Source organism: Streptomyces inhibens, from assembly GCF_003389455.1.
In the GTDB taxonomy this organism is placed as follows: domain Bacteria; phylum Actinomycetota; class Actinomycetes; order Streptomycetales; family Streptomycetaceae; genus Streptomyces; species Streptomyces inhibens.
Map to the genome: position 1 here is coordinate 1 of NZ_QUAC01000127.1, position 115,343 is coordinate 115,343.

The window sequence follows — 115,343 nt, forward strand, 5'->3', positions numbered from 1 at the left end:
GGCGCCCGGGCGGGCGGCGGCCGGTGCGGGATCGGCGGCCGGCGGCGTGCTGCTGCGGCGCTGACCCGGCAGTGCCCACGCGGCAGTGGTTCCGGCGACGGCGGCACCGGAGGTGAGGAGGAATCGACGACGGTTGGTGGTGGTTTCAATACCGGCCATGAGGCCCTCCGTGCAGGGGTCGGCGTGTCCGACCGCAGCGGTGTCACCAAACGGAATTTCTCATTCCGAAGCTTGTCCGGTGAGCGTGGCCAGAAGTTGAACGGGGCCGGAACCCGCAACACCCATCGCCCGTCGGTACGGTCCGCCGGCCGGGCCGCCCCCGGTCGGCTGGGCTTGCGCAACGACAGCACCGTTGCGTCCTGTTCTTGCAATACGGGACGCGGTTCCCGCCGGCCCGGCCCTGGAGCAGGGGCGATGGCACCCACCCCACCTTGGTAGCGGCGCCGCAACGCTGCGTAACGCCCGCAACGCCTGCGCAACACCTTGCACGCCCTCCATGCTGGGCACGCCGGTGTTCGCCGGTGGAGCACCGCACACTGCGGTCGGAGCAAAAGGGGCCCGTTGTGAAACGGTCATTGCTGTCGCTGAGGGCAGCCGTCGTGTTGTCGCTCGGCATGGTGGGCGGCGCCGGCGCCGGCACCTTGTCGCTGCTCGCCGGTCACCCGACAGCGGACAGCGCGCTGTGTGCCCTGGCCGGTGCGGGAGCCGTGATCACCTTCCTCGACCGCGTCATCGCGGCCGACAGGGAAACCGCCCCCGAACGCGCCGTGCCCGGCCCGGACGGATCGGAGCAGAGCCGGCGCCATGTCTGAGATGAACCCGCTCCCCGAAGAGCTGAGCGAGGAAGCGCGGGCTCTGGCAACGGCCCTGCGGGAGCTCTTCCAGGGGCTGAACGTGTCCTTGCGCCGCTACTCCAGCAGACGGCACCGCAACGCCGCCACCTTCTCGCGCTACTTCAGCGGCAGGGCCGTCCCGCCCTGGGACGTGGTGATGGACCTCCTGACGGACCTTGCCGAACACCGCGGCAAGCCCACGACACAAGAAGCGATGGACCTGCTGCGCCGTCTGCACCAAGCAGCCATCGCCACATCCTCCTCGCCCAAGCACGCGGTGGAGATCCTCGAACGGCAGCTCGCCGACGCCGATCGCACCGCGCGCAGCACGACCGCGCACAGCGACGTCATCGGCGAAGCGCTCCTGGACCGCCAGCACCGCATCGCCGACCTCGAAGTGCGCCTCACCCACCTGGAGTCCGAGTGGAGTGCGGAGCGGGCGCGCGCCGACGCCCTGGAGGCCCACGCCCCCGATATCGCCAATCTCCTGCGCGAACGTGACGCCCTCGGCTCCGAAGTCGCCAGGCTCGCCAAGGAACTCGAACAGGTACAGGCCCGGCACACCCAGGCCGAGGAGCGCTGCCAGCTGCTGGAGCGACAGATCGACAGCATCGAGGAACAACGGCGGGCCACCATCGTGATCACCACGGACAAGCCCAGCTCACCGTGTCTTCCCAAGGTGCTCGTCGTCGACGACCAGGCGGAGAACCTGCTCGCCATGACAGCGGTGCTGGACGGCTTCGACCAGGAGATCGTCGCCGTTTCCAGCGGACGGGAAGCCCTCAAGGCACTGCTCGACCACGATGACTTCGCCGTGGTGCTCCTGGACGTCCAGATGCCCGAAATGGACGGCTACGAGACGGCGGCGCAGATCAAACGGCGCGCCCGCCACCGTGACCTGCCCATCATCTTCCTCACCGCGATGAACATCGACGCCGACCACTCGGCCCGCGCCTACGCCGCGGGAGCTGTCGACTACATCGCCAAACCCTTCGACCCCTGGGCACTGCGGGCCAAAGTCGCCGTCTTCACCGAGATCTTTCAGGAGCGGCGGCGACGGGAACGCTGAGACGGCCGGCGCCCCGACTGCGGCGGAGGCGCCGACCGGGCGCATCGTGAGTGCGGCGTGGTTACGATCGGCATGACAGGTGGGGGCCGCCGACGCATGAGGTGCACATCGTGGCCAGGCTCGTCTCCGTCAACGTGGGCCTTCCCCAGGATGTCTCCTGGCACGGGCGGACCGTGCACACGGGCATCTGGAAGCGCCCGGTCACCGGCCCCCGGATGGTCCGGCGGCTGAACATCGACGGGGACGGTCAAGGCGATCTCGCCGGCCACGGCGGTGAGATGCGCGCGGTGATGGTCTACCAGCTCGACTCCTACCACTACTGGCAGCGGGAGCTGGGACGCGACGACTTCGTGCACGGCCAGTTCGGCGAGAACTTCACCGTGGAGGGGCTGGCGGACGATGAGGTGTGCATCGGTGACCGTTACCGGATCGGCGACGCCGTCTTCGAGGTGACCCAGCCCCGGGTGACCTGCTACCGGGTGGGGCTACGGATGGCCGAACCCCGGATGCCGGCCCTCCTGGTGTCCCACAAGCGTCCGGGGTTCTACTTCCGGGTCCTCACCGAGGGCGAAGTGGAGGCCGGCCAGGACATCGTCAAGATCGCCACGGGCCCGGGCCGGATGACCGTCACCGAGGTGGACGGCTTGCTGTACCTGTCCGACCACCCCCGGGACCGGCTCGAACGGGCACTGCGCATCGACGCGCTCAGCCCGGGATGGCAGGGCTCCTTCCAGGCTCTGCTCGACCAGACCGACCACGGTCCCGAAGGCGCCACGGGCAACGCCGGTCTCAACGCCGAAGACGCCGGCCCCGGACCGGCGTGGGCCGGCTTCCGCCCCCTGACCGTGGCCAGGATCGAGGAGGAGAGCCGCAGCATCGTCTCCCTGTGGCTCGCCGCCCCCGACGCCGCACCCCTGCCCGCCGCCGCCCCGGGCCAGTACCTCACCGTGCGCCTGGAGCCCGACGAGGACGGACCGGCACTGGTACGCAGCTACTCCCTGTCCGGCCGGCCGGGCGCGGACCAGTACCGCATCAGCGTCAAACGGGAGGCCCACGGCGCCGCCAGCATCCGGCTCCACACCCGGGTACGGGTCGGCGACAGCCTGCAGGCCGCCGCTCCCCGTGGCACCTTCACCCTCGCCTCCGGGCCCCGACCGGTGATCCTCGCCTCGGCGGGCGTGGGTGCGACACCGGTCCTTGCCATGCTGCGCGCGCTCGCGGACTCCCGGTCGAGCCGGCAGGTGTGGTGGCTGCACGGAGCGCGCAACGGCGACGTCCATGTCTTCGCCAAGGAGAGCCGGGAACTGCTGAAGCGGCTGCCCCACAGCCATGTCCGTATCTGCTACAGCCGCCCCCGCGCCGCCGACCGGCACGGCATCGACTACACCGACACCGGGCGGCTGTCCGCCGAACTCCTCACCCGTATCGGCCTGCCCACCGACGCCGACGCCTACCTCTGCGGTCCCATCGGCTTCATGACCGACCTCACCGACGCGCTGACCCGACAGGGCCTGCGCCTCGAGCGGGTCCACCGGGAAATCTTCGGCGCCGGCCCCGCGATCACCCCCGGCATCGCCCCCACCGAGGCCCGACCGCCCCATCCGCCCACGGGAGTTGCGGGGACGGGGCCTTCGGTGTCCTTTGCACGCAGCGGACTGACCGTCTGCTGGAAGCCGGAATTCGGCACGCTCCTGGAGTTGGCCGAGGCCTGCGACGTGCCCGTCCGCTGGTCCTGCCGCACCGGCGTGTGCCACACCTGCGAAACCGGCCTCCTGGCAGGGAGCGTCACCTACGACCCCGATCCCGTCGAGCCTCCCACCGACAGCACCGCCTTGATCTGCTGCTCACAGCCCTGCCAGGACGTCGTCCTGGACCTGTGACGCACAGCCGTGCTGCGGTGCCGTTCCCGTCAGGGCGCGGTGCCCGTGGAACTACCACGCTCATTGCCGCGGGCTCACCGGAGTTGACCGTCGAGGAGCGCGGCGGCCAGCTCGCGCCATTCGCGCTGCGGCGGGACGGCCGGATCGGCGGTGAGGACCTGCAGACAGACATGGTCGGCCCCGGCGTCGAGGTGCTGCTGAACGCGCCGGCGGATCGCTTCGACATCTCCGTAGGCGACGATCGCGTCCACCAGCCGGCCGCTCGGGCCTCCGGCGATGTCGTCGTCGCCGAAGCCCAGCCGCCGTACGTTCGCTTCCTGGTGCGCCGCCATGGAGACATAGCCGCCGACATGTGCCGTGGCCACCTCCCGGGCGCGGCCGAGGTCGGTGTCGAGCACCACGGCCTGCTCGACCGCCAGGAAGGCGTCCGGACCCATGATCTGGCGTGCCCGTGCGGTGTGTTCGACGGACACGAAGTACGGGTGGGCGCCCCAGGTGCGTTCGGCCGCGAGATGCAGCATCTTGGGGCCCAGCGCCGCCAACACCCGGCGCGGGGCCGGATCCGGCACGGGCCCGTGTGCGGGAACGGCGTCCATCGCCGCCAGATAGTTGCGCATCGTCGTCAACGCCCTGCCCCGGGCGGGCACGGGATAGCCGTCCACATGATGGACCGTGTCATCGACCCGGTGGCCGCCCAGACCCAGCAGATAGCGCCCGGGGAATGCCTCGCCGAGCGTACGTTCCGCGGTGGCCATGGCGATCGGGTCGCGGAAGGCGATGTTGGCGATGCCCGAGGCAACGGTGATGCGTCGGGTGGCCGACAGCAGCAACCACGCCTGCCCCACCGTGTCACGGCCGAACGCCTCCCCGAACCAGAGCGCCCCGTAACCGAGTTCCTCGATCTCCGCCGCCGCTTCGCGCACCTGCCCCGCGGGCAGCCCTTCGAAGGCGAACGTCCAGATGCCGACCCGGCCGAGATCTGCCCGCGCGTCGTCCTTCACCCATTGCTCCTCGGTCGCAGAAATACGGAGAGGTTCTCCGTTTCGCGTTCGCTACGATACGGAGAGGTTCTCCGTTTGGCTACCTGCTCCGGAAGAGAGATCGAGGTCGGGATGATGACGGCAACGCCCGGCGGCATCCCCGGGGAGCGGCGCCAGCGCAATGACGTACGGCGCAATCGCGAGCGCCTCATCGCGGCGGCCCAGGAGACATTCGCCGAAGCCGGACCCGAGGCGTCCCTGAACGAAATCGCCCGCCGGGCGGGCGTGGGGTCGGGGACCCTCTACCGGCATTTCCCCACCCGATCCGCCTTGCTGGCGGCGGTGCTCAGCGACCGGGTCCGGACTCTCTGCGGGACGGCGGAGAAGCTGCGGGCCGCCGAATCCGCCGACGACGCCCTGGACGCATGGCTACGGGCGTTCCTGGCGCATGCCCGTACGAACCAAGGCCTGGGTGGCGCCGCGATACTCGAAGGGGCCGACGCGCTGGACCTCGACTGCCACCGCCTGATCCTGGAGGCGGCGGCCGGTCTGCTCACCCGCGCCCAACGGCAGGGCACGGCGCGGGCCGACCTGACGCCCGAGGACCTCATCCAACTCGTCGTCGGGATCGCGCTGTCCACGGCCCGCAACGACGACACCGAGCAATCCGACCGGCTGCTCGGTCTGGTGCTCGACGCCGTGCACGGGGCGAGGGGAGGCGGGCACGGGTGATCAGTGGATTCCGCGGGGAGGAGCGTCGTCGAGTCCGTGCCTACGGACAGCCGCAACTGCCTGCAGCTCGCTCAGGCGGGGGTCTACCGTCCGAGGGCTCGCTGCCTTTCGGCCGGCATCCGGTACACCACGCTCCGGCGCAGCGGCCCGTCGGGCACCGTCGGGTCGTCGAAGTCGTCGGCCGGATCGTAGGTCATACCGATCCGGCGCATCACCGCCTGTGACCGGAGATTGGTGGCAGCCGTCACCGCGAGGATCTCCGGCAGTTCGAGGGATGCGAAGCCGAAGGCCAAAGCGGCGGTGGCAGCCTCGGTGGCATAGCCGTACCCCCAGGCCGGACGGGCCAGCCGCCAGCCGGCCTCCACTCCGGTGAACGGCATGTCCTCATCCACCGGATCCAGCCCGGTGAACCCGATGAACTCGCCGGTGGCGAGCACCTCAACCGCCCACCATCCCCAGCCCCGCTCGTCAAGATCGGCCTGGAAAGCGGCCACGGACGCCTCGCTCTGCTCCCGCGTGAGCACGTCCGGGAAGTACGCGCGGACCTCGGGGTCGGCATTCATCGCCGCCCAGGGTTCGAGGTCGGCCTCCCGCCACCCGCGGAGCACAAGACGAGCGGTGCGCAGCTCAGCCATCTCAGACATCGCGCCAACCTAGCCTGCTCGCGCTCCCGCGGCGATCGAATTCTCCACGGCTAGCGCCCGAACCACACCTCCTCAAGGTGGAATGCGGCCTCTTCCGTGCGACGGACGCGGAAGACGGAAACCTGCCGGCCGCCGGCGCCGGAGTGGAGCCCCCAGATGGCGAGAGTTCCGAGATCGGACCAGACACGGTCACGGGGCTCCTCGTCGAGGTCGAAGCCCGCCTCCGCTGCCGGTCCGCGATCGACCCCTATGGCGCGCAGCACCTCCTCCGCGTCACCCAAGAATTCCCAGTCGTCGTCGCAGTCCCACCCGCCGGCGTATGCCTTCTCGCCGCCGGGCAGGTCCACCACGTCTTCGCAGTAGCTGTTCCCGTAGTCGATTTCGAGCGACCCGACGATCCGGGCCTGTGGGTGCCGTTCGCGCTGCCGCCGGATCTCCTCCGTCATCGCCTCCGTGAGGAGGTCACTGCCCAGCGCCGGCTCGACGATGTGGACGACATTGCCCCAGCAGCCGACCGCGACCAGTTCGAGGTCGGCGCGCACCTCCGGATCCGGCACGTCCCCGATGGGGCGTTCCGGCAGCTGCTCCAGGACCTCCCCGACGGTTCCCAGCTCCTCGACGACCTGGCGGGCGCGCACCGGGTCGTGCGGGGCCAAGGCCGGATCGCCGGACGCATCCGGGTCGGGGAACGGCGGGAAATGCAGGGTCAGTACGGCATGGCTGCCCCACTTCGGCAGTACCTCATCGGCCCCTTTGTCGGGCTTGCCTCCAGACTTCTCGTCATTCATCTCACTCATCGCATGCGTCATGGCCGGGAGCCTAACTACGGCCACTGACAACGCACTTCGGTCGCCTCGGCCGCGCGCCCCCGCTCACCGGCGCGGCCGCTCTGCGGCTGACACGGACATAGAGGCGGCCCGTAGTGGTGCGCGGTGCGGTCACCCGCTACGACAGGACCACCACCGTCCACCAAGCCGGAGCCCGAACGATCCCGTGTTAGCGAGGCGTTAGTCGATCATCAGCGGCGGTGACCAGGGTGTGTTCGCGGAAACGAACAGGAACTCACCGGCTGGACCCGCTGTCCGGCTCGCCCGTTCCGAGGCGGCCCGAGCGGCCGGCCGGCGGGAGAGCCGACGGGTCGGGCCGGGGGTATTGCACCGACGTTTCTCCGGACAGCCGGAGAAAAGGGAGTTGATGAATTGATGACCATGCCTGGTCTGCGTACCGCGGTCACCGTCACCGCCGCTGCCGCGCTCGCTGTCGGAGCGAGTGCGGGAATGGCGTCCGCCGTATCTGCCGCAGGGGCTGGTGCGGCGGCCGGCTCGTGCCGACCGGGGACGCTGAAGGTCACCACCACCGACGCGGGTTCGAGCCAGGTCGGAATGAGCCATGAGGGTACCTATCTGCGGGTGACCAACACCGGCAGCAGCAGCTGCACGATAAGCGGCTACGCGGGGCTTGCCCTGGAGGGCGCGGGCCACACCGCACTCAGGACCACCGCACGCCATGGTGACACCTACTTCGCCAAGGACCCGGGAGCTCACCCGGTGACCCTGAAGCCGGGCAAGAGCGCCTTCGCCGATCTGGTCTGGACGCACGCCGACGCTTCCCCCGCGCCTGCCAAGTACCTGCAGGTCTCCCCGACAGGCAGCAACGCGCACAGCGTCGTGGCGTTCGACCACGGCGTCGACAACGCCACGCTGTCCATAACCGCCTGGTCGGCGACCCTGCCGGGCGCCTCCTGACACCCTGACAGCGGTATCCCCCGAAGGCCGGCGCACCCGCGCCGGCCTTCGGGCGGCAGCCCGGGGGCGTCCACAGCAGACCTAACCGCCCCGTGCCCGGCGAACTCAGCCGGTCTTGCCACCCTTGCGCCCCGCCACCGGCACGTCCAGTGGGCGGGCGATACCCACCACCCCCTCATCGAGGCGCTGGAGATGCCGCAGCACACGCGAGGTGACGGTGCCCGGCTGCCGAGCCGCCGAGCCGTCCGCTTCCAGCATCGAGGCGATGCTGGCGCCGGACTCGACCTCGCCCTCGGCGTTCTCGTCCGTCACACGCGCGACGATCACATCGATGTTGTGCGCGATGCGCCGCCCGGCCCGCTCCAGTCGCGGATCGGCCGCGACGGTCTTGCTGTACGGCACGAGTTCGGCGGTCGCCGCCAGGGAACGGGCGTGATAGGCGGAGGTCTCCAGAAGTGCCACCAGATAGCGGGCGGTCTGCCGCCGTACGCGCAACGGGGTGATCGGATGCGTCAACGGCTGGATGGAGGCCCGCAGATCGTCCAGCGCCGTGTCCAGATCGCGCGCTCTGCCCAGCAGATCGACGGCGGGTCCGCCGCTGAGCTGCTCCACCGCCGCGGACACAACCTCTCGCAACCGGACCAGCACCGTGCCCAGTTGCTCGTCCGTACGGCGATCCGTGTGCACCGGCAGCACCAGCACCGCGGCGATGATCCCGCAGGCGGCGCCCAGCGCGGTCTCCTCGATGCGCAGTACCAGCACCGAGAAGCTGTAGGTGTTGAGCAGCGTGTAGAGCAGCCCGAGCATCGCGGTGACGAAGAAGGACATCAGCGCGTACGACAACGGTGCGGTGAAGAACATCCCGAAGATGCACAGCAGAACCAGGGCGAACGCGATCCAGGTGTTGTTGCCGACCACCCCGGCAAGAGCGACACCGGCGACCACACCGAGGACCGTGCCCACCAGCCGGCGATAGCCCTTGACCAGGATCTCGCCCGTGGACGCGGTGTTGAGGAACACCACCCAGCAGGTCAGCACCGCCCAGTACCAGCGCTGGCTGGACAGGAACTCACCGCCGATGATGGCCAGTGTCGAGCCCACCGCGACCTGGAACGCGGCGCGGGTGGTGGGCCGTTGGAGCCCCGTGCGGTCCTCTTCGGTCTCCTCGCGCTCCTCGGACCCGACGATCGCGAGGTCCTCGGCATCGAACTCTTCGCGTGAGCGCGTGGTGGCCGGCGAATCGTCGGATTCGTCCTGCGGCCCGTCCAGCGCCAGCCGCAGGCCCAGGACGGAACGCGCGGCCTCGCCGAGACCACGGAAGGCGTCCTGTACGGCCGGCGAGGCGCGCGGCAGGTTGTCCTCGTCCCGGTACCCGAGCAGTCTGTTCCGTACGTGCGCGAGCGCCGTGCCGCGATCGTCGGGCGCCCGTCGGGCGACCAGCAGGCTCAGCGCCTGGAGGTCCCGGCGCAGGATGACGATCGCCTCGTCCTCGGTCTGCGGGCGGTGCACCGTGGCCGGTACCGGCGCATCCGGCAGATGCAGCGTGAGCGTATCCGTGCGCTCGGCGGTGCGGGCATTGAGCAACAGCATCCCCAGCCGTTCGGCGGCGATCTCGGCGTCCGCGATGCGGCGTTGCACCAGTCCCGCCGTGGCCGCGTCACGGGTGCCCTCCTCCAGACGGCCCTGAATCATCAGTGCCGCCTCGTGCAGCCGGAAGGTACGCCGCCGCAGGTCGTCGAGGACGCTCTCCAGTTGCTGGGGGCCGGCGTCCATCAGCTCGACATGGGTCGCCACCAGCTGCGCGAGCCGCGCCCGGAAAGCCTTGCGCAGTCGCCCGAGGGTTCGACGGGGCGTTTCCGGGACGACGGTGAAGCGTACGACCGCGCTGCACACGAAGGCGATGGCCAGGGTCAGAAACAGCTCGGGCAAGGTCGGCACGGTGGCATGCACGAACAGCGAGACGAAGTAGACCTGAAAGCCGATCAGCCCGAGTGCCATGCCCCGGTCGCCGAAGCGGCGGGAGTAGACGGCGCCGAAGATCAGGGCGACGAAGAACATGTCACCGGCGATGATCCGGTCGTTGAGCAGTGCGCCCAGCGACATCGCGGCGAGTGCGACGGGCAGGCCGAGTGCGAGCGTGATCGCCTGGCCGCGTACCTGCTTCTCCCTGATCGCGAAGGTCGCGGCCATGGCCGCCATGGCGCCCGCGACCATCAGCGGGATGCTGGTGTGCAGCAGCGCGAGGACGACGAGGGTGAGCACAATCGCCCCGACCGTCCTCAGCCCCGCCATCAGCCGCAGTAGCCCGGGATCGGATGCCGCGAAGCGGTCCCAGGTGCCGGTCCCGGCCCGTCGTATCGCTGCCCTCACGCTGATGTACGCTCCCCATTCTTGCCATCTGCCGGGACGCCCCAGCATCGCACGACCACAATTCGCAGGTCACAGGCGGTCGGGGGACGGGGCCGGGGGCACGAGCCGGAGGGGGCCGGTGATCGCATACCGGCCTGGCGCCGGCGGGAACTTCCGGTGCACAGGCGCAGCGATGGCAGGGGAGGCAGGAGTCGAACCTGCGGCATCCGGTTTTGGAGACCGGCGCTCTGGCCTCTGAGCTACACCCCTTTGACGTAAGTGAGCTTCGCAGAGTGGCGATCAGGGATCCACTGCTTTTCACAGCGATGAGCAGCCGCCGCCCGCGGAGCGAATCCCGCGCCGTACGGGGCGCCCGTAAGATCCGCAGCAAGAGCAGAGCCGCGGCCGGCCGCACAAAGAACGGAATGCCACGTGATCTGTGTGTGAGCGCGAGGAGAAGATGATGACCGACGTGTCCCTTGAGCCGTCACCCGCGTCTCTCCACGATCCGGCCGACTTCGCATTGCGCATGGCCGCCGCCTGGGACTGGTTCGGCATTGCGACAGATGCCCAGCAGGAGGGGGACTGGGTTCTCGACGACGTCGAACGCCACGTGCTCGCCGACCTCGTAGTGGCGGCCAATCCTCTGCACGGTGGTCGGCTGCCGCCGCACACGCAGGATTCCTTGTACGTGCGAGTGGGACGCATCAGCAAATGGGCCGGCGTGCTGCGCTTGGCGGCGCGTGCCGGAGGCTGGGAACTCTTCCCCGTCGCCGGTGAGGACCCGTCGGTTCTCACCCGTCCCGTCGGTATGGCCGACATGCTGTCAGGCTTTTACGCACTGGCGGAACAAGGTGAGCGATGGCAGAAACTGATCCTGGCCACCGCCGAAATGCTCAATGCCGATACCGACGGATCTCTGAGGCAGGGACGAACCCTTGAGCAGGTGATCCGTGACCGCAACCCACGTTTCGAGAGCGACCTGGCCGCGGCTGAGGCATTCTTCACCGGCCCTGGTTCGCTGGACGACCTGCCACAGTTCTTCTACTGATGCCGCTTGACCTCGTGACGGGCGGACGGCTCAACCGGGGGACTGTTCCCCGCGCATGGAGGTTTGTCCGCCGCGCACGCGCCGTACGAGGTCGGCGGCGGCCTCCGGCCACTGGGGATGGTCGAAGGCGAACCCGGCTTCGAGCAGGCGGCCGGGCACGACACGGCGGCTCTTCAGCAGGAGTTCGGTGTCGGAGCGCAGCGCGAACGCACCGAGTTCCGCCATCCACTTCGTTGCCGGCAAGCCCACCGGAACGCCCCGGGCAGCCCGCAGCGCGCGCATGAACGCGCGTTGTGGCAGAGGTGCGGGGGCGGCGAGATTCACCGGCCCGGTGAAGTCGTCCCTGCCGATCAGGAACTCGACCGCGCGGACGAAGTCGCCGTCATGGATCCAGGACACATACTGTGCGCCGCCCGCGACCGGGCCGCCGAGTCCGAGCCGCGCCAGCCACAGCAGGACGTCGAAGACGCCGCCACGATCGGGGCTCATCACCATGGCGGAGCGCAGTGCGACCTTGCGGGTGTGCGGAGTCTCGGCCTGCTCCTGGGCCCGCTCCCAGGATGTGGCGATCTCGACGCTGTAGGCCCAGTAGTCCGGGACGCCGGGTTCGGTGCCGCCGAGCACGCCGGTCGTCTCGTCGTTGGGTGCGTCGAAGCGGTGGGCGTAGAGGGTGGCGGTGCTCATCTGGAGCCAGACGCGGGGAGGCCGGCCGGCGGCCGCGATTGCTTCTCCCACGACTCGGGTGGAGTCCACCCGCGAGTCCATCATGGCCTGCAGATTGGCCGCGGTGTAGCGGCAGCTGACGCTGCGTCCGGCCAGGTTGATCACGACATCGCTGCCGTCGAGCGCTTCCGCCCAGAGGCCCAGCGCCTTGCCGTCCCAGCGAACGTCACCGTCACGGACCGGCCGTCTGGTCAGCACCACGACCTCGTGGCCTGCGGCGGTCAGCGCACGCCGCAGAATCCCGCCTACCTGACCGGTCCCCCCGGGTATCACGATCTTCATCAGGCTCCCCCTCGGTTCGCCGGATCGAGCCTAGCTTCCCCGTTCCGCTCGCGATCGGGCGAGGTGGGCCGACCACTTCCCGGAACATGCTGAACGCTCCGATGGACCAGCCCCGCCTGCACCGCACCTTGATCGGTAGTAGGACGGGAGACGACGGGTGCAGCGGTGGGGGATCGGCGCGGGTGGCAGGAGTGGTCAGGAGTGGCTCGGGATGAACGTCGTCGTTGACCTCAATCGCTGCCAGGGCTATGCCCAGTGTGCGTTCCTCGCCCCTCAGGTGTTCACGATGCATGGCGAGGAGAGCCTGTTGTACACCCCGGTCATCGCGGAAGATCAGGACGAACGTGTCCGCAGGGCCGCGGCGGCATGCCCCGTGCAGGCCATCGTCGTGGGCAAGGAGGCGGGCTCCGGTGCGCGGTGAACCACGCGACGGCCGGATCGTCATCGTCGGCGCCTCGCTCGCCGGGCTGCGGGCGGCCGAGAAGCTGCGTGCGGAGGGTTTCGCCGGCTCGCTGACCCTCGTCGGGGAAGAGCCGCAGCCGCCCTATGACAGGCCACCGCTGTCCAAACAGGTGCTGCTCGGAAAGGTCCCGGCGGAGAACACCGGGCTGCCGCAGCGCCGTGAGGTGGACGCGGAGTGGAGGCTCGGGGTGCGTGCCACCGGGCTCGATCCGTTCGGAAAACGGGTACTTCTCGCCGATGGCGAAGAGGTGTCCTTCGACCGGCTGCTGATCGCCACCGGAACCCGCGCCCGGCCCTGGCCGAACCCGGCCGAGGCCGCCTTGGACGGGGTGTTCACCCTCCGCACGAGCGACGACGCGGGCCGTCTCGCCGAGCGTCTCGACGCCGGGCCGCGACGGGTCCTGGTCATCGGCGCCGGATTCACCGGTTCGGAGATCGCCTCCGCCTGCCGGGAGCGCGGTCTTGAGGTGACGGTCGCGGAGCGGGGGCCGGCGCCTCTTGTCGGCGCGCTCGGCGGAACGCTGGGCACGCTGGCCACGAGATTGCAGCGCGCGCACGGGGTCGACCTGCGCTGCGGGGTGACGGTCACCGCCCTGGAGGGCAACGGCCGGCTCACCGGCGCGCAGTTCTCCGACGGCACGCGGATCGATGCCGACGTTGCCGTGGTCGCCCTGGGCGCCGTCCGCAACACCGAGTGGCTGGCCGAATCGGGACTCGCCGCGGGCCCACGCGGGGTGACCTGTGACGCGGGGTGCCGCGCCTTCGACATGTACGGGATCGTCACCGACGACATCTTCGCCGCCGGCGACGTGGCCCGCTTCCCGCACCCGCTCTTCGAATATCAGCTGCTGTCCCTGGAGCACTGGGGCAACGCGGTCGCGCAGGCCGAGGTGGCGGCCCACAACATGGTCAACCCCGGACCGCGCAGACGCCCGCATCTGACCGTTCCGGCCTTCTGGTCGAGCCAGTTCGGCCTCAACATCAAGTCTGTCGGCGTGCCCACCTTCTCCGACCAGGTCGTCATCGCCCAGGGCTCGCTGAAGGACGCCCGTCTGGTCGCCGTCTACGGCTACCGGGGGCGCGTCACCGCGGCGGTGAGCGTGAACCAGGCCAAGTGGCTGGAGTACTACCAGCGCCTGATCGAGACGGCAGCGCCGTTTCCGCCCGCGCCGGGGGCCGCCGACCGGCCCGAGTCGCTGGTCCCCGTCCCCTCCGACGTACCGGATCCGAAGATGCTCTCGCACGGTCCGACCGTCGCGCTCACCGGCCACCTGCCGGACCGTCGTCTGACTGTGGTGCAACCGGCCCGCTGAGACCACCGCCACTCCATAGCGATGAGGAGCTCCGCCCATGGCTGCGGACACCCTGTTCCGTCGGATCACCGACTATGCCCACCGTGCCGACCCCTATCCGCTCTACGCCGAGCTCCGCGAGGCCGGAGTGGTACGGCAGGAGGACGGCAGCTACCTGGTCGGGACGTACCACGAGATCGCGGCTCTGCTCCACGACCCACGGATCAGTTCGGACCGCCGCAACCGTGCCGTACCGGACGAGACCGCGGCCGGCGAGCAGGGGGTTCCGCCGTCCTTCATCGGGCTCGACGACCCCGAACACCACCGGCTGCGCCGTCTCGCCATGCGCTCCTTCGGCCCGCCCCACACCCCGGGCCGGATCGACGCCATGGAGGGTGAGATCACCCGGATCGTCAAGGACCTCATCGCCGGCTTCGAGGGCAAGAAGCGGATCGACATCGTCGACGACTTCGCCTACCCGCTCCCCGTCACGGTGATCTGCCGGCTGCTGGGCGTACCGACCGAGGACGAGCCACGGTTCCGCCTCTGGTCGGACACGATCGTCGCCGGCTTCGACCCCACCCCCGGGGAGGACCCCGCCGAGCGTCAACGCGCGGGCTCGGAAGCCCGGAAGGCGATGGGCCTGTATCTGGGAGAACTCGCCGAGAAGCGCCGAAACCGCCCCTCCGACGACATGCTCTCCGCCTTCATCAACAACGAAGGCCCTGACGGCCGTCTCACGCAGCTCGAAATCATGACCACCGCTGTGCTGCTGCTCATCGCCGGGCACGAGACAACCGTCAACCTGATCACCAACGGCATTCTCACCCTGCTGCGCCACCCCGACGAGCTGGACAGACTCCGCAGCGAACCGCCGCTGATGCCGAAGGCGGTGGAGGAGCTGCTGCGCTACGAGCCACCGGTCCAGATGCTGCCGCAGCGCACCCCGCTGGCCGACATCGAGGTCTTGGGCGTCACCATCCCCAAGGGCGCCCCGCTCATCCTGATGCTCGCCTCCGGCAACCGTGACCCCCAGCGGTTCCGTGACCCGGACCGTTTCGACCCGACCCGCGAGGACAACCAGCACCTCGGGTTCGGCAGCGGCATGCACAGCTGCTTCGGTGCGCCACTGGCCCGGATGGAGACACAGCTCGCCCTGACCGCGCTCATCCAGCACCTCGACAAACCGCGCCTGGTCGAGGACCCGCCCCCGTACCGGCGCAGCCCGGTGCTCCGCGGGCCCCGCCACTTGCTGATCGAAGACGACCGGGCGGGCGCGTGAGGCGGCTGTGTCGCAGAGGGACGAGCGGCAATGAGGCCCCCGGCCGGATTCCGGTCGGGGGCCTCATCTGCCCTGGTGCGCGGGTGCGGAGGGATACGGGAGAGGATGCGAAATCCGGCAGGAGAGCTGATGGCCGAATTCGTTGTTCCCGTTATCGGGCCGTTCCGAAGTCCTGCGTCCAGTAATCGCCGGGCTGCGCGAGGCCGACGCCGATCTCCTTGAAGGAACAGTCAAGGATGTTGCGCTTATGGCCGGGGCTGGACATCCAGCCCGCCATCACGCTCTCGGGAGTGGAGTAACCGTAGGCGACGTTCTCGCCGTAAGCGCTCCAGTTGTAGCCGGCACGCGTAATCCGGTCGTCCGGAGATGACCCGTCGGAGCCCGTGTGCGACATATTCCGATGGTCCGCCATGTCCTTGCTGTGAGCCTGGGCGGCCTTTGTCAGTTTTGCGTTCACGGTCAGCGGTGAACAGCCGGCCTTGCTTCGCTCTTTGTTGACGAGTTCCACCACGCGGGCCGCGGTCTTGGACGCCGGGGCGGCGCTCGCCGAAGCGCTGGGAGACGCGGCGGGTGCCTTTGACGCTCCCGCGGTCGGCTTCGAGCTCCATCCGCCCTTTGCCGCCCGGTGATGGGAGGAGGCGTGCTTCCAGTGGCCGTAGGAGTGACCGCCCTTGTGCTCCTGGTGTCCGTCGTCCAGACAGGCCATGGCGACGGAGGGGACGCCCACGGCGCCTATGGCGAAGGCGGCGATGGTTATCTGCCGGTAATGCCTCTTCCTGCGATGCTTCCTCATGCGTGACCTCACTCGGTAATTGCGAAGCGCCCCTGGTATGGCCGGCACGGCACAATCCCCGCGTCTGAGCTGCGGAGATGCCCTGCGGGTCGTCATTCTTGGGCGGCTGCGCACGCACTGCAATGAAGATCGGTACTACCTCGCCTCGTAGTACCGGACGGCTCTTGTCATGTGTGCACGGGCATGCTGGTCCGGATTGTGAAAGATCCGGGAATTCCTGTTGCTCCGTCAGGAGCCCCTATGTGCTGAATGCGCGAGCGAAAATGCCGAGCGGATCGAATGCCGCCCGCCCCCGTGCGAGGTATTCGTTGACCAAGACGGACAAATCCCCTATGTCCGCAGGCCGCCATCTACTATCCAGCTTCGTACATGCCGAGGCCGATATGACGGATATCACGAGGCTGCGGCTTGCGGTGGCCGTAGGCGCTTCCGGTGACCCGCCGGCGCCGCTACGTGGCACTCGACGCGGCCCCTGCCCTGCGGCCGGTTGTCCGGATGCCCGCCGTAAGACGATGATCGACTGCATGACCACGGCGCGGCACGGGCCCCTCGAAGACGCCCCTCTCGAACAACTCTTCCCCGACGCCGGAGAGGGCGACCTGGAGCTCATACGCCTGGCAGCCGCGCAGGTGGACGCGGCACGCGCGCCGAAATACCCGGTGCTGTGGGAGTGGGAATCCGGGGTGCTGTACACCGACGTCACGGTGTACGACGAAGCCGACGACCGGCTTGAGTTCCTGCTGCAGGTGGACTGTTCGGAGGATGCCTGTCCGCACATCTTCGTGAGCGTGTGCGTGGCGTGCGGGTGCGAGAAGAACCACGAGACGCACTTCCTCGACGAGATCCCGGTGTTCCTCACCGAGCTGACGTCCCTCTGCAAAGGCACCGAGCTCGGGATGGCGTTCTCCCTTGCGGCAGGGCAATTGGTGAGTTGGATCGAGGACCCCCGGGACCCCTCGTACTGGCGGTCGCTGCGGGGACTGCCGGCGCCCCGATCGGCCTCCCCGAGCCCCTGAACCCGGGCCGCCGCCACTGACCCGTAAGGCCTGTCGGCCACTTCCCTCCCCGGGGCGGCATGCGCTCGACCGGCACCGGATCGATCTCCCCGAACCTCTTCGGTGTCCGGTTCGTCGGCATTCTCAACAGCATCAGTGTCCGGTGGTATCTCTGCGGTGTCGCGCTGATCGTCGGCGTCCTGGCCGTCGTGCCCGCGCACCACCGGTCCGCCGTCTTCGTCTTCGGTACGTTCGTGAACACCACCGGCTGGTCGTCCTCGGTGTACGTGGTGATGATCGGGCTGCTGCTCGCCCCGTACACGTTCTGCGGCTACGACGCGAGCGCCCATCTGTCTGGCGAGCGGTGCGTCACCGGATATCGGTCGGCGCCAGCCGCTTTTCGACAAACACCGCTCCACGCAGCCACATCCGTTGACGCCATGGATGCCGCGGTGTGATGGTACGGCCGCCCGGGTCATGAACATGCCGCCTCCTGCCGTGCAACGCACCGGATCGCCGGAGCCGGCAGGACGGCAATCCGCTGCCATGATCCGGCGCTCCACCGGAACCTCCGTCGGCAGAACTCGCTACCCCCTCAAGGAGCCATGGTGTTACGAAGACTCGCGGTGACCGGCGCACTTCTCGCCGTCACCCTCGGAGCGGCTGCGCTGCCCGCAGCCCCCACGGCCTCAGCCACGCCGCAAGCGGATCCGCCCCCCAAACCGCTCGCCCGCGTGCTCCCGGCGGCCGACCATGCCCGCATACCCGTCCCGCACAAGGCGGCGAGCACCATCGCCGCCCCGGACATCGATGTGGCCAAGGTCCAGGCGCATCTGACCGAGCTGAACAACATCGCCACCCGCAACGGCGGTACCCGCAAGTCCAGCGGGCAGGGCTACCGGGACTCCGTCGCCTACGTCAGGAGCAAGCTCCAGGCCGCCGGATACACCGTCACGGAGCAGCCCTGCACCTCCGGCTGTGCCACCGGGGCCGGCCCCAATCTGATCGCCGAATGGCCTCAGGGCGACGCCACCAAGGTGTACATGTTCGGCGCTCACCTCGACAGCGTCGGGGCGGGCCCGGGCATCAACGACAACGGCTCCGGCTCGGCCGCGCTGCTGGAGACGGCCCTCACGCTGGCGGAGCAGAATCCCGCCATGGCCGCCCGGGTCAGGTTCGGATGGTGGACGGACGAGGAGCAGGGCCTCAACGGCTCGGACTTCTATGTCAGTTCCCTCTCGTCCGCCGACCGGTCGAAGATCAAGGCGTACTACAACTTCGACATGATCGCCTCGACCAACGGCGGCTACTTCATCAACCACCTCAACTCCACCGCCGCACAGCCCATGAAGGAGTACTGGGACTCCCTCAGCCTCCAGCCGGAGGAGAACACCGAGGGCGCCGGGCGCTCCGACGACTACTCCTTCGAGCAGGCGGGCATCCCGACCTCCGGGTACGCGATGGGCGCCGGCGCCAGAAAGACCTCGGCCCAGGCCACCAAGTGGGGCGGCACCGCCAACCGTGCCTACGACTCCTGCTACCACCAGTCCTGTGACACCACCGGCAACATCAATGCCACCGGACTGAACCGCAGCGTCGACGGCATCGCCTACACCCTCTGGAAGCTCGCCGTCACCAACTCCACCCCGGCGAACGACTTCTCGCTGGCCGTCAGCCCCGCCACCGGCAGCGTCGACCCGGGCACCTCGGCCACCGCGACGGTCTCGACGGCAACCACCAGCGGGTCCGCCCAGACGGTGAAACTGTCGGCGTCGGGCGCTCCGGCCGGTGTCACCGTCTCCTTCAGCCCCGCCACGGTGACCTCGGGCAGCAGCTCCACCATGACGGTCGGCACATCGTCGAGCGCGGCACCGGGCACGTACACCCTCACCGTCACCGGCACCGGGTCCGTCACCCACACCACGACCTACACCCTGACGGTCAAGGGGGCCGGCGGCTGCACCGGCCAACAGCTGCTCGTCAACGGCGGGTTCGAGAACGGCACCTCGCCGTGGACGGGCAACACCGGAGCGATCGGCGCCTACACGGGTCAGTCCGCCCACAGCGGCAGCAGATTCGCCTGGCTCGGCGGCTACGGCTCCTCCGCCACCGACTCCCTCAGCCAGACCGTGACCGTGCCGTCCGGATGCGGCAAGGCCACCTTGACCTACTGGCTGCACATCGACACCGAGGAAACCCAGAACGTCGCCTACGACACCTTCAAGGTCAAGGTGGGTAACAGCACTCTGGCGACCCTGTCCAACACGGACGCCTCGAACGGCTACACCCAGCGCACCCTGGACCTGAGCCCCTACATCGGACAACGCATCGCACTGACCTTCACCGCCACCGAGGACGCCGGCCTCCAGACCAGCTTCGTCGTCGACGACGCGGCCCTGCAGACCGGCTGACGCTTCGCGGGCCGCGGCCCACGGCCGCGCCGTTACTCTCGCGCGACACAGAAATACCCCGGACCGAATTGACGGCCGGGGTATTTCTCTGCGTATATTGGGGGATTCTATGTCTCAATGCGTACAAGGCATAGTCCCGTTCTTCATTTCGAAGAGTATCGGAGCGGAGTCGAATTGTCAAACGAGGAATTGCGGAATGAGCAGGAATTCATTGATCTGCTCTACGAACGCCTCGCCGAACTGCGGGCCGGAGTCGAGACGGCGGTGCGCAAAGCTCTGCCACAGGAGGGGAGCAACTTCCAGGCGCGACTGGAACGCGATGTACTGGTGACCGAGCGGTCCCGTCTGCTGGCGGCCTTCGACGCCGGGGAGAACGGCCTGTGCTTCGGCCGGCTCGTATTTCGCGACGGCCGCGATCACCACATCGGCCGCATCGGTATCCGGCGCGATGACGCGGACCGTACGCCGCTTGTCATCGACTGGCGGGCCGAGGTCGCCCGCCCCTTCTATCTCGCGACCGGGCACACTCCGATGGGCCTGCGCCGCAGGCGTCACCTCACCACCGAGGGCCGGCGGGTCACCGCACTGCACGACGAGATCCTGGACCTCGCCGATACCGTACGCACCGGCCACGAGGGAGCCGACGCGGACGCGGTGTTGCTGGCCGCGCTGGACGCGGCGCGCACCGGCCGGATGCACGACATCGTGCAGACCATCCAGGCCGAGCAGGACAGGATCATCCGCGCTCCGCACCACGGCATCCTCGTGGTGGAGGGCGGCCCCGGCACCGGCAAGACCGTCGTCGCGCTGCACCGCGCCGCCTATCTGCTCTACGCGCACCGCGAGCAGCTGGCCCGCCGAGCCGTACTGATCGTCGGTCCCAATCCGGCATTCCTCGGCTATATCGCGGAGGTGCTGCCCTCGCTCGGCGAGACGGGGGTCCTGCTCGCCACGCCCGGCGAGCTCTTCCCGGGCGTGATCGCGACCGGGACGGACACCCCCAGGGCCGCCGAGGTCAAGGGCAGTGCGGCGATGGCGGACGCCCTGGCGCGCTTCGTACGGGACCGGCAGACCCTGCCCGACCCTGTGACCGTCATCGACCACGAGGACGGCGAACTGCGGCTGGACGCGGACACGGCGTACGAGGCGCGGCGCCTGGCACGGGAGACCGGGCTGCCGCACAACCTGGCACGCCCCCACTTCGCGTTCCGTGTCATCGACGCGCTCACCGCCCAGCTGGCCGACCGGATCGGCGCGGACCCCTACGGCGGGCCGAACCTCCTGGGCCCCGACGACATCGCCCAGCTCGGCAAGGGCGTGGCCACCAGCCCCGAAGTGCACCGCGCCATCGAGGAGTTGTGGCCTGACCGCACGCCGCAGCAGCTGGTCACCGACTTCCTAGCCGACCCTGTCCACCTCCCGGAGGCCGACGCGGACGCGATCCGCCGCACGGACGGCGACTGGACCCCCGCGGACATTCCCCTGCTGGACGAGGCCGCCGAACTCCTCGGTGAGGACGACTCGGCGGCCCGCGCCGCCGCCGAGGCGCAACGCCAGGAGCGGATCGCGTACGCACAGGGAGTGCTCGACCTCTCCTATGGCTCCCGCACCCAGGAGTTCGAGGACCGGGACGACGAGGATTCCGAGGTGCTGGCCGCGCACGACCTGGTCGACGCCGAGCGGCTCGCCGACCGGCACGAGGAGGCCGACCACCGCAGCGCCGCCGAACGCGCCGCCGCCGACCGCACCTGGGCCTTCGGCCACATCATCGTGGACGAGGCGCAGGAGCTCTCCGCGATGATGTGGCGCCTGCTGATGCGCCGCTGCCCGACCCGCTCGATGACGCTGGTCGGCGACCCGGCGCAGACCGCGGAGCCGGGCGGCTGCGGCGCATGGGAGACGATCCTCGCGCCCTACGTCGACGACCGCTGGCAGCACGTCAGGCTCGGCGTCAACTACCGCACACCGACCGAGATCATGGAGATCGCGGCCCAGGTGCCCCGGGCCACGGACCCCTCCTTCGAACCGCCACGCTCGATCCGCTCCACGGGCATACGCCCATGGGCGCGCCGTACCGACGACGTGGCGCGCGCGGTCGCCGAGGCTGTCGCGGGGGAGACCCGCAGCGAAGGCCGCCTCGCGGTGATCGCCGCACGCTCCCGCCACGAGGCCCTGTCCGCCGCCCTTCCGGCCGCCTCCACCGGCCCCGCCCCGGATCTGACCAGCCCGGTGGTGCTGATCGACCCGCGGCAGGCCAAGGGCCTGGAATTCGACGCGGTGATCGTCGTGGAACCGCAGGAACTCGGGGACAGCGACCTGTACGTCGCGCTCACCCGGGCGACGCAACGGCTCGGCGTGGTCCATGCGCGGCCGCTGCCGGCGGGCCTGACGATGCTGTCGGCGCCGGACGCCGCCGCGTCCGACCGGTGACGGCCGGATGCGGGGCGCCGCACGACCACATGCGACGCCCCGCATCCGAGGGCGGGCGCCTCCAGGTGCTGAGGCCGGAGTCACCCGTTCGACACAGCGTTCCGGACTCCCGTTCGCCGAGAGCGCGGCCCTGGATGCACCCGTCTGCCCCGCATCACATGGCACCGTCCGCCGAAGAGCGCAAAATAATCAAAAGTGGGTTGATAACACACATTTGGCGGCAGAGTGGCCGCGTCGTTCCGCCGTGCCGTGATCGTCTCCGCGCGCCCCACGACAGGGCGCCACCGTCAGAAGGAAGCAATGATGCATGAGGACGGGCAGTACGAACGCTACGCCGGTGGAACGCCCGAGAGCGAGCGGCTGCTCGTCGAGCGGCTTGTCCGCGACCTGATGCGGGTGCAAACCAAGATCAAGAAACGGAGCGGGGCGACCGCCCTCGCCCGGACCTTCCACGCGAAGGCCGTCCTCGGCGTCGAGAACGCCCGGCTGACGATCCATGACGAGCTGCCCGACGACCTGCGGACAGGTTTCGTCCGGCCCGGCGCCGAGTACCCCGTCACCGTCCGGCTCTCCAATGCCAGCGGCGCAAGCCAGCCCGACTCCACACCCGACCTGCGCGGCGTGGCACTGCGGATCCAGGCGGGGTCCGATGAGGCCCATGACCTCCTCATGACGAGCTTTCCGGTCTCCCACGCCCGCAACGCACACGAGTTCGTCGCGTTCGCGAAAGCCATGGCGGGTGCCGACTCGATGCCCCGCAAGGCGTTCGCGCTGTTCGTCAAGCTGCCCCTCGCGGTCGGCCGGCCCACGGCCGCGCGCATGCGGCGCAACGTACGCGCCGGATCGCGGCGCGAGGTCCGCAGCCTCGCGCTCGAAACGTACTGGAGCCGCGGCGCCGTCCTGTGGGGCGATGCCGGACCGGTGCGGTACCAGCTCCGCCCCGCCGGCGGCGCGCCCTCCGCCCCGTCCCCTTCCCGCTCCCGCAACGACCCCGACCGCCTGCGCAGCGAGCTCGCGCAGCGCCTGGGCGCGGCGAACATCGTCTTCGAGCTGTGCGTACAGCGCTACGTGGACAGCAGGCGCACGCCCATCGAGGACGGGGCCGTCGAGTGGAAGGAGAGCGATACGCCGGTGATCCGGGTGGCAACGCTGACCATCCCGCGCCAGGACGTGGACACCGCCACGGCGCGCGCCGCCGCCCTGCGGGTCGAGCAGCTCGCCTTCAACCCGTGGAACACCACTGAGGAGTTCCGCCCCCTGGGCAACCTCAACCGGGCCCGCAAAGCCGCCTATGAGGCCAGCAGCGCCCTGCGCCAGGGGCACCGCTTCCTCACCGAGGAGCCGCGCCGCAACGTCGTGCTCGGCATCCCACTGCGCGCCGGATTCCGTGCCCTCAACCGGTTCGTCCCCTGGCATCGGCTGCCGACGCGGCTGAGCCTGCTCAACCTCGTTGCCCTCCGGCAGGCGCTACGCCGGGACAACCTGATTGATACCGAGATCCCCGAGGCCCCGCCGAAGACGCAGACGGTGCCCGAGCCCGTCGATGAGCGACTGCGGGTGGCACGCAGCTACGACGGCACCTACAACGACCTGTCCGCGCCGAAGATGGGCGCTGTCGGTGCCACGTTCGGCCGCAACCTCCCACCGGTCTACCGCCCCGACCAGTTCGACAGCCCCAACCCCGTCACCGTCAGCAAGCAGCTGCTGCACCGTGACGCGTTCCTGCCCGCCCGGTCGCTGAACGTCCTGGCCGCCGCGTGGATCCAGTTTCAGGTGCACGACTGGGTCAATCACCAGCGCTACCCGGTCGGCACGAAGAGCGTGGAGGTGCCGCTCCCGCCCGGCTCCACCTGGCGTAATACCCCTGGCGGGCCGCCCGAAAAGGTGATGCGCTTCGCGGAGAACAAGGGCGTGCACGCGCCCGGCAGCCTCGGGCCGCCGGCCCTGTTCGCCGACACCGCCTCCCACTGGTGGGACGGTTCGGAGGTCTACGGCAACGACCGGCAGCTCGCGATGTCCCTGCGGGAGCCGGACGGCGGCGCCGCGCTGCGCCTGGAAGAGGGGCATTTGCCACTCGGCCCCAACGGCCTCCCGCTGACCGGCTTCAACGAGAGCTGGTGGCTCGGCCTCAGCGTTATGCAGACCCTCTTCGCGCGCGAACACAACGCCGTGTGCGAGGAGTTGCGGCAGGCGCACCCGCAGATGGACCAGGACCGGGTCTATCACACGGCGCGGCTCGTCGTCTCCGCCCTCATCGCCAAGATCCACACCATCGACTGGACCCCCGCGATCCTGGCGACCGAGGCGTTGGAGATCGCCTTGACGACCAACTGGCAGGGGCCGCCGAAGAACTGGCTCACGCAGCTGGGCATGTGGCTGATCGAGGCGCAGGCGCTCACCGGCATCCCCAAGAGCCTCCCGGATCAGTACGGCGTGCCGTACTCCCTCACCGAGGACTTCGTCACCGTCTACCGGATGCATCCGCTGATCCCGGACGACTTCGAGATCGTCGACCACCGGTTCGGCCACCGGATCGACACCCTGGGCTTCCGCGATGTGCAGGGCGCCGCCGCGGAACCCCTTATGCGCAAGACCGGCCTGGCGAACTCGCTGTACTCACTCGGGATTGCCAACCCCGGAGCGATCAAGCTGCACAACTTCCCGCGCGCGCTCCAGGAGTTCGAACGGGACGGCGAGGTGATCGACCTGTCCGTGGTCGACCTGGTGCGCACCCGGCGCCGCGGCGTTCCCCGCTACAACGACTTCCGCAGCGGCCTGCACAAATCGCGCATCCGGCGCTTCGAGGACGTGTCCTCCGACAAGGAGACCGTCGCACGGCTCAAGGACGTCTACCGCTCGGTCGACGACATCGACACCATGGTCGGCCTCTTCGCCGAGAATCCTCCCGAAGGATTCGGCTTCAGCGACACCGCCTTCCGCATCTTCATCCTGATGGCCACCCGCCGGCTGCGGAGCGACCGCTTCCTCACCGTCGACTTCCGGCCCGAGGTCTACACACCGCTCGGCATGGACTGGATCGAACACAACAACATGACGAGCGTCCTGCTGCGGCACTGCCCCGAGCTGGCGAGCTTCGTGCCGCGCACGGCCAGCGTGTTCGTGCCCTGGCGCCCGATCCTGCCGACCCGCAACAACTCCGGGGCCGGCCGCGGCTGACGCTCGCCGGCTTCCGCCCGTCAACCGTCGGTGTGCCAGTGCTGATCGTGCATCTGGTGGGCCTCGGTCAGCCCGTCGCGGAAGAACCGCTCGTAGTAGCCGTTCTCGACGTGATGGGCCTGCAGCCAGACCCCTGGCGCGTGGATCGTGTCGCAGTGTGCGGGAAAGCGTCCATGGGTCTCGTAGATGTAGGTGCAGATGTCGCGTGTGCAGGCGATGACATCGGCGGAGTAGTCGCTGGCCTGGCGCAGATACTGGGCGCCGAACTCGCCTCGGTAGATGCGCTCGAACAGCCCCTCGTCGTTGTAGATGCCCATCGGCCCGAACTTGTCCGCTACGACGGCGTCGACCGCGTCACCCATGGTGTCGTAGTTCGGCGGGCACATCGCCTTGATCAGATGCTCCCCGTTGTGACGCAGGCCGACCGTGGTCGCCCGCAGGTCGGCGTAGCGCGGCAGGGGCACCTGCCACCGCAGGAGGTCGGCAGGCCTCCACCGGGGCGTGGTCCAGTCGAAGCCGAGCATCGCACCGTAGGTGGCGCGGAACTTCGGGTCGCCCAGCATGATCGGCGGGGCGAGCGAGGCATGGATCCACGCCCCGAGTCCCATGGCGTCCGCGGTGAGCATGAGGTTCTGCAGCAGCAGGTCGGCCTCGATCTGCGTGCGCATCGCCCAGATGGTGCCGAGCGGGAGCTTGATGTCCTTGTTCACGAATCCCGACGTCATCCACTTCTTCACGCCCGCGGGGCGGTAGAAGTTCCGGTCGTCGACGATGGTCGGTCGTGCTCCGTCGGGCTGGGTCAGCAGGTACATCATGCCGTTGATGTACTGCCGGGACAGGTCCACCACAGGGAACAGCACGGTGGTGCCCGGCAGGTTCGACAGGAACCGGTTGGAGTCGAGGTAGGCCGGGAAGTCCCGGTTCCCGTGCGGTACGTCGATACGGTGGTCGAGCAGCTGCACCTTCGCCTCGGCGGCGCGTGCGCACAGGGTCTCCACGTCGAACACCGTCGGTGAACCGTCGATGGGGGGCGGCAACTTGCGCAGGAAGTAGGTGCCGGTGTCGTTGATCAGAAAGAAGTGTGTGCCCTGGGCGTTGTCGGGGCTGCCCGCGGTCCGTCCGGCCATGTTGAGGTTGGGTTTGGCCATGATCGGCTTGCCGTTGCGGGGGTCGGCGAACGGGCGGTCCGGCATGGTGAGGCCGGTGCACCCTGTCATGGCGATGAGCAGGGCCTCTTCGAGTTCCGTCAGGGGCGTACGCGGCTCGGTGGAGGTCCAGCTCATCGAGCCGGCCTCGACGGAACTGCCGCGGCTGACCCGGTGGGTGCGGCGACGCCAGATCGAGGTGAGCAGTGGGTGGTTCATGAGGGCGTCGAGCCCGGCATGGCGGTGAGTGCGCATCTGGTCGGTCATGCGTATGTCCCTTCACGGCGGCAGCTCAGCCGGCGTGCCCTGGCCCGGGCGGGCACTCGGTCGTCGGCCGGAGCTGGGACGAGGTGGTCGGCTACCGGTCGCGCAAGCGTGCTTCGAGGGTCTCGACGAGACCGGCGATCACGCCGTCGGGCGAGGGGCTGTAGTGCGGGACGGCCCATCGCGTGATCTTGGCGTCGATGACGCTGGGCCGGCCGGAAGTCAATGCCGTACGGAAGGCATCCTCGAACTCGTCGAGCGTCTCGACGCGGTAGCCGTCAGCGCCGCATGCGCGCGCGTACGACGCGAAGTCCGGGTTCTGGAACTCGACGAGACCGGTCTGCCCGTATGTCGTGATCTGAAAGAGCTTGATCAACTTGAACTCCTGGTCGTCGAAGATGACCCAGATCACGGGGATCTCGTGCTCGACGGCCGTCATCAGCTCAAAGCCGGACAGCGAGTAGCACCCGTCGCCGCAGCCGACGACGACGGTCCGTTCCGGGTGCGCGACCTTCAGGCCGATGGCGCCGTTGACGTGCCCGGCCATCGGTCCGAACGAACCGGCCTTACGGAAGTTCTGCCCCTCCTCAAGCTCCACGTAGTAGCCGAGCCAGGCCAGATGGGCGCCCGCGTCGGCGAGCAGAACACCTTGCGGCGGCAGCATCCGGCCGATCGCCTGGGCAAGCTCTCCAGGGTGGATCTTCCCGGTCAAATGGGTGATGTGCCGGGCCTCGTAGTCCCGGCCGTCGACCTCGACCGCCGGCACCTCGCCGACTTTCTTCTCCAGCGCCTCGATCAGCGCCGCCACCGCCGGACGCGCATCGGACAGGAGCGCGTAGTCGGGTCGGTAAGCCTTGTGGAACTCGGTCTCGGAGATGTTCACATGGATGAGCAGCTTGTTCTTGAACAGGTCTTCTCGGTAATTGAATGTGGCGTGCTGGTTGAGGGAATTCCCGATGCACAGCACGACGTCGGCCTCGCGGAAGGCCTTCCAAGCGCTTGAGTGACCGCTGTCGGCAAAGACGCCCACCGAGAGCGGGTGCCCCTCGGACACGATGCCCTTACCGTCCAGCGTGGTCAGCAGCGGAATCTGGAACCGTTCGATCAACCGCTTGATCTCCGCTCCCGCTCCACTGCGGACGGCGCCGAATCCGACGAGCGCCACGATCCGCTGCCCCCGTGCGAGGGCGTCCGCCAGCACCGATGCGATCTCCTCCACGCGTGCCGGGTCGGGCAGCACCGGCGCGACGTCGAGCCGGATGGGCCGGAAATTCGTCACCTCGACGCCGTGGTGGGTCAAATCCTCGGGCACATGGATGTGCACCGGACCGGGCCTTCCCTCGAAGGCGATATTCACCGCCTCCTCAAGGACGTCACAGGTGTCGGCGATGTCGGTGAGCAGGAAGGACTTCTTGGTGGTGGCCGCGAACATGGCCTGGGAGTCGGGCGTGCGGTTCACGCCGGAGGTCTCGTTCAGCGAGCCCCAGCCCCGCCAGTTCCGCGCCGCGTATCCCGAGACGGCGAGCACCGGATAGGAGTCGGACATCGCCACGGCCAGCCCGGAGAACAGGTTGAATGCGCCGGGCCCGGCGGTCGCGAAGCAGAAGCCCAGCCGGTTGGTGTACATCGCGTCACCACAGGCCATGAACGACGCGGCCTGCTCGTGTCGGGTGATGACCGGCCGGATCTGCCGCGAATGCTTCAGCGCCAGCATCAGGCCGGCGGCGTTCTCCCCGGCACCGCCGAAAGCGGCCTGCACCCCGACGCCTTCCAACCCCTTGACGATGGCCTCGTAGACTCTCATCGGCACTCCCTCATCCGTGCCCTTCATCTGTCCCCGAGGTTCCGGTGCCGCGATCGCTGCGGTGACCCGCCGCGGCGTTGCCGGTTCCCTCACCCGTGACGGAACCGGTCCTCAAGTGCCTCCCAGATGCCGGGGATCACGCCTTTCGGCGACGAGCTGTAGTGCGGAAGCGCCCACCGGGTGATCTTGGCGTCGATCACTGTCGGTCTGCCCGACGTGAGTGCCGTCTCGAACGCGGCCTCGAACTCCTCCAACGTCTCCACACGGTGGCCGTCGGCACCGCAGGCCTTGGCGTACGCAGCGAAGTCCGGGTTCTGGAAGTCCACCAAGCCCGATTCGCCGTACGTCGCCACCTGATACAGCTTCACGAGCTTGTACTCGTCGTCGTTGAAGATCACCCAGATCACCGGCACATCGTTCTGCACGGCGGTCATCAACTCGAAGCCGGACAGCGAGTAGCAGCCGTCGCCGCACCCGACGACGACCGTCCGGTCGGGCTGGGCCAGCTTCACCCCGATCGCGCCGTTGACGTGCGCGGCCATCGGCCCGAAGGTGCCCGTCTTACGGAAGTTCTGGCCCTTCTCCAGGTCCACGTAGTAGCCCAGCCACGCCAGATGCGCCCCGGCGTCGGCGAGCACCACACCGCGCTCCGGCAACATACGGCCGATCGCCTGCGCCAACCGGCCCGGATGGATCGCGTGGGGATGGCGCGGTATGCGTCGTGCCTCGTAGTCCTGGCCCACGACATCGACGGGCTCGATAGCGCCGACCTTCTTCTCCAGGGCTTCGGTGAGCGCCTCAACCGCCAGACGCGCATCGGAGACGAGTGCGTGCGCAGGGGCGTAGGTTTTGCCGATCTCGCTCGCCGCGATATTGACCTGGATGAGTACCTTCCCGTCGAACAGATCCTTGCGCAGGCCGAACGTCGCATGCTGATTCAGTGAGTTGCCGACGGCCAGGACCACGTCGGCCTCGCGGAACACCTTCCAGGCGCTCGCGTGACCGCTCTCCGAAAACACCCCCACCGCCAGCGGGTGGGTTTCGGCGATAACTCCTTTGCCGTCCATGGTGGTGACGAGCGGAATCTGAAAACGCTCGACAAAGCGCTGCACCGCCGCCTCCGCGTGGCTGCGGATCGTGCCGAAACCGGCGAGGACGACGATCCGGCGCCGGTCCCGCAAGGCGTCCGCCAGCACCCCGGCGATCACCTCGACCTGTTCCGGATCGGGTCGCACCTGCGCCACGTCAACCCTGACGTCGTGGTAATCGTCCACCGTCACGCCGCGGTATGTGAGGTTCTGCGGAACGTGAATATGGACCGGACCAGGCCGCCCCTCGAACGCGAGGTTCACGGCCTCTTCCAGCACATCGCAGGTATCGGCGACATCGGTGATCAGATAGGACCCCTTGGTCGTCGCGGCGAACATCGCCTGCGAGTCGGGTGTGCGGTTCACACCGGAGGTGTCGTTCACCGCACCACGCCCGCGCCAGTCGAGAGCGACGAAACCGGTAAGGGCCAACACCGGATAGGAATCCGAGAGCGCAACCGCAAGGCCGGAGAACAGATTGAACGCGCCGGGACCGACGGTCGCGAAGCAGACCCCCAGCCGGTTCGTGTACATCGCGTAGCCACACGCCATGAACGACGCGGCCTGCTCATGCCGGGTCATGATCGGTCGGATCTTCCGAGAATGCTTGAGCGCCAGCATCAAGCTGGCGATGTTCTCACCGTTGCCGCCGAAGGCCGTATCGACCCCCGCGCTTTCGAGCCCCTTGACGACAGCCTCGTAGACCTTCATGGCACTCCCATCGATTCACGCCTCCCGCGTCGTCTCGGGGCAGCCCATCGACATTCGGTCCCAGAAACGGAAAACGACATGAGGTCGGAAAGTTATCGGAGCTGTCGGTGCCGTGGGTTCTGTGTCCGGCTTTATGCATCCGGGTCTGTGTCCGGTTCTTTCAGTGCATCCGGATCCTGATGCGATGCACATCAGACGCGCGCAGAGAAGAACCACTCGGGCAATTCCGGAGGGTAGCTGGTCATCCCCAAACCTTTCGTGCCCTGCCCGGCCTATCACGGCTGCTCCCAGTGTCGGCCCGGCCTGCTGGGCACGCAATTCGGCTCGGTGGCGGCATTGGCAGCGGGTGGTGGAGCTACCGGCGGGCAGCAGACGGCGGGCGCCGGACAGGGACTGAAGTGCCCCTGCCCGGCGCCCTGATCCGCACGGTGCCGACGTCCCCGACTGCCGCCGCCGACCCCCGTCCAGCGTCGTGTTGCGTCGGGCGTATCGGTACGCGGTTGCCGCTGACGACGTCAGCAGTTGTCGCCGGTGTGCGCGAGATACACCGACTTGACGCCGCTGTGGGCATAGGAATTCCTGGAGTGACCGTCGACGCAGGTCTTGCCGCCGGAACCTCCGCTGCCGGGCGCGACCGCAGCGTCGTCGCCGCGGTTGTCGTAGTACGAGAACGCCTGGGCCGGCAGGTTCTGCCAACGACCCGCGTCGCGATACTGCATCTTGCGCCCCGAGAAGTTCTTGCCGGTCCACAGACACATCCAGCCCTGACCGCAGTCGTTGATACTGGACGGCTGGGCGTCGGCGGATGCGGTGGGCGTCAGCAGCAGACCCGCGCTCAGTGCCACGGTGGCGGAAGCCACGGCCAGTCGCCTGATTCCTCGCATGTTCGTGATCCCTTCTTCCTGGTACGGCTCTCCAGCCGGCTCGGCCGGCGAGAAGGCAGGCACCGTCGAGCCGTTGGAGGCTTCGCGGTGCGATGGGGCGGCCTTACGAGGAGCGTGGCACCGGACCACGGGGATCCCGACCTGATTCGGTCTGGCCCGAACAACGACATTCCGGAAGAATTGCCGGGGGCTGTTCAGCATGGGGCGATCCATGGGGGGATCGTGGTCTACCGCATTCACTTCACCAGCCACGATCTGGCGCGCACACGGCCGGCCGAGGTGCCGATGCCGTTGTCGGAGTTGAGCATGGCGGCACGGGTGCTGCAGGACCGTAGTCAGTCCCGGCTGCTGGACACCTGGCGGCGACGCTCGCGCGCGCAGCTGTCAGCCCGTGCGCGGATGGCTCTGTCCCTGATCCCGCCGGTCGGTTGGTCCCCGACCTTCCTCACCCCCGCGCAGGCGGGAGGGCCGGAGGAGCTCCTGGAACAGGTGCGTGCCACGCCACGCAAGCTGATCCGTGCGGAGATGGCCGTGATCGCAGAGAACCAGCCCGTCCCCGCGTGGGCCCGCCGTCTGTCGGACGACGCGGAGCTCCGGGAGGAGCTCTACGACGGCCTCGGCCACCTGTACACGCAGTTGATGAGCTCCCACTGGACGCAGATCATCGGCCAGTTCACAGCCGATCGAACCGTGCGTGTACGCCAATTCCTCAATGGCGGCGTCGAGCGTTTGCTCTGCCAGGTCAATCCGCAATGGGTGCGGTGGAACCCGCCGGTGCTGGAAATCCGCAACAGAATTGAGCACGACCTGCACTTGGAGGGGCAGGGAATTGTGCTGGTGCCGTCACTGTTCGCCACACGCTCCATCGTCGCCGACGACACCCATGCCCAGTCTCAGCCCACCGTCACCTACCCGGTGGCCCATGACCAGCCTCTGCGTCAGCTCTTCCTCCTTACGGCCAAGCCGACCACGTCGAGTTCCGCGGTCGCACTCTCGGCGCTTCTGGGAAACACCAGAGCGGCGGTGCTGAACGCCATCGCCGAACACCCCGGGTGCTCCACCAAAGAACTCGCCGCTCTCACCGGCATCGCCCCGCCCAGCGCCAGCGAACACGCCACGGTTCTGCGCGAGGCCGGACTGATCAGCACCGTTCGGCATCGCAACACCGCGCTCCACAGCCCCACCAGCCTCGGCATCGTGCTCCTGAACACTGCCGACAGTCCGTCCTGCTGGACTTCCTCAACCGAGCCCTGGAAGTGACGGCTGCTCAGGACGGCTGCTCAGGAAATTATTCATTGGCGGGCCTACCTGGGCAAACGGCTAGGATCGCGCGAAAAGCAGAACAACTGACAAGGAATGCAACCTGTGCAGGTGAAGGGGAAGGGCATCGTGGTGGCAGTCGCGGGGGCGGCGCTCACGATGGTTCTGGCGGGGTGCGGCGGCGGCGAGTCCGATCGCGGTGGTGCGAGCCGGGGCAAGAACGAGGCGGACGGCAGGCGGACGGACGCCCGCGCCGTGCTCATGGCGGCGGCAAAGAAGACGGGGAAGCAGACCTCTTACAAGACGGTTCAGACGGGGGAGGGCGGCTCGGACAGGTCCGAGATGCTCTTCCAGAAGGAGCCGGCCGCCACGGTCATCAAGGCGTGGGGAAAGAAATCCCCGATCAACCCCAGCGGTTTCCACCACATGATTTTCCTGGGCGGCGCGACCTATGTGAAGTCGGACAAGGTCCCCGGCAAGAGCTGGTACACCATGGATCTCGGTGGTGACAGCGACTCCGGCGACTCCAGCGATTCACGGGCGGCGGGTTACATCCGTGAGTTCGCCGGTGCACTCGCCGCGACCGAGTCCACCAAGTGGGTCGGCGAGGAAAAGGTCGGCGGCCACCCGGCCGACCACTACCGCGGCACGGTTGTTCTCGACGAGCTGGCCAAGTACTCCGGGCCCGCCATCAAGAAGGACGTGCGTGACTACTACGTCGAGCTGGCCAAGAAGCAGGGTATGAACTCGGTCGTCATCGATATGTGGGTCGGCAAGGACGATCTCGTCCTCAAGTCCCAGGAGTCCGGCAAGGGCAAGAAGGGGCAAGAGGTCCTGGTCGAGGAGTACTCGGACTTCGGTGCCGTCCCGAAGATCACGGCGCCTCCTGCGAAGACCGTGGTCAGCTGGGACGAGTTCATCGCCGGCAAGGCAAAGGCGTAGCCGCCGTCCGCAAGGGCGTGAGAGCTCGCAGGCGCGAGCTCGGGAATGAGAGGGGGCGCTTCCGGTCCGGGAGCGCCCCCTCCGGCTTGCCTCCGGGGCGCCGCCCCGGTCCCGCTGCTCACTCGGATCACCGCAACAGAACATATATTCGATTACGTGGGTACCCTGTAAGCATGTCCATGCATCTTCAGGGCTCGCTCTTCGATCAGGCCGAGGACGTCCGCCTGGGCCCGCTGCGCGGGGTGCGCAGGACCGAGCTGGGCGACGGGGCCTGGATCGATCTGCTGCCCGGGTGGCTGAGCGGCGCCGATGCCCTGTTCGTGCGGCTCGCCGCCGAGGTTCCCTGGCAGGCCGAGCGCCGGCAGATGTACGAGCACGTGGTGGACGTACCGCGGCTGCTCGCCTTCTACCGGTCCGACGACGCACTGCCGCACCCCGTCCTGGAGGAGGCGAGGGACGCACTCTCCGCCCACTACGCCGCCGAGCTCGGCGAACCGTTTACGACGGCCGGTCTCTGTTACTACAGGGACGGCCGGGACAGCGTGGCGTGGCACGGCGACCGGATCGGCCGCGGCAGTCGCGAGGACACCATGGTCGCCATCCTGTCCGTGGGGGCGCCGCGCGACCTGCTGCTGCGCCCTCGTGGGGGCGGCGGCACCGTGCGGCGGCCGCTCGGGCACGGGGATCTGATCGTGATGGGCGGATCGTGCCAGCGGACCTGGGAACATGCGATCCCCAAGAGCACACGGGCGGCGGGACCGCGGATCAGCATCCAGTTCCGGCCGCAGGGCGTGCGCTGACGGCCGGCACGCGCGCTCCGTTCGACGCGTGAGCGGTGTTCGTGCCAGGTGCCAGGTGTGGAGCGCTTGTAGCGCTTGCGGAGCGGGCTACGCAGGGCCGCCCCGCAACACAACCCATGTGAGGGCTCAGATGTCTCCTTGTGCACATGGAATTCAGGAGTCCGCCACATTGGCGGCTCCCATCACAAGGGGGACCTTCAGATGCGCACACAGATGCGCACAATGCGCCAGACACGCCGGTTGCGCCCGACGAGCGGTGCGGTGCGCATGCTGTCCGCGGTGGCCTGTTCGGGACTGCTGACCGTCGGACTCGTGTCGGCGGACGCGGGGGTGGCGACCGCGGCGCCGTCGGGGCCGCGCGGCGACTTCAACGGCGACGGATACGGCGATGTGGTGGCCGCCTCGGACGGCGGCGCCGGGCGGATCACGGTGCTGTACGGGGAGGCGGGCGGCCTCGGCGGCAAGCGGACCGTCATCGACCAGGAGTCGCCCGGGGTACCGGGGCACAACGAGGACGGGGACGGCTTCGGCCGGGCGCTGACCGCGGCGGACTTCGACGGCGACGGATACGGCGACCTCGCGGTGGGCATCCCGCACGAGGTAACGGGAACGACCCCGTGGGCGGCCGGCTCGGTGACGATCCTGTGGGGCGGGCCCTCCGGGCTCTCCGGCGGCACCTCGCTGCCGACCGGCGCGCCGGACCCCGAGGGCCCGTACAGCGCGGTCGGGGCGACGCTCGCCGCGGCGGACTTCACCGGCGACGGACACCCGGATCTGGCCGTCGGCCACGAGGGCGGGGTGCGGTTGCTCAAGGGCCCGTTCACCCGCGCCGGGGCGAACGGCGGCGTGACGGTCCACCGGCTCCCCCAGGGGAACGAGTGGATCGACACCGTCCGGGCCGCCGATGTGAACGGCGACGGCCGTGCCGACCTGCTCGCCGAGGCCAACCCGCAGCCCGAGGACGGCTCCGACACCTCCACCGGCATCTGGTGGTTCGCCGGGGCACCGAGCGGCCTCGCCGAGGGAGTGATGGTCGACGGCCTGCCCGAGAGCGCGCACTTCGCCGGGGGCAAGGCGTTCGCCGCGGGTGACCTCGACGGCGACGGGCGAGCCGAACTGGCTGTCGGCAGCGGCGGGGGAGTGACGGTCGTGTACGGCGCGGCCGCCGGCCCCGGCACCGGGCGGCCGACCGTCGGCCTGGACCAGAACACCGAAGGTGTGCCGGGGACGTCCGAACCCGAGGACGCGTTCGGCGGGGCGCTGGCCATCGGCGATGTGGACGGTGACCACTTCGGCGATCTCACGGTCGGTGCCCCGGGCGAAACGCTCGGCTCCGGGCAGACGGCCGTCAAGTCGGCCGGCGCGGTGACCGTACTGCGTGGTTCGCGGGACGGTGTCACGGCGGCAGGCGCGCAGATGTTCACCCAGGACAGCGCGGGCGTACCGGGTGGCGCCGAGAGCGGCGACCGCTTCGGTGCGGCACTCCTGCTCAGTGACACCGACAAGGACGGCCGGGCGGACCTCGCGGTGGCCGCCGACGGCGAGAACGGTACGGGCATGGTCTGGCGGCTGCCGGGCAGCGCGAACGGCCTGACCGGCACCGGCTCGGAGTACTTCGGCGCCCCGACGGCCGCCCTGCGCTTCGGACGGCCGCTGGAAGGCTGACAGACGCGGCGGCCGGGGGGCGCCGACGGCGGCGGACCGGGCGCCCGGCTGGCCGTCCGTCTGGCCGCCCGTCCGCCCGTCCGCCGTCAAGAGCTGAGCGAAGTCGGTCCGCCGACGATCAACGGCTTCCCTTTCACGACAACTTCACCATCGCATTGGCCAAAAGCCGACAGGCACACAACGCCCTCGCGCGCCCGCCCGTCCTACCGCACGCATCTGAACTCACTTCTTCTTTTGGGGATAAATCATGCGAAGGTTGGGAACAGCGGCCGCGGTGATCGTGCTCGCGGGCGCCGGGCTGGCGAGTACGGCCGGCGTGGCCACCGCCGCGACCGGCCCGGCGGGCAAGGCCCGCCCGGCCGCGGCCTGCTCGACCGTCTGGGGCAGCGCCGACAAGTCCGCCACGGACCCGGGAGGCAAGCCGCTGAAGAACATCAAGACCAGCCAGAGCGCGTGTTACGACCGCATGGTCTTCGATGTCAGCGGTGCGACCGGCAAGTTCGGCTACCACGTCGGCTATGTCGACGCGTTCCACCAGGACGGCTCCGGCGACCGGATACAGGTCAACGGCGGCGCGATCCTGCAGGTCTACGTGTCCGCGCCCAGCTACGACCCGGCGACCGGTAAGCCGTCCTATGCGGGGAAGGCCGGGAAGGCGCTGCCGGGCGTGAACATCGCCGGATACAAGACGTTCAAGGACACCAAGTTCGGGGCGAGTTTCGAAGGACAGACCCAGGTGGCCCTGGGCGTCCGGGCCAAGCTGCCGTTCCGGGTCATCCAGTCCGGTCATGAGCTGATCGTGGACGTCGCGCACACCTGGTGACACGGCGGACAAGGCCAAGTGCCGCCCCGTCCGCGTCCCTTGGGTGCGGACGGGGCGGCACAAGGCCCCGCCACCTGCCGAGGGTGCACCCCGGCCACGCACCCGTGAATATGGTCATCGCCGCATCGGGGCAGTGAGCAGCCCCTTGAGGTCGGCGTCCGTGGCCGGTCCGAGTGTCGACAGGATGTGCCGGGCGGCGGTCAGTTCGGCGCGGGAGCCTTTCATGGTCACCGTGTGGACCAGCCCGTTGCGCCGCAGCCGCAACTCCTGCCGCTCGTAGCCGCCTTCGTAGGCCACCAGCTGGCGCCCCTCCCCGTCGTCCGTACAGTGAATCGTCTCGCCGAAGGGGACGGGGCAGCCGCGGGCATCGGCGCGCCGGGTGTCGTGGCCGACGCGTGCCACATCGAGGTGGAGCGTTGCCGAGCCGGTCCGCTCGTAGTCGGCGCCGAAGCCGTCCCCGCTGGCTCCCAGGGCTCTGAGGGTGTAGCCGGAAGGCGGGTCGCCGACGCGCAGCAGGGCGCGGTCCACGCCGTTGGCGGTGAGCCATTCATCAACGGTGGGTGGCTGCGCGGCGTCCCAGGCGGCGTACGCCGCCCCGGCGGCGAAGACGGCCGCGGCCCCAAGAGCGGCCAGCCGGGCCCGGGCGCCCGGCAGGAAGAACGCGGCGGCCACCGCGTAGCAGACCCCGCCGGACGGGTAGAGCAGGACGCTGCTCTTCAGGCCGTCGGCCTGATGAAGCACCAGGACGGCCCCGAGCATGCCGGCCGTACCCAGCGCGTACACACCCGCCGCCCACACCCACAACCCACGCGCCCGACGGGTGAGCGGCACGACCGGCCGAGCGGTAGCTCCCACCCCCGCGAACAGCGCCACCGACAGCGGCACTGCCATGAAGAGCACCGCTGCCGTCGCCGGCTCCCCGCCGGCGAACAGCGCGATCAGAGCTGCCTGGAACTGGACCGCGGTGAGAACACAGCCGACGCACCAGATCGCTGCCAGGTGGGCGACCACAGGGCCCACTTCATTCCTTGGGATCATGTCTCCTGATCACGTGAGGGCGCCGGCCGCGGTTCCCGCACCCGGTCGGCTGAGCCCAGTTCTGCTGAGCCCAGTTCTGCTGAGCCCGGTTCTGCTGAGCCCGGTCCTCGGCGGTCAGCCGCAGTGGCCGTGCCCGTTGGCCCCCACGCCGTCGATCGCGGCGTTCCACTGAATGCACTCGCCCCGAGCGGTGAGGTACACCGGGCCGGCGTACGTCCTGTAGTTGCCGGAGTCCACCACCCCGGGGGCCCCACGACCGGCATCGATGTTGAGCGAGACGGCCATCCGCACCGGAGCCCCGGGAGTGTTGCGGATCGTCACGGCGCAGTTCTTGCCCGTGGACGCGTTCCATGTGACGTAGACCGTGCCGACATCGCCGACCGGAGTGGAGTCGATGACCGCGTAACCGGCACCACAGGCGCCGTTGTAGCCCGCGTTCGCCGCGGCGGAGGGTGCGAGAGCCGTGGTCGCCCGAGGTGCGATGGTCGTAGTCGGCAGGGGTGCGGCAGATGCGGGTGCGGCGAACGCGGCCACACCGCCGACGGTAACGGTGGCCAGCGCGGCGGCCGTGGCCACGCGACGAGCGAGCTTCATGACGTTCCCCCATGGTGGATGCTCAACCGGTACTTGCTGCATACATACGCGTGGTCAGACAAGCCAGGCTGGGGGTTGGTTGTGCTCCATTTGTCACGGTTCTATGACCGCATACGAGGACCCTGAGGCGGGGGCCCTTCAGATCCCGGCCTGCCGCCGGGTGGCGCTCAGCGTGCCGAGCAGAGCGAGCGCGTGTGCGCTGGTGCTGCCCGGTTCGGCCTGGTAGACCACGAGTTGCTGGCCAGGCGCACCACGTACATCGAAGCTCTGATACGTCAGCGACAGCGCACCGACCTCTGGATGCACCAGTTCCTTGGCGTCCTGGGTCTTCCCGCACACGCTATGAGAGCGCCAGAGTTCATCGAAACCCGTGCCGGCCGCGCTCAATTCCCGTACGAGCGCCAGCAGTCGAGGGTCCCGCGGCTCAAAGCCTGCCGCCTGTCGCAGACTGGCTACGGTGGCCCGCGCCGCCCGGTCCCACTGCGCGTGGAACCGCCGGGCCGCCGGGTCGAGGAACGTCATCCGCGCAAGGTTGTCGGCCTCCTCGAAGGGCGAGAACAGCGCGTCGGCCAGGGCGTTTCCCGCCAGGATGTCCAGAGTCCGGCTGAGGACAAAGGCCGGTGTGTGCGGCCACCCGTCCATCAGCTGCCGCAGCGTGGCCCCGACGGATTCACGGCTGTGCGCCGTGGCCCGGTCCGGATCCGAGCCGGCCAGGCGGTGCAGATGCTCGCGCGCATCATCGTCGAGCAGGAGGGCCCGGCTCAGGGCGTCGAGCACCTGGCGTGAGGGGTGGCGTTCACGGCCCTGCTCAAGGCGCGTGTAGTAGTCGGCGTTCATACCGGCCAGGACCGCGACTTCCTCGCGCCGCAGTCCGGCGACTCTGCGCTGCCCGTAGGTGACCATACCGACGTCCTCGGGCCGGACCTGTGCGCGGCGGGCCCGCAGGAAGGCACCGAGCTCGTTGCTCGTCATGCCTTGAGGGTAGGCGCCGGGGATCCGCTCAGGGTGGGTGCGTGACACCCAGGCAGGAGCCGTCCTGGTGGCGTAGCGAGGGCCCGACGCAGTCTCTTCGTCGACAGCACGGCCCCCTGGAGGACGCAACATGAACGTGAACACGAACGAGCACGAGCACATGAAGACGAACGAGCACGAGCACGGGAACGGGAAGGGGAACACGAACGGCGCCGGCGAGCGCAAGGTCGTCCTGATCACCGGCGCGAGCAGCGGGATCGGCGCGGCCACCGCACGCCGTCTGGCCGCCGACGGGCACCACGTCTTTCTCGGCGCACGGCGCGAGGACCGGCTCGAGGCATTGACCGATCAGCTCATCGCCACCGGTCATTCGGCGGCGTACCGGCGCTTGGACGTCACGGACCCGGCCGATGTGCGGTCCTTCGTGGACCGCGCGCGTGTCACCTACGGGCGGGTGGACGTGTTCGTCAACAACGCCGGCGTGATGCCCTTGTCGCCGCTGGAGGCGTTGAGGACCGATGAATGGGACCGGATGCTCGACGTGAACGTACGCGGCGTGCTGCACGGCATCGCCGCCGCGCTGCCCGTCATGCGGGCACAGGGCAGCGGCCATTTCGTCAATATCGCCTCAGTCGGCGCCTACGAGGTGTCTCCTACCGCCGCGGTCTACTGCGCCACCAAATTCGCCGTACGCGCACTCTCCGAAGGGCTCCGTCAGGAGTCCGCCGGCGATATCCGCGTCACCGTCGTCTCTCCGGGCGTCACCGAGTCCGAACTCGCCGACAGCATCGGCGACCCCGAGGCCCGGCGAGCCATGCAGACCTACCGATCCGTGGCCGTCCCGGCCTCCGCGATCGCGAGCGCCATCGCCTTCGCCGTCGATCAGCCCGCCGGCGTCGACGTCAATGAAGTGGTCGTCCGTCCGTCCGCGAGCGCGCAGTGAGGAGGGGGACGTGACCGATGGCACCGGCTACGAAAGCCTCGCGGTACGCCTCCAGGTGCTGGAGGACAAGGAGGCACTCCGGGCTCTCATGATCAACGGTTGGCGGGCACTGGACCGCAAGGACTGGCTGACCTGGATCGACTGCTGGTCACCGGACGCGGTCCTGGCCTTCGAACCCTGGGGTGAACCCCACGGGAAGGACGCCCTCCGCACCAAGGTCGTCGAAGCAGAGTCCTCCTACGCCGCCATGGCGTCTGGTGCACTACGTTCGCTGCGCTCACTCCGTCTCGGCTCTTTCGATCCTTCTTCGGAAGCCGAGCGCGATCGCAAGGCGGAGGGTCGCCCCCCATGCTGGGCGTATCGGGGCGAGCCCGACAGCGCAGCACGGGGGTGCCCCCGCGCCCTTAAGGCGTGGGGGAGCGCGTGCCGGGGGCACCTCCCAGCGTTAGCTGGGGGAGCGTCGCGGGGCAGGCGGGACTTTGAAGACAGGCCCTAGTCCCGCTGCGCGGGCCCGAGGGCGGGTGGCCTCTGCTGGTCCCCGGAGGGGCCGACATCGCCGTTCTCCCACTCGGGGTCGTAGGCGCAGGGCACGGTGGCGCCGCCGGTGAAGTACTCCCGGTCCGGGAACCAGGTGAAGGACATCCGCTCGGCCCCGTCGTCCCGCTGGACGAACAGGTCCCAGTCCTTGCCCTTCGCGCCCTCACGGTAGGACGTGACCTCCCAGCCGTTGTCCTTGAGGTGCTGGTGCAGTCGGCGCAGGCCGGAGACGGCCCGGCTCGCGGGCACGTGGTCCAGCGCCCAGCTGTGGCTCATCCGGTAGGCGCCGTCGACGGTCTTGTCCTCCAGCCCCAGCAGGCCCCCGTCGTAGCAGAAGCCGGAGCTGAACGTGTTCTCCGTGCTGACGCCGAGGTCCTCGACTCCTGGTTCTACGGTGCGCTTGAACCCCACGACGTCGTACGCCTCCTGGGAACGCTGGAAGGCGCGGCTCGCCATGTCCTCGGGCGCGACGCGGGAAAAGTCCGTCGACCCCCATGAGCCCCATGCGAGCGGGACGACCAGAAAGAGCACGACGACGAGCGCGGCGCAGCCGCATCCGAAGGCCCCGAGGACGGAAGAGGGGGACCTGGACTCGGTCGGGGCGGGGGAGGTGCTGGTTGGTTCGGTCTCCTCGGGCATACGGGGACGGTATGTCAGCGGGGGAGCGCGGCGGATGGGCGCGGTTACCCGGCAAGGAGTGAGTACGCGTACTCACTCCAGGGCGTGTTTGAGATGTGGTCACAGCGCCCGGCGTATCAAGGCGAGTTGGACGGTGGCGGCGTCGTAGCGGACGGCGGGTTTCTCGTAACGTGTCGCGATGCCCCGGGTCTGTTTCAGCAGGCTGATCCGGCACTCGACTCTGTGCCTGCGTTGGTGCATTTCCCTGTTGAAACCGGGTGGACGAGCTCCGGTCGAACCACGGCGGAGGCGGTGTCCGGCCTGGTCACGCTTCTCCGGGATGGTGTGCGGGATCTGCCGCCGACGCAGAGCTTCGCGGCGCCCGGGTCGTCGGTCGGTCACCTCCTCGCTCATCGATGATCCGTCGCCGGGCAAGTGGTTCCAGCGGATCTGCTGTTCGTCTGTTCGTCGAAGAGTACGTACGCGCTTCCCTGGTCGGGCTGTTCGCGGGAGAATGTCCTCACGCGTCGTCGGCATGGCCCGCGTTCGCGCGGTGCGGGTGGCCGAGGGGGAGTGGCGTCGCGTGCTGACGGAGACAGTGTTCCGGAGCGAGGATGTACCGGCAGCCGACCGGTTCGAGTGCTGGCGTGACCTGCTGCGTCAGCTGCACGCGCCGCTGGACCTGGACAGTGAGCACCGCTCGGATTTCCGGGCCGAGCAGCGTGTCCTGGAACTGGGCGAGGTGTCCGTGTGGCCGACGCGGTTCCAGCCGGTGCGCTTCCTGCGGACCCCGAAGCTGATCCGGCAGTCCGACCCCGAGGGCGTCCACCTCTCCCTGCCCCTGGACGGAGTGCTGCGGGTCACACGTGGTGACCGGGAGACCGCCTATGGGCCGGACAGCCTGTGCCTCGTGGACACCTCGCGCCCCTTGGACCTGCGCGCGGGTGACGGCTCCAGCCCCCGCCCGCACCTCGGGGTGGGCCTCGAAGTTCCCAAGGCACTGCTCCCCTTGACGTGGGACAGGATCGACCGGCTGACTGCCTGCCGGCTGTCGGCCCGCGAGGGGTTCGGCGGCTTGCTGGCGCAGCTCCTGCACCAGCTCGCCGAGGGTACCGCCGCCTACCGGCCGGACGACGGGCCCCGGCTCGGCACGATCGTCGTGGACCTGCTCTCGTCGCTCTTCGCGCACGCTGTCGACGCCGAAGCCTCCCTGACTCCGGAGACCCGGCGCCGGGCCCTGCTGCTGCGTATCCGGGCCTTCGCTCTGGCGCACCTGGGCGACGCCGGCCTCACCCCTTCCGTGCTCGCCGCCGCCCACCACATCTCCATCGGTCACCTGCACCGCCTCTTCCAGGATGAACCCCGCACACCCGCCGCCTGGATCCGGCACCAGCGTCTTGAACACGCCCGCCGCGACCTCGCCGACCCGGCCCAGCACGCCACGCCCGTCCATGCCATCGCGGCCCGCTGGGGCTTTCCCCGCGCCGCCGACTTCACCCGTGCCTTCCGCGCCGCCTACGGCAGCCCTCCCAGGGACTACCGCCACGCATCCAGCTGTGGTGGCAGCGTCGGTCGCACCAGGCCGTGATCAGTGGGCAAGAACTGCACGGGCGGCGGCGACTTGACGCTGTTTCGACTCGGCCAGCTTCTTGAAGTAGCCGGAGTGTTCCCGTATCGCCGCGAGCTGGAGGCCGGCCTCCGCCTCGAACCACACCTTCACCAGGGCAGTGCGCTGCTTGCAGCGGACATCCGCCACCGCTACGGCAATCTCCTTCTTGGAAGGGCGATCGCTGTCCTTGCTCCACCACCGGTCATCGTTCACGGCCTGACGTGGGGTCGCGTAGCCAAAACCCTTGCGCTGCATGCATTCACCCCACCTTCGCAATGCCTGGGCCACGTCCGGAACCTTCTGTGAATTGGCCATGGCCTGGTCGCCGAGGGTATTGAGCATCTTCGTGCCGACCTCCGCTTCGGCGTCCTTCGCAAGTTTCCTGGAAGCCTTGATGGCGCACCCTGTGCCAGGGGAGTTGGCAGCCCGGGCTTCCTCGGACGACAGTCCCCTGTCCCTGGCCCTTCCCTTCCTGCTGATACCGGTAGGGTCCAAGAGCTCGTCGTTTGTGTGGTAGCCAAACCGTTCGGCCACCGGAATTTCGATGATGCCGTAACGGCGACGGTTCCTCGCCTCGTCCACCTCGGCCGGCCGATTGATGAGCTCCCAGTCGAAACCGCTCTTACGCATGCACTTGCGGGTGAGCATGTCCCGGGCGTTGGAGACGGTGTAGTAGTCGCTGAGGGAGAGCTCGTAACCGTCAAAAGGAAGAACGATCTCCCGCGCTTGGCGAGAGGGGGGAGGAGCGCCCGGGGCGCTGCTCCCCTGGTTCGTGGTCGAAGCGGAACATCCCGCGACGAGCAACAAGAGCAGGATCCGGAGTGAACGGTGGCCTGACACGTGCGAGGTCCCTCCTTGTCTGACGGTGCGGGGGCACCGGTAGCGCTACCGGTACCCCCGCGAGGTCGGCTGTGCTCAGAGGAACTTGAGCGACTGGGCCTGGTTGTCGAAACCGTTGTTCGTCAGGTCCCCGTCGCTCGAATTGGCCTTGGCGAAATACGTCCTACCGGTGTACCCCCTGTCCGAGTACAGGACGATGTCGTGCGAGGTCTGATTGTTCATCGAGCTGGCACCATCGCTGCACGCGCCGCTGTTGTTCGTCCAGTAGTTGTCGTCGAGGCTGTCGTCACTGTCGGTGAAGGTGCACCAACCACCTTTGTAGTCGTCGTCGTGGTAGATCGTGAATTCCTCGGACTGGACCTTGGTCGTACTGGAGTCAGCCGCGAGAGCGGACGGAGCGACGATCGCCAAAGTGGCGCTTGCTACGGCCGCGATACTGAGCGCGGAAAAGATACTGCGCTTCACGCAATTCCCCCTCGTGTGAAGGGACGCCGGTCTCCGAACGCCCCTCTGGCACCTGACTGCCAGGCACCTTCCTTCAGAATGCCGGGACGCCTCGCGGGCGTCGTTAGCAGAAAGTCATCAGTTCCTTAGCAATGCGTGCATGCGACGAAGCACGCACCAGCCATGACACACAACGCGGCCATAGCCCAGAGAACTACCCACCCGCATCACAAAGACCGTTGCAGTACTGGGGCCGGTCGACGCCATCCTGGGGGCGGCCTACGCTGAAACGGCGTGCTGGGGCCTCGCCGGCCTCGCGCCGAGCAGTCGCAGCACGCCCCGGGCCGTACAGCCGCGTTCGGGGCCCGGCAGCCGGCGCTCCCGCAGTCGGTCCGGGTGCCGGCCCCTCGCACAGCCGATTCGCCGACCGGCTCCCCACAGCCGATTCACCGACCGGCCCCTCCCACGACCGATCCTCCGAATCCTCCGTAGCGACGAGGTGATCCTCATGTCCACCATGCACGCTGTCCGAGCGCACACCCGCGGTGGTCCCGAGCAACTGGTCTACGAGGAGTCCTCGTGTCCCGAGCCCGGTCGCGGGGAGGCCCTCGTAGCCGTCCGCGCCGCCTCCATCACCGCCGGCGAACTCACCTGGCCCGCCACCTGGACCGACAGCCTCGACGGGAGCGGCCGCGACCGGACCCCGACCATCCCCTCCCATGAGATGTCGGGGGTCGTGGCCGGACTCGGACCAGGGGTGACCACACCTGTGGTCGGCGACGCCGTGTACGGGCTCATCCCGTTCGTCCACGACGGGGCCGCCGCCGAGTACGTCAGCGTGCCGGCGGACATCCTGGCCGCCAAGCCGAAGACCCTGGACCACACCGAGGCCGCAGCCGTACCGCTGGCGGCGCTCACCGTCTGGCAGGCGCTGGTCGACCACGCCGCGCTGGAACCCGGGCAGCAGGTGCTGGTCCAGGGGGGTGCCGGAGGGGTCGGCTCGTTCGCCGTCCAGATCGCCGCCGCCCTGGGCGCACGGGTCACCGCGACCGCGAGCACCCGCGACCTCGACTTCGTCGCCCACCTGGGCGCCGACGAGGTCATCGACTACACGACCCAGCGCTTCGAGGACCACGTGAGAGATGCCGATGTGGTCATCGACCTGGTGGGCGGCGAGACCCAGACGCGCTCCTGGAACGTGTTGCGGCCGGGCGGCGTCCTGGTGGGCATCGCCGCCCCGCCGGACCCGGAACAGGCCGCCGCGCGGGGAGCCCGCGGAGTCTTCTTCATCGTGGAGCCCCACCGCGACCAACTGGAAAAGATCACCGAGCTGATCGACGGGGGGAAGCTGCGGCCGATGGTCGACCGGGTGGTCCCGCTGCCCCGTACCCGTGCGGCATACGAGACCCTGGAGAAGGAGCACCCGCGCGGGAAGGTGGTCATCGACATCGCACCGTAGCGAGTCCCGGAGTCCCGGAGTCCCGGTGTCCCGGAGTCCCTGAGCTCTCGCCGAGATCGCATCAGCTTGCCCCGGCGCGTACGGCCACAGGGTTCAGATACGACCACCAGGGGACGGGCGGTGGCCCAGCTCCTGTACAGACAGCTCACACGGACTTCGGAACGCGCCACCCTGCGCCACGCCGCGTGTCACGAACGTCTGCTGGACAAAGATCTCTGTCCGACCGGAGGCATCGACAAGGTCCCCGCGCTCGTCTTCGCCGGCGAGCACGATTGCGCCAGCTCGCCGGACGACAACCGGGCGGTCGCGGCGACCATCGCCGGTTCGGCCTTCCTGCTCATGCGAAACGCCGCCCACATGGCTCACCTTGAACGAGAGCCCGAGTACGCAGACCTCGTCACGCGCCTTCTGCACGACGTCCCCTGCCGGACATTCCCTATTGCACGCCCCGCAGTTGCCCGTAAAGGGTAGGCGCGAACTTCTCCCCACCACTCCGAGGAGGACCCCCATGCCCGATCGGCACACCGCCGACTTCTGGTTCGACCCTTCCTGCCCCTACACCTGGCTCACCTCCCGATGGCTGGTCGAGGCGACGAAAGTGCGTCCCGTGGAGGTGAATTGGCGGGTCATGAGCTTGTCCGTGCTCAACGAGGACCGCGATGACGATCCTGAGGGCGACGTGGACGGCTACCTGTGGAGACCGGTGCGCGTCTGCACGGCGGTTGCGGAGGCGTACGGGCAGGCCGCGCTGGGCCGGCTGTTCACGGCGCTGGGGAAGCGACTCCATGAGCGCGGGGAGTGGGACGCCGTCGAGTCCGCGCTTGACGATGCCGGTCTGCCGGCAGAGCTGGCGCGGGTGGCCGATTCCACGGAGTACGACGCGGCCGTACGCGCCTCACACGAGGAGGCCATGCGCCTGGTCGGGCCGGAAGTGGGCAGCCCGGTCATCGCCGTTGGGGGTGCGGACAGCGAGCGGGTCGCGTTCTTCGGGCCGGTCGTCGCACCCGTACCCCGCGGTGAGCAGGCCGGCCGCTTGTGGGACGGCGCGTTGGCGCTGGCCTCCGTCCCCGGCTTCTACGAGCTGAAGCGGTCCCGTCCCCAGCAACCGCCCACCGACGACAACACCGGAGGGCCCCGGCCCGAGGGCCCGACCACGTAAGGAACGGCTGACAGGACAGGACAGGACAGGACGGGACGGGACGGGACAGGGCATGGGCAAGGGCTGTCTGCGCTTCCGCAAGCCCGGCGGCATCGACTTCGGCCTCGTACGGGATCTGCTGAGGGCTGCCGCGGCCGGTCCGGGGACCATCTGCTGAGGGACGCGGGCGCCTCGGCGCAGGGGTGGGGGGCGGCACTTACGGATCAAGGCCGTGGAAAGACCCGGGGATAGCGTTTCCGTGTGGATCAGGAGCCGGGATCAGACGACGGGGAGTTCAGGCCGTCCGCGCGGGCGGTCCGGGCGCTGCGGGCGGTGTCCGCGGTGCTGGTGCTCGGGGTGGCCGGGCCGTCGGTCCTGGTCGTCGGCACCGAGGTGGACTCGGGAGCCGGCCGCCTGACGGCGGCACTGGTGCTCGTCGTGGCGCAGGCCGTGGCCCTGTGGTGGGTCATCCGCCGCCCGGCCACCGTACTGGCGGCGACCGTGGTCATGGGCATCGCGATGTGGTCGCTGTTCCCGGCGGTGAGTCTGACCGGGGCGTTGCTGGCGGCGCAGTTCGCTTTGTGCGTGCTGTCGACCGTGCGCCCGGCGCGGGTGTCGCAATGGTGGCTGCTGGGGGTGCTCGCGCTCGCGCCGCTCGCCCTGGTGGGCGGCGGCACGTTGAGTGTGCCGGCGTATGTGCTGGCGGTGACGCTCGCCTGGACCGCCGGCCAGTGGCGCCGGGCCCAGCACGACCGGCTGGTCGCCGAGACCCGTCGCGCGGTGGCGGAGGAGCGCGCCCGTATTGCCCGTGAGGTACACGATGTGGTCGCCCACACGGTGTCGGTGATGGTGATCCAGGCGGGCCGTAATGAGACGACCTGTTAGAGGTCATCTCGTTTGGGCTGCTGGGTAGCCTGCCGTCGTGAGCATCGGAATGAACGCTGAAGGCTGGTTAGCAGACACTCGGACGTCTTACGACACTGTCGCCACTAGCTATGCGGACCAGGTTCGCAACCTCCTGGCAGAAACGCCCGAAGAGCGCGCGGTCATGGCGCTGTTCGCCGACCTGGTGCACACCAGCGGCGGTGGGCCGGTTGCGGACGTGGGATGCGGGCCGGGGAGGGTCACGGCCCACTTGCGTGAACTGGGCATGGACGCGTTCGGGATCGACCTGTCGCCCGGGATGATCGAGGTAGCTCGGCGTGATCACCCCGGCCTGCGGTTCGAGGTCGGTTCCATGACGGACCTCGACGTCGCCGATGCCTCGATGGCCGGCCTGGTCGCCTGGTGCTCGCTCATCCACGTCCCCGACGACGAGATCGGCTCGGTCTTCACGCACTTCCAGCGAGTGCTGCGGCCCGGTGGCTCGCTGCTACTCAGCTTCCACGTCGGTGATGAGTCGCGGCTGAAGACGCAGGGCTACGGCGGCCACCCGATGAAGCTCTACGTCCATCGTCGCCAGCTCGGCCAAATGACCGCCTGGCTCAACGATGCCGGCTTCATGGTCGAGGCGCACAGGACCCTCAGCTCAGCCGAGAGCACGCTCGGGGGAATCCTTCTCGCGCGCAGCCGGCCTGCTATCCGGTAGGGGCCGTCATCTGGTGAGTCGGCGGAGGCAGATCAGAGTGCAGGTGATGCTGGCGAAGGAAAAATGGTCGGCCTTGCGTTCGTAGCGGCGGTGGAGTCGGCGGCAGCCGGCGAGCCAGGCCATAGGCCGTTCAACGACCCATCGGTGGCGTCCCAGGTGGGTCGGGGACTCGATTTCCCGTCGTGCCAGGCGGTGGGTGATGCCTCGGTGGCGGAGCCATCGCCGCAGGTGGCGGTAGTTGTATCCCTTGTCCCATGGAGCTTGCCGGGATTGCGTCGCCGTGGCCGGCGCCGCGAGCGGATAGGCGGTATCCCTCGCACGAGCGGCTCCAGAGCTTGGCTGTCGTGCAAGTTCGCGGCTGAGATGCCGACTGACAGGGGCAGACCGGTTCGCTTGGTGATCAAGTGGATCTTCGAGCCGTACTTGCCCCGGTCCACAGGATTCGGACCTGTCAGATCCCCCTTTTCAAGGCCCGCATGGTCACCGAGTCGATCGCGCACCGCGATCAGTCCAACTCGCCTCGGGCGCCAAGCTTGTCGAGAACTAGGCGCTGGAGCTTCGCCCAAACCCTGGCCTTGCTCCACTCGGTAAACCGGCGGTGAGCCGTCGCCCTCGACGGCCCGAAGGACGCGGACGACAACTGTTGCCAGGTACAGCCGGACGTGGCCACGAACAGGATCACTGCCAGCACCTCCCGGTCGCCGTGCCGGCGCCGACCGCCACCTTGAGGTCGTGTCGGCGCCTCCAGAACCACCCGCTGGAACAACTCCCACAACTCATCGAGCACCAGCCGCTCAACGATCCCCACCACGACCGACAAGCTACTGGCCCAGCCAAACGAGATGGCTTCTTAGTGCAGACTCATGCCATTACTGCCGATGATCACGTCGTAGGAGCCTTGCAGGCCGCCGTCGCCGACGTAGCACCGGTATCCGCTGGGCTTGTCGACCGGAACCAAGCGGACTGCGGGGATGTCATCGCACCGCAGCGAGTCTCGCGTCTTTCCCCCGAGAGCGCCGTACTGCTTCCAGGCCACGGCCTGCACACCTTCGCGAGTGACGACTCCGCCCTTGGTCGGCGTGGCTGTGTACTGAATCAAGATGAAGCCGCCCTTTGTCTCCACGCGGAAGGGCACTTCGATTCCCATGTACTTGACGGTGCACGTGAACTTCTGCGGCTTGTCGCCGACCGCGTCGATGTCGCAGGAACTGCTTGTCGGCTTCGGGACCATGCCGCCCATGCGGAGCACTCTGGTTTCCAGGTCGTACTTGATCTTGTCCAACACGGGTGCCTTGTCGCCGGGCGCGGGATGCTGGGGCGAGACCCTCTCGAGTGGTGACGCCGTCGGGCTCGACACTGGTGTGCCCTTGGTCAGCTGCGGGTCCGGCCCGCAGGCGCTGGCCGCCGACACCGCCAGAGCCACTATCGCTGCCACGCGTATCCACTTCTTGGAACTCACTGCTGTTTCCCCGTTTCACGCCAACTATGGAACGGTTGATCATAGGTTTCCGTCCTGAGTCCGGTCGAACGGGTGTGACTGAGCGCCTTGGAGCCTGGGAACGTCCTCCCGATCGACTGTGCCGGTGAGCTGTGTCTGCCCAACGGAGCGACTGCGTTCCGTCCCATCCCAAAAAGAGACGCACCCGTGCAAAACCCCGAGCCGTCCGGCCGCAGAACGGCGCCGATTCCGGAGTGGTCTCGTTGATCAAGACATGAACCTGCACCCCCGTTGGCCGTCGGGCCGGCGTCCGACGGCCGGCGTCCCGGTGACGGATCGGCCCGTCCGTCGAGATCGAGAGAGTCGCGAAGTGATTGAGGTCAGCCGGGCAGTCGGGCGTCGTTCTCCTCGTCACTGGGCGCCCCACTGCCTGTGGTAGCACTGTTCACATGGACGACAAGCCCGTCGAACGCGCCGGTTACCACCATGGCTCCCTCCCGGACGCCCTCACCGCGGCCGCGCTAGAGCTCCTTGACGAGCGTGGCCTGGAGCAGGTGACCGTGCGCGAAGTCGCACGCCGCACCGGAGTGTCGCCGGGGGCGCCGTTCCGGCACTTCGCCGACCGGCAGGCGTTGCTGACGGCGGTCGTCGGGCGCATTCTGGCCGACTTCGAGCAGTGGCAGCTCGCCGCGGTCGCGGAAGATGAGGGACCGGCGATGCGCGCCTTCGGTCTCGGTTTCGTGCGGTACGCGATCCGTCACCCGCACCGCTTCGAGCTGATCAGATCCAAGGTGTTCGGCTCCCGTCAGCCGACTGAGCTGCGCCAGCGCCTCTCAGGTATCGAACAGGCCCTGACCGGCATCATCGTCGCGGGGCAGCAGGCAGGGGAGTTGCGCGCAGGTGACCCCGCAGTGGTGGGCCTCGCCGGTCAGGCGCTGGTCTACGGCCTGTCCCAGATGATTGTCGATGGGTATCTGCCGCCGGAGCAGGCGGAACAGTTGGCCGAACAGGTCCTGGACACCTGCGGCCTGGGCATCGTCAACTCCGCCGACTTTCAGGGGCCTTGACCCTCACCCTCTCCGCTGATGTAATCAGTGATTACATCAGCGGAGAGGACCCCGATGCGTATACCGCGATTCCCGGACCCCGCGGCCACCGGCACGGTGACCATCCGGGTGACCCCGGCCGAGGCGTACCGGATCATCAGTGACCCTCCCGTCATGATCGGCCTCGCCGAGGAGGTCCACCGTGCCCGCTGGCTGGGCGGCGCCAAGGCCGCGGCGGTAGGCGCCCGCTTCCGTGGCTACAACCGCAACGGCCCCCGCCGTTGGGTCACGACCTGCCGCGTCACGGACGCTGACCCCGGCCGGCGCTTTGCGTACGAGGTGGCGGCGCCGCTCAAGATCCCCATATCCCGCTGGCAGTACGACATCGAGCCCACCGCCGAGGGCTGTGCCGTCACCGAGACCAACTGGCTGCGGGTCCCGCTGTGGTTCATCCCGTTCGCCATGCTGATCACCGGCGTCTCCGACCGCATCGGCACCAACGACGCCAACATCAGCACCACACTGCATCGCCTCAAGGCACACCTGGAGACGGCTCCCGCCGAGCGTCCCGATCCGGAAATCCTGACGCCTTAGCGGCTGTTGGCCTTGATGATCGGGTCGATGGGTCTTGGTTCATGTGAACGGCTCGGAGTTGTTGTGCGTGAGGGGCGGAACGATCTCCTACCGAATGGGGGCCAGTACTCCGGTGGTCGCGTAGGTGGGGGTGAGCGCGACCAGCAGACTGCCGCCGCCCATCCCCGGACGTCAGTCGGTCAAGGGCGGCGTTGCGCTGCTAGGCGTCCCCTTCGTCATCGGACTGGGGCTGGTGCCGGTGTGGATGTCGCAGCGCGGCGGGGATGCCAACCCGGCGTGCGACGGCAAGGCGATGAGGGTCGGTGATATCTGCAACATCCGGCACGGCGCCTTGGGCCACCACTACACCTAGCAGGACATGGTGGAGGGACGTGAACATCACAGCGTCGCTCCTCCGGTCGTCCAACTGGTCTGTATCGGCGTTGCGTTGGCGTTATTGATGCTGGTGCTGTGATTGGACAAGGGCAACAAGGTTTGGGATGCGGTACGGGGCGGGAGGAAGGCTCTGTGTCCGCGCTGCGGGACGGGCACGTTGAGGGTGATCGTGGTCCGCAGCAGGGGGCGTCGGCCACATCCTGGCCTGGCATCAAGGCCGCATGCGTGTGTGGGTTCTCGACCTCCTGCTACGACATCACTCCCGTCGTCCGCGGTGCGGGTCCCGGGGGTGGCTTCCAGTACTCCAGAAGGAATGCCAAAGTCCTACCGGAGTGCTGGATTTGGAGCCGGGGGGCGGGACAGGTGACGCAGCGAGGTCAGATAATTGGTGGCCGCTATCGGCTCGTCGACGGTCTGGGGGCCGGGGCATTCGGACGGGTCTGGAGGGCGTACGACCAGAGACTCCACACCGATGTGGCGGTCAAGGAGCTATGGCTGCCTCCGGCGATGCCGGCCGCCGAGCAGGCCGAGCGGCTGCAGCGCGCCCAACGCGAAGCTCTCAACGCCGCGAAGCTGCGCGACCATCCGAACATCGTCACCGTCCACGATGTCGTCATCGAGAACGACGCCCCGTGGATCGTCATGCAGCTCGTCTCCGGAAGCTCGTTGCAAGCGCATCTCAAAGCGCACGGTCCGCTGTCGGTGGATACCGCCGCGAACGCCGCCGTTGCGCTGCTGAAGGCTCTCGCCATGGCACACAAGGCGGGGATCGTGCATCGCGACGTCAAACCGGCGAACGTCATGATGGCGGCGGACGGCGAGGTCCTGCTCACCGATTTCGGGATCGCGGTCAACCAGACCGACCCCGGGCTGACCGACTCCGGGGCGGTCATAGGCTCGGCTGGATACATCTCGCCGGAGCGGGCGCGCGGCGAGAAGGGGCAGGCCCCGGGCGACCTCTTCTCGCTCGGGGCGACGCTGTACGAGGCTGTCGAAGGCGTCTCGCCGTTCCTCCGTGAAACCCCGGCCGGATCGCTTCACGCGGTCGCGTACGACGAGGCCCCGATGCCACGGCGCGCGGGACGGCTCGCGCCACTGATCATGAAACTGCTGGACAAGGACCCGGACGAGCGCCCGACGATCCCCCAGGCGCTCGCCTTGCTCAACTCGCCGGAGCCGGTCACCAGGCCGCAGCCGGTCACCAAGCCCACGCCGGTCACCAAGCCCAAGGCGACCACCAAGCCCAAGGCGACCACCAGGCCCAAGTCGGTCAGCAAGCCCAAGCCGGCCACCACACCCAAGTCCGTCGACCCGTCGGCGACGCCGAAGCGGCCCTCCGTCACGGAACCGGCAACGCCGACGGCGCGGAGCACGCCGGCGAAAGAGGGTGCGGATCAATCCACCGGCTACGGGGGCCTGGTCCTCGTTGCTGCCCTGATAGCCATGTTGCTGTACGGCTACAACCAGCCCTTCGCCGACTGGGTGAGCGAAGGGCTCAACGGCGAGATCTCGACCGCGCAGGTGGGCGACTGCGTCTCGTATGTCTACCCCCAGGGCAACCCGCCGGCCCAGTGGGTCAAGGTTCCGTGCTGGTCGGCAGCCACCAAATACACCGTCCTCGACCGGTTGGTCCCCATCACCATCGCGTCCTCGTCCTCGAGTGACAGCTGCACCACCCGCGACCTGGGGTGGAAGAACACCCCCGGCCGCCAGCAGGTCAACTTCCTCAACGCCAGCAATCGGTCCGCCATCCTGTGCGTCGTGCCGAGGTGAGGAGCCGGCTCGCCAGGGGATACGCCTGCCGGTCCCTGCTGAGGCTGCCGCGCACGTGGCCCCCGGGAACGCCCGACCGGATCCTCCGCATCAGGACATGCCGCGGGAATGCATCCAGGGCGAATCGTCCGACCACTGTCCCGGCCCCCGCGCCTACCGTCCATCACCCCCCACCGACCAAGATGAGGGCATACGGCTGCACGCCCAGGCTCGCCGCCTGCCCGCCTGCCCGCTTGCCGCCACCCGCCGAGCCGCTGTTCGCCACGCGCAGTAGCGCTCCACCTGCCGAACGTCATACTTCCTTCCGGGTTCGGACAGGTGTCCGGCGATGCGGTCGCAGGAGCTATGGTGGCCGCCGCGATTTCTTGAGCGGTGGTACGAGTAAGGGGTTCGACGTGTCCGATCCGGGGGGCCTGCTGGTCGGCCGCTACAGGCTGGCCGAGCGTGTGGGTCGGGGCGGCATGGGAACGGTTTGGCGGGCCGAGGACGTGCTTCTGGGCCGCGATGTCGCGGTCAAGAAGCTGATTGTTCCCCCGCACCTGGACGATGACGAGGTCCGGATCCTGCACGAGCGGATGCGCCGCGAGGCGCGCAGCGCTGCGCGGATCACGCATCCCAACGTGATCGTCGTCCACGATGTCGTCGACGACGAGGGCCTGCCGTGCCTTGTCATGGAGTACGTCCCCTCGATCACTCTGGGTGATGCGATCAAGGAACGCGGTCCGCTCGGGCCCGGCGAAGCCGCACGCATCGGGTGCGCCGTGGCCGCCGCGCTGCGTGCGGCGCACGATGCCGGAGTCCTCCACCGGGACGTCAAGCCCGCCAACGTCCTGCTCGGGCATGACGGCCGGGTCATCCTCACCGACTTCGGGATCGCCCTGGCGGCCGGGACGCCCTCTCTGACCACGACCGGCAAGTGGGTCGGGTCGATGGACTACGTCGCTCCCGAGCGCCTCACGAGCAAGGCAGGCGATCCCGGCCCCGCCTCCGACCTGTGGGCCCTGGGCGCGACCTTGTACCAAGCCGTGGAGGGACGCCCCCCATTCAGGCGGGCCACGCCCTTCGCCACCGCGCACGCCATCGCGTTCGACGAGCTCGAGCCCCCGCGCGGGGCAGGGGAACTGTCCCGCGTGATCGAGGGCCTGCTGGCCAAGGAGCCTGGTGCGCGCATGGACGCCCCTCAGGTCGAACGCCTCTTGGCCCAGGCGGCCGGGGAACAGACCGCACCCACTGGGCCACCTCCCCTGGCGGTCGACGCCGCGTCACGTACGGCCTCGAATACACACACGGTTCCCAAGACACCTATGGCCGCGGAACCGGGCCGCGGCCGGCGGGTGGCGCTGCGCTCCCTGGCGGCCGTCGCCGTCGCCGCCGCGGTGGCCGGCGGGCCCCTGCTCATCAACGGCTACGGCGGCTCCGACGAGCCGAAGGACCCCGCCTCCGGCGGCTCTACGGCCGGTCCGCACAGCTCACCCGCACCCTCACCCTCGCCCGTTCCCGCCGGCTACCGCCTCCGCAAGGAGGACATGGGCCTGTCGGTTCCGGTCCCGGACGGCTGGCGCCGGACGACCACCAACAACGGCGAGGTCGCGTATGTGGACCCGTCCGGCCTGGTAGGGCTGCGGCTCACCGCCGAACGGTTCGCCGGCTCCGATGCGCTGCGGCACTGGCGAGAGGTCGAGGAGGCCCAGACCCGCCGGGACAACCCGAGGTACGAGCGGGTGCGCATGAGCGCGACGAAATTCCGGGGCAGTCCCGCCGGATACTGGGAATTCACATTCAAGGGCAGAACGCGGGACTTCCGGGCCGTGGAACTGGCCTTTGCGGGCTCCGACGGCACCCAGTACGTGATCTATCTCAGTGCTCCTACGGCGCAGTGGACCACGTACCGCCCGGTCTTCGACAACGCCGTCAACGGAATCCGTTTTCAGGAATAACGGCCCGTGCGCGCGATCGGCGGTCGACTTTGCCGAGCCGCCGAGCCGCCGAGCCGCCGAGCCGCCGAGCCGCCGAGCCGCCGATCGCGCGAGATGGCGCCCATCAGGAGCAGGAGCGCCAGATCGAATGCGCCGGACCCGACCGTTTCGCGCACTCTCCTTCCACGTCCCGGCCGGGTGGGCGAAACCGCCGGTCACATAGGCAGCGAGAGCAAGCGCACGGGCCCCTCAGGCCAGCTGGCGTCGTCGTGCAACGGCGTCCACATGGTCCGCAGCGGCATGACCACGGGACCATCTGGCTGTTCAACGTGTACGTCCTGTTGGAGCGTTCGCCACCCGAGCCGCTGATACAGCGGGACGAGAGGCGGTCGGCAGAAGAGCAGCCCGTGCTGCGGCCCCATCGTGCGTGCGTGTGTCAGGGCGGCCGTGACGACCATCCGCGCCAGGCCATGCCCCCGCAACTCCGGTGTGACGGCGACCCCGCCAAGGCCTACGACCTTGGTCTCGACCCCGCCGATCGAAAGGGGCACCATCAACAGACCGGCGTGCGCCACGAGGCAGCCATCGCGCCTGATGCCGAAGTGCTCCTCCTTGGGCAGCCAACTCAGGCCGGCCTCCGCGACGCCGAACGGGTCGTCGCCGTCTCCCAGAATCTCGCTGATTTCCGTCTTCGTATACTGCGCGAGCCGCACCACGGCCGGCCACGCGGAAGGTGAGTTCCCAGTCATCCCTGCATGATGCTGCCCGAGCCGACTGCCGGCCAAGTGAGGTGCTCGCGGTTGCCTGTTGAGGCGTTCCGCCACATCGCAGTGGCGTTGTTTCCTGCGCCTGCGTCCAAAGGCTGTCCCGTGACTGGCGACTGACCACGATCGCAGAGGGGACAACCCTGGCTGTCAGTGCGGGTGGGTAGTTTGCGCGTGATGCGAACCGGCAGGTTCCCCCCGAGGAGGACTCGCAGCGTGGCCCGAAAGATCCCTGAATCGCCCTTCGACTTGGAGGCGCTGATACCAGAGTTCGCCGGCCTCGCCAAGGAGACGACCTTGCTGTACCCGCGGACCGGGGACCCTGGTGTCCATGAGAGCTCCATGGGCGGCCCGCTCCTCTGGCTGGCCGGGGACCCCTGGCCGTACTGCGCCCAGTCCGGGCACTGGTGAGGCCCCGGGCTCATGCCGGACGGGGAGATCACGCCGGAGTCTGCGCCCATGGTGCCAGTGGTCCAGCTCTTCGCCCGGGATGTGCCTCGGCTCGAGTTTCCTGCGGGCAAGGACGTGTTGCAGCTCGTCTGGTGCCCCCTGATCCATCCCGAGGACCCGGCCGGCGCTGCACTGCCGAGGCTGTACTGGCGCAACGAGACCGAGACCGAGACCGTCGCCGCGGGGCTGCTGCGGGACATACCGGAGCCGGGCGAGGGCGAGTACGAGGAGGACTTCATGCCCCGCCCCTGCACGGTCTCCCCGACCCCGGCGGTGGAGTACCCGAAGTGGGACCTGCCGGAGGAGCTCAGGCAGGCCCTGCTTCCGCGCCTGCGGGAGCTCGAGGAACGCTTCGGGTACTGGTACTCCGAGGTGGCCAGCGCCCTGCAGAACAAGGTCGGCGGATACCCGGCCTGGACCCAGCCCCCGAACTGGCCGCACTGCGCCCGCGGCCATCGTATGGAGCATCTCCTCAGCGTCACCGGGGAGCCGGGTTACGGCCGCTGGCTCCCGCTGGACGAGCACCGCCCCGGGGACACGCAGCCCCTGTGGCAGTCCCCGGCGGACCCAGCAGTCCTGGACACGCTCGGCCCGGACATGGATATGGGCGACGCCGGAGGCATATACATCTTCCTCTGTTGCCAGTGCCCGGACCTGCCGTATGCGCACCGCTTTGACTGCCACTAGCCCCGTTTGGACCGGTGGTTACCCTGTGAGGGCGAGGTTGTGAAGGCGGGCGATGCCGAGTGGTGTTGCCGACCGCGGCCTTGGCGCCGGATCTTCCCAGGCCCGGCAGTCGTTGCGGTTGCCAGGCAGGCGTTGGCCGATGGCAACCGGCTTGCCGAAGCAGCGCGGTCTCGGCCTTGTGAACGGGGCTGTCCAAGACGGCTCTGACGCCGTGGTCACACCAGCCACACCAAGATCATCGCGTCCGTGGCCAGCAGTTACGGGACAACCCTTGGCTGTGCATCCGTTGGCGGCTGGGATTATCCAATGCGCGGACCCGAGCTCTCAGTTCCTCGAACCGAGCAAGGTTGGCGGCGGTCGCGCTCCCGGCGTGCGGCAACGGCACGTTCAGAGCCGGTCAGGACGCCGCGGCGAACACGCGCGTCAGTTCTTCGGTGACGACCCGCGCACCCGGCGAGAACCAGCGTCTGCGGTGCCGGACGAGCTGGACGGGCACAGGCTGGGCGTCAGGGCCGTTCACCACCGCCAACCGGCCTTCTTCCAGGTGTCGTTCGACCGTCACGTGGGGGAGCAGGGTCAGGCCGAGACCGGCCGCGACGCACGACCGGGCGGCGTCGATGCTGCCGAAGCGGGTGATCCGGGGGCGGGCCCCGGGCAGACCCAGCAATGTCCGCATGAGCCGGTCACTGTACGAGCAGCCCTCCTCGTGCAGAAAGAAGCATTCGTGGGCCAGCTCGTCCCAGTCGGCCGCCCGTCCGGCGAGCGGATGATCGGGTGCCGCCACGTACGCCAGCGGCTCGCTCGCAATCTTGCGGGCCAGCAGATCGTTCTCGGCGACCTCGGGCTCCAGCAGCAACGCGATGTCGAGTCGGCCCGTGCGTAGTCCGTCCACCGCCGCGGCCGTGCTGACGGCGTCCAGATGGACATCCAGTCGGGGGTGACTGCGCCGCAAGGAGGCGATCACCGCGGGCAGCCGTGAGGAACACAGCGAATCACCCGCACCGACGGCGACCTCCCCCTCGACCGTCCCGCTCTCGGCGTCACCGTGGGCAGCCGATGCCGCCGCGCGAAGCCTGGCCACCGCGTCGAGTACCTCTTCGGCCTCTTCCAGCAGCCGCAGCCCGGCACGGGTCGGGATCGTCCCCGACGGCATCCGGTCGAACAAAGGGGTCCCCAACTCCTTCTCCAAGGTGCGGATCTGGACGGTGACCGTGGATTGCGCGAGATGGAGCGAGCGGGCGGCGGCGGTGAAGCTCCCTGCTCTTGCGAGAGTCACGAACGTACGCAGAAGTCTGGTGTCCATTCGCGCACGCTATCGCGTTAGCCGATGGAGTCGAGCAAGAACCATCGTTGGACACGATGGGCGTGGAGTGACAACGTGGACGCATGACCACACAGACTTCCGCTGCCGGTCCGAGCCCGCTCCCGGACACCACCCTCGCCACTTCTGACACGATCGACGTACTGCGCTACTCCGCTTTCAGTGCCGACCCCGCGGGCGGCAATCCGGCCGGCGTGGTGCTCGACGCCGAAGCCCTGGACGATCAGCAGATGCTCGCCGTGGCCGCCAGGGTCGGGTACTCGGAGACTGCGTTCGTGACGGCAGGCGACACCGAGGCCCGCCGTTACCGGCTGCGATACTTCAGCCCCCGTGCCGAAGTCGCCTTCTGCGGACACGCCACGATCGCCACGGCCGTCGCCCTCGCCTCCCGTACGGGAACCGGCGAGCTGCTGTTCGACACGCCGGTGGGGGAGATCCGGGTCGGCACCACGACCGAGGGCGGGCTGATCCGCGCCACGCTCACCAGCGTGCCCACCCACTCCCACCCGGCGGAGGAAACCCTGGTCGAGCCGGTGCTGCGCGCCTTGCGCTGGAGCCGGGACGAGCTGGACGCCGATCTGCCGCCCCATGTCGCCTTCGGGGGCAACGACCACCTTGTCCTGGCGGTCAGGAGCCGGGAGCGACTCGCCGCCCTCGACTACGACTTCGACGCGTTGCACGACATCATGCGGCACCACGGCTGGACCACCGTGCACCTCGTCCACCGCCAGGCCCCGGACCGCCTCGACTTCCACGCCCGTGACCCCTTCCCGGTCGGCGGCGTCGTGGAAGACCCGGCGACCGGTGCCGCGGCCGCGGCGTTCGGCGGGTACCTGCGTGCCCTGGGCCTGGTCACGGAGCCCTTGAGGGTGCACATCCGGCAGGGCGAGGACATGGGCCGCCCCAGCGACCTCTACGTCGACCTCCACCCCGACGACCCGCGGGTACGGGTGACGGGCCAGGCCGTCGTTATCCCGGATCCGGGGCAGTGAGAGCCGGTTGAGCGATGGCGGAGTTGACCGGCCGGCGCCCACCGCACCCGGGTGCCGTCCGGGGCAGGCGCAGGCCGGCGCCTGGAGGCCTATACGAGCCCGGTCTGCGCCTTGCTGAACAGCTCGCCCTCGGAGTAGAAGAACACCGCGTTACTGCTTCCGTCGGCGCCGAAGCATGTCCAGGTGGCCTCGTCGCTGTGGGCGGGTTCGGCTTCGCCGTCCTGTTGGCAGGTGCTGGCGTACTGGAGCAGGGTCTTCTCGCTGCTGCCGGCCTTGATCTTGTCGAATTCGGCGAGAGTCAGCGGGTCGTTGGTAGCGGCGCTGACTTTGCAGGCGCCGACGATGATGAGCAGGCCGAGAATGCAGCCGCCGGCTATGGCGCTCTTCTTCACTGGTGGAGTGTTTCCTTTTGCGGGTGTTGGGGGTTGGACCGGCGGGCGCGGGTCTAGCTGTGGGGACGGCGAGTTCTGCCTGGACGGGTACGAGTTGGGTCTTTCGGGCCGCGCCAGCGTACGCGGTGCACTAGGGGCAGGCCCAGCTCGCGGAACACCTATGGGATGTGGTCGGTGTCCTGGTACCGGTCATGGGAAGTTGGCGGCGGCTACGACGTCGGCGAGGGGGACGGCGCGGGTGCCGCCGTGGACGGCGGTGTTACGCACTGGTCGGGCATGGCGGTGCCTTTCTGCGGGTGGTGCCGGCGGACGAACCGGCAGGGGACGAAGTCTATTTGGCGCGCTCTCGCCACTCGGGGGAGGCTGAGGCATGGCGACGGCCCCCGCCGGGAGATGGGCGGGGGCCGTAGCGTAGTGGTGACCGATTGACCGACCGGTGGGGCTCCTCATATGACGTGCGCCGCACGGCAATTCGGATGCCCACGCGTGGGGCCTGGCTGCCGAGTCGTACCCGTGAAGAGGGTGGGAACAGGGGGCGGCAATGGACCCCGCGGATCGGCCAGCGTGGCAGGCAGCTCGGGCTACACCTTGAAGTAGTCGTTCCAGGCGTCCACGAGCATCTGCCGCACGGATTGATCGGCCTGCTGGGCGGCCTGATTGAACGTGCCGGTTACGCCGTAGTAGTAATAGGCGCCGTCGTTCGTTGCCATGTGGTCGTCGCTAGGATTGTCGACGTGGCGGCTGAAATGGAGATTCGCAAACGCCTGGACGGCGGTGCAAATGTAGTACACCCAGTTTCCCGTCGCGTTCTCCATGGCGTTGGTGATACGCCAGTTCTGCATGGGCACTACGTTCCCCCTCTTTCGTGTCCGATGCCTCTTTCGCGTCCGATACCTCGGATCAGACTGCGGACAGGGAGATGTCACCCGTGCTGCTGACCGTCATCCGGTAGTCCTGCGGGCTGCTCTGGACGCTGGCGAGGATGAACTCCCCCTTGCCGTCGTCCCACTGGCCCTTCACCTTCCAGTCGTCGTCCCAGATGATGCACCGTCCCCGCCCGGTCTGCACGCTCAGCGGCCTATCTTTGTGCTGCGAGATCCAGGCGTACGCATCGCTGTACGTCCTCGGGTTCACGGACTCACTGTCCCCGGCGTGCTCCTCGTTGACGAATGACACGTAGGAGTTCGATTGGTTGTCGCAGCCCTTGATTCCAGTGGTCATGTGGGTTTCCTTTCACTGGTGCGTGGCGCTTCCGGGCTGTGATGGCCCGGGACCCTCTGCGTACCTCCGCTTTCGGCTGACTCCGTTATGGGAGCTGAAAGGAAACTACCGGCTCGTCGGAGTTGTTGTGGGAAAACGACGGGCTTTGGCTGGAACGTTGATGCTGGCCGGATGGGGGCTCTTGCGGAAGGGCTGTGGTAATGAAGTCGGCCGGCCACGGATACGGTGGTGATGGGGGAGAACGGGAGTAAACGAGAGTGTATGGGAGGGGCTGGATGTTCATACTGTGGTCAGGCGGCATTGTGCCAACCCGAATCCGTCGAATTGCATGGGCAATTGATGCGTGAGACGTTCTGCTGATGCGTAACGTGTCCTGCGTGAGGGCCGCGGGCCGGTCGTACGGGCGCCGCCGGCGATTACGTCGGGAACGGCGGCGGGTACGGTCCTCGGATGCCACCGGGTGACCGGCGGCGTCGTCGCAATGTGCCGCCTGCGCCGGGAATTCTCCGTAGGGGCGCAGACGGCAGATTGCAGGCGACAGATGTCCGCTTACGGAGCTGTCGTCGGCTGTCAGTTGTCAGTTTCCGGAGTTGTCGGCGTTACCGTTCGCGTCGGCCGAGTCGGCGGCGTGCTCGGCGTCGTCGACCTTCTTTTGCATCTGCGCGAGCTGGTCCGGAGCGACCGAGGGGCTGTTGCCGGCGGGCGGGGCCGCGTCCTTCGGAGTGGAGGCGTGCGAACAAGCCGTAGTGGCCAGGAGGGGCACCGTGAGCAACGCCGTCAGGAGAAGCGACAGGCGTCGGCGGCGGTTCATGACGTGGGGCTCGCGGTGGCCTTCGCGCCGTTCTTGTTCGCGGTGCACCAGGTGGCGACGTCCTTGAGGTCGGGCTGCTTCTCCTTGAGCGACGTCAGAAGCGTCTTGCGGGTGGTGAGCCGGTCGCCGAGGAATGTCGCGATGGCGGAGTGATGGGCCTTCTTGGCGTTGGCGATGCGCTGCTCCAGGAACTTGATCGAGCCAGGCGTGCCGACCGTGCCCTCCATCCGCTTGATCCGCCGCTCGATCCGGCGCTCCAGCTTCGGCACCCGGTGGCACAACTTCTTCGCGCCATCGCCCTTCGGACCCTTGGCGTGCCGGGAGGCGTGCTGGGGGTCCTTGGCATGTGTGGCGACCGAGGCCGGCGGGGCGGCGGGTGCGCTGTCGGCCGCGTAGGAGGGGATGGCTACGGCCATCATTCCGGTGAGGACGAGGCCAGAGAAGGTCGCTGTCAGGGTCGCCTTGCGACGCTGCATGAGGAGTCTCCCATCTGTGTACCGCTGTGTACTGCGCAGATACGGCATACGACATACGGCTTATGGCTTACGGATATGGCACGTGGCTCACGGGCCGCCCGGCTGGGAAGCAGCGGCAGGTGTGTGCCATGCGAGCGCGAAGGTAGGAGCCGTTCTTGTGGTTTCTTTGTGAGTCCGGGTGGATCGCCTGCCGGGCGGATCGCCTGCGGGCCGGATCACCTGCCGGGCGGTTCAGTCGTCCGTCCGACCGTGTCCGTGGGATTGGCCGCAGCAGGAGCGGTGGTACTCGTGCCGGCTCCCGCTCTGCGCACCCCGCTGCCGTCCGCGGTGACCAGGGCGACGCAGACGAAGGTGGCCACGGCGAGACCGGCCGCTGCCAGCCCGGCTATCCACCCATCGCGGGCCCTGCCGCGGCGAGTTCGCGGCACGGGCGGCACGCGACGGTGGACGGGCCCTTCCGCCACTACTGCGGCGTCGTATCGGGGGCACCCGTGCACACCGTCTTCGCACAGGCAGCTTCGGGAGCATCAGCCAACAGTGGGGGAGCATCGGCCGACGAGCGATATGCGGCGGCTGCCTGCCACGGCGATTTCCGCGGACCCGAACAGGGCTGCGGCGTTACTGGTGCACATGGTGTCCTCCCTTCGCGCGACGCGGGCGCTGCGCCCGTCCGCGCGGGGAGGAAACTACGCACGTTCTCTGTGGAATTCCTGTCGCTGCTGGCCGGTGTCCGACAGCCAGTCCCGGTGCACCGGCACCGCCGCGCCGGGCCGTCCCGCGGGCGTGAGGGGAAAAGTGATCTCGAAGCGGGCTCCCTGGCCGCCGGGGCCGTTCAGCACGCGTAGGTGTGCGTGGTGCAGGGCGATCTGCTGGGCAACCAAGGTGAGGCCCAGGCCGGAGCCGGGGCTGTCCGAGCGACGGTGAAAGCGCTCGAAGATCGTCTGCCGTTGCTCCGGTGGCACGCCGGGCCCCTGGTCATCCACGGTGAGGACGGCAGTCGGGGCGTCGATGTCTCCGGCAGGCCGCAGGGTCACGGCGATATGCGCTCTGCCGTCGGCGGAACGGCCGTGCGCCAGGCAGTTGGCAAGGAGATTGTCCAGCAGCGAACGCAGCCCCGGCTGCCATCCGTGGACCGTCAGGCCCGGGGCGCTGTCGAGCGTGACCGCGGCCTCGTGACGGGTGCGGCGCAGGTCGGACACGGACGCGTCCACGAGGTCGGCCAGATCGACGGGCCCGAATGCGTCCGCCTCGACCAGGTCTCCCTGGGCGAGCGCCCGCAGCATCACCAACAACCCCAGCAGGCGGGCATGCCCGCGCCGCAGGTCGTCCACCGTCTCCGCACGGTCCGCGGGATCGAGATCCTGGAAGGCGTCGAGAATGTCGAGGTTGGTCTGCATGCTCATCAGCGGAGTGCGCAACTCGTGGGATGCGGCCGCGGAGAAGGAGCGTGCGGTGGCCAGGGCCTCGGCGGTGCGGGTGGCCTGTTCGTCGTAGCGGGCAAGGAACGTCTGCAGGGTGTGTGCGAGGTCGTCGACCTCGGTGATCCTGGTCCGTGTGTGCTCCAGGCGTGCCGTGGTCGTGTGCGGGTCGAGGCCGCTGGTGCGCTGCTGAAGGCGACGCAGCGGCCGGGCCGCGCGAGCCGCCAGCGCCCAGGCCAGGGCAGCGGATACCGGTGCGGCGAGCGCCGCGACGGTGATCACCCGGCTGCGCACGAGCTGGATCTGCGCCTGGCTCGCGGTGTCCGGAGAGAACAGCCACAGTGTCCCGTTCACCCCGGCCTGACTGCCGTTCACCGGGACCCGCAAGGCACGCCAGGTCTTTCCGTGCGACCGGACGGTGACCGGGTGCTCGGTCCGGGCGGGCAGCCGCACGGCGGGGCCGGGCTGGGGGCCGTCCATGACGGTGCCGTACGGGCCGGTCAGGCGGAAGCCGACATCGAGGGCGGAGGAGAAGAGCTTGCGCTGGTGTGCCTGTTCGGCGCGCGGACGGCCGAGGGAAGTCGCGCGCAGCAGACCGCGGGCCGCCGTGGCCACGGTCCGGGCGCGTTCGTCCAGCCGCTGGTCGGCCTGGGCACGCAGATCTCTGGTGACCAGGCCTACCAGCACCCAGCCGGAGGCCACCACCAGCAGCGGTACGACAGCGCCTACCACGATCGCGATCCGGGTGGACAGCCTCACGGTCGGCGCCCCGTTTCGCCGCTCGCGTCGTCGCGCAGAACGAAGCCGACGCCGCGCACCGTATGCACGATCCTGGACCGTCCACCCGCTTCCAGCTTGCGGCGCAGATAGCTGACGAAGGTGTCCACCGCGTCGGTACGGACCTCGAAGTCGTATCCCCACACCCGGTCCAGCAACTGGTCGCGGGTCAGGACCAGCCCCTCGTTGCGGGCCAGGACCTCGAGCAGCTCGAACTCGCGCCGGGTCAGCTCCACCGTCCTGCCGTCGAGACGGGCGGTGCGCGCCGCCGCGTGGAGCACCAGGCCCCCGACCCGTACGGCGTCGGTGTCTGCCGGCGGACGTCGGCGCAGCAGCGCGTGCAGGCGCAGCACCAGCTCGTCGAGGGCGAAGGGCTTGACCAGGTAGTCGTCCGCGCCCGCCTGCAAACCGGCCACCCGGTCGGCGACCTCGTCGAGCGCGGAGAGCATCAACACCGGTATGTCCTTGCCGTCGGACCGCAGGCGCCGGCACACCGCGATGCCGTCGAGGTCGGGCATCGAGATGTCCAGGACCACCACGTCGGGCGACTCGTCCGCCACTTTCGCCAGCGCGCCGAGGCCACCGTCCGCCAGATCGACGGCGAACCCGTTCAACCTCAGCCCGCGCCCCAGCGACCGCCGGATCGCGGCATCGTCGTCCACCAACAAGACCCGCCCCTGACCGGCCCGCACACCCATTCCTGCCTCCACCGTGACCTGCGTCGAACTCGGCCATCATGCGCTACGGCCTGCCGCCTGCCGCCTACTGCCCGGCAGCGGGCGCCGTCGGTCGGACAACGCCGCCGGCCGCGGCGCGAAGGAGCCAGGCCCACCGGCAGACGGCCATGAAGTCCCTGGTCACGGCGTGGAACGTCGCCACCAGCTCAACCCATGGCCGGCTCCCGCCTGCCTGCCAGGGGTGAACCGTTCCCCACCGCAGGCCCTCCCACAGGCGCCCTCCACACGCCTCGCCGACACCGGCCGGCAGCCTCACCCGATACCGGTCACTCCGTTCGACCGTCGCCCGTCCGACCATCACCCGTCCGCCCACAGGCCACAGCCTCGATCCGCGAAGGCGGGATACCTCGGCAGTGGTGCCACGTCCCACCCGCCGGCGACCTCCCGCAACAGCAGCCGCATCGTCTCCGCGAGTGCCGGAAAATCCTCCAGCGCGCTCGCCGACTCCCAGCGATACCTCAGCACCTGCCGTCTTGTCGGCACCGACCGTAAAGTCGGGTGAAGCGGCCCGTCCTCCACGGTGTGCGGCAGCAGACACACCGTCGCGTCCACCGTCCAGACCGCGATCGCCCGCCGCATCCCGGCCTCCCACACCGCATCCTCACCCAGCGCCGGATACGCCGCCACGACCCCCGCGCGAAAGGCCTGCTCGATCTCCTTCGCCACCCCGGCCGGCAGGCTGAAGACACCCCAGCAGTTGGCGAACGGCATCCGGCAGTACGCGGCCGTCAGGAAGACCGATTGGAAGCGGGCGGATTCGAAGTCGACCAGCTGCAACCCGTCCGGGGTGAGAAGTGCGTTGTAGGGGCAGGTGTCGCCCGGAGTGAACGCTGGGTACTCCTCGCTGCCCACCGTCCCGATCCGGGCCAACTCTCCGGCCAGCCCCCGCGGCACCGCGATTCCGGCGCCGGCGAGCAATGCGAGCAGGTCGGTGGCGTTCCGCTCGATCCACGGCTCGTCCTCCCAGGACACCATGCCCTTGTCGTACTGGGTCCGCAGCTGCGCGAGGTCGGCGCGCCGGCGCACCGATACGGCGGCCAATCGTCCGAGCCCGCGACCCCAGGCCAGCAATCCCTCCTGTGCGGCCTTCGGATCGTCCCCGAGCAGTACGTCCGCCAGCGTCGGCGCGCCTCCGAGATCCTCCATCACCAGCAGCGGTACCGAGGCGTCCACGCCGAGCAGCGCAGGGCCGGCCAGCTGAAGCGAGAGCCCGGCCGCCTCAGAGGTGAAGGAGCGAAGTCCCTCAGGCTCGTTGGTGAACGCCTTGACGATCACGCTGCCGCCGGCGGCCGTCCGGCAGCGGAGCACGGTGTTGCCCTCGCTGCCACCCAGATCGACCGGGTCCGACAGCTCGGTACCCAGCAAGTCTCCCGCGGCCCACAGTGTCACATTCATCTCGGCATCCTGGCACTGCTGCTTCGGGCGCCCCTTCTGACCGGCTAATCGCCGTACTGACTGCCCTCGCCGTCGCAACAACGCGGGTCCGCAGGCCGGCCGAGGTCAGTGCTCACGGAGCGGAAATGCCCGGGTATCAGGGTGGCGAGGCATGCCACGATGACACCCGTTCATCTCGCAGCGAGGGACAGCCAGGAGTGTGTGATGAAGTACGTCGATCTCGACGCGCAGGTCGGCGGCCTGACCGGAGTCATCGACCCCACCCGCTACCTGGGCCGGCTGCCCGAGCTCAGCGGGAGCCTGCCTCCCGGGGCTCTGGCCTTCGCCACTGACCCGCAGCACTACAGCTTCAGCGGGAAGCGGTGCGTCAAAGACCTGACGCTGCAGCAGGTGAGCTTCCTCGGCAACGACGGACAGGACATCGAGGCCTGCTTCCGGCACAACTGCTGGAAGCACGATGAAGACCTGGTGATCCGCTGGACGGGGGTCGTCCACGTCCGGATCGAGACGCCGGACGGTACTTCCTGGTCCGATCTCGAAACTGTGATCCTGGACGAAATCCTCCCGCACGACCACGGCTGCTCTCACGAGATGGCCTTCCGACCCGGAACCCTGATGATCACCTGTCGCGATATCACCGCCACTTGGGCCGAGACGGACTGCCCTGACGCCCGCCAAGGTCAAGGAACAAGCTGAGCCACCGCCCCCTCAGCGCCGAGTGCTTGTTGGCGGCAGGGCCAGAGTCCGTTGCACACGCCGCCCCCAGGGAGGCCTGCGTACGCACGCCGCTCCCATGGGGGCCGCCTTGCGCTGGCGTACTCCTCAGCCACCCTCCGGCTGAGTCAGGGAATGACCGGATGGTGACAGGGCGCTGATCGACGGCGGCCCCGGTTGCTCGCTCACCTGCTCGGCAAACATGCGTTTCTCACGGGTTCCTCGTGACAGTCATGACTGTTTCCGGCCCCGCTGGCGTGACAGCGTCGTGGTGTCACCAGCCGAGGGAGTGGGATGAACAAGGGTTACGCCGTCTTCTGCGACGCAGACCGGCAGTTCTACGACGCTCCCCATCGGCTGCCGACGAGCGGCAAGGGCCGTGGCGCGCCGTACGCGACGCTCAGCCGGGATCTGCCGGAGGGCTGGCAGCGCCACCGCTCCGGTGACTGGCTGGCGTTCCGTCCCCTGGACCGTGAACTCCCCAGTCAGGGCTGGAAGATCCATATCTCCGCCTGCCTGGACAACGCCGAGCGGGTGCTGGCGAAGGTCTGGGAGTACTGCGTGCCCCGCTCGGTGGCCTTCAAGTGCATGCCCAGCCGCTATCTGCTGCACATCCGCAACGCCAAGTACGCCGACCGTGGCGCCAGCGGAAAATTCATCACGATCTACCCGCCCGACGAGGAGCGATGTCGCATCATCGCCGAGGAGCTCGACGAGCTGCTCACCGGCGAACCGGGCCCGTACATCCTCAGTGATCTGCGCTGGGGCGCCGGTCCAGTGTACCTGCGCTACGGCAGCTTCACCGAGCGGCACTGCTACGACGACAAGGGCGAACTCCGCCCCGCCATCGAGGACGACCGCGGTCAGTTGGTCCCCGACCGCAGGGAACCCGCCTTCCGTGTCCCGGAGTGGGTCACCCTCCCGGAGTTCCTGGAGCCGCACCTCGCCGCCCGCTCCGCGACCACCGTCACCGAGCTGCCGTACGCGATCGAGCAGGCGCTGCACTTCTCCAACGGCGGCGGTGTCTACGTCGGCCGGGATCTGCGCACCGATCAGCGGGTGGTGCTCAAGGAGGCGCGTCCGCACGCCGGTCTGGCGGCGGACGAAGCGGACGCAGTGGCCCGGCTGGCGCGTGAGCGGGACGCCCTGAAACGGCTGTCCGGGCTCGGCTGCGCCCCTGAGGTACACGACTGGTTCACCCTCGGCGACCACACCTTCCTGGTGCTGGAATTCATCGAGGGCCGGCCGTTGAACAGCTTCTTCGCCCACCGCCACCCGCTGATCGAGGCCGACCCGAGTCCCCAGCGCCTCGCGGAGTACACCGAGTGGGCCATGCGCGTCCACGGGCTGGTGGCGGACGCGGTCAAGGCGATCCACTCCCGGGGCGTGGTCTTCAACGACCTGCACCTCTTCAACATCATGATGTCCGAGGACGAATCCTCCGTCGTGCTCCTGGACTTCGAAGCCGCCGCCGTCGATGACGAATCCAGCCGCCAGGTGATCGCCAACCCGGGCTTTGTCGCCCCCGCGGACCGCCGGGGCTTCGATGTCGACCACTACGCCCTCGCCTGCCTGCGTCTGGCACTGTTCCTCCCGCTCACCAGCCTGTTCGCCGTGGACCGCGGCAAGGCGGCACACCTGGCGCAGATCGCCGCCGAACAGTTCCCGGTGCCCCGCGACTACCTCGATGAAGCGGTGACCGAGATCCTGCGGGGCTATCGGCCCACGAGCGCACCCGAGCACCCGGACGGGGGCGGGGGAGCGGACTACTTACCCGTATCCCTCGCCGATTGGCCACACAGCCGCGACTCCATGGTCCGCGCCATCCTCGCCTCGGCCACTCCTGACCGGGAGGACCGCTTCTTCCCCGGTGACATCGCCCAGTTCGCCACGGCAGGCGGCGGCACCTGCTTCGCCTACGGGGCGGCCGGCGTGCTCTACGCCCTGGCCGAAACCGGCGCGGAGCGCTGCCCGGAGGCGGAGGAGTGGCTTCTGCGGAGGACGAAGACCCCCGCGTCCGGCAGCCCGCTCGGCTTCTACGACGGACTCTCCGGCGTCGCCTGGGTCCTGGACCGGCTCGGACACCGGGATCGGGCCCTGGACCTCGTCGACACCCTCACCACGCAGAGCTGGCAGGACATCGCACCGGATCTGCACAGCGGACTGGCCGGCCTCGGCCTGGCGCTCGACTCCCTGGCCGGTTCCACCGGCGAGCGCTCCCTCGGGGATCGTGCCCTGCACTGTGCCCAACTGGTGGCCGACAAACTCCAGGCCGGCGCGTCGGCAGCCGACGGCGGCGCCACCACCCGCGCCGGGCTGCTGCACGGCGACAGCGGAGCGGCCCTGCTCTTCCTGCGCCTGTACGAGCGCACCGACGACCCGGCACTGCTCGATCTGGCCGCCGACGCGCTGCGCCGGGACCTGGCGCGTTGCGTACGCGGCGCGGGGGGTGCCCTCCAGGTCAACGAGGGCTGGCGGACCATGCCCTACCTCGGTGCCGGCAGCGTCGGGATCGGCATGGTGCTCGACGACTATCTCGCCCATCGTCCGGACGCCGAGTTCGAACGGGCGCGGGGCGAGATCGTGCAGGCCGCCCAGGCCAAGTTCTATGCCCAGCCCGGCCTGTTCCGCGGCGCGGCGGGCATGGTGCTCCACCTCAGCCGCACCACGGCAGGCGGCCCCGGCACCTTCGCTGCCGACCTACGTCGCCAGATCGACTCCCTGTCCTGGGGTGCCATCCCGTACCGCGGGCATCTGGCCTTCGCCGGGGAGCAGATGATGCGTCTCTCCATGGACCTGAGCACCGGCACCGCCGGATGCCTGCTCGCACTGGGCAGCGCGCTGCACGAGATACCCGTGCACCTGCCCTTCCTCCCGCCGCCACGGCGGCCCTGAAGCCGGCCCCAGCCGGGGCCGATCATGAAACACCCCGTCCCCATTGATGAGAGGAACCACCATGACCCTTCTCGACCTGCAGACGATGGAAACCCCCAAGGCCGAGGCCACCGAGGAGCTCCACACCGGCAGCCGCGCGAGCCTGCTGCTCTGCGGCGACAGCAGCCTGAGCATCACCACCTGTAACTGACTCTTCGTTGCCGCGGAGCCTCGGCTCCCGTAGCGAGAAGGTCACGGCGAGCCCCGGGTGGCAACACCGCCCGGGGCCTGCCGCCCGTGCCCGTACCCGTCCCCTGGAGGCGAGGTCCCTACCCGCATGTCCCGTACACCCGGGCCCTCCTCGTCGCCGCCACCTGCGTCCCTGCCGCCCTCACCCCCACGGCCCTCGGCCACCCGGCGCAGGCCGGACGCCGCCCTCGGCCCCGTCCTGACCGGAGCCCTCCGGCACAGCTCGGTACTCACCACCGCCGCCTGCCTCTTCAGCGTGGCGTCCGCCGGTGCCGCGGTCGCTCTGCCCGCCGCACTCGGCCACACCCTCGATCTCGTACTCGACTCGCGGCCGGGCGGCCAGGCCGCCATCGCGCTGTGCGCCGTGCTGCTGATCGCGGAAGTGCTCCTCGACGCCTTGGTGGCTCTGACCGGCGGCGTCACGAGCGCGCGCAGTACCGCATGGCTCCGCCGACGCGGTATCGACCACCTGATGTCCCTCGCGCCGCATCGCGTCGCCGACCACTTCACCCCCGGCGACCTGGTCACCAGGCTCACCGGGAACGCCGCAGACGCCGGTACCGCACCCACCACCGCGGCCACCGGCCTCGCCGCGCTCATCACCCCGATCGGCGCCCTGATCGCCCTGGCGCTCACCGACATCTGGCTCGCCGCCGTGTTCCTTGCCGGGCTACCGCTCCTGACCTGGCTGCTGCGCACCTTCGCCCGCGGATCCTCCGACAGCGTCCAGCGCTATCAGCGGGTGCAGGCGGATATCGCCACCCGACTCGTCGAGGCGCTCGGCGGCGCCCGGACGATCGCCGCAGCGGGCACCGAACGCCGCGAACGCACCCGCGTCCTTGCGCCACTGTGCGAACTGGGCGCCCAGGGACGGCACATGTGGCAGATCTACGGACGCGCCGTGGTCGGCAGCAGCATCCTGGTGCCGCTGCTGACCACCGCGGTCCTCGCCGTCGGCGGGATACGACTGGCGCACGGCAGCCTGACCGTCGGCGAGCTGCTGGCGGCTTCCCGGTACGCCGCCCTCACCGCCGGTCTGGGCGGGGTGGTCGGCCAGCTCAACGCCCTGGTGCGCAGCCGCGCCGCAGCCCACCGCACCGGCGAACTGCTCACCCTGCCCCCGGTGCCGCACGGCTCCCGCCCGCTGCCCGTCGACGGCCGCGGCCGGCTCGAACTGCGTGCGGTCACCGTCGTACGCGGCGGCGCCGCCGTGCTGCGTGGTGTCGACCTGGTGGTGCCCGGGGGAGTGACGATGGCTGTCGTCGGGCACTCCGGGGCGGGCAAGTCACTGCTCGCCGCCGTCGCCGGCCGGCTGACCGACCCCGACAGCGGGCAGGTGCTGCTGGACGGCGTACCGCTGTGCGAGGCCGATCCGGCCCAGCTGCGCCGGGAGATCGGCTACGCCTTCGAACGGCCGGTCCTGTTCGGTGACACCGTCGGTGCGGCCATCGGCTTCGGCCCCTACGAGCCCCCGGCCCACGAGATCGAGGCCGCCTCCCGCGCGGCCGGCGCGGACTCCTTCCTCAGACTCCTGCCGGACGGATACGCCGCACCGCTCGCCCGGGCCCCGCTCTCGGGAGGGGAGGTACAACGCCTGGGCCTGGCAAGGGCGTTCGCCCACGCCGGCCGTCTGCTCGTGCTCGATGACGCCACCTCCAGCCTGGACAGCGTCACCGAACTCCACGTCAGCCGGGCGCTGGTGCACGACGTACGCACGGGCAGCAGGTTGCTGATCGCCCATCGTGTCTCCTCCGCCGCCCGCGCCGATCTGGTCGCGTGGATGGAGCACGGCCGGATCCGCGCGGTGGCCCCCCACGACCGTCTCTGGGCGGACCCCGACTATCGAGCGGTCTTCGCCCATACCGGCGACGAGGAAAACCGGGCCGCCTCATGAAGACATCAACGGCACGACTCGCGCCCCGGGCGATGCGCTTTCTGCGCCGCCGTACCCGCGTACTGCTGCTTCTGGCCGGCTGGTCACTGCTGGAATCCGCGCACACCTTCCTCGGCGGCTACGGGGTGGCCAAGGCCCTCGACGACGGCTTCCTGACCGGCCACACCGGCGTCGGCCTGGCCTGGCTCGCCGTCACCGCACTGGCCGTCGTCATCGGCGGGCTGGCCGGCCGGGGAGTCTTCCGCGGGCTGGCCGACCTCGTCGAGCCGCTCCGCGACAGCCTGGTACGGCAAGTGGTCGGGCGGTCGCTGACGCAGGCGGTGGCGAAACCGGCTCACGCGGCGGACAGCGCGGTGGTCTCGCGGCTGACCAACCAGACGGAGATCGCCAGAGACAGCTTCGCCGGACTCGTCCTGGTCGCCCGCTCCTTCCTCTTCACCGCCGCCGGAGCGCTGCTCGGACTCCTCTCCCTGGCACCGCAGTTGCTGCTGATCGTCGTACCCCCACTCGTCGCCGGACTGCTGCTGTTTCTGGCCACCCTCCGGCCGATGGCGGCCCGCCAGCGCGCCTTCCTGGAGGCGGACGAGGCCCTGTCGACGCGGTTCGGTGCCGTCGCGGAGGGACTGCGCGATGTGGTGGCCTGCGGTGCGCAGAAGCAGACCGCGGCGCGGGCGTACGGCCTGATCGAGGACGAGGCACGAGCGGCACGCCACCTGGCGGGCTGGGCCGCCGTTCGCTGTCTCGCGCTCGGCCTGGCAGGCCAACTGCCGATCCTGCTGTTGCTGGTCACCGCGCCCTGGCTGCTCCGGCAAGGAATCACCGCCGGCGTCGTGCTGGGCGCACTGACCTATCTGACCCAGTCACTGCTCCCCGCCCTCCACACCCTCATGAACGCGCTCGGATCCGCCGGCACCCGGCTGCTCGTGGTCCTGGACCGACTCACCACCGACTCCGGCCAGGAGCCGGCGACCACCTCCCACTCCGCGCCGACCACCACCCACTCCACGCCGACCACTGCCCACTTTGCGCCGACCACCACCCCCACCACACCGGCACCCGCACCCGTCGCCCCCACTCCGCCCAACGGCCCCCGCATCGAACTGCGCGCGGTGACCTTCGCCTACGGTCCCGGCGCCCAACCCGTACTGCACGACCTCGACTTGACCGTCCAACCGGGTGAGCACCTCGTCGTGGTGGGCCCGAGCGGCATCGGAAAGTCGACCCTGACCGCTCTGATCGCAGGCCTCCTCACACCGGGCGATGGCGAGATACGCATAGACGGCCGCCCCGTCCGCGCCCCGTCCGGCCCCGATCCGTCCCTCCAGCGGGTGCTCATCCCACAGCAGGCCTACGTCTTCTCCGGCACGCTCCGCGAGAACCTGCTCTACCTGTGCCCCGACGGCGCATCCACATCGTCGCTGGAATCATCGTCCGAAGCCGTCGGTCTGGGCCCGCTGGTCCACAGGCTCGGCGGTTTCGACGCGCGCATCGCCCCGGGGTCACTGTCACAGGGCGAGCGCCAGCTCATCGCGCTGGGCCGGGCCCACCTGTCTCCCGCCCCGCTCCTTCTCCTCGACGAAGCAACCTGCCACCTCGACCCGGCAGCCGAACTGCGGGCCGAGCGCGCCTTCGCCGACCGCCCCGGCACCCTGATCATCGTGGCACACCGCATCACCTCGGCCCGCCGGGCCGACCGCATCCTGCTGCTCGACGGCACCCGAGCCACCTGCGGCACCCACGACGAGCTGCTCGCCCGCTCGCCGCTCTATCGCGACCTGGCAGGAAGCTGGCAGCCACAGGCACTGGGACGTGGCTAGGGGCTGTCCGATGGGACGTGGGTGACTCACCGGACACCCTCTACGGCGAAGATCATTGGTCTCCTCCGTCCGTAACTCGCGTGCGACATCGGATCGTTCCTCAAGGACTGCATCCGCGACAAGCCCGTGAGGTGTCCGCACACTCCTGCTCGGCGCTCGGCGCTCGGCGCTCGGGCGGGCGGGCGGCGCAGCGGCAGGGGACCGGCCCGTGAGGGCAGGCCCCCTGCGGTAGGAGTTCTTCGGGAGGCTCGCGGCCGGATGATCAGCCGTAGAAGACAACAACGGCGAATCCGTAGTTGCCGTAGCCGAATCCGTAATTGTCGAAGCCGTAATTGCCGTAGCCCCCATAACCGCCGTCGAAGCAGTCCGAGCCTCGGTTCCAGTCGTTGCAGCTCCAGGCGTGGGAAGGTGCGGCTGCCGGTGCGGCGGCAGGAGCTGCGCTTGCGGCGCCGGCCCCGGCCAGCACAAGGAAGGGCACTGCGCACAGTGCGGCGGCGATGCGGTGCTTCCTGGTCTTCGCGCGCATGATCGTCCCCTCTCGGGGTTGATGCGTTGCCGATTTATCGGCGTATCAATGTGGAGTTCTCCTGGTCTCACCGCTGTGCGCCGGGAACGCGCGAGGCCCTGGCGCACCGGGGCGACTTTGCAGGACTCCGACCTGCTTCGCTGACATAGTTGCAATCTCAATGCAACCTCAATCAGACGTCGCTTTCGAGCGTAGGCACGGCGCCCCGGGAAGGTCAAACATTGCTCTCCGCACAGGCCCGGCCACGGTGCGGGGCAGCCTGGCAGGCGGCCTAGAGCATGCCCCAAGGACTGTCCGGTGGGTAATGACTGTCCGGTGGGTATGGACGGAGCCAGAGTCGAGGGGCGCGGCAATGTCTACGGTGCCGCGAAAGACGTAGACACGCTTGTCGAAGCGGGTCGCTACCGCTCGGAAGGTCTTGAGCAGGCTGATTGTCCGCTCGACTTCGTTCCTGCGAGCTTTCGCGGCCGGTCGGCCGAACCCGGCCGGTGGTCCGCCCTGATCCCACGCTGCTGGCGGCTGGCCCGCTGATCCCTGCGTTCGGGAATCGTGTGTCGGATCTGGCGTCGTCGCAGATATTGCCGGTTGCGGCGGGAGCTGTACGCCTTGTTACCGCACGGGTGGTCCGGTCGGGTCCGTGGGTGCTCTCCGGCCGGGCGAGGTAGACGGATGCGGTCCAGAGCCGGGATCAGCTGCGATGCCTCACCCCATGGCCCCGGCGTGATCAGGACGGCCAAGGGTAGGCATCCGCCTTCGCTCGCCAGGTGGATCTTGGTGGCGAGCCCGCCACGGGATGCCGGTCCGCTGCCGGAAGGGAAAGCCGTTGATGACCACGCGGTGATTCCTCCAAGGCCCGCCCGTCTTCCCACGTTCTTCGGAAGGCGCGGCTCCAGCCGAGCCCACTCCGCGTCCCGTGACGTCGCCCCGCCCTACACTGAACGGAACGATCCGCATGGGAGCCTGCCACCCGACCCATCGGGCAGGCTCTAGCGCTGTGACCGGGAAGAGGAGCGCCGGGTTCACCGGCCTCAGTGGAATTTCCGCACCGGGAATCGAAGCCAACGCGGCATTCCGAAAGCGGGCGGGCGAGCGTCTGGGACTGCACCCCGAACGCGCAGGTGGCCGTGCGAAGATCCAGGGACCGTGCATGGCCACTGTGGAGGACGAGGATGTTCGCGATATCGCTGGGTGACGGAGCTGAGCTGCGCCCACTGGAGCCCTGGCAGGCCGAGGAATTCCTCGCCCACATGGACCGCGGCCGCGAATACATAGGCCAGCACGTCGGGCTCCCCGACGTCGCAGCCGATCTCGACTCCGCGCGGAGCTGGCTCCAGTCGTACGCCGACAAGACCGCGGCCGACACCGGCCGGCTCTACGGCATCTGGCTCGACGGGCTCCTCGTCGGCGGCGTCCTCTTCAGGGTCTTCGACGCAGGTGCGGGCAACTGCGAGGCCGGCTGTTGGCTGGAACCGGCCGCCGCCGGACGCGGTCTGGTCACCCGCGCGGCACGCGTCATCATCGACTGGGCGGTCCAGGAACGCGGAATGCACCGTGTGGAGTGGCTGGTGTCCTCCGAGAACATTCCGAGCATCAACGTGGCCAAGCGGCTCGGCATGCGCTGCGACGGAGTCCTGCGTGAGAACTCCCCCTACCGGGGCGTACGGCAGAACACCGAGGTCTGGTCGGTGCTCGCAGCCGAGTGGCGTTCCGCGCACAGCACCCTTTAAAGAGGACTCTCGGGCCCGGACCTTGGTGCTGTGGCCGGGAAGGTTCACCGGTTCGGTGATCACGCTGCGGTGAGGAGGGGGCGTCCGCCTCGGGCGGATGCCTTTCTTGCTGCGGATGCGGGCACACGTCTCGCTGCGGATGCGGGCACACGTTCGTGTCGTTGGGCGGCTAGGACGTCGAGGGTGGCGGGCGTAGGCGTTGCGCCAGCGCAGGCAGCGGTGCGATGCACGGGTCTGGGTGGTGTGGTTCGGAAGGCGGGAGCTGCCCAGTGTGAACTGTCGAAGCGGGTCGAGGTGAGCCTCGATCGGGTCGGCTCAGGAGGCGTTGGTCGGGGTGAAGCAGAGCTTTCGCCGAGGCACCTCGTTCACCGATCGCCGGTACGCCCGGACCGATCTGCTCATCGACATCCTCGATGGCGCCCTGCCGACCACGCACCGCCTCGCCTGTCTTGACCAGGTCCCTTACGGGAGCTCGCAGCCGATCCCTGGATCGTCGGCGTCGTGGACGCGAGCAGCTGCTGCGCGCGGTGACCCGCTCCGTCTGCGCGGCCGGCGGCTTCATGCGCACGGAGCAGGCCGGCCACACCTGCCCCGGTCCTCGCGCGATCTCGGTGCCGACGGCGACGTGCTGACCGCGGACGAGACCGGTTTCCTGATCCTTAGGAGCGGCTACGGCTCTGCAGGCGTGCGGCGGTAGTACGCCAGCAGCCAGCAGCCAGCAGCCAGCAGCCAGCAGCCAGCAGCGTCAGACATCAGCATCAGCGATCAGCCATCAGAAACCAGCCCCGGCCCGGAGCGGGTCAGTTGCCTCCGCACCGCCGCTCCGACCTAGACCCAGCCGGCCCCCTGGGATATGCGTATGGCATCCACCCGGTTCCGGGCTCCTGTTTTGCGATTGATGGCCGCCATGTAATTGCGCACCGTACCGCTGCTCAGATGCAGTTCGCGGGCGATCTCGGGGACGGAGGCGCCTCCCGCGGCGAGCGACAGCACGCTCAACTCACGTGGGGTGAGCGGCATGTCGGCGGCCTCGAGGAAATCCGGTGTGAGCGAATGATCGACGTAGCGCTTGCCGGCCGCCACCAGATTTATGGCGTGCAGCAGCCGGGAGGGAGGCGCGTCCTTGTCCACAAACCCCCGCGCCTTGGCGGCGATGGCGCGCCGAAGGGTGCCGGGCCGAGCGGCGCTGGCTAAAACCAGCAGCGCGCATCCCGGGCCGCCGGGATGGTCCGGTGCCGGGACCGGACCCGCGCAGTCCCCGTCCACGACGCACACCTGCGGCCGGAAGGCACGAGCACGGCCCGGGGCGCTTCCCCAACAGGCGGCGACAGCGTCGATTCCTTCCTCGTCGCGCAACAGCGCGGTGAGCGCCGAGCGCAGCAGCCGCGTCTCGTGAACAACCAAGACCCGGATCACGTTCGCCCCCTCATGTCTACAACAGCACTGTCAGCCCCCGTTGTTGCACCAGTCCCATCGGGAACAACCGGCGGTGCGGCGACAGCTACCCTTCTGAGCCACTGCCACAGCACGCGGTTTCGGCCCCGAACGGTGCCCGCTGAATTGTCACGGCTGCTATTCCTGCCAGATGGTGTTTTGCGGGATGTGACTGGAAACAGCGTGAGCATGCACGCCTGTTGCTGCGGCCATTTGCTGCGCGGATGGTGGAAACTCCACAACCCGCAACGGCGGACTGTAACCGGCGGTACGCCCGCTTGCGAGTGCGAAGACGAAGCGGCCCACGCCCGCCTCGGCCATCGCCCGGAGTGCATCGGCATCGTAGGAACTTCACACACCAGCGGGCCGGTTTCCGGAAAGCGGGCCGCGCAACCACCAGGGAATTCCCGCCATCTCGGCGATTGGCTGCTGAGCGGGCCGCTTCCGCTCCCGTAATGGATGTGGCCTGAGTGTCAGGTGGTTGCTGTGGGGCGGGGAGCATCGCGGCGCGATATCGACATGCCCCTGTCTCCACCGGCGACGATCGACGACACGGCCCGACTCGGCGGGCCGCAACTCGGTAGCCCCGCCGGGCCACGGCAATGGGACGTGTCGATCGGGGCGTTGGCGGTGCCGACCTGGTGCCTGAAACAGCTGTGAAACCGCGGTGAAACTCGCGGTGGCAGGCTCGGTGAGGTCTTGGCCTGCGGGCCTTTTGCACCACTGGGAGTCACCATGCATCAGCACGCGCAGGAACACGAGACGGCCGTTGATGGCGCACCGCCGTTGGGGCGTCTGCACGAGGTCGGAGGGCGGCGGTTGATGGTTCACCGCTCGGGCAGCGGCGGCCCGACCGTGGTGTTCGTGGCCGGGGCCAGCGCCGTCGGCCTCGATTACCTGAACTTGCACAACCGGGTCTCCGAGTTCACCACGTCCGTGCTCTACGACCGTGCTGGAACGGGTTGGAGCGACCAGGTAGAGCTGCCCCGTACCGCCACCGAGGTCGCCAACGAGCTCAGGAGTCTGCTGCGGGCGGTCGGTGTGCCCGCTCCCTATCTGCTGGGCGGCCACTCGCTGGGCGGCGCCTACGTACGCCGCTTCGCGCAGCTGTTCCCGGACGAGGTGGCCGGCTTGCTGCTGCTGGAGCCCTCCCACGAGGACTGGGACGCCTACATGCCGGAGCAGTTGCAGCTGCGGAAGCACATGGGTGAGCAGGAGCAGCCGATGCCGGAGCTGACCCCCGTAGGTACGCCGGGATGTGGCTGCATCGCTGCGTTTCCGCATCGTCGCATCGATGCCGGCGACGGCGCTGGCGGCGAGATCGCCGAAGGACTGGACGGCGCAAGCACTTGGGGGCCAGATCGGCAACGGGGCACGCCGCGGCACCCTCATCAAGGGCGGTACGCACCTGGAGGGCATCGGCAGGGTCACCGTCGTCGTCTTCGACAAGACGGGCACCCTCACCTTCGGGCGGCCGCTGGTCACCAGCGTGGTCTCGCTGAGCGCCGGCTGCACCGCCGACGAGGTGCTGAGCCTGGCCGCCTCCGGCGAGCTGCACGCCCGCCATCCGTTGGCCCAGGCCATCGTCGCCCGCACCGAGGAACGCCACCTCCAAGTCCCCGTCCACCAGACCTGCGAGGTCGTCCTCGGCGTGGGCATGCGCGCAGAACTGGACGATACGCGGCTGCTCGTCGACAGCCCCGCCTTGCTGGTCTCCGTCCAGCCGGGTGACTTGGCTTGGGGCCTCGAACGAGGGCCGGGCCCGTAACCGCCGCCCCTCAGCCCAGCCCGGGGATACCGGAGATCAGCAGATCGATGACTTTGATGCCGATGAACGGGGCTACCAGGCCGCCGAGTCCATAGCGGGTGAGGTTGCGGCGCAGCAGGTCGTGGGCGGAGGAGGGGGTGTAGCGCACGCCGCGCAGGGCGAGCGGGATCAGCGCGATGATGATGAGCGCGTTGAAGATGATGGCGGAGGTGATCGCCGAGGTCGGACTGTGCAGCCCCATGATGTTCAGCGCCGCCAGGCCGGGGTAGGCCCCGGCGAACATGGCCGGGATGATCGCGAAGTACTTGGCGACGTCGTTGGTGATCGAGAAAGTTGTCAACGCGCCCCGGGTGATCAGGAGTTGCTTGCCGATCTCGACGATCTCGATGAGCTTGGTCGGGTTGGAGTCCAGGTCCACCATGTTCCCGGCCTCCTTGGCGGCCGAGGTACCGGTGTTCATGGCCACGCCCACGTCCGCCTGCGCCAGCGCGGGGGCGTCGTTCGTACCGTCACCGGTCATCGCGACGAGTTTGCCGCCCTCCTGTTCCTGTGTGATCAGGGCGAGTTTGTCCTCGGGCGTGGCTTCGGCGAGGTAGTCGTCCACGCCCGCCTCCTGGGCGATGGCCTTGGCCGTCAGCGCATTGTCGCCGGTGATCATCACCGTACGGATGCCCATCCGCCGTAATTCGGCGAAGCGTTCGCGGATGCCGTCCTTGACGACGTCCTTGAGGTGGATGACGCCCAGGATCCGCGCCGCGTACCGGTCGTGCACCGCCACCAGCAGCGGGGTTCCGCCGGACGCGGCGATGGAGTCGGTGAACAGCCTTGCTTCGGCGGGCACTTCGCCGCCGCGCAGCGCCACCCAGTCGATGACCTGGGCGGCCGCACCTTTGCGGATGGCGCAGCCCGCACCCCCGGACCAGCGCAGATTGACGCCGCTCATCCGGGTCTGCGCGCTGAACTCCACGTATTCGGTGTGTTGCAGTTCCCCCTCGGCCGGCTCACGCAGCCCGTACTTCTCCTTGGCGAGGACGACGATCGAGCGGCCCTCCGGGGTCTCGTCGGCCAGCGAGGAGAGCTGGGCGGTGTCCGCGAGCTGGAGTTCGTCGATGCCGGGCAGCGGGACGAAGGCGACCGCCTCGCGGTTGCCGAGGGTGATGGTGCCGGTCTTGTCGAGCAGCAGGGTGTTGATGTCGCCGGCCGCCTCGACCGCGCGGCCCGACATGGCCAGGACGTTGCGCTGGACGAGGCGGTCCATGCCGGCGATGCCGATCGCGGAGAGCAGTGCGCCGATCGTCGTGGGGATGAGCGTGACGAGCAGCGCGACCAGCACCGTCGTCGACTGGGTCGCGCCGGCGTAGGAGGCCATCGGCTGCACAGTGACCACGACCAGGATGAAGACGATGGTGAGCGCGGCGAGCAGGATGTGCAGCGCGATCTCGTTGGGAGTGCGCTGCCGGGTCGCGCCCTCGACCAGGGCGATCATCCGGTCCAGGAAGGACTGCCCGGGGCGGGAGGTGACCCGTACGACGAGGCGGTCGGACAGCACCGTCGTGCCGCCGGTGACGCCCGAGCGGTCGCCACCCGACTCGCGGATGACCGGTGCCGATTCGCCGGTGACCGCCGACTCGTCGACCGCGGCGACACCGTCGACCACGTCTCCGTCGGCCGGGATCACCTCGCCCGCCCCGACCAGCACGAAGTCGAACGGCTGCAGATCGGCGGCCGCGACGGACTCGGTCTCGGCGTCGCGGAGGTCGATGCCGACCCGCCAGTTGTTGCGCAGCCGCCGGGCGACGATGTCCGTGCGCGCCTTGCGCAACGAATCGGCCTGCGCCTTGCCGCGGCCCTCGGCGACCGCCTCCGCAAGGTTGGCGAAGATCACCGTCAGCCAGAGCCAGCCGCTGATCACCCACGCGAAGACGGACGGGCTGAGCAGCGCGGAGAGCGTGGTGAGGACGGAGCCGCAGGCCACCACGAACAGCACGGGATTGCCGGCCAGCGCCCGCGGATGCAGCTTGCGCAGCGCGTCGGGGAAGGACGTCAGCAGCGCCCTCGGGTCGAACAGCCCGCCGGGCTCGCGCCGTCGCCGTCGTCGCCGTCGGCCCCCGTGCGACGGACCGTCCTGGGCAGGCGTGGATGCCGTCGGGTCCGTCGAGGTCGTCGGCGCCGTCGGAGCATGGGGCGGGGCGGGATACATGGGGAAACCTTCTGGGAGACCGGCCCCCTACCGGGCCGGGCGGTTTGATGGCTTGGTGCCAGGTTGTGGGCAGGTCGTGGCCAGGTGGTGGTCTGGTGGCCGGGCGTTCGATGGGCGAACCGGGCTGATCGGGAACCGCCAGGGGCAGGCGAGCTCGTTCTCCGGCAGCCGCGGCCGAATCTACGGCTCAGCGGCCGGGCAGATGCCCCGGTGCACAGCGGATTTGCGGCTCTCTTACGGGCGGCCCGCGCCCCGCGTCACGAGGGCGTCAACAGCGCCGCCATGGGCGTCAACAGCGCATCAATGCAGGCCCGACGCGGGCGCGCCGGACGCAGAATCGTGAGTACGGGGGCAGGCGACCACCCGTGCTGTGCCCAGGGAGGGTGAGTGGTCACCGCCGCCGGAACAGTGCGCAGTACCGAAGCGGGGGTCTGAGCCGCCGCCGAGTCACGACGCGGAGGCGTCGCGAGCCGTGCCGCCCTGCCCCTCGCCCTGCGCCTGCCGAGCCAGGGAGGTGGCGCATGACCGGATACGAATACCCGCCGCGGGACCGGATCGCCTTGCTCGCCGCGCTCGCGAGCCCGTTCCTGGTCGCGCTCGCGCTCGTGCCCTTCCGTACGGACCTGTCGAACACCAACGCGGCCCTCGTCCTGGTCGTGGTGGTGGTCGCCGTCGCGGCCGTGGGCAGCCGGACGGCGGGCGCGCTCGCGGCGCTGTCGGCCGCGGCATGGTTCGACTTCTTCCTCACCCGCCCGTACCAGCGGTTCACCATCACGGACCCGGCCGACGTCGAGACCGCCGTGCTGCTCCTGATCGTCGGGCTGGCCGTCTCGCAGCTGGCCGCCAGGGCGCGGCGGCTGAAGGTGATCACGGTGACGAACGCAGAGTATTTGTCGCGCGTCCACGACACGGCCGCACTGGCCCAGGTCGCGACCTCGGGCGACGCCGTGGTCGACCACGTACGGCATGAGCTGGTCGAACTGCTGCGGCTGCGCGGCTGCCGGTTCGAGTACGGCACCCTGCTGGGGCAGCCGCCGCGTCTGGAGCAGGACGGCGGCGTGTCCGTCGGCCACCGGCGGTGGGACCTCGTTCGCGCCGGCTGGCCGGCAGGGGAGATCGAACTGCGGGTGAGCGGCGCCGGCCGCTACTACGGCAGATTCCTGCTTGACCCCCTTCCGGGCCCCGTGCCCTCGCTGCCCGCACGCCTCGTCGCGGTGACCCTCGCCGGCCAAGCGGGCGCGGCACTCGACACGGCCGGGCCGATGGTGAAGGACGGCTGACACCCACCGCGAAGCAACCGCGCCCTGCACAGACACCGGAGAGCCCGCGACCCAACCCATGCGCACACAGACACACCTGCGCACGTACGCGCATACGCAATCTTGACGCCGAACTCGTGTGCGACGCGGAACCGAACACCCCCACCCCGGCACTCTTGACGGTGTGACATCAACTCTCCACCTTCGTACGGGACTTGGGCAGCGCTCCCAGCACATGGTGATCTGCGGCGACGACGGGCTCGCGCACCGGCTCGCCGTGACCTTGGACGCCGTGTGCGGCGAGGCCGTCACCGTCGTGCTGCCCTCCCGGCGCGAGGGACACGCGCCGGAGATCGCCGCCCTGCACCGTGATCCGCACTCGCCGATCGAACTGCTGGTGGCCGCGCGCCCGGACGAACAGACGCTGCGCGCCGCCGGGGTGGAGCGGGCCGCCGCGCTCGCCCTGACCTACCGAGACGACCAGGTCAATATGACCGCCGCACTGCTGGCCCGCAGTCTCAACCCGTCCATACGCCTGGTCATCCGGATGTTCCACCGCGAGCGCGGCCACCACCTCGAACGCCTCCTGGACCGGGCCGTGGCGGCGCTCGGCCGGAGCGACGACGCCTCGTTGGACATGTCCACCACCGTGCTGTCCGACACCGATACCGCGGTCCCCGAGCTGGTGGCCGCCGCGGCGGTCGGTCAGGGACACACCCTCCAGGTCGAGGGCCAGGTCTTCCGCGGTGTCGTCCGCCCAGCCCGCACACCGCCCCAACCCGCCGACCTGGCCACCCTGGCCGTGCTCTCCGGCGCCCATCAGGACGACCCGGCGAGCGAGGACAGCGCCGAGACCCCCGGCGAGGAGGGCACCCAGCTGCTGCCCGACACGGTCACCTCGTACCACCGGCAGTTCACCCACGGCCGGCTGATGCTGGAGGAGGTCACTCACCACCACGCGCCCGACGCCCCCGCGCGTGGCCGCCGAGGCTCCGGGGCCTGGCTGCGGGACCGGCTGGCGCATCTGCCGTGGAAGGTGTTCCTCTCCCGCGAAGTCATCGCCGTCTTCGGGGCGCTGGCCGCGATCGTGGTGGCGCTGGCCGCCGCGACCGCGCTCGTCGAGCCCGGTCCACTGTGGAAGTCCGTCTACCTGCCGCTGCTCGACATCTTCACGATGGGCGACCCGGCGACGAACGAGTCCCCCGCCCGCCGGGTTCTCCAGCTCATCGCCGGATTCGTCGGCCTGGCCGTCCTGCCGCTCGTCGTGGCCGCGACCGTGAACGCCACCGAGGCATTCCGCGCCGCCTCGGTGGGGCAGCCGCCCGCCGCCGACCTGGCCGACCACATCGTGCTGGTCGGCCTCGGCAAGGTCGGCACCCGGGTACTGGCCCAACTGTGCACCACCGAGCACCAAGTGGTCGTTGTGGAACGCGATCCGCACGCCCGTGGCGTCGCCCTCGCCCGCGAGCTGGGTGTGCCCCTGCTGCTGGAGGACGCCTCCGCCCCCGGTGTCCTGGACCGGGCCCGTATCCGCCAGAGCAAGTCACTGCTGGTGCTCACCCGCGACGACGGCGAGAACCTGGACATCGTGATGGCTGCCCGGGAGGCGAACCCCCAGGTACGAGTCGTGATGCGGCTCTACGACGACGACTTCGCCGCCACCGTCTCCCGCACCCTGCGCGCCTCCTACCCCGACGCCACCACCCGCAGCCGCAGCGTCTCTGCGCTGGCCGCGCCGTCCTTTGCAGCCGCCATGATGGGCCGTCATGTCCTGGGCGTCATGCCCGTCGAACGCGGCTCCCTCCTCTTCACCACCGTCGATGTCGCCGGCCACCCGGAGCTGGAAGGCCGCTCCATCCACCAGGCCTTCCGCCAGCACCAATGGCGCGTCCTGGCCGTAGGCGCCGTGGCCCCGCCATCGTCCGCCACCTCGACCGACACACTCGGCGGCCTCCACCTCGACCGCCCCGGCTTCGACTGGCGCCCACCACACGGCCGGATCCTGCGTGCGGGCGACCGCGTGGTCCTGGCGTCGACCCGGCGCGGCCTGGACTTTCTACTGACGGGGGGGTGCAGCCTCATCCGACGGAACCGGGCACCTGAGGGGCCGCGACGCAACGGACCGCACCGTACATCGCCTGCCCGCGAGCTGAGCCAAAGTCCTTTTTCGGCCACGCCAAAGCCATCCCCCGCGCTGACGTGCCCTTACGCTCGCCCGCGTGGCCAAAATCGTGGATGCAGTCAAGCGGATACTGATCGGCCGGGCGCTGCCCAGTGAAGGGCTCCACGAGACCCTGCTGCCCAAACGGCTGGCACTGCCGATCTTCGCCTCCGACCCGCTGTCGTCCGTCGCGTACGCCACGCAGGAAATCCTGCTGGTGCTGACGCTGGCCGGCCTGACCTATCTGCATCTGGCCACCTGGGCGGCGGTCGCAGTGGTGTGCCTGCTGGCCGTGGTGGTGCTGTCCTACCGTCAGGTCGTGTACGCCTACCCGTCGGGCGGCGGCTCGTACGAGGTCGTCTCCACCAACCTCGGACCGTCGGCGGGACTGGTGGTCGCCGCGTCCCTGCTGGTCGACTACGTGATGACGGTCGCGGTCTCGGTGGCGTCCGGTGTGGACAACATCATCTCCGCGTTTCCGTCGATCAACGAGTACCGGACGGTGATGGCGGTCGCGTTCGTCGCGCTGCTCGCGACGGTGAACCTGCGCGGTATGCGCGAATCGGGGCGCGCATTCGCGGCTCCCACCTATCTGTTCATCGCCGGGGTGCTCATCATGTCCGCCACGGGGCTGTTCCGCTGGATCGTCGGCGACGCCCCGGTGGCCGAATCCGCCGCGTACGGCATCGAGCCGGCCCCTGGGGACGCCCACCTGGCCGGTCTTGCCCTCTTGATGCTGGGACTGCGCGCGTTCTCCAGCGGCTGTACGGCGCTGACGGGCGTCGAGGCCATCTCCAACGGCGTCCCGGCCTTCCGCAAACCCAAGTCGAAGAACGCCGCGAGCACGATGAGCGCAATGGGCCTGACCGCGATCCTGATGTTCTCCGGCATCACCGCCCTCGCGCTGATCGCGAACGTCCACATCACCGACGACACCTGCCGCCTCACCGGCTTCACCGGCAACTGCGAGACCACACCCCAGCGGACGGTCATCGCCCAGCTCGCCGCCGCGATCTTCGGCGGCCCCCAAAGCGTCGGGTTCTTCTACATCCAGGCCGCCACCGCCCTGGTCCTCGTCCTGGCGGCCAACACCGCCTTCAACGGCTTCCCTCTCCTGGCGTCCATCCTGGCCCAGCACCGCTACCTGCCGCGCCAGCTCCACACCCGCGGCGACCGACTGGCCTTCTCCAACGGCATCGTCGCCCTCGCCGTGGTCGCCGGCGCCCTGCTGTGGGCGTTCCACGCCTCCGTCACCAACCTCATCCACCTCTACATCCTCGGTGTCTTCACCTCCTTCACGCTCTCCCAGACCGGCATGGTCCGGCACTGGAACCGCGTCCTGCGTGCCGAGCCGGATGCGGCCCGGCGCCGGCGCCACCACATCGCCCGCGTCATCAACGCCGTGGGCGCCGTGGTCACCGGCCTGGTGCTGGTCATCGTGCTGCTGACGAAGTTCACCCAGGGCGCCTATCTCGCGGTGATCGCGGCCGTCGTCCTGTGGCTGATGATGCGTGGCATCCGACGGCACTACGACCTCACCGCGGCCGAACTCGCTGTCGCCGACCCGCGGGCCGAGATCGTGCTGCCCTCCCGCATCCATGCCGTCGTCCTGGTATCCAAGATCCACAAACCCACGCTGCGAGCTCTGGCGTATGCCCGCGCCACCCACCCCGACGTCCTGGAAGCCCTCACCGTCGCCGTCGACCGCGACGAGGTCCAGGACCTGCAAACGCAGTGGGATGCGGCCGGCTTCGAAACGCCGTTGAAGACGCTGGCCTCCCCTTACCGTGAGGTCACCCGCCCGGTCGTCGAGTACGTACGTTCCATCGGCCGCACCAGCCCCCGCGACGTGATCAGCGTCTTCATCCCCGAATATGTCGTCGGGCGCTGGTGGGAGAACCTCCTGCACAACCAGTCCGCCCTCTGGCTCAAGAGCCGATTGCTCTTCGCCCCGGGCGTCATGGTCACCAGCGTCCCCTGGCAACTCAGCTCCTCCGAACGCAGACCCCCGCGCCCCAGCGTCCGCGCCCCGGGTTCCGTCCGCCGCGGCGAGCCCGCCCTGACACCCTGGACGACGAAGGACAGCCGCGGACCGGGGTTGGACTCGCCGCCAGGACCGGAAAGGTGATGAGGGGAGCTGAACGGCGATGAGGGCGGACGTCCCACCAGCGTGAGAGCGTGAAACGTCGACGAAGGAGCAGGGCGTATGAGCGGTATCTACCGTGACCGATGGATCGAGTGCACGTCCGACTCCGTCCGGATTCGCGCCTACTACTTCCCCTGGGGGACCAAGACGATCCCGTACCGCTCACTACGCTCGGTCCGCTCCGTGGAGATGGGCCTCTTCAGCGGGCAGGCGCGCATCTGGGGGACCGCGAACCCGCGCTACTGGGCGAGCCTGGACCCGGGACGTCCCTCGAAGAAGGTCGGGCTGATCCTCGACCTCGGACGGTTCGTCCACCCGTTCATCACCCCGGACGACCCCGAAGCCGTGGAAGCCGTCATCCGGGAGCGTGCGAATCTCGGCCCAACGGACGATGACAGCACCCGAGGCCCCGCCCTCTGAGTTGCTGAGCGCCTCGGCCGGCCCGACGCCGGCTGGCCCGGGTCGCGACGGCATCGCGACCCGGGCCAGGGCATGACGAAACTGAGGTGCGGTGCGGGGATCAGCTGTTGAGGCTGGTGTGGTTCCACCAGGCCTGGCGGCCGACCGTGAAGTCGATCGTCGTGCCGGTCCCGTTGATCTTGCCCTGGTACTGCTGCCCCTTCTTCAGCGGGCTCTCGATCAGCTTGTCGTGGGCGTCCTGGATCGAGTCGATGATGAGGGTCGGGACCTTCTTCAGCGTCGCCGCGTCGATGGCCTGCTTGGTGGCGATGGTGATGGCCTCGTCCCAGTTCGGGCGTGCCGCGATCTGGTGCGCGATGTGGATCTCGTCGCCCTCACCGAAGATCAGGTAGGTGAGGTACTCGGGGTAGGGCAGATTTCCGAGCTTGCGGAAGGAGATGACGTCTTCCTTCTTGCACTCCACCGTGGTCTCGGCCGTCGTCATCTGCTCGAACTTCCGCTCGCCGTTCGGCTGAACGATGACCCGCTCCAGATGGACCCTGAACTCCTTGCCGTGCTGCAGCTCCGGGAGCTCGAAGTGGTGCGGGCAGCGCAGCGAGTAGAAGACCCGCTCGTTCTCGTGCTGCGCCAGATCCTTCAGGTACATCTCACGCAGTTCGCCGTTGTCCTTGATGGTGAAGGTGAACACCGCCTGGTAGTTGTGGCCGGACTGCTCGTTGAACAGCGCCAGGTGGTAGAAGAACAGCTTCTTCTTGCCCAGCATCAGGAAGCGGTGGATGTGCTCGTGGGCGGAGTCGGGGGTGGTCATGGTGAGGTCCTGCCTTTCGTTGGGTGGGGGTTCGGGCGGGTGTGCCGCTGGCGCCGGGCCCAGAAGGGGCGGTCGGCCCAGCGGGTCTCCTGGGCGTGCACGGCACGGTGGCCGTGCTGGTAGGTGGTGCGGGCCGTGGCGACCTTCGCCGCGTAGTCGGCCAGGGCCGTCCGGTCGCCGCGCAACCGCGCGTCGACCGCCTGGCCCGCGCTCAGCCCGGTGTAGAGGGCGGTGAGGATGCCCTGGGAGCTGAGCGGGTCGAAAGCGGCCGCCGCGTCTCCGGCGGCCGTCCAGCCGTTGCCGTGCACCCGGTCCAGATGCGCGCTGTGCGCGGGGGCGCGACGGGGTGGCGGCAGGGTGGTGAGCCCGTGTGGGCGGGCCCGGCGGGATACGTGCCGGGTGGCCAGCAGCCGGTCGCGGAACCGCTCGGCGCCGCGTCCGGTGGCAACGGGCAGGTCGGGGTCGGTGAAGTAGGCGACCAGACGCTGCCGGGAGGGCAGCAGGGCGGTGTACCACCAGCCGTCCTGGTCGGACTCCACCAGCGAACGGCCGTCGGTAGCGGTCTGCGGGGCCGGGTCAAGGACGAGATGGAGCGCGGTCAGCCGGTCTCCCGTGCGCCGCCGGGCGCCGGAGCGGACGGCGATCGCGGCGCCCCGCCCGGTGGCGTCCACCACCCAGCGGCAGCGGACCGTACGCTCCCCGCCGCCGGAGCGGTCGCGCAGAACCAGCCGCCAGCTGCCGTCCCGTTGCCGTGAGGGGCGCCGTACGGCCGTGCGCTCGGCGACTTCGGCACCCGCCGCGCGGGCGGCGGCACGCAGCCGCCGGTCGAAGAGCGGACGGTCGAGGTGCCAGCCGTGGCCGTACGGGTCGTTGATGAAGTCCACGGCGTGCAGTTCGGACGAGCCCCAGGCGGACAGGTTGCCGTGGCAGGGCAGATGCCCGGTGCCCAGGACCGGCCCCTCGACGCCGAGGTCGGCCAGGAGCAGCCGCCCCATGGACACCAGTGCCTCGCCGGCCTTGGGCGGGCCGGTGCCGGCGTCGGCCAGCAGGACCGTACGCCCGGCCCGTACGAGGGCGAGCGCGGCGGCGCAGCCGGCCGGGCCACCGCCCGCGACCACGACGTCGTAGGGGGCCGCGGGGCTCACTGGGTGCCGTGGAGGGGGTCGAGCTTCTCCAGGTATCCGGCGGCGATCGCCGCCTCGTCCCGGCCGGTCGCTTCCTTGACCTCCTGTACCGCCTGCTGCACGAGATCTGCCTCGACAGACTCGGCCGGGATGCTCCCGGTCCAGACGCCGGCCGCGGCGGCCAGTTGGGGTACTCCCGCCTCGGGTACGTGGATGTTGATGAGGTTGGCGTCGTCGGGGGCCGGCGGGTATCCGGGGTCGGACTCCACCTGGATGTACTTCGGGAACTTCCCGTCGCCCACGGTGTATTCATGTGTCTCGACGATGCCGAACTTGTACCAGTCGTCGATCATCTGCCGGCGCTGCACGTTGAAGTCCGTACCGGTCAGTCCGCGCAGCCACACCGCCCGGTTCTCGAAGGCCTTCTCCCTGGCACTGTCGTCGGAGCCGCCGCTCGGCTTGGTATTGACGGTGGTGAAGTCCGCTTTCTTGAGCACGTGGTTGGGCATCTGGGCAGGCCAGAAGGTCGGCAGATAAGGGCTGTAACGGGGGCCGAGCCCGGCGCGTACCTCATAGCCGGAACGGCAGCTCGCCGTGTCGCACTGCCAGGGGGCGGCCATCCAGCGGGTGAGGTCGCCCGGTCCCTGCGCGAACAGCGGGCCGTTCTTGCCCAGGGCGTCCTGGAGGCTGAGGACATCGCCGTAATCGCGTTCCGGGTTCTCCGCCGTGCGGTGCAGGATGCGGAAGGGCTCGGAGTACATGGTCTTGTGCCGCATCGGCCAGGTGACTTCGCAGCCCGGGTGGAAGGCGTCGGCGGCGCAGTTCTCCAGCGCGGCCCGGTCCAGCAGGTCCGGCTGTTCGGCGGGGGGCGCCTGGTCCACGTTCGGGTGGCCGGTGCGGGGCGGGCCGGAAGTGAAGTGGCCGTCGGCCCACAGGGCCAGCATCCGGTCCTGGGCGGCGGAGAGCGTGATGTGCTGCCGTACGGAGTTGGGCCTGCTGGACATGGCGTCGCCGTAGAGCCACGGCCAGGGCAGCGGGGACATCCCGTCCCGCGCGTAGTCGCGCATCTGGACGTAGACCTGCCGGCGGAGTTCGCGGCTGGCCTTGCCCGGGTCGGCGAGCCGCTTGCGCATGGCCGGGTCGCGGAAGTGGTGCGGGCCGCTCCAGCCGAACTGGGTCGCGAACCCGTGGTTGACCCACTGCAGATCACAGAACCGGGTCAGCAGCGGTTCGATGTGGTCCGGGTACGAGACCTCCGGCTCGACGGGCAGCGTCTGCTCGGTGACGAACACATCGTGGAGCAGGTCGTAGAGGGTACGGACGGTCTTCACGCCGGGTGCGTAGTGCGGCGGGCCGACCACGACCCAGGCCGGGCTAGCGGTCTTCGTGGCGCCCCCGATGGTGACCTCCGCCGTGACCGGGCCGTCGGAGACGTCGTCGTACCAGGTGTCGTTGTTGGCCACGCCGGAGATCGGCTTCTCGGGTCTGGCGAAGGAGGCCGATTTACCGACGCCGCCGACGACCAGCAGACGGCCGTCGTTCTGGGTGGATGCCGAACCCAGGGGGACCGGCAGATCCATGATCTTCCCGGCGAAGGTGGCGGTCTCGTGCTTCGAGGCATGGATGGTCTGGATGCCGGGGTCGTTGATGAGTTTCTTCCGCGCCGCACCCGTGATGTCGAAGTTCCGTCGGCGCCGCTGGGCGTCCTGCAGGCCGGTGGCCTCGGGGATGTCGAGCGGAATATGGAACTGGTACCAGGCGGCCTTCTTGTTGGCCAGGTGCACCGACCACTTGATCTCGGTAACGCCCTCTTCGCCCAGCTTGAGTTCCCTGACGACCTCGCCCGCCTTGTTGTAGCCGTAGACCCGGAAACGGGCAGCCTGCCGGATGACCTTCCCCGAGCTGTCCTTGTACGAGCCGGGCGGCAGCGCCGGCTGATCCGGAGACTCCGGTCCGATGAAGGGCTCATTGCTGCTGTTGCCGACCCGGGCGATGCCTATGGCGGGGTGGATCTTCACCTGTGCGATCTGCTTGTCCATCGAGGAGCCTTTCACTGGGCAGGTGTGGATGCCCCCGAAGGCCTCAAATGTAGGATCATCAGAGTTCACGTTGCGAAGTCGGCGCGTCACAATGGGTGAATGAATTCACCCGTTTGGGCTGATCTGCGCCCGGATCCGTTCCCTCGCTGTTCACGGGACGTGATGGCGGATGGTGGCTTGGTGGAGTGGGGGCGGGTCAGGCGGGGAGTGGGAGAGTCTGAGGTGTACGGGGAGGGGTGGGCCTCGCTCGCCAGGTAGCCGCCGTGGCCCGGACGCTGTTCGAGGTCGCTCTGGTCGCCGGAGGCGCGGTGATTCCAGGCGATCGCTTCGAGATTCGGGCCTAAAGCCTTGACGGTGCGACGGTGATGAGCCCCTTGTCGCCTACGGACCGGAAGCAGCCGGGAAATCAATCTGAGGCCGATTTTGCGGAACCGCCGCAGGGGGCCGAACTTGGCGCGGCTGACCGTACGGCCCTGGAAACAACTTCTCGATCGTCACCGTGACGCGGCCGTATGCGGGCTCGGCCGCAAATCCGCGTCTCCCACCGATACGTTGCGGCCACCGGCCACCGGCCACCGGCCACCGGCCACCGGCCACCGGCCACCGGCCACCGGCCACCGGCCACCGGCCACCGGCCACCGGCCACCGGCCACCGGCCACCGGCTCTGAACGTCACCGAGTTCTCATGATTCGCCGCATCTCGAGCGGCAGCGCCGCNTCTGAACGTCACCGAGTTCTCATGATTCGCCGCATCTCGAGCGGCAGCGCCGCGGGCTCACCGGCGCGACTGGCAGCCCAACGCCCAACGCCCAACGCCGAAGGAATCGTCCGCCGGGGACGATTCCGCCACGGTGCTCAGCGAGAAGGCTCAGGCCAATCAAGCTCTCCCGACATCGGCGCGATGGGCGGCTGGCAGGGCTTGAGCAGCCACATCACCACTGCGGACGGGCACCTCAAGAGCCGGGCCTACGGCAAAGAGCGGCGGAAGTCCATAAGACGGCTACGACGCCGGTGAGGGCGGCTTGCAACATTCCTCCACAAGCGTTCAGTACCACGAGCGTACGAACCAGGGGCCTGGCATGCAGCGATCCGAGCTAGATCTCAGGCCGGGGTTCAGCGCGGGCAGCGGGCAGGGGAGGGCCGGCACTGTTGCCGATATCTGTGGCACGAGGTGGAGCGGTCCTCCCGAGCGGCAACGCCTCTGGCTCGGCAACCCGGGCACGACCATCACCCGAAGCCCGCTCCACCTATTACGCAAGGGATCCGGTTACGTAAAAGATCCGGCTGTCGCCCGCTCCTGCAGGTGACAGCCGGATAGCAAGCCGAAGGCCAGACTCAGACCTTGGTGAAGCACAACGTGTAGTCGGCGCCCCGACGGCTTGAGAACTGAATGCCGTAGTCGAACTTCGACCCGCATTCCTTGTCGGGGCCATAGAGCCTGTCGCCGGTTTTGTACTCGGCCTCGGTGGAGCCACAGTCGACGATCTCTGGCAGTGGGTCGCCCTGGGGGTCCTGGACCTTGACGCAGTCGCCGATCTGTGGATCGTGCTTCTTGTTCTCCGCGGCCCGCGCGGCTCGCGAGGCCTCTGCCTTGGCTTTGCCACCGTTGGGATTGGTGTTGTAATCCCAGACGTACCAGGCCCCGCCGCCGAAGATCGCCAGGACGATAACGGCGGTGATCAGCGCCCGCAACGGACTCCGCCGAGGTTGCTGCGGCCCGCGCGGCTGCTGCTGCGGGTACCCGTAAGACTGAGGCTGCTGAGGCTGCTGCTGCGGGTACCCATAGGGCTGCTGCGGTTGCTGCTGCGGATAGCCGTAAGGCTGCTGTGGCGGCTGATTCTGGTACGGCGGCGGCGGTGCGGACACGGCTGAGGGTCCCCCATGATTGGCTGCTGAACGAAGATCAACGCGAGGTTGACCGATGCAGGCTACCCTCCTGTGCCTGTCCGCCGATCCGCAGTCCGGTGCGCGGCATCCCGCCTGTTCCCTTGAGCCTTGCGCTGACCGATTCAACCGGCCGCTGGTCGGCTGAAGTGTTCTGTCGCAGTGACGTGGCCGGGCAGCTGATCATGGCAACGTGACCCGGCTACCCGGCCACAAGCGACCGCGGCCGCGCACTTCAGCCGGTTCTGACCTCAGTTGGATCTGACCGCGCTTGCGTGATCCCTACGGCCGGCTGGATGAGGATGCGGGTCCGACGAGCAAGGCGGTTCCGGCTGCCTTTGTCGACGAACCCGGCATCGTCGAGGGGCAAAGGTCAGGAATGCGGACGGCGAGGTTGATCGCCCTGCTCCGCATTCTTCTCCTTGATGCGCGCGGCTTCCTTCCGGACCTCGGCCTGGGTGGCGCGTTCCCGCTGCAGCCAGTCGGGGTTTTCCCTCTTCAAGGCATCGATCTGCTCCGTGGTGAGGGCTTCGGTGACTCCACCCCGCGCGAGACCTGAGATGGAGATGCCCAGCTTCGCCGCGACCACCGGCCGGGGATGCGGGCCGTTGCGTCGCAGTTCCAGCAGCCACTCGGGCGGATCGGCCTGCAGGGCATTCAACTCGGAGCGCGAGACGACACCCTCCTGGAACTCGGCGGGGGTGGCCTCGAGGTACACACCCAGCTTCTTCGCCGCGGTTGCGGGCTTCATCGTCTGGGTGGTCTGGTGCGACGTCATGGTGTCAAGAGTATCGAGCGTGTGCGCTACCTCTGACCACGACCGGTAACCTGGCGGAGTGACAGGCTCGGAAGTATCCCCTTCGTTCCGGCTCGCGTATGTCCCGGGAGTGACGCCCAGCAAGTGGGTGCGGATCTGGAACGAGCGGCTGCCCGACGTCCCGCTGACCCTCATCGCGGTATCCGCCGCCGAAGCATCCGAGGTGTTGCTGGGCGGCGGCGCCGACGCGGGCTTCGTGCGGTTGCCGGTCGACCGGACGGCCCTCAGCGCGATCCCCCTGTACACCGAGACGACGGTGGTCGTGATCCCGAAGGACCACGTCGTGGCAGCGGTCGACGAGGTGTCCGCCGAGGATCTGGCCGACGAGATCATGCTGCACCCCCTCGATGACAGCCTCGACTGGGAGCGACCGCCGGGACAGCCCGCGATCGAGCGCCCAGCCACAACGGCGGACGCCATCGAACTGGTGGCGGCAGGAGTGGGACTCCTCGTCGTCCCTCAGTCACTCGCCCGCCTGCACCACCGCAAGGACCTCACCTATCGGCCGGTCTCGGACGTCCCCGAGTCGCGCGTCGCGCTGTCGTGGCCCGAGGAGGCCACCACCGATCTGGTGGAGGATTTCATCGGGATCGTCCGCGGGCGGACCGTCAACAGCTCACGGGGTCGCGCGCAGACCCCGGCGCAGCCGCAGCGCAAGCGCCCCGATACGGGCGGTGCGCGGCGGAAGCCCACAGCCGGCAAGGCGACCGGCAAGAGCCCACGGAGCGGTTCCGGCGGCCCCAAGGGCGGCAAGCGCGGCAAACCTCGCCGCCGGTCGTAGCTCCGGCGCCGCGCACCGTGACGGCACGGCAAGGTCGTGGGGCTGGGCGAATCGCAGTCGCCTGTGCCGCCCCCGTCCCGTCTCGGCGCGGCGTCTGGCCGTGGCGACGGCGGCAGCGGTCGTCGGCCTGATCCGGGGACCGCTCATGGCGATGGCCGGGGGCGGCGTCTACGGCACCCTGGGGATGGTGTTCTGCCTGCTCGCAGTGGATATCGGCACGTCCATGGCGCTACGTGGGCGGGCACTCCTACGCGGTCGGCCGAACTCGGCGGACGGACTGTCGCAGCTCAACCGTGAGCAATCGTCGAGACCGGTGGGGGGACGTGGTCGACGGTCATCCGGGCCTTCTGGAGATGCCGGCTTTGGCTGTGTTCCGGATGCGCTTGGTGCGGCCGTGCTCGGCGAGTAGCGCGAGTGCGTCGGGGGCGTCGAGACTGTCGGCGATCTTGCGCTGTAGCCAGTCGGATGCGTCGGTCAACGCGCTGGGCGTCCACGGCTGCGCCAGTGAGATCGCTCTGAACAGGGACCACTCGCGGAGTCGCTGGACCAGGAACGGGTGGCGGGCGATCACCTCGGCCATCGACCGGGCCCACGGCTCATACGCATGATCAGGGCAGAGGCTGGCTGCCCGCCTGTCCAGGTGCCTGGCGACGGCGGACTGGGCCATGGCCTGGTCGGGGTCCGTGAGGACCGTACTGACCAGGTCGGGTTCCTCGGTGACGGTTACTTGTGCCAGTGCTTGGAGGTGGGCGGCGAACCGCACGTGCTCTGAAGGTTCGTCCTCGCTGCACGCCTCAACGTTCATGCTGCCTGCTTCTGAGCTTCTGACGCTCGATCAGCGACCCATGCTCGAAGCGGGTACCGACGCGGACCATTGGGACGAGGCGGGCGCCGTTCAGCGAGCGTCGGCGGGCCTGAGCGGCCTCGATCGGATTCGTGGTCAGCGGAGGGATCCAGTGCTCGGTGGGGTGGTCGTAGAACGGCAGTAGCGCGTCCCGGTCTTCGGCAATCTTCGCGACCGCTTGGGGAACTTGGGTCCGTAGGGCCTGGTGGACGGCTCGACAGCCTGCTCGGCGTGTTCGCGGTCCTCGGCATTGTAGATGTGCCGCAGGGCCTTCTCCGTCGCCGTCTGAGCTGACGCGGGCGGCAGTTGAGAACGTTTGCGGTCTTGTGGATCCAGCAGCGCCGTTCGCGTGTGCTGGGGGAGGCCTCTGTGCTGAGGGAGATCTCGCGCGGGCCTTCCAGAAGCCACTCGGCAATCAGCCGCGGACATGCGCGTCCACGACCACCGTGAGGATGGGCGCGTCGCAGAGCGCTCCATGACCCACAACGGCCGTGCTCGGGGTCAGCGTCAGATCAACCAGCGATCTGGCGGACCCATCAGTACACAGCAGGGCGCCACTGAGCTCAGATAGTGCGTCTGTCCGAGCCGTCAGGCAGCCGTAAAAGTGGGACCCGGTGCCGGGCAGGCTCAGCCAGCTGTCCGCACGCCGCAGGTCACCGTGATCTACGCACGGTGCTCCCCGAGCGGGAGCAAGGCTGGCCGTGCCCGTCAAGCACTCGGTCGGAAGCAGCCCTCAGTCCGCGCGAGTCTTCGAGGTCTCTCAGGAGGCTGCGGCGATACGGGTGATGGCTTCGGTGAGAGTCTGCGGTGAGCAGCCGAAGTTCAGCCTCGCGAATCCGATGCCGGCAGAGCCGTAGCGGTGGCCGGCGTTGAGGGCGACCCGAGCGGTGGTGAGGATGTGTTCGGTGGGGTCGTCGCCCCAGCCGAGCTCGCGGAAGTCGATCCAGGCCAGAAAGCCCGACTGCGGCTGCCTGTAGTGAACTCCGGGGAGCAGCTTCACCAGCAGATCGTCCAGCAGTCCCCGGTTGTGGTCGAGGACGTCCAGGACGTTGGCGAGCCATTGATCGCCGTCGTTGAACGCGGCCACCGTGGCGATTACTCCGAGATGCCCGGTGCGGTAGAGCGAGTGTGGCGACAGGCGGTCGACGTACCGCTTAGGCGCCGGGTCGGCGGTGACGACGGTGGCTGCTTTGAGCCCGGCCAGATTCCAGCCCTTGCTGGCGGACAGGAACGCGAATCCCCAGCGTCTCGCCTCGTCCGACACCGACAAGAACGGGACGAACTCGGCCCCTGGCAGGACGAGCGGGGCGTGGATTTCGTCGGACAGCACGTAGACGCCGTACTTTTCGGCCAGCTTGGCGACCGCGACGAGATCCTCGCGTCGGTGTACGAGGCCTATGGGGTTGTGCGGGTTGCACAGCACATACGCCGTGGCATGGTCGGCGAAGGCCCGTTCCAGGGCGTCCAGGTCGAGCCGCCATTCCAGCGGTCCGTCGGCCAGCGGTGCCTCGACGACATGGGCCCCGACCTCACGTACCCACCAGGAGAACGGCTCGTAGACCGGCGGGCTGATCACCACGCGGTCTCCCGCGCTGACGATGCGGCGCAGGACTTCGACGACGCCGATTCCGACGTCGGCGACGGTGTGTACATCGGCGGCATCGATCCGCCAGTCCCAGGTACGCCGGGCGTAGTTGCTTACCGCTTCCGCAAGGTCGCGGGTCGGTGCCGCGTAACCGGTGTCCGACCGGTCGACCGCCTCGTGGAGAGCCTTGGCGACGGGTTCTGCCAAAGGGAAGTCCATCTCCGCGACAGGAAGGGGAAGGACGTCGTCCGGGAAAGTCCGCCATTTCGCGCTCCGGCGCTTTCTCAGCTCTGCAAGAGGGGGGATCGAGAGGTTGCCCATGGTGGGGGACTCCTGAATGTCTTTCCAGGGATGTGGTGGCGGTAGTCGCAGACGGCGTCATTCGACGCATTCGTATGTGCGCATGTGCGTCTGTGCGTCTGTGCGTTGACGGGATCTCCAGCCTTGGAACTCCACCGGTCTTCCGGGCGGCCGTCCGGAAGAGATTCCGGCGTGCCCGCATGACCGACAAGCGATCCCATGGCCTGGTCTCCCGTCACTCCTCGATGATCGATGCCGCAGGGATCATTCCGCTTCCGATAAAATGCCAAGTAATGTCGAAAATCCGCCATGCTCCGCGTGCGACGACAGGCCTCCGCGCCCTGCCCGCCGGTACCGGAGTCGACGCTCACCGGCACGACGAGAACCAGATCGTCTACGCCGGCCGCGGCGTGCTGTCGGTCGCCACCGACGCCGGCAACTGGATCGCCCCTGCCACCCGGGCGATCTGGATCCCGGCCGGAACCGTGCATGAGCATCGCGCCTATGGCGACACCGATCTCTACCTGGTGGGACTGCCGGTGAAGGAGAACCCGCTGCGCCTGGACCAGCCCGCGGTCATCAGAGTCGGCCCGCTGCTGCGCGAGCTGATCATCGCCTACGCCGGGCAGCCCGCCGACCTCACCGCCGAACGCCTCCGCCTACGGGCCGTCCTGCTCGACCAGCTCCGTCACTCGGCCCAGCAGCCCGTCCACGTGCCCGCGGCCAGTGACCCGCGTCTGGTCGCGGTATGTGCCATCCTTCGCGACAACCCGGCCGACAACCGAACCCTGGCGCAACTCGGCGCCGTGGCCGGCGTCAGCGACCGCACGCTCACCCGGCTCTGCAGGGCCGAATTCGGCATGAGCTTCCCGCAATGGCGCACTCAACTGCGCTTGCACCACGCCCTACGCCTGCTGGCCGAGGACACCCCGGTCACAGTCGTCGCGCACCAATGCGGCTGGGCATCCAGCAGCGCCTTCATCGACGTGTTCCGCCAAGCCTTCGGGCACACCCCTGGCACCCACCGCGCACGCTACTGACCACCGCGACCAATCCCGAGGCGTGCGTGCGCCTTGCGCAAGCCCTCAGTCCGACCAGGTACTCATCTGGACCCGGCTGGCGGTCGGTTAGGCGCCAGGCTTCTCTGAGACGTCAACCACAGTTGACATAGTCAGTCATGTCAACTTATGTTGACGGCATGGGTGATCGAGTGCAATCACGCTTAGGAATGAGCGGCCGTGGCCCCTCAGTGGGACTGCGGCCGCTGCTTATCTGCGGGGTGGTCGGCGGTCCGCTGTTCACTGTCGCCTACCTCGCTGAAGGCTCCACGCGCGCCCACTACAACGCGTGGCGTCACCCGGTCAGTTCACTGGCCCTCGGTGATCACGGCTGGACGCAGACGCTCAACTTCATCGTCGCGGGCCTTCTCACGCTGGCGTTCGCCGTCGGTCTACAGCGTGCGCTCCGACCCTCGGGGGGCTCGACCTGGGGGCCGATGTTCATCGGACTGTGGGCGATCGGGCTGATCGGCGCCGGGATCTTCCTGGCCGACCCGGTCAGGGGCTACCCTCCCGGAACGCCCGGCCGGTTGCCGAACCCCACCGTGCATGGCGCCCTCCACGACTTCGTGTCGCTGGCCGGCTTCGTTGCGCTGACCGCCGCCTGCTTCGCATGCACCCGGTACTTCGCCCGCTCGGGCGAGCGAGGGTGGGCTCTCTACTCAGCTGTCGCGGGCTTCGCCTTCGCAGCGACCATGGGACTGTCCAGCGCCGCTTTCGGCAGGGCTGCTGGAGACCTGGCCGACCTGGGCGGCCTGATCCAGCGCATCGCCCTCACGGTGGGCTGGACTTGGCAGGTCCTGCTCGCACTTCACCTGTGGCGAGCTGCTCCCGTCAGGTACGAGCAGCCCGGTGGCTCCCACGCGGCATGATGCGACCGCAGGCCCTTCAGACCCAGCAGGGCCTGGAGGGAGGTTGGTCTGGTCCCCCTCGCCGGGGACGCGGTTGGCGTCAGGCGCCGTGGTCCGGATCCAGCGCAGGGCGGTGCGGCAGGCCGGGCAAGCACCGTGACGGCGCTGCGCGAGTGCCTCTACGCGATGCTGGCTTGCGATGAAGAGGGGCTGCGGCTGCTCCAGTTGTCCGTCGCCGTCATCGGGCGGGCGATCGCGGACCCGGCCATGGCCGGTGTTCCCGGTCCGAGCGACGGCGAGCTCCTGTCTTTCATAGCCGACCTCATCACCGCCGCCCGGTGCGAGCGCGCGGATCCGCGCCCTCGGGTTACCGCCTCATCGCCGCGGACATCTGCTGGAGCCTCGCCGTAAGCCTCGGCGTCGACATCGCGCTCGGACAGCGCTCTGCCGACTCGGCCAAGAAGGTCTTGGACTATCGTCTCGACGGCCACCTGGGTCGGGCCACCGGCGTTGACGACGACACACCTGACCGATGAGCCGCCGGTACGTGCCTTCGCCGGCGAGCGTGGTGCGTCAGCCCCATCCCGGCCGCCTTTCGTGAGGCCGGCCAGGGAGCCAGGGTGGCCAGGATGGCCACGAGTCGCCCGCGCTGGCGTATCTGGCGATCTGGTCATTGATGGTGCCGTCCACGGTCTCGGTCAGCGGACGGATCCCGTGCTGGACGCTGGATGCTCTGAGGCCCGTTCGCGCAGGGGCAGCCCGCCGATGCAACAGCCGACGGGCGCCTGCGGCCGTCGGGGTCGAGCCGTCTGGCGCGGTCGGCAGGGGAAGGTCAGGCGGTTGCCGGGACCGGGTCGCTCTTCGTGATCTGTTCGACCTGCCGGCGTGTGCCTGGGCGTGGGCATCCGGCAGGGGCAGCAGGTGTTTGAGAGGTTCCAGTTGGGCGCGTAGGTGAGTTCGGGGGTGATGGCGCGCACGTCGAGGGCTATGAAGATCGGGGCGCCGAGGTGGTCTCGAAGGCCGGGAGGAAGTCCTTGCCGTGTTAGGGGTGGATCCGTCGCCGCCGCCGAGGGCCGGAGACGATCACCGCGGTGTCAGGCGGTTTGTGCATCGCGGTTGCCGCGGTGAGACGCAGTGTCTGTCTGGAATGGGCTCGTCGTGCCGGCGGCGGACGGCCGCTGTGCTGCACATGGTGATGGCGACTACCGCGTCGCTGGAGACGCTCTTCGAGCGCCCGGTGTCGCCTGAGGTGGGCTGCTGGCCGCTCGCCCGGGCCGTCGCGTACACACAACCGCCGCGTTCACACAGCTGACAAGAAGCCGTCACACAAGAACCGGAATGCATGGCCAACTGCCGCTGGTTTGCGTTGACATGACTGTGGGAGTAGCACTCAACGCAACCGACGCCGACAATCAGATCGACGCCACCGTACGGCTCGCCGAGGAGGCCGCGGCCGCGGGCCTCCGGTCCGCCTGGTTCGGGCAGACCTTCGGCGCCGACTCGCCTCAGCTCGCGGCGATCGTCGGACGTGAGGTACCCGGGCTGCACGTGGGCACGTCCGCGATTCCCGTCTTCGGACGCCACCCGTTGCTCGTCTCCAGCCAGGCTCAGACCGCGCAGGCCGCCACGCACGGCCGTTACCACCTCGGACTCGCGCTCGGCACCAAGCTCCTGACCGAGGCGGGCTTCGGTATCCCCTTCGAACGGCCCATCGCCCGCCTACGTGAATTCCTCACCGCTCTACGGCAGTTGACCGAGACCGGCGCCGCCGACTTCCACGGCCAACTGCTCACCGCGACCACGCCGATCCCCGCACGTGTGCCGGGCGCCGAGGCCGGGGTGCCGCTGCTCGTCGCCGCGATGGGCCCGCAGGCGCTGCGTGTCAGTGGTGAACTGGCGAACGGGATCCTGCCCTATCTCGCCGGGCCTCGCGCCCTGGCCGAGCACATCGTCCCGGCCGTCACCGCGGCGGCCGAGGCCGCCGGCCGTCCTGCGCCCCGGATCGTGGCGCTTGTGCACGGCGTGGTCACCGACGACGTCGAGTCCGTGCGCGCGAGGGTCACCGAACAGCTCGCGTTCTACGAGCAGATCCCGTCCTATGCGCGGGTCATCGAACTCTCCGGCGGCAAACGCGCCGCCGATGTGGCCGTGGTCGGCGATGAGAGGAAGGTCGCCGCCGAGGTGCGGCGCTACCGGGATGCCGGGGCGACAGAGGTGGTGTTCTCGGGGACGGAGGTCGCCGGGGATGTCGACCGGCGCCGTACCTGGGCACTCTTGGGGGAGCTGGCGGGCTGAACGCCTGCCCCGGACGGCGTCCACAAGGCTGTCATCGGCTTGGAGGCGGTGAGCAGGCGGGGTGGGCGGGCCGACGCCAAGGAGCTCGGCGGCCGTCGGCCGAGTGCACGCTTCTGGAGAGGGAACGGCCGGTTACTCGTCACGCCGCCCGGCTTGTCAGTCGCCATAGGTCGAATTTCCTCACCGAACCTGTAGCGCGTCTCTCCTGGAGGAAGCCCTTCGCTCGATTCTATGCTCGCCATTCCATGAGGCATGGAGCGGATGGTGACGCTGCCACCTCGTGCCCTCATGTCCTCATACGGGTATGAAATGGCGCAGCTCAGAGGTCGCGTCACCACTAAGGCTGACGGGGCGTCGTTGTGTCATCAGTAGGATGGCAGCGCTACGGGCACCGGCCTATTTTGCCCGTCCCACTGGACGAATACTTCGCGGAGACGGGGATGAGCAAACGTCGGCGCCATCACGAAGTGCACGCACTCGTGAGGGAGAACTGTGGCGTTCTCGGGAAGGTTTCGCGCGATGCCCGGTTCTGGCGCCCCAGGGGCAGAGCCAGGGACAATTTTGACATGGAGTGCGGGAACTGATCCGACATTGCAGAGCGCAAATCCGTACTTCATGTTCTCAATGCGTTCAACCTTCCAATGTACGCGGCTGCCGTCGGCCGTTGAGGGTGGCTCCACCACGGTCGATGGCGATGCAGGTTGCTCCACCATATCCGTTGCAGATTTGTCCGCCCCTCGGGCGGATGATCGCTCTGCGAGGAGGCGTAGCCCTGCACTGAGAGCATCCTCAACTGCGATTGCTCGCCGCTCGGCCGCTTCCGCCTGTTTGTGGCTAATCTCGTTGGCTTCCCTGCCAATCCGGATTTGCCTGCGCGAGTCGAGCCAGCCGCCAATCGAAATAAGCAATGTGACGCCTACGCCGGCCCATGTGGCGATATTCCCTACTTCCATGCCAGGACCCTAACTGGCACCTCCTTCGCTTCACGTTGCGGCACGACCGGCCATAGCCCATCACGGCGACGCGTGCCGGCAGAACGGCGACCCTGACGGGGTTTCAAATGGTTGAGAGGCGTATCACCCCCGGCCGCTACCACTTCGATGGGCACGCCGCGGGGTCGCCATCGTCCCTGGGAGGGGCACCAACGTGTGGGAGAAAGGTTGCGGCGTCGATACCTTCGTTGCGTTCCGCGAATATCAGCGGCGAGGTCCCACTGCCTTAGCCGGAGGAAGCGGAGGCGGTAGGGGGTGAGGGGTGGCCAGGACGTCCCGCAGATCTGCTGGATCCTGCACCGCGATCCGGAGCGTATTCACGGATAACGCCTTGGGCGGTGAGCGCAGCAGCGTGCGCTTTGAATAGCGGGGCGAGTTCGGCATACCAACCCCGGCTGAAGGCCTGTCGCTTCTCGGCCAGGGCGCACAGTTCGCCGACGCGGCCGGCGGATGTGTCCAGTACGTCGGCGAATTCGCTGCGGAATTTGGTGGCGGCGGTGGGGACGAGAAGGCTGTAGGTGTGCAGGATGCCTGCGTCGAAGTTGACGGGGACCGCGCCGCATCTCTCCCGGTCGAGGAGAGCGAACGCGTCCCGGGCGATCCATTCATCGCGCAAGGTGGCGCGAGGCGGCATCATGCACGATCTGGAGGTGCAGCTGCGCACGGACCAGGAATTGGCGCGGGCCCAGGATCTGCTTCGCCTCCGCTACGCCGCGGCGTAGCGGGCGCTCGTTCGGCGGCCGGGTGGGGGCCGTAGTGGTCTGTGGCCGTGGCGCTGCCTCTCGACGTGGCGGTAAGGGAATGGTGGAGTGGACCACTGATGGTGCAGAGGGGCCCCGGGTTTGCGGACCGGGGATCTTCTGCTGAATCTGCGCGAAGTTGGCCGCGCGCTCGCGGGTCGCGCTGGGGCGAGCCTTCGCGTGCGCTACTGCGGGAGGAGGCGCTGAGTACCGACGGCGCTCAGCGTGGTGCGGCCGCCCGAATGACCGTCAAGCTGAAGCGTCCCCCGTCGCTGGCGGTGTGCGCGACAGCCGCGTTGGCGTCGTCGAGGTCGAATTCCGTGACGTCGAACTGGCGGAGATCCAGCAGCCCGGACCTGGCCATCTGGATGAGCCGGGTGTTGGCCTCGCGAGGGTACATCCACTGTCCACGGATGGTGATGTTGTTCCTCATGATCCACGGATACGGCAGCCCGAGGTCGGCGCCGCCCGGCATGCCGACGCCGCTCATCAGCACGACCGTGCCGGACTCCCGGACCGACATCGCCGCTGCCCGTACCGGCGTCGTACCTGCCGAGGGCGGAAGCAGGTCGAGGACGGCGTCGATCGGGCCCTGCGCCGCTGCTCGCATCCGCTCGCGGTCCGCGTCCTCATTGCCCGACAGCCGGACGGTCTGGATGGGCGAACCGAAGCGGCGCTCCAGTTCGTCGAGCATCTTCTCGTTGCGCCCCGGCGCGATCACGCAGCCTGCCCCCATGGCCAAGGCGACCGCGACGGCGGCGCTGCCGAAGTTCCCGGTGGCGCCGCTGATCAGCACGGTCTGGCCGGCCTGGAGATCGGCCGCGAGTGGCCGCCGTAGGGCACGAGAAGGAGCAGGAGCGCACACCACAACCCCGCGTCTTCGGGTCCGATCGCGCCTATGGGGAAGACGTTCTCGGTGGGGACCAGCAGCTGCTCGGCGAAGGAGCCCTGGCCGAATATTCCTGCCGGCGCAGACCGCCCTGGCCGCGAGCGCCCAAGCCCTGAAGTGTGATGTCGGGGGTCAGTGCACGGCCCGCGAGCGAATGGTCGGGTTACGCAGGACCCTGCGAATCCGGCGACGTTGCTGGTTGCGTTGATGAGCGCAGGGCTGAGCCCCTGGCGCAGATCCCTCTGGGCGCGCAGCGGTACCCCGTGCCGGCACAGTTCCCTCGGCGACTGAACTTGAACTCGGGATGTCGGCCGGACCAGTTGGCCTGGCTTATGGGTGTGCGGCCATCGTCGGCGACGAAGGTAGCGGCTTGACTCCCGATGGCCGTGCCTCAGGTGCTCAGTTCCTACGGTCCGGACTCCACTCGTAGACCATGGGAGCGGTCTCGATGACCTCGCTTGGCCAGACCTGCCGAAGTCGGTCCAATCGGGCTCGGTGGTCCTGGATCCAGTCGTCTTGTGGCTGGATCCAGACAAATGTGGAGAGCCGGTCGGGGTCGTGGACCGTCACGCACACGGACTGATCCTCGTTGAGTCGAATGCCGAGCTCCAGACCCCGGCCGCTGCCGATGCCCGCGTTGCCACCCGGTACCAGCCCTTCGAGCTCGTGTTCCCAGGCGGAGAGATCCCGCTGGAAGAGGTAGAGCTCAAGGCGTGCATCGAGGAAGCTGGTGGACACCAGGACATCGGCGCGCAGGGTGTCATGACCGGTCAGCGTGCCGGGCTGATAACGCCCAGTGACGCGAACGATGCACCGGTCGCCGTCTGCGTTTGTCAGGTGGATCAGGTCGACTGGTTCCGGCTCTCCCACAGTGCCCCTCCGCATGGCCTAGCTGGTGCGAGTAGCGTGCATCCTCTCTCATGGGGTGCGTGCGGACGAACGAGACCCCCGGCAAACGTTCGACGTGATCAGTGGTCCAGGATGGTGCGGGCGGCGATGTCCGCGAGGAGGGCGGGATCCTCGGACTTGGGAACTATCACCGGGCGGCAGCCGTGGCGGGCCGCCACGGCCAAGTCGTCCTGGAATCAAGGGGTTCCGGATGGTTGATTCGGAGAACGGCGCGGTTGCCCTGGGCGAACCAAGCGGCGGTGTTGTCGCGGGCTCTGGGCTCTCCTTCGTACGGGGATGGTTCCAACTCCGGGTTGGTGCAGGGGAACCCGCCGCGTCGGATGAGGACGCCAGGGCCTGGGCCACAATGCAGTCATGACTGATCAGACCCCCACTCCTGCCCGTCCTCTGCTGCGCCGTCCCCAGGACGGTGAACTCATCGACGTCGCCGGTGTCGAGCACTTTTTCCGGCTCACCGGTGAGCACACAGCCGGGCACTTCGCCTTCGAGGAGTTCAACCTCGCCCCCGGCACCATTGGCGCCAGGCCACACGTGCACGATGGACACGACGAGTACTTCTATGTCCTCGAGGGCCAGCTGACGCTTCACACCGGAGACGGCGAGGTGACGGCCGGCCCCGGGCATCTGCTCGCCGCCACCCGCGGCACGCCGCACGGCTTCCGCAATGCAGGCCTGATACCCGTACGCGCCCTGTGTCTCTACACTCCCGCCGGCTACGAGAACTACTTCCGCGATGTCCACGCCGCCGTGAGCGCCGGGGCCGAGGCGACCGATGAGCTCCTGGCCGAGTTCCGCAGCCGTTACCGGACGAGTTCCTATCAGGCTGCCTCGGACACAGCGCAGTAGTCCGTCCGCTGGGCCGGTTTGTGACCGGGCATGTTCACCGGGCTCGTGTTCAGGCTGACCGGATGAAAGGGCTGCCGCCCCAGCGGATGCCCTTCTCAGGGTGCATGCGGGTTGGTCCGCGCCGATGGGTCGGCTCACCGGCAGGGCGGAACGGGCGGTCGCGGCGCTGGGGCGGTGTGCCGGGTGCCGAACCGCTTGAGCTGGCCTCGGACCCGTTCCCCGTACGTCCTCGGGCAGCCCGGCGGTGGCCCAGGCCTGGCCCCAGGCGTTGCCAGTGCCGGCCCAGCCTGGGCGACCGTCTCCTACTTGCGCCTGCAGCTCTGGCAGCACGGCGGCGGGCCAAATGGCAATCGGCCTCTGTCATACGGTCCGCGTCGGCGACTGGATCTCCGTGCCACCACCCTCCCGTGCCCGCCGGGAGAGCGCATCGCGGGCTACTCCACGACAGCCGGCCCACATAGCGTTGGCCAGCAAAGCGATGGCCAGCGCTTGGTGCAGGGTCGTACGAGTGGGGTACGCCGCCGTCACCCTCCACCCCGGTCACCTGCCTGGAGCCACCTCCGACCAGCAGTGATCGCATTCCGACGGCCCTGTCCGCCGCCATGCCTCTCGTCCCCGTCAGCCCATCCCTGCCGGACCCGCGCGGGGGCTTCGGGCTCTGCATGCACCCGGTGCTGGCGAGGAGGAGTGATGCGACCGGCGCTGTCGTAGCGGGCGTCCGAGCTGGGTGGACCGTAGCGTGAGGGGGCGGGGCGGACCGGCAGTGGAGGGACAGGCAGGGAGACGGGACGGTGTCGGAGATCGATTACGCGGCGCTGTTCGCCGCCACGCCGAGTCCCTACCTGGTGCTGGGCCCGGACCTGGCGATCGTGGAGGTCAATCAGGCATACCTCGACGCGACCCGGCGGACCAGGCAAGACCTGATCGGGCAGCACATCTTCGACGCCTTCCCGGACAACCCCGCCGACCCCGAGGCCGACGGGGTGCGGAACCTCAACGCCTCGCTGCACCGGGTCCTGACCTCGCGGGAGCCCGACACGATGGCTCTGCAGAAGTACGACATCCCCATCATGGGCCGGCCCGGGGCGTTCGAGGAGCGGTGGTGGTCACCGATCAACACACCGATCCTCGGACCGGACGGGACGGTGGCGTGGATCATCCACCGGGTGGAGGACGTGACCGCGTTCGTGCAGGCCCACGTCGCCGGTGGCCAGCTGCCGGCCAAGCAGCTCACCGAGCGCGAAGCCCTGGAGGCCGAGCTGTACGCGCGGGCGCGCGAGCTGCAGCGGCTGAACGAGGAACTGCGGCAGGCCCACACCCGCGAGCGCCAGGTGGCCGTCACCCTCCAGGAGGCCATGCTCCAGGCACCGGACCTGGCTCGGCACCGTGACGTCGCGGTGCGCTACCTGCCCGCCACGGGATCGCTGAACGTGTGCGGCGACTGGTACGACATGGTCGACCTGCCGGACGGCCGCTTCGCGGTGGCGGTCGGCGACGTCGTCGGCCACGGCCTGGAGGCGGCCGCCGTCATGGGGATGCTCCGCAGCGCCCTGAGCGCCGCCATCCGCGCTCTGGAGCGGCCCGCCCAGGCACTGGAGGTGCTGGGCCTGTACGCCCGATCGGTCGAGGGCGCACTGAACACCACCGCCGTCAAAGCGATGGTGGACCCCAGCAGCCGCTTGATCATCTACAGCAACGCGGGCCACCCGCCACCGGTCCTGGTTCACCCGGACGGCAGCTTTGAGCTGCTGGACCAGGCCACCGACCCGCCGCTGGGCGCCCGGCCCCAGCACGTCCCCCGCCCCCAGGCCGGTCACGCGTACCGCCCCGGGGACACCCTCGTGCTCTACACGGACGGGCTGATCGAACGCCGCAGTGAGGACATCGAAGCGGGGCTGGCCCGCCTGACCGACGCCCTCGGCCGCTACATCGCCCTCAGCCCGGAACGCCTGGCCGACGCCCTGCTGGCCCACCTCGGCCTCGCCGGCGGCGCCCGCGACGACATCGCCCTGATCATCGTCCGACTGTGACGCTGGTCCCCACTCGGTCGAAGGCTGGCCACAGGGGAACGACGGCGGCCTGCCGCAGGGCGTACTCCGCTGTGGGTTCCTCGGCGGACGTGACTACGGCAGCCGCGGGTCGTAGCGGACGGCTGGCGTGGCATCGCTTCGCTTCGCCGATGCCCGGGGAACCGTAAGACACGGCGCCGGCTCGTCCTGGTGACTGTCTGGGCGGGGCTACTGCTGATCTCGGTGGACACGGCGGTGCTCTGCACCGGCATGGCCATCGGCATCTCGGGGACGACGTCGGCGGTCGGCACCGCGCTCGGCCCGGTCGTTGCCGGCGTCGCCCTCCTCGGCGGCATCCTGGCCGCCGTCTACACCGGCACCTCCACCCTGCCGAAGGCCCCCGCCTCGGCCGCCAACAGCTCGACGGGCCCGCCCCACCGCCGAACAACTGCCCACAGCCCAGGCTCACTTGCTCCTGGATGCCGCTACCGGCCCTTCAGCAACGGCTACATCCCGGCACCGCGCCCGCCAGCTGCGCGGGCGCGGGCTGGTGCAGCGGCCATCCCGTTCCCGATCTGTAACGGTCCTGCCTCAAAGAGTGACTATGACGTTTCCTCAGGTGCCTCTGTGGTGCACTTGACGGACGTGGGGTCGTCTCATGTACGGGGGAGTGATGACGCATTCGACTACGTGCCCCGGATGTGGCTGGGGCACGGTTTCGGGGGCCGCGTTCTGCGGTAATTGCGGTGCGGTCGTGGAGGTCGGCGAGTCGGCCGCGGCGTTTTCGGAGCTTCCAGGTCATTCACCGTCTGCGCCGACCGTGTCCATGAGGCCCGTCACCGGCGGTGCCGTCGACCGCCGCGGTGCCGTGCCGCGGTGGGGTGATGGCCGGGATCTGACCAGGTACTTGTGCGCGGCCGCATATCTGGATCGCGAGTACGCCAAGTCGCTCATCAAGCAGGTCGCCGCCGAACCGCATCTGGGTGTGGCGGCGGCCCCGGCGTGCGACGTTCCCGTGGTGCTCCGGCACGCCTACCTGGCCAACGCTCGCCGCCACGGCCGGGATCTCGTGCTCACCGTCCTGCTCCTGCTGAGTTTCGTGTTCTCTTTCTGGGTCGGCAACTACTCGATCACCCTGCTGGTGCTGCTCGTCTCCTGGGTGACGGTGCTCTCCTTCGAGCTCTCGACCACGTACGGCCGTCATCTGCAAAGCCTCCGTCCGGAACGGTTCGACCCCGCGGCCGCGCCTCCGCCGCTCAATGGCGATATCGCGGTGCGCCTTCGCCAGATCGGCGATTACGCCGACGGGAACGTCACCACATACAGCGGCTATTCACCGTTCATCGGGTACGGGTCCGAACTCGACTCGTGGTCCTTGACATTCGACGTCACCACATCGAGCCGGCCGGGAGGTAAGCCGCAGGACTTCGACGTGACGGATCTCTACGCCCACATCGCCGAGCGACTCGGCACCCTGGTCCTGCCCTGTCTGGAGATCGAGGAGCGGCTCTTCGTCGACGGCTCGACACTTCTGGAGGACACGCGCTTTCTGCCTGATCCACTCGGCCGACCCGTCGCCCGGATTCCCTTCGAACGGATGGATGCGTTGAAACGGACGCCCGAGGAGGGGGCCCGCCCCTACCTGGCCGTGCACTCCACCGGCTGGGGCGGCGAGTTGGTCACCTCGCTCTTCCTGCGCTTCGTCCGTTCGGACTCCAACCTCTTTGTGGAGGCCGTCCCGACGGTGTTGTTCCCCCTGCTCGACCGCTACCGGGTCATCGACACCCTGATGCCCCGCCCGCCGCTGCGCGAGCTCGCCAAGATGTTTTCGGAGACACTGGTCAGCACCCTCTTCGTTCTGCTGGCCGCGCCCGTGCGCGCGGTCGCGGGATTCGCCCCCGACTACTGGATGTCCCGGCGCGTGCGCCGTCAGGACAAGCTGATCACCAGGCTGCGCAGGTTCGACTACGGGGCGCGGCAGAGCGTGCGTCGGCAGGCCGCGGCCACGAATCACCACCGGTATTTCCAAAAGGCCGACAGTGGCATGGTCCTGAAGACGGTCGAAAAGCGGGTCCTGGACGCACTCGTCGAATTCGCCGAAGCGCGTGACATCGACGTGGGTGATCTGATCCAGCGTCAGGAGATGATCATCAACAATGGCATCATCGCAACCCAGGGAGCGAGGGTGGATTCCAGCTCCGTCGCCTCCGGTGAGAAGTCCCGGATCTCGATGGGCATTCTCAACAAGATCCCGCTAGTGAATACGGACTGATAACCGAGAAGGGATGAGGAATCGGAATGCAGGGGAACAACGGGATCATCGCGACAGGCGGCTCGAACGTCGTCGGCAACGCCGTCGCCAGCGGCAGGAACGCGAAGGCCGAGGTTCGGGACAGTGGACTGACCCAGTCCGACGGCGGGCGGCAGCCGTCGCCACAGGAGATCGGCGATCTGCTCTCCCGGCTGATCGACGAGCTCGGCCGGTCCGATCACCCCGAGCGCGCCGACCTGATCGAGGCCACAGAGGATGCGCGCGAGGAGCTCGCCGCGGAGGAGCCGCGCAAGGGCAAGCTGAGGTTGTTCGCCAGGACGCTCATGGGCGCGGTGTCGGGGGTCACCGGTCTGGCCTCCCTGGCGGTGACGATCGAAGAGGCGATCCACGGGCTGTAGCCGAGCCAACGCGAAGGCCGGATCCGAGGGACGCCAGGGGCGTCGACGTGAGGGACATCGGGGGGAGACGACCATGCCATCCTGCATTCACTGCGGCGCGCGCTTCGAGGATGCCGCCGCGACCTCCTGTCGGAGTTGCGGGATGCCGCGCGAGGGCGGCGTGCCGGATGGCACCGGCCAGCCCCTCGGGGCCACCGGGTACGGCTACGTCCGTGTGGGGCCCACCATCCTCCCGGTGTGGCTGCTGTGGCTGATGGCGGCCCTGCTCGCTGTGGGTGGGGTGACTGCCTACGTTCTTCTCAACTCGTCCCCTGAGCCTTCGCAGCAGGCGGTCGACGTCGTACCGTCGACCGTTCCACCTCCGAGCCCGGACGTCGATTTTGTGCCGCCGGCCGACGGAGATTCTCCCTCTGCGTCGGACATCTCGCCGTCTCCCGACGACGCGAGCGCGATCGTGGAGGAGTTCTATCAGGACATCAACGACCATGACTTCGCGGCGGCCTGGGACCTCGGCGGCAAGAACATCGGCGGCTCCTCGTACTCAGAGTGGGTGGCGGGCTACGACACGACAGCGAGCATCGAGCTCAGTGCGGTGAACACCGAGAGCCCCGGGCAGGTCAGCGCCGACCTCCGCGCGACCCAGAGCGACGGCTCGGTGAGGGTGTACCAGGGGACCTACACGGTGTCCGATGGCGTGATCGTCGGCGCCGACATCACCCTGAAGTGACCATCCGCCGGCCGTTCCTTGTCCCTGCCGCCTTCACCACTCCGCCGACGCGAGCCGCCTCGCGGTCTTCCCGTTCGCCCGGTGGAACGCCTCCAGCCGTTCTCGGGGCTGCCCGGTGAGTCACGAGCGCGGCCATGGGAGGCGGATCGCGGCCACGGTGACGGTTCCCTGAAATACGTGGGCCCGGTCCCGGTTGAACCGGCGGCCCGCCCTCGGCACCTCCAGCGCAGTGAAGTCTCGTACCGCTGCTGCAAGTTCCGGCCCACCTAGTAAAGGGCCCCGGACTCCTATCTCGGTCCCAGGGAACGGCAGCTCTGCGTGGTGCTCACGTCCTGCCGTCGGCTGCACTCCTATGGGCAGGCGGCGGCGAGGACGGATTCGGCGATGGAGGTGCGGGCGTACAGCACGGAGCGGCCGGCCCGGTGGGCGCTGACCAGACCCGCGTTGCGCAGCGCGGTGAGGTTCTGGGACACCGCGGCGGGGGAGAGCCCTGTGCGGTGGGCCAGTTCGGTGGTGGAGGCCGGGGTTTCCAGTTCGGTCAGCAGCCGGGTTCGCGAACGTCCGAGTACGGCGGCGATGGCGTCGGTCCTGGTGATGGGCCTGGATTCCCACAGTGAGCCGACGCCGCGCGCCGGGTAGGCGAGTTGTGGCGGTTCCGGCAGCGTCACCCGGGTGAGCAGGCCCGGTCCGGTGAAGGCCGAGGGGATCAGCAGCAGTCCTGCGCCCGCTGCCTTCCGGGTCAGGGTCTGCTGTCGGCGGGTCAGGCGCAGCGCGTTGTCGTCCCAGCTCAAGGAAGGGTGCAGATCGTTGAAGAGGTGGGCCGTGCCATGCTCGGCGACCTGCCGGGCCCGGTGGAAGACGTCGGCGTCGAGCACTGCTCGGATCCGCGCCCAGTAGGGGGCGAGCGCCAACTCCCAGTAGGACTCGATCTCTTCCGTGACCCGGACCAGGCGGGCCTGCGGCTCGGCGTAGAGGGTCCGCGACCGGGGGCCGAGAAACCCCTGTTCGTGCCTCAGGCGGTCAAGGTCCTGGCGCACCTGGCCGGCGGGCGCGGCCAGGATCCAGGCCAGCTCCTCCGCCAGCGTGGGGGCCGACCCGGCCGGTGCCGGGTTGAGGAAGTCGGGAACATAACCCGAGGGAGGGATCAGCTCGGCGAGCCAGCCCCGGTCAAGGCCGGCGGCCGCCAGCCGTGGCCGTACCTGCTCGGCCCAGGGCCGGTGCACGGGATGTGCGGAGCCGGAGTGCAGCAGCCGGAAGCTGGTCCCGACCTCCCACATCGGCGAGACGGCGAACCGCATCTGCGCCAGATCACTCACCGAAAACGCTAGCTCCGCCAGCACCGCAACCCCAAGGATTCACCTATGTCTTAATCAATGGCCCTCAGCCTACAGCGGGGGAGATCATCCCGAGCATGACCTCAGAGACGATCACCGCGACTGCATCAGGTACGTGGACACTCGGCGACTTGGAGATCAACCGGATCGGTTTCGGCGCGATGCGCCTGACGCAGAACGGCGAGGCGTTCGCGGCCGACGTCGCTCCGAGCGATCGTTGCCGGGCAATCGGCGTGCTGCGCCGCGCCGTTGAGCTCGGTGTGAACCACATCGACACCGCCGCGTTCTACTTCTCGCCGCTGCGATCCGCCAACGAACTGATCAACCGCGCGCTGGCCCCCTACCCGGATGATCTCGTCATCACCACCAAGGTCGGGCCGGGCCGCGATCCGTCGGGTGAGTGGTTGCCACATGCCACCCCGCAGCAGCTGCGCGGCCAGGTGGAGGAGAATCTGCGCCAGCTCGGCCGTGATCACTTGGACGTGGTGAACCTGCGCATCGTCGGCACCGATTCGATCGCCGAGCGCTTCGGCGCACTGGCCGAACTGCGCGACGCCGGGCTCATCCGCCATCTGGGCATCTCCAACGTCACCCCTGAACACCTCGCCGAGGCCCAAGCCATTGCGCCGGTAGTCTGCGTGCAGAACCAGTACGGCATCGGCGTACGGCCCGAGCACGACGAGTTCCTGCGTATCTGCGGTGCGCAGGGTGTTGCGTTCGTACCGTTCTACGCGATCGCCGGTGCCGGGCGCGAGGCGGGCGCGAGTGGCGCCGACCACGACGAGTTGCTCGCCGTCGCGCGGGCACATGAGGCGAGCGCGGCGCAGGTACGACTGGCGTGGACGCTGCATCGCGGGCCGCATGTGCTGGCCATCCCGGGCACCGGCAACCCGGATCACCTGGTCGCAAACGTGGCTGCTGGCGCACTGCGCCTTACCCAGGACGAACTGGCCGTCCTGGACCGCCTCCATCAGGGCGGGGCGTCAGCTTAAGAATCCGACCGCCAACGGGACCCGCGTTCGCACGCCTCGGTCGTGGCTGTCCGAGAGTGAGGCCGTGCCCCCTTGGCGTGCCGCGGGTAGGCAAAGCGCGAGGCCGAGACTTGGTACTCGAACGGGCCTTGAACGGACCCGGGCGGCCATGGTGCGCTGTTGTATGTCGCCCGATGCCTGCGCACACTGGCGGGCATGACGATCCCCACCCCGCCCCAGCACGGCTCCTGGGACGCTGCGGACTCTGCCGAGGTCGTTGTCATCTCCTTTCCCAAGTGTGGTCGCACCTGGCTGCGGGTCATGATGGCGAAGGCCATCTCGGCCGAGTGGGGGCTGCCGATGGAACTGTGCGAGGACCTGCGGCTCACCGCGTTCTCCGAGGTCGAGCCGCGCATTCCGCGGATCATCTTCTGGCACGACGACCGGGTCGCCTGGCGCTCCCCGGCCGAGCTCTCCAGGGACAAGAGCTGGTACCGCGGCCGCAAGGTCGTCTTCCTCACCCGGGATCTGCGGGACACGATCGTCTCGCACTACTTCCAGCGCACCCGGCGACCGGGCAACCCGTACGAGGGAGAGCTGGGCGACTTCCTGGCGGCCGATGAAGGCAGCCTTCGCACGTGCGTCGAGTTCTGGAACATCTGGCATGCCAGCCGCGGCGTTCCCGAGGACTTCCTGCTGACCTCCTACGAGCGGCTGGCCGCGGACACCGCCGCAGAGCTGGCCCGGGTACTGGAGTTCTGCGGTCTGCCGAGTCCCGCCGCCGGGACGCTGCGCGGGGCGG

At 68.9% G+C, this 115,343-nt stretch carries 100 protein-coding genes, 1 tRNA gene and 5 pseudogenes (1 of these 106 running past the window's edge); 61 read left to right on the forward strand and 45 right to left on the reverse strand.

Features of this window, described 5'->3' with window-relative positions; genetic code table 11:
• Positions 1–563 precede the first annotated feature (563 nt).
• The 3 genes from DY245_RS15935 (at position 564) to DY245_RS15945 (ending at position 3,782) form a co-directional block, all read left to right on the forward strand.
• Positions 564–812 carry a hypothetical protein gene (locus DY245_RS15935; RefSeq protein WP_128507874.1) on the forward strand — a complete coding sequence of 83 codons (249 nt, stop codon included), beginning with the start codon at positions 564–566 and terminating at the stop codon, positions 810–812.
• Positions 805–1,902, forward strand: a complete 1,098-nt coding sequence (locus DY245_RS15940) for a response regulator (RefSeq protein WP_128507876.1) — start codon at positions 805–807, stop codon at positions 1,900–1,902. Before DY245_RS15935 ends, DY245_RS15940 begins: the two co-directional genes overlap by 8 nt.
• Before the next feature lie 110 nt (positions 1,903–2,012).
• Positions 2,013–3,782, forward strand: a complete 1,770-nt coding sequence (locus DY245_RS15945; RefSeq protein ID WP_128507878.1) for an MOSC and FAD-binding oxidoreductase domain-containing protein — start codon at positions 2,013–2,015, stop codon at positions 3,780–3,782.
• 74 nt (positions 3,783–3,856) lie between these two features.
• Here DY245_RS15945 and DY245_RS15950 read toward each other — a convergent pair whose 3' ends face one another.
• A complete protein-coding gene (locus DY245_RS15950) occupies positions 3,857–4,783 on the reverse strand; it encodes a TIGR03620 family F420-dependent LLM class oxidoreductase (RefSeq protein ID WP_128507880.1) in 927 nt (308 codons plus the stop codon).
• A gap of 114 nt (positions 4,784–4,897) precedes the next feature.
• Between DY245_RS15950 and DY245_RS15955 the strand changes: the two genes are divergently transcribed.
• Positions 4,898–5,494 (forward strand): TetR/AcrR family transcriptional regulator, encoded by a 597-nt coding sequence (locus DY245_RS15955; protein ID WP_128507883.1) that lies wholly within the window; start codon positions 4,898–4,900, stop codon positions 5,492–5,494.
• Positions 5,495–5,577: 83 nt separating this feature from the next.
• Here DY245_RS15955 and DY245_RS15960 read toward each other — a convergent pair whose 3' ends face one another.
• Both DY245_RS15960 and DY245_RS15965 read right to left on the reverse strand, forming a co-directional pair.
• A complete protein-coding gene (locus DY245_RS15960) occupies positions 5,578–6,129 on the reverse strand; it encodes a GNAT family N-acetyltransferase (protein ID WP_128508025.1) in 552 nt (183 codons plus the stop codon).
• Positions 6,130–6,188: 59 nt separating this feature from the next.
• Positions 6,189–6,935 carry a DUF6333 family protein gene (locus tag DY245_RS15965; RefSeq protein ID WP_128507885.1) on the reverse strand — a complete coding sequence of 249 codons (747 nt, stop codon included), beginning with the start codon at positions 6,933–6,935 and terminating at the stop codon, positions 6,189–6,191.
• A gap of 405 nt (positions 6,936–7,340) precedes the next feature.
• Between DY245_RS15965 and DY245_RS15970 the strand changes: the two genes are divergently transcribed.
• Positions 7,341–7,883 (forward strand): DUF4232 domain-containing protein, encoded by a 543-nt coding sequence (locus DY245_RS15970; RefSeq protein WP_128507887.1) that lies wholly within the window; start codon positions 7,341–7,343, stop codon positions 7,881–7,883.
• Positions 7,884–7,988: 105 nt separating this feature from the next.
• Here DY245_RS15970 and DY245_RS15975 read toward each other — a convergent pair whose 3' ends face one another.
• On the reverse strand, positions 7,989–10,175 hold the full coding sequence (locus DY245_RS15975; protein WP_244943078.1) for an FUSC family protein: 2,187 nt from the start codon (positions 10,173–10,175) through the stop codon (positions 7,989–7,991).
• Between the two features lie 251 nt (positions 10,176–10,426).
• Positions 10,427–10,502: transfer RNA gene (locus tag DY245_RS15980), tRNA-Trp, on the reverse strand.
• A gap of 193 nt (positions 10,503–10,695) precedes the next feature.
• On the opposite strand from DY245_RS15980, the gene DY245_RS15985 reads away from it, so the two are divergent.
• Positions 10,696–11,283 carry a hypothetical protein gene (locus DY245_RS15985; RefSeq protein WP_244943069.1) on the forward strand — a complete coding sequence of 196 codons (588 nt, stop codon included), beginning with the start codon at positions 10,696–10,698 and terminating at the stop codon, positions 11,281–11,283.
• Between the two features lie 30 nt (positions 11,284–11,313).
• Here the strand turns inward: DY245_RS15985 and DY245_RS15990 are convergent, their stop codons facing one another.
• Complete coding sequence (locus DY245_RS15990) at positions 11,314–12,288, reverse strand: TIGR01777 family oxidoreductase (RefSeq protein WP_128507891.1); 975 nt, start codon at positions 12,286–12,288, stop codon at positions 11,314–11,316.
• A 211-nt stretch (positions 12,289–12,499) separates the two neighbouring features.
• Between DY245_RS15990 and DY245_RS15995 the strand changes: the two genes are divergently transcribed.
• Genes DY245_RS15995 through DY245_RS16005 form a run of 3 tightly spaced genes read left to right on the forward strand, consistent with a single transcriptional unit; the run spans position 12,500 to position 15,324 of the window.
• Entirely contained in the window at positions 12,500–12,709 is a 210-nt protein-coding gene (locus DY245_RS15995) for a ferredoxin (protein WP_128507893.1), read from the forward strand.
• Positions 12,699–14,063, forward strand: a complete 1,365-nt coding sequence (locus DY245_RS16000) for an NAD(P)/FAD-dependent oxidoreductase (protein WP_128507895.1) — start codon at positions 12,699–12,701, stop codon at positions 14,061–14,063. Before DY245_RS15995 ends, DY245_RS16000 begins: the two co-directional genes overlap by 11 nt.
• A gap of 37 nt (positions 14,064–14,100) precedes the next feature.
• Positions 14,101–15,324 (forward strand): cytochrome P450, encoded by a 1,224-nt coding sequence (locus DY245_RS16005; RefSeq protein WP_128507897.1) that lies wholly within the window; start codon positions 14,101–14,103, stop codon positions 15,322–15,324.
• A 151-nt stretch (positions 15,325–15,475) separates the two neighbouring features.
• Here DY245_RS16005 and DY245_RS16010 read toward each other — a convergent pair whose 3' ends face one another.
• Positions 15,476–16,117 (reverse strand): CAP domain-containing protein, encoded by a 642-nt coding sequence (locus DY245_RS16010; protein ID WP_128507899.1) that lies wholly within the window; start codon positions 16,115–16,117, stop codon positions 15,476–15,478.
• A 524-nt stretch (positions 16,118–16,641) separates the two neighbouring features.
• On the opposite strand from DY245_RS16010, the gene DY245_RS16015 reads away from it, so the two are divergent.
• The 5 genes and pseudogenes from DY245_RS16015 (at position 16,642) to DY245_RS16035 (ending at position 25,130) form a co-directional block, all read left to right on the forward strand.
• Entirely contained in the window at positions 16,642–17,133 is a 492-nt protein-coding gene (locus tag DY245_RS16015) for a hypothetical protein (protein ID WP_128507901.1), read from the forward strand.
• A 92-nt stretch (positions 17,134–17,225) separates the two neighbouring features.
• Positions 17,226–17,474: pseudogene (locus DY245_RS16020) on the forward strand (amino acid permease); the annotation flags it as partial.
• Positions 17,475–17,717: 243 nt separating this feature from the next.
• Entirely contained in the window at positions 17,718–19,523 is a 1,806-nt protein-coding gene (locus DY245_RS16025; RefSeq protein ID WP_128507903.1) for a M28 family peptidase, read from the forward strand.
• Positions 19,524–19,712: 189 nt separating this feature from the next.
• Positions 19,713–21,953 carry a HelD family protein gene (locus tag DY245_RS16030; protein ID WP_128508027.1) on the forward strand — a complete coding sequence of 747 codons (2,241 nt, stop codon included), beginning with the start codon at positions 19,713–19,715 and terminating at the stop codon, positions 21,951–21,953.
• Positions 21,954–22,256: 303 nt separating this feature from the next.
• Positions 22,257–25,130 (forward strand): peroxidase family protein, encoded by a 2,874-nt coding sequence (locus DY245_RS16035; RefSeq protein ID WP_128507905.1) that lies wholly within the window; start codon positions 22,257–22,259, stop codon positions 25,128–25,130.
• A 20-nt stretch (positions 25,131–25,150) separates the two neighbouring features.
• Here DY245_RS16035 and DY245_RS16040 read toward each other — a convergent pair whose 3' ends face one another.
• The 4 genes from DY245_RS16040 to DY245_RS44390 form a co-directional block, all read right to left on the reverse strand.
• Positions 25,151–26,542 carry a hypothetical protein gene (locus tag DY245_RS16040; RefSeq protein ID WP_244943070.1) on the reverse strand — a complete coding sequence of 464 codons (1,392 nt, stop codon included), beginning with the start codon at positions 26,540–26,542 and terminating at the stop codon, positions 25,151–25,153.
• Positions 26,543–26,633: 91 nt separating this feature from the next.
• The gene (locus DY245_RS16045; RefSeq protein ID WP_128507907.1) at positions 26,634–28,343 is read right to left on the reverse strand and encodes a thiamine pyrophosphate-binding protein; all 1,710 of its coding nucleotides are present in this window, start codon (positions 28,341–28,343) and stop codon (positions 26,634–26,636) included.
• 89 nt (positions 28,344–28,432) lie between these two features.
• Positions 28,433–30,142, reverse strand: coding sequence for a thiamine pyrophosphate-binding protein (locus DY245_RS16050; protein ID WP_128507909.1), 1,710 nt, complete (start codon positions 30,140–30,142; stop codon positions 28,433–28,435).
• A gap of 515 nt (positions 30,143–30,657) precedes the next feature.
• Positions 30,658–31,002, reverse strand: coding sequence for a peptidase inhibitor family I36 protein (locus DY245_RS44390; RefSeq protein ID WP_181923701.1), 345 nt, complete (start codon positions 31,000–31,002; stop codon positions 30,658–30,660).
• A 138-nt stretch (positions 31,003–31,140) separates the two neighbouring features.
• On the opposite strand from DY245_RS44390, the gene DY245_RS16060 reads away from it, so the two are divergent.
• The 5 genes from DY245_RS16060 to DY245_RS16080 all read left to right on the forward strand — a co-directional run bounded on the left by DY245_RS16060 (position 31,141) and on the right by DY245_RS16080 (position 36,516).
• Positions 31,141–32,286, forward strand: coding sequence for a winged helix-turn-helix domain-containing protein (locus DY245_RS16060; protein ID WP_244943071.1), 1,146 nt, complete (start codon positions 31,141–31,143; stop codon positions 32,284–32,286).
• A 105-nt stretch (positions 32,287–32,391) separates the two neighbouring features.
• Positions 32,392–33,228 carry an SCO4651 family lipoprotein gene (locus DY245_RS16065; protein WP_128507915.1) on the forward strand — a complete coding sequence of 279 codons (837 nt, stop codon included), beginning with the start codon at positions 32,392–32,394 and terminating at the stop codon, positions 33,226–33,228.
• 173 nt (positions 33,229–33,401) lie between these two features.
• Positions 33,402–34,028 (forward strand): alpha-ketoglutarate-dependent dioxygenase AlkB, encoded by a 627-nt coding sequence (locus DY245_RS16070; protein ID WP_128507917.1) that lies wholly within the window; start codon positions 33,402–33,404, stop codon positions 34,026–34,028.
• Positions 34,029–34,250: 222 nt separating this feature from the next.
• Complete coding sequence (locus DY245_RS16075; protein WP_181923702.1) at positions 34,251–35,693, forward strand: FG-GAP and VCBS repeat-containing protein; 1,443 nt, start codon at positions 34,251–34,253, stop codon at positions 35,691–35,693.
• A gap of 247 nt (positions 35,694–35,940) precedes the next feature.
• Complete coding sequence (locus tag DY245_RS16080; RefSeq protein WP_128507921.1) at positions 35,941–36,516, forward strand: AMIN-like domain-containing (lipo)protein; 576 nt, start codon at positions 35,941–35,943, stop codon at positions 36,514–36,516.
• Positions 36,517–36,630: 114 nt separating this feature from the next.
• On the opposite strand, the gene DY245_RS16085 is transcribed toward DY245_RS16080, so the two are convergent.
• The 3 genes from DY245_RS16085 to DY245_RS16095 form a co-directional block, all read right to left on the reverse strand.
• Positions 36,631–37,536 (reverse strand): hypothetical protein, encoded by a 906-nt coding sequence (locus DY245_RS16085; protein ID WP_128507923.1) that lies wholly within the window; start codon positions 37,534–37,536, stop codon positions 36,631–36,633.
• A 132-nt stretch (positions 37,537–37,668) separates the two neighbouring features.
• Positions 37,669–38,148, reverse strand: coding sequence for a spore-associated protein A (locus DY245_RS16090; protein ID WP_244943072.1), 480 nt, complete (start codon positions 38,146–38,148; stop codon positions 37,669–37,671).
• Between the two features lie 138 nt (positions 38,149–38,286).
• Entirely contained in the window at positions 38,287–39,120 is an 834-nt protein-coding gene (locus DY245_RS16095) for a helix-turn-helix transcriptional regulator (RefSeq protein ID WP_128507927.1), read from the reverse strand.
• Positions 39,121–39,250: 130 nt separating this feature from the next.
• Between DY245_RS16095 and DY245_RS16100 the strand changes: the two genes are divergently transcribed.
• Together DY245_RS16100 and DY245_RS16105 are read left to right on the forward strand one after the other, a co-directional pair.
• Positions 39,251–40,063 carry an SDR family oxidoreductase gene (locus DY245_RS16100; protein ID WP_425329398.1) on the forward strand — a complete coding sequence of 271 codons (813 nt, stop codon included), beginning with the start codon at positions 39,251–39,253 and terminating at the stop codon, positions 40,061–40,063.
• Positions 40,026–40,559, forward strand: coding sequence for a nuclear transport factor 2 family protein (locus DY245_RS16105; protein WP_128507929.1), 534 nt, complete (start codon positions 40,026–40,028; stop codon positions 40,557–40,559). The genes DY245_RS16100 and DY245_RS16105 overlap by 38 nt, the downstream gene beginning before the upstream one ends.
• On the opposite strand, the gene DY245_RS16110 is transcribed toward DY245_RS16105, so the two are convergent.
• Positions 40,556–41,239 (reverse strand): hypothetical protein, encoded by a 684-nt coding sequence (locus DY245_RS16110; RefSeq protein WP_128507931.1) that lies wholly within the window; start codon positions 41,237–41,239, stop codon positions 40,556–40,558. The two genes, DY245_RS16105 and DY245_RS16110, sit on opposite strands and share 4 nt — an antisense overlap.
• Positions 41,240–41,338: 99 nt before the next feature.
• On the reverse strand, positions 41,339–41,632 hold the full coding sequence (locus tag DY245_RS16115) for a transposase (protein WP_181923703.1): 294 nt from the start codon (positions 41,630–41,632) through the stop codon (positions 41,339–41,341).
• Between the two features lie 169 nt (positions 41,633–41,801).
• Between DY245_RS16115 and DY245_RS16120 the strand changes: the two genes are divergently transcribed.
• Entirely contained in the window at positions 41,802–42,806 is a 1,005-nt protein-coding gene (locus DY245_RS16120) for an AraC family transcriptional regulator (protein ID WP_128507935.1), read from the forward strand.
• On the opposite strand, the gene DY245_RS16125 is transcribed toward DY245_RS16120, so the two are convergent.
• A complete protein-coding gene (locus tag DY245_RS16125) occupies positions 42,807–43,667 on the reverse strand; it encodes a hypothetical protein (protein WP_128507937.1) in 861 nt (286 codons plus the stop codon).
• Between the two features lie 75 nt (positions 43,668–43,742).
• Positions 43,743–44,078: a peptidase inhibitor family I36 protein gene (locus tag DY245_RS16130; protein ID WP_181923704.1), complete on the reverse strand. Its 336-nt coding sequence runs from the start codon at positions 44,076–44,078 to the stop codon at positions 43,743–43,745.
• Positions 44,079–44,619: 541 nt separating this feature from the next.
• On the opposite strand from DY245_RS16130, the gene DY245_RS16135 reads away from it, so the two are divergent.
• From DY245_RS16135 to DY245_RS16160, 6 genes and pseudogenes are all read left to right on the forward strand, one after another.
• The gene (locus DY245_RS16135; RefSeq protein ID WP_128507941.1) at positions 44,620–45,570 is read left to right on the forward strand and encodes an NADP-dependent oxidoreductase; all 951 of its coding nucleotides are present in this window, start codon (positions 44,620–44,622) and stop codon (positions 45,568–45,570) included.
• Positions 45,571–45,690: 120 nt separating this feature from the next.
• On the forward strand, positions 45,691–46,041 hold the full coding sequence (locus DY245_RS16140; RefSeq protein WP_128507943.1) for an alpha/beta fold hydrolase: 351 nt from the start codon (positions 45,691–45,693) through the stop codon (positions 46,039–46,041).
• A 37-nt stretch (positions 46,042–46,078) separates the two neighbouring features.
• Complete coding sequence (locus DY245_RS16145) at positions 46,079–46,729, forward strand: mycothiol-dependent nitroreductase Rv2466c family protein (protein ID WP_128507945.1); 651 nt, start codon at positions 46,079–46,081, stop codon at positions 46,727–46,729.
• Positions 46,730–46,772: 43 nt separating this feature from the next.
• Positions 46,773–46,886: pseudogene (locus DY245_RS16150) on the forward strand (DUF1801 domain-containing protein); the annotation flags it as partial.
• Between the two features lie 83 nt (positions 46,887–46,969).
• A complete protein-coding gene (locus tag DY245_RS44395) occupies positions 46,970–47,593 on the forward strand; it encodes a histidine kinase (protein WP_181923705.1) in 624 nt (207 codons plus the stop codon).
• Between the two features lie 49 nt (positions 47,594–47,642).
• Positions 47,643–48,296 (forward strand): class I SAM-dependent DNA methyltransferase, encoded by a 654-nt coding sequence (locus DY245_RS16160; protein ID WP_128508031.1) that lies wholly within the window; start codon positions 47,643–47,645, stop codon positions 48,294–48,296.
• A gap of 6 nt (positions 48,297–48,302) precedes the next feature.
• Here DY245_RS16160 and DY245_RS16165 read toward each other — a convergent pair.
• Positions 48,303–49,107, reverse strand: a pseudogene (locus DY245_RS16165) (IS5 family transposase).
• Between the two features lie 39 nt (positions 49,108–49,146).
• Entirely contained in the window at positions 49,147–49,755 is a 609-nt protein-coding gene (locus DY245_RS16170) for a hypothetical protein (protein WP_181923706.1), read from the reverse strand.
• Positions 49,756–50,183: 428 nt separating this feature from the next.
• Here DY245_RS16170 and DY245_RS16175 point away from each other — a divergent pair, with 428 nt between their 5' ends.
• The 5 genes from DY245_RS16175 (at position 50,184) to DY245_RS16195 (ending at position 55,459) form a co-directional block, all read left to right on the forward strand.
• Entirely contained in the window at positions 50,184–50,801 is a 618-nt protein-coding gene (locus DY245_RS16175) for a TetR/AcrR family transcriptional regulator (protein ID WP_128507949.1), read from the forward strand.
• A gap of 54 nt (positions 50,802–50,855) precedes the next feature.
• Positions 50,856–51,374, forward strand: a complete 519-nt coding sequence (locus DY245_RS16180; protein WP_128507951.1) for an SRPBCC family protein — start codon at positions 50,856–50,858, stop codon at positions 51,372–51,374.
• Between the two features lie 130 nt (positions 51,375–51,504).
• Entirely contained in the window at positions 51,505–51,726 is a 222-nt protein-coding gene (locus tag DY245_RS16185; protein WP_128507954.1) for a hypothetical protein, read from the forward strand.
• A gap of 386 nt (positions 51,727–52,112) precedes the next feature.
• Positions 52,113–53,522 (forward strand): serine/threonine protein kinase, encoded by a 1,410-nt coding sequence (locus tag DY245_RS16190; RefSeq protein WP_128507956.1) that lies wholly within the window; start codon positions 52,113–52,115, stop codon positions 53,520–53,522.
• Between the two features lie 395 nt (positions 53,523–53,917).
• Positions 53,918–55,459, forward strand: coding sequence for a serine/threonine-protein kinase (locus DY245_RS16195; RefSeq protein WP_128507957.1), 1,542 nt, complete (start codon positions 53,918–53,920; stop codon positions 55,457–55,459).
• Here DY245_RS16195 and DY245_RS44400 read toward each other — a convergent pair.
• Together DY245_RS44400 and DY245_RS16200 are read right to left on the reverse strand one after the other, a co-directional pair.
• Complete coding sequence (locus DY245_RS44400) at positions 55,450–55,614, reverse strand: hypothetical protein (protein ID WP_181923707.1); 165 nt, start codon at positions 55,612–55,614, stop codon at positions 55,450–55,452. The two genes, DY245_RS16195 and DY245_RS44400, sit on opposite strands and share 10 nt — an antisense overlap.
• 39 nt (positions 55,615–55,653) lie before the next feature.
• Complete coding sequence (locus tag DY245_RS16200; protein ID WP_128507958.1) at positions 55,654–56,187, reverse strand: GNAT family N-acetyltransferase; 534 nt, start codon at positions 56,185–56,187, stop codon at positions 55,654–55,656.
• A gap of 231 nt (positions 56,188–56,418) precedes the next feature.
• On the opposite strand from DY245_RS16200, the gene DY245_RS16205 reads away from it, so the two are divergent.
• A complete protein-coding gene (locus tag DY245_RS16205; protein ID WP_128507959.1) occupies positions 56,419–56,613 on the forward strand; it encodes a hypothetical protein in 195 nt (64 codons plus the stop codon).
• Between the two features lie 114 nt (positions 56,614–56,727).
• On the forward strand, positions 56,728–57,339 hold the full coding sequence (locus tag DY245_RS16210; protein WP_244943073.1) for a hypothetical protein: 612 nt from the start codon (positions 56,728–56,730) through the stop codon (positions 57,337–57,339).
• Positions 57,340–57,736: 397 nt separating this feature from the next.
• Here the strand turns inward: DY245_RS16210 and DY245_RS16220 are convergent, their stop codons facing one another.
• Complete coding sequence (locus tag DY245_RS16220; protein ID WP_128507961.1) at positions 57,737–58,642, reverse strand: LysR family transcriptional regulator; 906 nt, start codon at positions 58,640–58,642, stop codon at positions 57,737–57,739.
• Positions 58,643–58,725: 83 nt separating this feature from the next.
• Between DY245_RS16220 and DY245_RS16225 the strand changes: the two genes are divergently transcribed.
• Positions 58,726–59,652, forward strand: coding sequence for a PhzF family phenazine biosynthesis protein (locus DY245_RS16225; protein ID WP_128507962.1), 927 nt, complete (start codon positions 58,726–58,728; stop codon positions 59,650–59,652).
• Between the two features lie 89 nt (positions 59,653–59,741).
• Here the strand turns inward: DY245_RS16225 and DY245_RS16230 are convergent, their stop codons facing one another.
• The 8 genes from DY245_RS16230 to DY245_RS16265 form a co-directional block, all read right to left on the reverse strand.
• The gene (locus tag DY245_RS16230; protein ID WP_128507963.1) at positions 59,742–60,044 is read right to left on the reverse strand and encodes a hypothetical protein; all 303 of its coding nucleotides are present in this window, start codon (positions 60,042–60,044) and stop codon (positions 59,742–59,744) included.
• A gap of 581 nt (positions 60,045–60,625) precedes the next feature.
• Positions 60,626–60,886, reverse strand: a complete 261-nt coding sequence (locus tag DY245_RS16235; RefSeq protein ID WP_128507964.1) for a hypothetical protein — start codon at positions 60,884–60,886, stop codon at positions 60,626–60,628.
• 58 nt (positions 60,887–60,944) lie between these two features.
• Complete coding sequence (locus DY245_RS16240; RefSeq protein WP_128507965.1) at positions 60,945–61,265, reverse strand: hypothetical protein; 321 nt, start codon at positions 61,263–61,265, stop codon at positions 60,945–60,947.
• Between the two features lie 577 nt (positions 61,266–61,842).
• Positions 61,843–62,076 (reverse strand): hypothetical protein, encoded by a 234-nt coding sequence (locus DY245_RS16245; protein ID WP_128507966.1) that lies wholly within the window; start codon positions 62,074–62,076, stop codon positions 61,843–61,845.
• A complete protein-coding gene (locus DY245_RS16250; protein ID WP_128507967.1) occupies positions 62,073–62,552 on the reverse strand; it encodes a hypothetical protein in 480 nt (159 codons plus the stop codon). Before DY245_RS16250 ends, DY245_RS16245 begins: the two co-directional genes overlap by 4 nt.
• 686 nt (positions 62,553–63,238) lie before the next feature.
• The gene (locus DY245_RS16255) at positions 63,239–64,729 is read right to left on the reverse strand and encodes a sensor histidine kinase (RefSeq protein ID WP_128507968.1); all 1,491 of its coding nucleotides are present in this window, start codon (positions 64,727–64,729) and stop codon (positions 63,239–63,241) included.
• Complete coding sequence (locus DY245_RS16260) at positions 64,726–65,445, reverse strand: response regulator transcription factor (protein WP_128507969.1); 720 nt, start codon at positions 65,443–65,445, stop codon at positions 64,726–64,728. The genes DY245_RS16255 and DY245_RS16260 overlap by 4 nt, the downstream gene beginning before the upstream one ends.
• A 336-nt stretch (positions 65,446–65,781) precedes the next feature.
• Complete coding sequence (locus DY245_RS16265) at positions 65,782–66,879, reverse strand: phosphotransferase (protein ID WP_128507970.1); 1,098 nt, start codon at positions 66,877–66,879, stop codon at positions 65,782–65,784.
• 204 nt (positions 66,880–67,083) lie between these two features.
• Here DY245_RS16265 and DY245_RS16270 point away from each other — a divergent pair, with 204 nt between their 5' ends.
• The 5 genes from DY245_RS16270 (at position 67,084) to DY245_RS16290 (ending at position 74,427) form a co-directional block, all read left to right on the forward strand.
• Complete coding sequence (locus DY245_RS16270; protein WP_128507971.1) at positions 67,084–67,575, forward strand: hypothetical protein; 492 nt, start codon at positions 67,084–67,086, stop codon at positions 67,573–67,575.
• Positions 67,576–67,887: 312 nt separating this feature from the next.
• Positions 67,888–70,488: a class III lanthionine synthetase LanKC gene (gene lanKC / locus DY245_RS16275; protein ID WP_128507972.1), complete on the forward strand. Its 2,601-nt coding sequence runs from the start codon at positions 67,888–67,890 to the stop codon at positions 70,486–70,488.
• A 61-nt stretch (positions 70,489–70,549) separates the two neighbouring features.
• Positions 70,550–70,678: a SapB/AmfS family lanthipeptide gene (locus tag DY245_RS16280; protein ID WP_128507973.1), complete on the forward strand. Its 129-nt coding sequence runs from the start codon at positions 70,550–70,552 to the stop codon at positions 70,676–70,678.
• Positions 70,679–70,804: 126 nt separating this feature from the next.
• The gene (locus tag DY245_RS16285) at positions 70,805–72,610 is read left to right on the forward strand and encodes an ABC transporter ATP-binding protein (protein ID WP_128507974.1); all 1,806 of its coding nucleotides are present in this window, start codon (positions 70,805–70,807) and stop codon (positions 72,608–72,610) included.
• Positions 72,607–74,427 carry an ATP-binding cassette domain-containing protein gene (locus tag DY245_RS16290; protein ID WP_128507975.1) on the forward strand — a complete coding sequence of 607 codons (1,821 nt, stop codon included), beginning with the start codon at positions 72,607–72,609 and terminating at the stop codon, positions 74,425–74,427. Before DY245_RS16285 ends, DY245_RS16290 begins: the two co-directional genes overlap by 4 nt.
• Positions 74,428–74,689: 262 nt before the next feature.
• Here the strand turns inward: DY245_RS16290 and DY245_RS16295 are convergent, their stop codons facing one another.
• Positions 74,690–74,953, reverse strand: coding sequence for a hypothetical protein (locus tag DY245_RS16295; protein WP_128507976.1), 264 nt, complete (start codon positions 74,951–74,953; stop codon positions 74,690–74,692).
• Between the two features lie 271 nt (positions 74,954–75,224).
• Positions 75,225–75,907 (reverse strand): annotated as a pseudogene (locus DY245_RS16300) (transposase).
• Positions 75,908–76,122: 215 nt separating this feature from the next.
• On the opposite strand from DY245_RS16300, the gene DY245_RS16305 reads away from it, so the two are divergent.
• Entirely contained in the window at positions 76,123–76,680 is a 558-nt protein-coding gene (locus DY245_RS16305; RefSeq protein WP_128507977.1) for a GNAT family N-acetyltransferase, read from the forward strand.
• A gap of 334 nt (positions 76,681–77,014) precedes the next feature.
• Positions 77,015–77,377, forward strand: coding sequence for a hypothetical protein (locus DY245_RS44405; protein ID WP_181923708.1), 363 nt, complete (start codon positions 77,015–77,017; stop codon positions 77,375–77,377).
• A gap of 131 nt (positions 77,378–77,508) precedes the next feature.
• On the opposite strand, the gene DY245_RS16315 is transcribed toward DY245_RS44405, so the two are convergent.
• Positions 77,509–78,096, reverse strand: coding sequence for a response regulator transcription factor (locus DY245_RS16315; RefSeq protein ID WP_128507978.1), 588 nt, complete (start codon positions 78,094–78,096; stop codon positions 77,509–77,511).
• 840 nt (positions 78,097–78,936) lie between these two features.
• On the opposite strand from DY245_RS16315, the pseudogene DY245_RS16320 reads away from it, so the two are divergent.
• Positions 78,937–79,296, forward strand: a pseudogene (locus DY245_RS16320) (alpha/beta fold hydrolase); the annotation flags it as partial.
• Between the two features lie 112 nt (positions 79,297–79,408).
• Positions 79,409–79,882, forward strand: coding sequence for an HAD family hydrolase (locus DY245_RS16325; RefSeq protein WP_244943074.1), 474 nt, complete (start codon positions 79,409–79,411; stop codon positions 79,880–79,882).
• A 10-nt stretch (positions 79,883–79,892) separates the two neighbouring features.
• Here DY245_RS16325 and kdpB read toward each other — a convergent pair whose 3' ends face one another.
• The gene (gene kdpB, locus DY245_RS16330) at positions 79,893–82,082 is read right to left on the reverse strand and encodes a potassium-transporting ATPase subunit KdpB (RefSeq protein ID WP_128507979.1); all 2,190 of its coding nucleotides are present in this window, start codon (positions 82,080–82,082) and stop codon (positions 79,893–79,895) included.
• A 521-nt stretch (positions 82,083–82,603) separates the two neighbouring features.
• Between kdpB and DY245_RS16335 the strand changes: the two genes are divergently transcribed.
• The 4 genes from DY245_RS16335 to DY245_RS16350 all read left to right on the forward strand — a co-directional run bounded on the left by DY245_RS16335 (position 82,604) and on the right by DY245_RS16350 (position 88,068).
• A complete protein-coding gene (locus DY245_RS16335; RefSeq protein ID WP_128507980.1) occupies positions 82,604–83,362 on the forward strand; it encodes a DUF4118 domain-containing protein in 759 nt (252 codons plus the stop codon).
• 163 nt (positions 83,363–83,525) lie between these two features.
• On the forward strand, positions 83,526–85,619 hold the full coding sequence (locus DY245_RS16340) for an NAD-binding protein (protein ID WP_128507981.1): 2,094 nt from the start codon (positions 83,526–83,528) through the stop codon (positions 85,617–85,619).
• Entirely contained in the window at positions 85,561–87,630 is a 2,070-nt protein-coding gene (locus tag DY245_RS16345; RefSeq protein WP_128507982.1) for an APC family permease, read from the forward strand. The genes DY245_RS16340 and DY245_RS16345 overlap by 59 nt, the downstream gene beginning before the upstream one ends.
• A 78-nt stretch (positions 87,631–87,708) precedes the next feature.
• The gene (locus DY245_RS16350) at positions 87,709–88,068 is read left to right on the forward strand and encodes a PH domain-containing protein (protein ID WP_128507983.1); all 360 of its coding nucleotides are present in this window, start codon (positions 87,709–87,711) and stop codon (positions 88,066–88,068) included.
• A 100-nt stretch (positions 88,069–88,168) separates the two neighbouring features.
• On the opposite strand, the gene DY245_RS16355 is transcribed toward DY245_RS16350, so the two are convergent.
• The 5 genes from DY245_RS16355 to DY245_RS16380 all read right to left on the reverse strand — a co-directional run bounded on the left by DY245_RS16355 (position 88,169) and on the right by DY245_RS16380 (position 94,701).
• Positions 88,169–88,876 carry a hypothetical protein gene (locus DY245_RS16355; RefSeq protein WP_128507984.1) on the reverse strand — a complete coding sequence of 236 codons (708 nt, stop codon included), beginning with the start codon at positions 88,874–88,876 and terminating at the stop codon, positions 88,169–88,171.
• Positions 88,873–90,021 carry an NAD(P)/FAD-dependent oxidoreductase gene (locus DY245_RS16360; protein ID WP_128507985.1) on the reverse strand — a complete coding sequence of 383 codons (1,149 nt, stop codon included), beginning with the start codon at positions 90,019–90,021 and terminating at the stop codon, positions 88,873–88,875. Before DY245_RS16360 ends, DY245_RS16355 begins: the two co-directional genes overlap by 4 nt.
• Positions 90,018–92,039 (reverse strand): LodA/GoxA family CTQ-dependent oxidase, encoded by a 2,022-nt coding sequence (locus DY245_RS16365; RefSeq protein ID WP_128507986.1) that lies wholly within the window; start codon positions 92,037–92,039, stop codon positions 90,018–90,020. Before DY245_RS16365 ends, DY245_RS16360 begins: the two co-directional genes overlap by 4 nt.
• Before the next feature lie 1,335 nt (positions 92,040–93,374).
• A complete protein-coding gene (locus tag DY245_RS16375) occupies positions 93,375–93,905 on the reverse strand; it encodes an LppU/SCO3897 family protein (protein ID WP_128507988.1) in 531 nt (176 codons plus the stop codon).
• Between the two features lie 391 nt (positions 93,906–94,296).
• Positions 94,297–94,701 carry a DUF5997 family protein gene (locus DY245_RS16380; RefSeq protein ID WP_128507989.1) on the reverse strand — a complete coding sequence of 135 codons (405 nt, stop codon included), beginning with the start codon at positions 94,699–94,701 and terminating at the stop codon, positions 94,297–94,299.
• A 58-nt stretch (positions 94,702–94,759) separates the two neighbouring features.
• Here DY245_RS16380 and DY245_RS16385 point away from each other — a divergent pair, with 58 nt between their 5' ends.
• Positions 94,760–95,521: a LysR family substrate-binding domain-containing protein gene (locus DY245_RS16385; protein ID WP_128507990.1), complete on the forward strand. Its 762-nt coding sequence runs from the start codon at positions 94,760–94,762 to the stop codon at positions 95,519–95,521.
• A gap of 334 nt (positions 95,522–95,855) precedes the next feature.
• Here the strand turns inward: DY245_RS16385 and DY245_RS16390 are convergent, their stop codons facing one another.
• Both DY245_RS16390 and DY245_RS16400 read right to left on the reverse strand, forming a co-directional pair.
• On the reverse strand, positions 95,856–96,326 hold the full coding sequence (locus DY245_RS16390) for a hypothetical protein (protein ID WP_128507991.1): 471 nt from the start codon (positions 96,324–96,326) through the stop codon (positions 95,856–95,858).
• 799 nt (positions 96,327–97,125) lie between these two features.
• Positions 97,126–98,271, reverse strand: a complete 1,146-nt coding sequence (locus tag DY245_RS16400; RefSeq protein WP_128507992.1) for a MalY/PatB family protein — start codon at positions 98,269–98,271, stop codon at positions 97,126–97,128.
• Between the two features lie 272 nt (positions 98,272–98,543).
• Between DY245_RS16400 and DY245_RS16405 the strand changes: the two genes are divergently transcribed.
• From DY245_RS16405 to DY245_RS16420, 4 genes are all read left to right on the forward strand, one after another.
• Positions 98,544–99,290: an AraC family transcriptional regulator gene (locus DY245_RS16405; RefSeq protein WP_128508032.1), complete on the forward strand. Its 747-nt coding sequence runs from the start codon at positions 98,544–98,546 to the stop codon at positions 99,288–99,290.
• A 188-nt stretch (positions 99,291–99,478) separates the two neighbouring features.
• Complete coding sequence (locus DY245_RS16410) at positions 99,479–100,180, forward strand: DUF998 domain-containing protein (protein WP_128507993.1); 702 nt, start codon at positions 99,479–99,481, stop codon at positions 100,178–100,180.
• Between the two features lie 1,350 nt (positions 100,181–101,530).
• Positions 101,531–102,454, forward strand: coding sequence for an LLM class F420-dependent oxidoreductase (locus tag DY245_RS16415; RefSeq protein WP_128507994.1), 924 nt, complete (start codon positions 101,531–101,533; stop codon positions 102,452–102,454).
• A 1,519-nt stretch (positions 102,455–103,973) separates the two neighbouring features.
• Positions 103,974–104,168 (forward strand): hypothetical protein, encoded by a 195-nt coding sequence (locus tag DY245_RS16420; RefSeq protein WP_128507995.1) that lies wholly within the window; start codon positions 103,974–103,976, stop codon positions 104,166–104,168.
• Positions 104,169–104,406: 238 nt separating this feature from the next.
• On the opposite strand, the gene DY245_RS44410 is transcribed toward DY245_RS16420, so the two are convergent.
• Positions 104,407–104,982, reverse strand: a complete 576-nt coding sequence (locus tag DY245_RS44410) for a zinc-binding dehydrogenase (protein WP_220377893.1) — start codon at positions 104,980–104,982, stop codon at positions 104,407–104,409.
• 492 nt (positions 104,983–105,474) lie between these two features.
• The gene (locus tag DY245_RS16425) at positions 105,475–105,945 is read right to left on the reverse strand and encodes a DUF5959 family protein (RefSeq protein ID WP_128507996.1); all 471 of its coding nucleotides are present in this window, start codon (positions 105,943–105,945) and stop codon (positions 105,475–105,477) included.
• 393 nt (positions 105,946–106,338) lie between these two features.
• Here DY245_RS16425 and DY245_RS16430 point away from each other — a divergent pair, with 393 nt between their 5' ends.
• The 5 genes from DY245_RS16430 (at position 106,339) to DY245_RS16450 (ending at position 112,236) form a co-directional block, all read left to right on the forward strand.
• Positions 106,339–106,830, forward strand: a complete 492-nt coding sequence (locus tag DY245_RS16430; RefSeq protein ID WP_128507997.1) for a cupin domain-containing protein — start codon at positions 106,339–106,341, stop codon at positions 106,828–106,830.
• A 791-nt stretch (positions 106,831–107,621) separates the two neighbouring features.
• Positions 107,622–108,860 (forward strand): PP2C family protein-serine/threonine phosphatase, encoded by a 1,239-nt coding sequence (locus DY245_RS16435; protein WP_128507998.1) that lies wholly within the window; start codon positions 107,622–107,624, stop codon positions 108,858–108,860.
• Positions 108,861–109,665: 805 nt separating this feature from the next.
• Positions 109,666–111,111, forward strand: a complete 1,446-nt coding sequence (locus DY245_RS16440) for a zinc ribbon domain-containing protein (protein ID WP_128507999.1) — start codon at positions 109,666–109,668, stop codon at positions 111,109–111,111.
• A 26-nt stretch (positions 111,112–111,137) separates the two neighbouring features.
• Complete coding sequence (locus DY245_RS16445) at positions 111,138–111,509, forward strand: hypothetical protein (RefSeq protein ID WP_128508000.1); 372 nt, start codon at positions 111,138–111,140, stop codon at positions 111,507–111,509.
• Positions 111,510–111,651: 142 nt separating this feature from the next.
• A complete protein-coding gene (locus DY245_RS16450; RefSeq protein ID WP_128508001.1) occupies positions 111,652–112,236 on the forward strand; it encodes a hypothetical protein in 585 nt (194 codons plus the stop codon).
• 350 nt (positions 112,237–112,586) lie between these two features.
• Here DY245_RS16450 and DY245_RS16455 read toward each other — a convergent pair whose 3' ends face one another.
• A complete protein-coding gene (locus tag DY245_RS16455) occupies positions 112,587–113,534 on the reverse strand; it encodes an ArsR/SmtB family transcription factor (protein ID WP_128508033.1) in 948 nt (315 codons plus the stop codon).
• Between the two features lie 113 nt (positions 113,535–113,647).
• On the opposite strand from DY245_RS16455, the gene DY245_RS16460 reads away from it, so the two are divergent.
• A complete protein-coding gene (locus DY245_RS16460; RefSeq protein WP_128508002.1) occupies positions 113,648–114,562 on the forward strand; it encodes an oxidoreductase in 915 nt (304 codons plus the stop codon).
• Between the two features lie 195 nt (positions 114,563–114,757).
• On the forward strand, positions 114,758–115,343 hold the 5' portion of the coding sequence (locus DY245_RS16465; protein WP_128508003.1) for a sulfotransferase domain-containing protein. The gene runs 239 nt beyond the window's last position; 586 of the gene's 825 nt are visible here — the first part of the coding sequence; it begins with the start codon at positions 114,758–114,760; the stop codon falls past the right edge of the window.

Excerpts from the sequence above, each read along its gene's own strand:
- DY245_RS15940 (WP_128507876.1), top strand. The coding sequence starts at position 805 with ATGTCTGAGATGAACCCGCTCCCCGAAGAGCTGAGCGAGGAAGCGCGG.
- DY245_RS15955 (WP_128507883.1), top strand. The coding sequence starts at position 4,898 with ATGACGGCAACGCCCGGCGGCATCCCCGGGGAGCGGCGCCAGCGCAAT.
- DY245_RS15960 (WP_128508025.1), bottom strand. The coding sequence starts at position 6,129 with ATGGCTGAGCTGCGCACCGCTCGTCTTGTGCTCCGCGGGTGGCGGGAG.
- DY245_RS15965 (WP_128507885.1), bottom strand. The coding sequence starts at position 6,935 with ATGAGTGAGATGAATGACGAGAAGTCTGGAGGCAAGCCCGACAAAGGG.
- DY245_RS15970 (WP_128507887.1), top strand. The coding sequence starts at position 7,341 with ATGACCATGCCTGGTCTGCGTACCGCGGTCACCGTCACCGCCGCTGCC.
- DY245_RS15975 (WP_244943078.1), bottom strand. The coding sequence starts at position 10,175 with ATGGCGGGGCTGAGGACGGTCGGGGCGATTGTGCTCACCCTCGTCGTC.
- DY245_RS15985 (WP_244943069.1), top strand. The coding sequence starts at position 10,696 with ATGACCGACGTGTCCCTTGAGCCGTCACCCGCGTCTCTCCACGATCCG.
- DY245_RS15990 (WP_128507891.1), bottom strand. The coding sequence starts at position 12,288 with ATGAAGATCGTGATACCCGGGGGGACCGGTCAGGTAGGCGGGATTCTG.
- DY245_RS15995 (WP_128507893.1), top strand. The coding sequence starts at position 12,500 with ATGAACGTCGTCGTTGACCTCAATCGCTGCCAGGGCTATGCCCAGTGT.
- DY245_RS16005 (WP_128507897.1), top strand. The coding sequence starts at position 14,101 with ATGGCTGCGGACACCCTGTTCCGTCGGATCACCGACTATGCCCACCGT.
- DY245_RS16010 (WP_128507899.1), bottom strand. The coding sequence starts at position 16,117 with ATGAGGAAGCATCGCAGGAAGAGGCATTACCGGCAGATAACCATCGCC.
- DY245_RS16015 (WP_128507901.1), top strand. The coding sequence starts at position 16,642 with ATGACCACGGCGCGGCACGGGCCCCTCGAAGACGCCCCTCTCGAACAA.
- DY245_RS16025 (WP_128507903.1), top strand. The coding sequence starts at position 17,718 with ATGGTGTTACGAAGACTCGCGGTGACCGGCGCACTTCTCGCCGTCACC.
- DY245_RS16035 (WP_128507905.1), top strand. The coding sequence starts at position 22,257 with ATGCATGAGGACGGGCAGTACGAACGCTACGCCGGTGGAACGCCCGAG.
- DY245_RS16040 (WP_244943070.1), bottom strand. The coding sequence starts at position 26,542 with ATGACCGACCAGATGCGCACTCACCGCCATGCCGGGCTCGACGCCCTC.
- DY245_RS16045 (WP_128507907.1), bottom strand. The coding sequence starts at position 28,343 with ATGAGAGTCTACGAGGCCATCGTCAAGGGGTTGGAAGGCGTCGGGGTG.
- DY245_RS16050 (WP_128507909.1), bottom strand. The coding sequence starts at position 30,142 with ATGAAGGTCTACGAGGCTGTCGTCAAGGGGCTCGAAAGCGCGGGGGTC.
- DY245_RS16070 (WP_128507917.1), top strand. The coding sequence starts at position 33,402 with ATGTCCATGCATCTTCAGGGCTCGCTCTTCGATCAGGCCGAGGACGTC.
- DY245_RS16075 (WP_181923702.1), top strand. The coding sequence starts at position 34,251 with ATGCGCCAGACACGCCGGTTGCGCCCGACGAGCGGTGCGGTGCGCATG.
- DY245_RS16080 (WP_128507921.1), top strand. The coding sequence starts at position 35,941 with ATGCGAAGGTTGGGAACAGCGGCCGCGGTGATCGTGCTCGCGGGCGCC.
- DY245_RS16090 (WP_244943072.1), bottom strand. The coding sequence starts at position 38,148 with ATGAAGCTCGCTCGTCGCGTGGCCACGGCCGCCGCGCTGGCCACCGTT.
- DY245_RS16095 (WP_128507927.1), bottom strand. The coding sequence starts at position 39,120 with ATGACGAGCAACGAGCTCGGTGCCTTCCTGCGGGCCCGCCGCGCACAG.
- DY245_RS16100 (WP_425329398.1), top strand. The coding sequence starts at position 39,251 with ATGAACGTGAACACGAACGAGCACGAGCACATGAAGACGAACGAGCAC.
- DY245_RS16105 (WP_128507929.1), top strand. The coding sequence starts at position 40,026 with ATGAAGTGGTCGTCCGTCCGTCCGCGAGCGCGCAGTGAGGAGGGGGAC.
- DY245_RS16110 (WP_128507931.1), bottom strand. The coding sequence starts at position 41,239 with ATGCCCGAGGAGACCGAACCAACCAGCACCTCCCCCGCCCCGACCGAG.
- DY245_RS16115 (WP_181923703.1), bottom strand. The coding sequence starts at position 41,632 with ATGAGCGAGGAGGTGACCGACCGACGACCCGGGCGCCGCGAAGCTCTG.
- DY245_RS16135 (WP_128507941.1), top strand. The coding sequence starts at position 44,620 with ATGTCCACCATGCACGCTGTCCGAGCGCACACCCGCGGTGGTCCCGAG.
- DY245_RS16145 (WP_128507945.1), top strand. The coding sequence starts at position 46,079 with ATGCCCGATCGGCACACCGCCGACTTCTGGTTCGACCCTTCCTGCCCC.
- DY245_RS16160 (WP_128508031.1), top strand. The coding sequence starts at position 47,643 with ATGAACGCTGAAGGCTGGTTAGCAGACACTCGGACGTCTTACGACACT.
- DY245_RS16175 (WP_128507949.1), top strand. The coding sequence starts at position 50,184 with ATGGACGACAAGCCCGTCGAACGCGCCGGTTACCACCATGGCTCCCTC.
- DY245_RS16180 (WP_128507951.1), top strand. The coding sequence starts at position 50,856 with ATGCGTATACCGCGATTCCCGGACCCCGCGGCCACCGGCACGGTGACC.
- DY245_RS16200 (WP_128507958.1), bottom strand. The coding sequence starts at position 56,187 with ATGACTGGGAACTCACCTTCCGCGTGGCCGGCCGTGGTGCGGCTCGCG.
- DY245_RS16220 (WP_128507961.1), bottom strand. The coding sequence starts at position 58,642 with ATGGACACCAGACTTCTGCGTACGTTCGTGACTCTCGCAAGAGCAGGG.
- DY245_RS16225 (WP_128507962.1), top strand. The coding sequence starts at position 58,726 with ATGACCACACAGACTTCCGCTGCCGGTCCGAGCCCGCTCCCGGACACC.
- DY245_RS16235 (WP_128507964.1), bottom strand. The coding sequence starts at position 60,886 with ATGCAGAACTGGCGTATCACCAACGCCATGGAGAACGCGACGGGAAAC.
- DY245_RS16240 (WP_128507965.1), bottom strand. The coding sequence starts at position 61,265 with ATGACCACTGGAATCAAGGGCTGCGACAACCAATCGAACTCCTACGTG.
- DY245_RS16245 (WP_128507966.1), bottom strand. The coding sequence starts at position 62,076 with ATGAACCGCCGCCGACGCCTGTCGCTTCTCCTGACGGCGTTGCTCACG.
- DY245_RS16250 (WP_128507967.1), bottom strand. The coding sequence starts at position 62,552 with ATGCAGCGTCGCAAGGCGACCCTGACAGCGACCTTCTCTGGCCTCGTC.
- DY245_RS16260 (WP_128507969.1), bottom strand. The coding sequence starts at position 65,445 with ATGGGTGTGCGGGCCGGTCAGGGGCGGGTCTTGTTGGTGGACGACGAT.
- DY245_RS16265 (WP_128507970.1), bottom strand. The coding sequence starts at position 66,879 with ATGAATGTGACACTGTGGGCCGCGGGAGACTTGCTGGGTACCGAGCTG.
- DY245_RS16270 (WP_128507971.1), top strand. The coding sequence starts at position 67,084 with ATGAAGTACGTCGATCTCGACGCGCAGGTCGGCGGCCTGACCGGAGTC.
- lanKC (WP_128507972.1), top strand. The coding sequence starts at position 67,888 with ATGAACAAGGGTTACGCCGTCTTCTGCGACGCAGACCGGCAGTTCTAC.
- DY245_RS16280 (WP_128507973.1), top strand. The coding sequence starts at position 70,550 with ATGACCCTTCTCGACCTGCAGACGATGGAAACCCCCAAGGCCGAGGCC.
- DY245_RS16285 (WP_128507974.1), top strand. The coding sequence starts at position 70,805 with ATGTCCCGTACACCCGGGCCCTCCTCGTCGCCGCCACCTGCGTCCCTG.
- DY245_RS16290 (WP_128507975.1), top strand. The coding sequence starts at position 72,607 with ATGAAGACATCAACGGCACGACTCGCGCCCCGGGCGATGCGCTTTCTG.
- DY245_RS16295 (WP_128507976.1), bottom strand. The coding sequence starts at position 74,953 with ATGCGCGCGAAGACCAGGAAGCACCGCATCGCCGCCGCACTGTGCGCA.
- DY245_RS16305 (WP_128507977.1), top strand. The coding sequence starts at position 76,123 with ATGTTCGCGATATCGCTGGGTGACGGAGCTGAGCTGCGCCCACTGGAG.
- DY245_RS16325 (WP_244943074.1), top strand. The coding sequence starts at position 79,409 with ATGCCGGCGACGGCGCTGGCGGCGAGATCGCCGAAGGACTGGACGGCG.
- kdpB (WP_128507979.1), bottom strand. The coding sequence starts at position 82,082 with ATGTATCCCGCCCCGCCCCATGCTCCGACGGCGCCGACGACCTCGACG.
- DY245_RS16335 (WP_128507980.1), top strand. The coding sequence starts at position 82,604 with ATGACCGGATACGAATACCCGCCGCGGGACCGGATCGCCTTGCTCGCC.
- DY245_RS16350 (WP_128507983.1), top strand. The coding sequence starts at position 87,709 with ATGAGCGGTATCTACCGTGACCGATGGATCGAGTGCACGTCCGACTCC.
- DY245_RS16355 (WP_128507984.1), bottom strand. The coding sequence starts at position 88,876 with ATGACCACCCCCGACTCCGCCCACGAGCACATCCACCGCTTCCTGATG.
- DY245_RS16365 (WP_128507986.1), bottom strand. The coding sequence starts at position 92,039 with ATGGACAAGCAGATCGCACAGGTGAAGATCCACCCCGCCATAGGCATC.
- DY245_RS16380 (WP_128507989.1), bottom strand. The coding sequence starts at position 94,701 with ATGACGTCGCACCAGACCACCCAGACGATGAAGCCCGCAACCGCGGCG.
- DY245_RS16390 (WP_128507991.1), bottom strand. The coding sequence starts at position 96,326 with ATGAACGTTGAGGCGTGCAGCGAGGACGAACCTTCAGAGCACGTGCGG.
- DY245_RS16400 (WP_128507992.1), bottom strand. The coding sequence starts at position 98,271 with ATGGGCAACCTCTCGATCCCCCCTCTTGCAGAGCTGAGAAAGCGCCGG.
- DY245_RS16405 (WP_128508032.1), top strand. The coding sequence starts at position 98,544 with ATGTCGAAAATCCGCCATGCTCCGCGTGCGACGACAGGCCTCCGCGCC.
- DY245_RS16410 (WP_128507993.1), top strand. The coding sequence starts at position 99,479 with ATGAGCGGCCGTGGCCCCTCAGTGGGACTGCGGCCGCTGCTTATCTGC.
- DY245_RS16415 (WP_128507994.1), top strand. The coding sequence starts at position 101,531 with ATGACTGTGGGAGTAGCACTCAACGCAACCGACGCCGACAATCAGATC.
- DY245_RS16420 (WP_128507995.1), top strand. The coding sequence starts at position 103,974 with ATGCCTGCGTCGAAGTTGACGGGGACCGCGCCGCATCTCTCCCGGTCG.
- DY245_RS16430 (WP_128507997.1), top strand. The coding sequence starts at position 106,339 with ATGACTGATCAGACCCCCACTCCTGCCCGTCCTCTGCTGCGCCGTCCC.
- DY245_RS16440 (WP_128507999.1), top strand. The coding sequence starts at position 109,666 with ATGAGGCCCGTCACCGGCGGTGCCGTCGACCGCCGCGGTGCCGTGCCG.
- DY245_RS16445 (WP_128508000.1), top strand. The coding sequence starts at position 111,138 with ATGCAGGGGAACAACGGGATCATCGCGACAGGCGGCTCGAACGTCGTC.
- DY245_RS16450 (WP_128508001.1), top strand. The coding sequence starts at position 111,652 with ATGCCGCGCGAGGGCGGCGTGCCGGATGGCACCGGCCAGCCCCTCGGG.
- DY245_RS16455 (WP_128508033.1), bottom strand. The coding sequence starts at position 113,534 with ATGCGGTTCGCCGTCTCGCCGATGTGGGAGGTCGGGACCAGCTTCCGG.
- DY245_RS16460 (WP_128508002.1), top strand. The coding sequence starts at position 113,648 with ATGACCTCAGAGACGATCACCGCGACTGCATCAGGTACGTGGACACTC.